Annotated in this window: 87 protein-coding genes (1 of these 87 running past the window's edge); 17 read left to right on the plus strand and 70 right to left on the minus strand. The window is 45.8% G+C overall.

Annotated features, from left to right (window positions below; genetic code table 11):
• Window positions 1-484: 484 nt before the first annotated feature.
• The 11 genes from ACFQ0C_RS29715 to ACFQ0C_RS29765 form a co-directional block, all read right to left on the minus strand.
• Window positions 485-1,279, minus strand: a complete 795-nt coding sequence (locus ACFQ0C_RS29715; RefSeq protein ID WP_258214853.1) for an SDR family NAD(P)-dependent oxidoreductase — start codon at window positions 1,277-1,279, stop codon at window positions 485-487.
• A 60-nt stretch (window positions 1,280-1,339) separates the two neighbouring features.
• Entirely contained in the window at window positions 1,340-2,500 is a 1,161-nt protein-coding gene (locus ACFQ0C_RS29720; RefSeq protein ID WP_258214854.1) for a UxaA family hydrolase, read from the minus strand.
• A gap of 69 nt (window positions 2,501-2,569) precedes the next feature.
• Window positions 2,570-2,890, minus strand: a complete 321-nt coding sequence (locus ACFQ0C_RS29725) for a UxaA family hydrolase (protein WP_379372141.1) — start codon at window positions 2,888-2,890, stop codon at window positions 2,570-2,572.
• Window positions 2,891-2,926: 36 nt separating this feature from the next.
• A complete protein-coding gene (locus tag ACFQ0C_RS29730) occupies window positions 2,927-3,853 on the minus strand; it encodes a fumarylacetoacetate hydrolase family protein (RefSeq protein ID WP_379372143.1) in 927 nt (308 codons plus the stop codon).
• Between the two features lie 35 nt (window positions 3,854-3,888).
• A complete protein-coding gene (locus ACFQ0C_RS29735) occupies window positions 3,889-4,662 on the minus strand; it encodes an SDR family NAD(P)-dependent oxidoreductase (protein WP_379372145.1) in 774 nt (257 codons plus the stop codon).
• 28 nt (window positions 4,663-4,690) lie between these two features.
• Window positions 4,691-5,446, minus strand: a complete 756-nt coding sequence (locus tag ACFQ0C_RS29740) for an IclR family transcriptional regulator (RefSeq protein ID WP_258214858.1) — start codon at window positions 5,444-5,446, stop codon at window positions 4,691-4,693.
• Between the two features lie 251 nt (window positions 5,447-5,697).
• Window positions 5,698-6,789: a mandelate racemase/muconate lactonizing enzyme family protein gene (locus ACFQ0C_RS29745; RefSeq protein ID WP_379372148.1), complete on the minus strand. Its 1,092-nt coding sequence runs from the start codon at window positions 6,787-6,789 to the stop codon at window positions 5,698-5,700.
• 50 nt (window positions 6,790-6,839) lie between these two features.
• Complete coding sequence (locus ACFQ0C_RS29750) at window positions 6,840-8,378, minus strand: extracellular solute-binding protein (protein WP_379372150.1); 1,539 nt, start codon at window positions 8,376-8,378, stop codon at window positions 6,840-6,842.
• 65 nt (window positions 8,379-8,443) lie between these two features.
• Window positions 8,444-9,355 carry a hypothetical protein gene (locus ACFQ0C_RS29755; protein ID WP_379372152.1) on the minus strand — a complete coding sequence of 304 codons (912 nt, stop codon included), beginning with the start codon at window positions 9,353-9,355 and terminating at the stop codon, window positions 8,444-8,446.
• A gap of 152 nt (window positions 9,356-9,507) precedes the next feature.
• Window positions 9,508-10,389 (minus strand): carbohydrate ABC transporter permease, encoded by an 882-nt coding sequence (locus ACFQ0C_RS29760; protein WP_379372154.1) that lies wholly within the window; start codon window positions 10,387-10,389, stop codon window positions 9,508-9,510.
• Window positions 10,390-10,445: 56 nt separating this feature from the next.
• Entirely contained in the window at window positions 10,446-11,303 is an 858-nt protein-coding gene (locus tag ACFQ0C_RS29765) for an ABC transporter permease (RefSeq protein ID WP_379372287.1), read from the minus strand.
• 416 nt (window positions 11,304-11,719) lie between these two features.
• On the opposite strand from ACFQ0C_RS29765, the gene ACFQ0C_RS29770 reads away from it, so the two are divergent.
• Window positions 11,720-14,050, plus strand: a complete 2,331-nt coding sequence (locus ACFQ0C_RS29770; protein ID WP_379372156.1) for a helix-turn-helix domain-containing protein — start codon at window positions 11,720-11,722, stop codon at window positions 14,048-14,050.
• Between the two features lie 1,014 nt (window positions 14,051-15,064).
• On the opposite strand, the gene ACFQ0C_RS29775 is transcribed toward ACFQ0C_RS29770, so the two are convergent.
• From ACFQ0C_RS29775 to ACFQ0C_RS29790, 4 genes are all read right to left on the minus strand, one after another.
• Complete coding sequence (locus ACFQ0C_RS29775; RefSeq protein WP_379372158.1) at window positions 15,065-15,865, minus strand: LutC/YkgG family protein; 801 nt, start codon at window positions 15,863-15,865, stop codon at window positions 15,065-15,067.
• Window positions 15,862-17,364: a LutB/LldF family L-lactate oxidation iron-sulfur protein gene (locus tag ACFQ0C_RS29780; protein ID WP_258214866.1), complete on the minus strand. Its 1,503-nt coding sequence runs from the start codon at window positions 17,362-17,364 to the stop codon at window positions 15,862-15,864. The genes ACFQ0C_RS29775 and ACFQ0C_RS29780 overlap by 4 nt, the downstream gene beginning before the upstream one ends.
• Complete coding sequence (locus tag ACFQ0C_RS29785; protein ID WP_258214867.1) at window positions 17,345-18,091, minus strand: (Fe-S)-binding protein; 747 nt, start codon at window positions 18,089-18,091, stop codon at window positions 17,345-17,347. The genes ACFQ0C_RS29780 and ACFQ0C_RS29785 overlap by 20 nt, the downstream gene beginning before the upstream one ends.
• Window positions 18,092-18,958: 867 nt before the next feature.
• Window positions 18,959-19,672 (minus strand): FadR/GntR family transcriptional regulator, encoded by a 714-nt coding sequence (locus ACFQ0C_RS29790; RefSeq protein ID WP_258214868.1) that lies wholly within the window; start codon window positions 19,670-19,672, stop codon window positions 18,959-18,961.
• Window positions 19,673-19,938: 266 nt separating this feature from the next.
• On the opposite strand from ACFQ0C_RS29790, the gene ACFQ0C_RS29795 reads away from it, so the two are divergent.
• Window positions 19,939-20,592, plus strand: a complete 654-nt coding sequence (locus ACFQ0C_RS29795; protein ID WP_379372161.1) for an HAD family hydrolase — start codon at window positions 19,939-19,941, stop codon at window positions 20,590-20,592.
• 229 nt (window positions 20,593-20,821) lie between these two features.
• Here the strand turns inward: ACFQ0C_RS29795 and ACFQ0C_RS29800 are convergent, their stop codons facing one another.
• Window positions 20,822-21,124: a YunC family protein gene (locus ACFQ0C_RS29800; protein ID WP_258214870.1), complete on the minus strand. Its 303-nt coding sequence runs from the start codon at window positions 21,122-21,124 to the stop codon at window positions 20,822-20,824.
• Window positions 21,125-21,406: 282 nt separating this feature from the next.
• Window positions 21,407-21,595 (minus strand): YqaE/Pmp3 family membrane protein, encoded by a 189-nt coding sequence (locus ACFQ0C_RS29805; RefSeq protein ID WP_258214871.1) that lies wholly within the window; start codon window positions 21,593-21,595, stop codon window positions 21,407-21,409.
• A 336-nt stretch (window positions 21,596-21,931) separates the two neighbouring features.
• On the opposite strand from ACFQ0C_RS29805, the gene ACFQ0C_RS29810 reads away from it, so the two are divergent.
• Window positions 21,932-22,420, plus strand: coding sequence for a hypothetical protein (locus ACFQ0C_RS29810; RefSeq protein WP_379372164.1), 489 nt, complete (start codon window positions 21,932-21,934; stop codon window positions 22,418-22,420).
• 156 nt (window positions 22,421-22,576) lie between these two features.
• Here ACFQ0C_RS29810 and ACFQ0C_RS29815 read toward each other — a convergent pair whose 3' ends face one another.
• From ACFQ0C_RS29815 to thiM, 17 genes are all read right to left on the minus strand, one after another.
• Window positions 22,577-24,508 carry a putative bifunctional diguanylate cyclase/phosphodiesterase gene (locus ACFQ0C_RS29815; RefSeq protein ID WP_379372166.1) on the minus strand — a complete coding sequence of 644 codons (1,932 nt, stop codon included), beginning with the start codon at window positions 24,506-24,508 and terminating at the stop codon, window positions 22,577-22,579.
• Window positions 24,509-24,694: 186 nt separating this feature from the next.
• Window positions 24,695-25,075, minus strand: a complete 381-nt coding sequence (locus ACFQ0C_RS29820) for a DUF423 domain-containing protein (protein WP_379372168.1) — start codon at window positions 25,073-25,075, stop codon at window positions 24,695-24,697.
• Between the two features lie 161 nt (window positions 25,076-25,236).
• Complete coding sequence (locus tag ACFQ0C_RS29825; protein ID WP_258214875.1) at window positions 25,237-25,539, minus strand: hypothetical protein; 303 nt, start codon at window positions 25,537-25,539, stop codon at window positions 25,237-25,239.
• Window positions 25,540-25,655: 116 nt separating this feature from the next.
• The gene (locus ACFQ0C_RS29830) at window positions 25,656-26,672 is read right to left on the minus strand and encodes an HD-GYP domain-containing protein (RefSeq protein ID WP_379372171.1); all 1,017 of its coding nucleotides are present in this window, start codon (window positions 26,670-26,672) and stop codon (window positions 25,656-25,658) included.
• Between the two features lie 161 nt (window positions 26,673-26,833).
• Window positions 26,834-29,200 carry a glycoside hydrolase family 95 protein gene (locus ACFQ0C_RS29835; RefSeq protein ID WP_379372173.1) on the minus strand — a complete coding sequence of 789 codons (2,367 nt, stop codon included), beginning with the start codon at window positions 29,198-29,200 and terminating at the stop codon, window positions 26,834-26,836.
• A 673-nt stretch (window positions 29,201-29,873) separates the two neighbouring features.
• Complete coding sequence (locus tag ACFQ0C_RS29840; protein WP_379372175.1) at window positions 29,874-30,908, minus strand: zinc-dependent alcohol dehydrogenase; 1,035 nt, start codon at window positions 30,906-30,908, stop codon at window positions 29,874-29,876.
• A gap of 109 nt (window positions 30,909-31,017) precedes the next feature.
• Window positions 31,018-32,466: a CoA-acylating methylmalonate-semialdehyde dehydrogenase gene (locus tag ACFQ0C_RS29845; protein WP_379372176.1), complete on the minus strand. Its 1,449-nt coding sequence runs from the start codon at window positions 32,464-32,466 to the stop codon at window positions 31,018-31,020.
• Window positions 32,463-33,308, minus strand: a complete 846-nt coding sequence (locus ACFQ0C_RS29850) for a class II fructose-bisphosphate aldolase (RefSeq protein WP_379372177.1) — start codon at window positions 33,306-33,308, stop codon at window positions 32,463-32,465. Before ACFQ0C_RS29850 ends, ACFQ0C_RS29845 begins: the two co-directional genes overlap by 4 nt.
• Window positions 33,309-33,358: 50 nt before the next feature.
• Window positions 33,359-34,354, minus strand: a complete 996-nt coding sequence (gene iolC / locus ACFQ0C_RS29855; RefSeq protein ID WP_379372179.1) for a 5-dehydro-2-deoxygluconokinase — start codon at window positions 34,352-34,354, stop codon at window positions 33,359-33,361.
• A 57-nt stretch (window positions 34,355-34,411) separates the two neighbouring features.
• Complete coding sequence (gene iolB / locus ACFQ0C_RS29860; protein WP_379372181.1) at window positions 34,412-35,236, minus strand: 5-deoxy-glucuronate isomerase; 825 nt, start codon at window positions 35,234-35,236, stop codon at window positions 34,412-34,414.
• 25 nt (window positions 35,237-35,261) lie between these two features.
• The gene (gene iolG, locus ACFQ0C_RS29865) at window positions 35,262-36,272 is read right to left on the minus strand and encodes an inositol 2-dehydrogenase (RefSeq protein ID WP_379372183.1); all 1,011 of its coding nucleotides are present in this window, start codon (window positions 36,270-36,272) and stop codon (window positions 35,262-35,264) included.
• An 81-nt stretch (window positions 36,273-36,353) separates the two neighbouring features.
• Window positions 36,354-37,235, minus strand: a complete 882-nt coding sequence (gene iolE / locus ACFQ0C_RS29870) for a myo-inosose-2 dehydratase (RefSeq protein ID WP_379372185.1) — start codon at window positions 37,233-37,235, stop codon at window positions 36,354-36,356.
• Window positions 37,236-37,283: 48 nt separating this feature from the next.
• A complete protein-coding gene (gene iolD / locus ACFQ0C_RS29875; protein ID WP_379372187.1) occupies window positions 37,284-39,146 on the minus strand; it encodes a 3D-(3,5/4)-trihydroxycyclohexane-1,2-dione acylhydrolase (decyclizing) in 1,863 nt (620 codons plus the stop codon).
• 1,325 nt (window positions 39,147-40,471) lie between these two features.
• Entirely contained in the window at window positions 40,472-41,479 is a 1,008-nt protein-coding gene (locus ACFQ0C_RS29880; protein ID WP_379372189.1) for a LacI family DNA-binding transcriptional regulator, read from the minus strand.
• Window positions 41,480-41,515: 36 nt separating this feature from the next.
• A complete protein-coding gene (locus ACFQ0C_RS29885) occupies window positions 41,516-42,199 on the minus strand; it encodes an MgtC/SapB family protein (protein WP_258214889.1) in 684 nt (227 codons plus the stop codon).
• Window positions 42,200-42,407: 208 nt separating this feature from the next.
• Window positions 42,408-43,391 (minus strand): aldo/keto reductase, encoded by a 984-nt coding sequence (locus ACFQ0C_RS29890; RefSeq protein ID WP_379372192.1) that lies wholly within the window; start codon window positions 43,389-43,391, stop codon window positions 42,408-42,410.
• Between the two features lie 130 nt (window positions 43,392-43,521).
• Entirely contained in the window at window positions 43,522-44,331 is an 810-nt protein-coding gene (gene thiM, locus ACFQ0C_RS29895) for a hydroxyethylthiazole kinase (RefSeq protein WP_379372194.1), read from the minus strand.
• Window positions 44,332-44,621: 290 nt separating this feature from the next.
• On the opposite strand from thiM, the gene ACFQ0C_RS29900 reads away from it, so the two are divergent.
• The 3 genes from ACFQ0C_RS29900 (at window position 44,622) to ACFQ0C_RS29910 (ending at window position 48,073) form a co-directional block, all read left to right on the plus strand.
• On the plus strand, window positions 44,622-45,983 hold the full coding sequence (locus ACFQ0C_RS29900) for an LLM class flavin-dependent oxidoreductase (protein ID WP_379372196.1): 1,362 nt from the start codon (window positions 44,622-44,624) through the stop codon (window positions 45,981-45,983).
• Between the two features lie 67 nt (window positions 45,984-46,050).
• Entirely contained in the window at window positions 46,051-47,097 is a 1,047-nt protein-coding gene (locus ACFQ0C_RS29905; RefSeq protein WP_258214893.1) for an aliphatic sulfonate ABC transporter substrate-binding protein, read from the plus strand.
• A gap of 160 nt (window positions 47,098-47,257) precedes the next feature.
• On the plus strand, window positions 47,258-48,073 hold the full coding sequence (locus ACFQ0C_RS29910; RefSeq protein ID WP_379372198.1) for a DUF2935 domain-containing protein: 816 nt from the start codon (window positions 47,258-47,260) through the stop codon (window positions 48,071-48,073).
• A gap of 814 nt (window positions 48,074-48,887) precedes the next feature.
• Here the strand turns inward: ACFQ0C_RS29910 and ACFQ0C_RS29915 are convergent.
• From ACFQ0C_RS29915 to ACFQ0C_RS30025, 23 genes are all read right to left on the minus strand, one after another.
• Complete coding sequence (locus tag ACFQ0C_RS29915) at window positions 48,888-50,609, minus strand: DUF4091 domain-containing protein (protein ID WP_379372200.1); 1,722 nt, start codon at window positions 50,607-50,609, stop codon at window positions 48,888-48,890.
• Between the two features lie 445 nt (window positions 50,610-51,054).
• A complete protein-coding gene (gene ggt, locus ACFQ0C_RS29920) occupies window positions 51,055-52,650 on the minus strand; it encodes a gamma-glutamyltransferase (RefSeq protein ID WP_379372202.1) in 1,596 nt (531 codons plus the stop codon).
• Window positions 52,647-53,882 carry a pyridoxal-phosphate-dependent aminotransferase family protein gene (locus tag ACFQ0C_RS29925; protein ID WP_379372204.1) on the minus strand — a complete coding sequence of 412 codons (1,236 nt, stop codon included), beginning with the start codon at window positions 53,880-53,882 and terminating at the stop codon, window positions 52,647-52,649. The genes ggt and ACFQ0C_RS29925 overlap by 4 nt, the downstream gene beginning before the upstream one ends.
• 87 nt (window positions 53,883-53,969) lie before the next feature.
• The gene (gene allC, locus ACFQ0C_RS29930; protein ID WP_379372206.1) at window positions 53,970-55,244 is read right to left on the minus strand and encodes an allantoate deiminase; all 1,275 of its coding nucleotides are present in this window, start codon (window positions 55,242-55,244) and stop codon (window positions 53,970-53,972) included.
• An 84-nt stretch (window positions 55,245-55,328) separates the two neighbouring features.
• Window positions 55,329-56,699 (minus strand): allantoinase, encoded by a 1,371-nt coding sequence (locus ACFQ0C_RS29935; protein ID WP_379372208.1) that lies wholly within the window; start codon window positions 56,697-56,699, stop codon window positions 55,329-55,331.
• Between the two features lie 27 nt (window positions 56,700-56,726).
• Complete coding sequence (gene uraH, locus ACFQ0C_RS29940; protein WP_379372210.1) at window positions 56,727-57,098, minus strand: hydroxyisourate hydrolase; 372 nt, start codon at window positions 57,096-57,098, stop codon at window positions 56,727-56,729.
• Window positions 57,095-58,606, minus strand: coding sequence for a factor-independent urate hydroxylase (pucL, locus tag ACFQ0C_RS29945; RefSeq protein WP_379372212.1), 1,512 nt, complete (start codon window positions 58,604-58,606; stop codon window positions 57,095-57,097). The genes uraH and pucL overlap by 4 nt, the downstream gene beginning before the upstream one ends.
• 47 nt (window positions 58,607-58,653) lie before the next feature.
• Window positions 58,654-59,154 carry a (2Fe-2S)-binding protein gene (locus tag ACFQ0C_RS29950; RefSeq protein ID WP_379372214.1) on the minus strand — a complete coding sequence of 167 codons (501 nt, stop codon included), beginning with the start codon at window positions 59,152-59,154 and terminating at the stop codon, window positions 58,654-58,656.
• Between the two features lie 12 nt (window positions 59,155-59,166).
• Window positions 59,167-61,509 carry a xanthine dehydrogenase subunit D gene (gene pucD / locus ACFQ0C_RS29955; protein WP_379372216.1) on the minus strand — a complete coding sequence of 781 codons (2,343 nt, stop codon included), beginning with the start codon at window positions 61,507-61,509 and terminating at the stop codon, window positions 59,167-59,169.
• Between the two features lie 16 nt (window positions 61,510-61,525).
• Window positions 61,526-62,419: an FAD binding domain-containing protein gene (locus ACFQ0C_RS29960; protein ID WP_379372218.1), complete on the minus strand. Its 894-nt coding sequence runs from the start codon at window positions 62,417-62,419 to the stop codon at window positions 61,526-61,528.
• A 167-nt stretch (window positions 62,420-62,586) separates the two neighbouring features.
• On the minus strand, window positions 62,587-63,213 hold the full coding sequence (locus ACFQ0C_RS29965) for a nucleotidyltransferase family protein (RefSeq protein ID WP_379372220.1): 627 nt from the start codon (window positions 63,211-63,213) through the stop codon (window positions 62,587-62,589).
• Window positions 63,125-64,174 carry an XdhC family protein gene (locus tag ACFQ0C_RS29970; protein WP_379372222.1) on the minus strand — a complete coding sequence of 350 codons (1,050 nt, stop codon included), beginning with the start codon at window positions 64,172-64,174 and terminating at the stop codon, window positions 63,125-63,127. Before ACFQ0C_RS29970 ends, ACFQ0C_RS29965 begins: the two co-directional genes overlap by 89 nt.
• A 44-nt stretch (window positions 64,175-64,218) precedes the next feature.
• Window positions 64,219-65,808, minus strand: coding sequence for a PucR family transcriptional regulator (locus ACFQ0C_RS29975; RefSeq protein WP_379372224.1), 1,590 nt, complete (start codon window positions 65,806-65,808; stop codon window positions 64,219-64,221).
• Between the two features lie 364 nt (window positions 65,809-66,172).
• On the minus strand, window positions 66,173-67,435 hold the full coding sequence (locus ACFQ0C_RS29980; RefSeq protein ID WP_379372226.1) for an amidohydrolase family protein: 1,263 nt from the start codon (window positions 67,433-67,435) through the stop codon (window positions 66,173-66,175).
• A gap of 32 nt (window positions 67,436-67,467) precedes the next feature.
• The gene (locus ACFQ0C_RS29985; protein ID WP_258215011.1) at window positions 67,468-68,268 is read right to left on the minus strand and encodes an ABC transporter permease; all 801 of its coding nucleotides are present in this window, start codon (window positions 68,266-68,268) and stop codon (window positions 67,468-67,470) included.
• A 113-nt stretch (window positions 68,269-68,381) separates the two neighbouring features.
• Entirely contained in the window at window positions 68,382-69,719 is a 1,338-nt protein-coding gene (locus tag ACFQ0C_RS29990; RefSeq protein ID WP_379372228.1) for an FAD-binding oxidoreductase, read from the minus strand.
• Between the two features lie 19 nt (window positions 69,720-69,738).
• On the minus strand, window positions 69,739-70,476 hold the full coding sequence (locus ACFQ0C_RS29995) for an ABC transporter ATP-binding protein (protein ID WP_379372290.1): 738 nt from the start codon (window positions 70,474-70,476) through the stop codon (window positions 69,739-69,741).
• Window positions 70,477-70,586: 110 nt separating this feature from the next.
• Window positions 70,587-71,408: a creatininase family protein gene (locus tag ACFQ0C_RS30000; RefSeq protein ID WP_379372230.1), complete on the minus strand. Its 822-nt coding sequence runs from the start codon at window positions 71,406-71,408 to the stop codon at window positions 70,587-70,589.
• Window positions 71,409-71,507: 99 nt separating this feature from the next.
• Window positions 71,508-72,266, minus strand: coding sequence for an NAD(P)H-dependent oxidoreductase (locus ACFQ0C_RS30005; protein WP_379372232.1), 759 nt, complete (start codon window positions 72,264-72,266; stop codon window positions 71,508-71,510).
• Between the two features lie 57 nt (window positions 72,267-72,323).
• A complete protein-coding gene (locus ACFQ0C_RS30010; RefSeq protein ID WP_379372234.1) occupies window positions 72,324-73,697 on the minus strand; it encodes an amidohydrolase family protein in 1,374 nt (457 codons plus the stop codon).
• 38 nt (window positions 73,698-73,735) lie between these two features.
• Complete coding sequence (locus ACFQ0C_RS30015) at window positions 73,736-74,806, minus strand: ABC transporter substrate-binding protein (protein ID WP_379372236.1); 1,071 nt, start codon at window positions 74,804-74,806, stop codon at window positions 73,736-73,738.
• 341 nt (window positions 74,807-75,147) lie between these two features.
• Complete coding sequence (locus tag ACFQ0C_RS30020) at window positions 75,148-76,143, minus strand: aromatic ring-hydroxylating dioxygenase subunit alpha (RefSeq protein ID WP_379372238.1); 996 nt, start codon at window positions 76,141-76,143, stop codon at window positions 75,148-75,150.
• Between the two features lie 33 nt (window positions 76,144-76,176).
• Window positions 76,177-77,562, minus strand: a complete 1,386-nt coding sequence (locus ACFQ0C_RS30025) for an amidohydrolase family protein (protein ID WP_379372240.1) — start codon at window positions 77,560-77,562, stop codon at window positions 76,177-76,179.
• A gap of 282 nt (window positions 77,563-77,844) precedes the next feature.
• On the opposite strand from ACFQ0C_RS30025, the gene ACFQ0C_RS30030 reads away from it, so the two are divergent.
• The gene (locus tag ACFQ0C_RS30030) at window positions 77,845-78,306 is read left to right on the plus strand and encodes an Lrp/AsnC family transcriptional regulator (protein ID WP_379372242.1); all 462 of its coding nucleotides are present in this window, start codon (window positions 77,845-77,847) and stop codon (window positions 78,304-78,306) included.
• Between the two features lie 88 nt (window positions 78,307-78,394).
• Here ACFQ0C_RS30030 and ACFQ0C_RS30035 read toward each other — a convergent pair whose 3' ends face one another.
• The 3 genes from ACFQ0C_RS30035 to ACFQ0C_RS30045 all read right to left on the minus strand — a co-directional run bounded on the left by ACFQ0C_RS30035 (window position 78,395) and on the right by ACFQ0C_RS30045 (window position 87,022).
• Complete coding sequence (locus ACFQ0C_RS30035) at window positions 78,395-83,572, minus strand: S-layer homology domain-containing protein (protein ID WP_379372244.1); 5,178 nt, start codon at window positions 83,570-83,572, stop codon at window positions 78,395-78,397.
• A gap of 428 nt (window positions 83,573-84,000) precedes the next feature.
• Window positions 84,001-85,023 (minus strand): DUF7309 domain-containing protein, encoded by a 1,023-nt coding sequence (locus tag ACFQ0C_RS30040; protein ID WP_379372246.1) that lies wholly within the window; start codon window positions 85,021-85,023, stop codon window positions 84,001-84,003.
• Between the two features lie 967 nt (window positions 85,024-85,990).
• On the minus strand, window positions 85,991-87,022 hold the full coding sequence (locus ACFQ0C_RS30045) for an ABC transporter substrate-binding protein (RefSeq protein WP_379372248.1): 1,032 nt from the start codon (window positions 87,020-87,022) through the stop codon (window positions 85,991-85,993).
• A gap of 154 nt (window positions 87,023-87,176) precedes the next feature.
• Here ACFQ0C_RS30045 and ACFQ0C_RS30050 point away from each other — a divergent pair, with 154 nt between their 5' ends.
• From ACFQ0C_RS30050 to ACFQ0C_RS30085, 8 genes are all read left to right on the plus strand, one after another.
• Window positions 87,177-88,766, plus strand: a complete 1,590-nt coding sequence (locus ACFQ0C_RS30050) for a helix-turn-helix domain-containing protein (RefSeq protein WP_379372250.1) — start codon at window positions 87,177-87,179, stop codon at window positions 88,764-88,766.
• Window positions 88,767-89,143: 377 nt separating this feature from the next.
• Window positions 89,144-90,301 carry a sporulation protein YhbH gene (gene yhbH, locus ACFQ0C_RS30055; protein WP_258214921.1) on the plus strand — a complete coding sequence of 386 codons (1,158 nt, stop codon included), beginning with the start codon at window positions 89,144-89,146 and terminating at the stop codon, window positions 90,299-90,301.
• Window positions 90,298-91,725, plus strand: a complete 1,428-nt coding sequence (locus ACFQ0C_RS30060) for a SpoVR family protein (RefSeq protein ID WP_258214922.1) — start codon at window positions 90,298-90,300, stop codon at window positions 91,723-91,725. Before yhbH ends, ACFQ0C_RS30060 begins: the two co-directional genes overlap by 4 nt.
• Before the next feature lie 153 nt (window positions 91,726-91,878).
• Entirely contained in the window at window positions 91,879-92,130 is a 252-nt protein-coding gene (locus ACFQ0C_RS30065) for a hypothetical protein (RefSeq protein ID WP_379372253.1), read from the plus strand.
• A gap of 233 nt (window positions 92,131-92,363) precedes the next feature.
• Complete coding sequence (locus ACFQ0C_RS30070; RefSeq protein ID WP_379372255.1) at window positions 92,364-93,374, plus strand: MraY family glycosyltransferase; 1,011 nt, start codon at window positions 92,364-92,366, stop codon at window positions 93,372-93,374.
• A gap of 10 nt (window positions 93,375-93,384) precedes the next feature.
• Complete coding sequence (locus tag ACFQ0C_RS30075; protein WP_379372257.1) at window positions 93,385-94,497, plus strand: glycosyltransferase family 4 protein; 1,113 nt, start codon at window positions 93,385-93,387, stop codon at window positions 94,495-94,497.
• Window positions 94,498-94,511: 14 nt separating this feature from the next.
• Window positions 94,512-95,810 (plus strand): protoporphyrinogen/coproporphyrinogen oxidase, encoded by a 1,299-nt coding sequence (locus ACFQ0C_RS30080; RefSeq protein ID WP_379372259.1) that lies wholly within the window; start codon window positions 94,512-94,514, stop codon window positions 95,808-95,810.
• A 103-nt stretch (window positions 95,811-95,913) separates the two neighbouring features.
• Window positions 95,914-97,671 (plus strand): PdaC/SigV domain-containing protein, encoded by a 1,758-nt coding sequence (locus ACFQ0C_RS30085; RefSeq protein ID WP_379372261.1) that lies wholly within the window; start codon window positions 95,914-95,916, stop codon window positions 97,669-97,671.
• A 79-nt stretch (window positions 97,672-97,750) separates the two neighbouring features.
• Here the strand turns inward: ACFQ0C_RS30085 and ACFQ0C_RS30090 are convergent, their stop codons facing one another.
• The 7 genes from ACFQ0C_RS30090 to ACFQ0C_RS30120 form a co-directional block, all read right to left on the minus strand.
• On the minus strand, window positions 97,751-99,277 hold the full coding sequence (locus ACFQ0C_RS30090; RefSeq protein ID WP_379372263.1) for an extracellular solute-binding protein: 1,527 nt from the start codon (window positions 99,275-99,277) through the stop codon (window positions 97,751-97,753).
• A gap of 204 nt (window positions 99,278-99,481) precedes the next feature.
• Window positions 99,482-100,177, minus strand: a complete 696-nt coding sequence (locus tag ACFQ0C_RS30095; protein WP_258214930.1) for a response regulator transcription factor — start codon at window positions 100,175-100,177, stop codon at window positions 99,482-99,484.
• A gap of 200 nt (window positions 100,178-100,377) precedes the next feature.
• On the minus strand, window positions 100,378-102,495 hold the full coding sequence (locus ACFQ0C_RS30100; RefSeq protein WP_379372266.1) for an ATP-binding protein: 2,118 nt from the start codon (window positions 102,493-102,495) through the stop codon (window positions 100,378-100,380).
• 5 nt (window positions 102,496-102,500) lie between these two features.
• Window positions 102,501-103,433, minus strand: a complete 933-nt coding sequence (locus ACFQ0C_RS30105) for an N-acetylmuramoyl-L-alanine amidase family protein (protein ID WP_379372268.1) — start codon at window positions 103,431-103,433, stop codon at window positions 102,501-102,503.
• A gap of 145 nt (window positions 103,434-103,578) precedes the next feature.
• Window positions 103,579-105,207, minus strand: a complete 1,629-nt coding sequence (locus tag ACFQ0C_RS30110; protein WP_379372270.1) for a putative bifunctional diguanylate cyclase/phosphodiesterase — start codon at window positions 105,205-105,207, stop codon at window positions 103,579-103,581.
• Window positions 105,208-105,471: 264 nt separating this feature from the next.
• On the minus strand, window positions 105,472-107,385 hold the full coding sequence (locus ACFQ0C_RS30115; protein ID WP_379372272.1) for a DUF2334 domain-containing protein: 1,914 nt from the start codon (window positions 107,383-107,385) through the stop codon (window positions 105,472-105,474).
• Between the two features lie 188 nt (window positions 107,386-107,573).
• Entirely contained in the window at window positions 107,574-108,359 is a 786-nt protein-coding gene (locus ACFQ0C_RS30120; RefSeq protein ID WP_379372274.1) for a class I SAM-dependent methyltransferase, read from the minus strand.
• 586 nt (window positions 108,360-108,945) lie between these two features.
• On the opposite strand from ACFQ0C_RS30120, the gene ACFQ0C_RS30125 reads away from it, so the two are divergent.
• Complete coding sequence (locus ACFQ0C_RS30125; RefSeq protein WP_379372276.1) at window positions 108,946-110,520, plus strand: PAS domain S-box protein; 1,575 nt, start codon at window positions 108,946-108,948, stop codon at window positions 110,518-110,520.
• Between the two features lie 80 nt (window positions 110,521-110,600).
• Here ACFQ0C_RS30125 and ACFQ0C_RS30130 read toward each other — a convergent pair whose 3' ends face one another.
• The 3 genes from ACFQ0C_RS30130 to ACFQ0C_RS30140 form a co-directional block, all read right to left on the minus strand.
• Entirely contained in the window at window positions 110,601-110,978 is a 378-nt protein-coding gene (locus ACFQ0C_RS30130; protein WP_379372278.1) for a hypothetical protein, read from the minus strand.
• A gap of 109 nt (window positions 110,979-111,087) precedes the next feature.
• Window positions 111,088-112,983 (minus strand): PrkA family serine protein kinase, encoded by a 1,896-nt coding sequence (locus ACFQ0C_RS30135; RefSeq protein ID WP_258214938.1) that lies wholly within the window; start codon window positions 112,981-112,983, stop codon window positions 111,088-111,090.
• A 322-nt stretch (window positions 112,984-113,305) separates the two neighbouring features.
• Window positions 113,306-114,646 carry a sn-glycerol-1-phosphate dehydrogenase gene (locus tag ACFQ0C_RS30140; protein ID WP_379372281.1) on the minus strand — a complete coding sequence of 447 codons (1,341 nt, stop codon included), beginning with the start codon at window positions 114,644-114,646 and terminating at the stop codon, window positions 113,306-113,308.
• A gap of 367 nt (window positions 114,647-115,013) precedes the next feature.
• Here ACFQ0C_RS30140 and ACFQ0C_RS30145 point away from each other — a divergent pair, with 367 nt between their 5' ends.
• Window positions 115,014-115,343, plus strand: partial view of a DUF2161 family putative PD-(D/E)XK-type phosphodiesterase gene (locus ACFQ0C_RS30145; protein WP_379372283.1) — the beginning only. Its footprint extends 453 nt past the window's final position; only the first 330 of its 783 coding nucleotides appear in the window; the start codon lies at window positions 115,014-115,016; its stop codon lies off the right edge, out of view.

Genomic DNA, 115,343 nt, shown 5'->3' on the forward strand with positions numbered 1-115,343 from the left:
CATAGTCTAGCTGAGGATCTCTTTGATTAGAGCGAAACATAGACATCACCACTTTCCAAATTATTTACTATATTATATCAAATTAACGCGGTGAATTGGTGAATTGTATTAAAGAAAAAAAAGACTGCCGAGACTTTCTCGACAGCCTGAAAATGTCAGGTTAATTGATCCGATAAATAGCGTTCCAAGCCCTATAGCTGGAATTTCTCATGCTAATTCTACGTATTTTGGCTCATATCATCCATAGCGTCTATATTAGCTTGAGTTTTTCCAGTTAGATTGATTTCAAACGATATCCAGGCTGAATTAACATGAGGATTTCCATCTATTGTCTTTCTTTCGGCAGCCGCCCGAAAATCCTAGTCTCCTCGAAATCAACCTTCGAACATCGGTTCTCTCGCCATCACCTTAAGCAGCATCCACAAGGGGCAGCCGCCTAATAGCTTAAGCTATTAAGTGGCTGCCCCTTTGTAAATGAACTATATTAATGCTCCATATGGTCTTCAGGCTGCGCTGCCTTAACAGTCAAGCCTCCGTCTACCATCAGCAAATGTCCATTAATCTGCATGGCCTCATCTGATGCCAGGAATACAACTGCGTCACCGATCTGCCTGGCTGTTCCAAGCCGTTTCATCGGATTAGCCTCCACTTCTTGGGCACGAATACGCGGATCTGCCAAGAAGTCTGTGCACATATCCGTATCGACCGTGCTTGGTCCTACAGCATTTACGTTAATGTTATATTTACCAAGCTCAATAGCCATTCCCTTGGTAAGCATATTAGCCGCCGCTTTGGAGGATTGATAATGCGGGATAACCGGGCTTGTAACGACAAGGCTTGCTGTCGACAGCACATTGATAATTTTGCCGTAACGCTTCTCAATCATAGATTTGGCAGCAAGCTGTGAGCACATGAAGATGGACTTTACATTGGTGTTGTAAGTCCGGTCCCAAGTCTCCTCGGTAACCTTCATAAAAGGTTCAAAAGGAGCAATACCAGCATTATTAACCAAAATTTCGATATCCCCAAGCTCCTGCTGAACCTTCTGGAACATGGCCTCCACCTGCTCCTTATTGCCCACATCCGCCTGAACAACAATTGCTTTACTACCCAGCGCTTCAACCTGCTCCTTCACATTTTCCGCTAAAGAACGGGAACGGTCGGACGTATAGTTAATCGCAACAAGGGCTCCCTCTTCAGCCAACCTAATTACGATTGCTTCACCAATCCCCCGGCTCCCGCCCGTTACTAGAGCTACCTTACCACTTAATCTGGCCATTGCTGATTTCCTCCTATTAATTTTGCGTTAGCAAAACTAGCATCGAACGTACTATTTATATTAAAGACTAGGTCCAATTCGGTTAATGCTGAACTCCGTATGGCCGAGAATTTCTGCCTTAGTCAGTTTACCGTTTGCCACCTCTTTGATTTCATTCCAGATCAGCTCTCCGGCATCCTCCAGGCTTATTGTGCCAGCCAGCATGTCGCCTACATTAACATCCATGTTATCGCTCATCCGCTCGAACATCCGTGTGTTTCCTGTGATTTTAATAACAGGAATAACCGCTGAGCCTGTCGGCGTACCGCGTCCGGTTGTGAAACAAACCAGATGAGCTCCACCTGCGGCCATTCCCGAAACGCACTCAATATCGTTGCCGGGCGAATCCATAAAGTATAAACCATTTTTCGGGATAGTCTCGGCATACTCTACAATGCCCTGAATAGGTGCATTGCCGCATTTACTAATACAGCCAAGGGACTTCTCCTCGATTGTCGTCAAGCCGCCTGCAATATTACCAGGACTTGGGTTGCCTCCACGCATATCGGCACCCATCCGCTCTACTTCTTTCTCAAATCGGTTAACGATATGATACAGCTCTCCAGCAACTTCCTCTGTCGCACAGCGGGATGCCAGAACATGCTCCGCACCGATGATTTCAGTCGTTTCACCGATGACAACGCCGCCGCCCAATTGAATAAGCGAATCGGCAGCAGCACCTAAAGCCGGGTTCGACGCTAATCCTGAGGTAGCATCAGAACCGCCGCATTTCACACCAATGATAAGCTCGCTGAATGGAACCGGCTCAGGCTGCATGGCATTCAATTGCGCCTGCATCTTCTTGGCAATCTCGACACCGTGCTGAATCGCCTTAACCGAGCCGCCGACAGATTGAATATCGAATACTTCTACCAGCTTGCCTGTAGGCCGGATTGCATCTGCAAGCTCATTAGGATCTATAACCTCACAGCCCAAGCTGATAATGATAACTCCGCCAACATTCGGATTTCTCCCGGTCCCTGCCAACACATCGAATGTGCGCTCTTTATCCGCACCAATCTGGCTGCATCCATGCTGATGGGGAATTGCGACGGTTTCAGGTACCATCTGGGAAATACGGCTGCACACTTGATTAGCACAAATGACTGTCGGAATAATGAGCAAATGATTGCGGATTCCTACCGTGCCATCAGGTCTTCTATATCCCATCATATGATCCATTTTGTTGTCCTCCTATGAGCTTCGCTTGAGCGAAACTGACTTTCGTTAGCATGTTCTAAGTATGATTATCTAAACCCTTACAGCCTGGTCTCCCCGGCCGCGTATACCTTCAACGTTGTGCACATGTACATGCTGTCCGGCCTGTATGCCAACTGTCGTTCGACCGATGACTTCCCCATATTTACGGATATCCGTTCCTTCCGCAGCATCCTCTATTGCAAATTTATGACCGAAAGGAATCGGATCAATTAGCGTCAGCTCTCTTACTTGATCCTGAACGCGGTATATTATTTTCTGCCCTTGCTGCAAATCCTTAATTGCCGTAGCTACGTGATCGCGCGCATCCATTACCAATGCATCAGCGCCCGCCTCGATATGATGACCTGCCATGTTTATTACACTCCTTCGTGTTTCGCCTAGCGAAACTTACTTTGCAAGCTTTTGCTCATCTACCAAACGGTTGGTCAGAGAACCCAGTTTGTCGATTTCAATGGTCACAACATCGCCGTCTTTCAGGTATACCTGTTGGGACTCTGGCAAGCCCAGTACTACGCCCTCAGGAGTACCTGTCAAAATCACATCGCCCGGAACCAAAGTCATGTGCTGGGAAATGTAGCTGACGATTTCATCACAATGGAAAATCATGTCGGATGTATTGGAGTTTTGGCGAACTTCTCCATTGACGATACAACGGATACCCAAGTCGTTCGGATTGCCTACTTCATCTGCTGTTACAAGATAAGGACCTAATGGGCTGAAGCCGTCGCAGCTTTTGCCAAGCAGCCATTGCTGCGTGCGCAGTTGAAGATCACGGGCTGACAAGTCATTAACATTACAGTATCCGAATACATGGCTCAAAGCGTCCTCTTTGGACACATACTTCGCTTTCTTGCCAATAACGATTACAAGCTCCGCCTCATAGTCGACTTTGCTGGATACTTTTACAGGAAGCGGAACGTCTGCGCCATGACCGGTTAAAGTGTTATTAAATTTATTGAATAAAATCGGGTATTTCGGAATCGCTGCTCCCGTTTCTTCAGCATGCTTACGGTAGTTAAGACCTACACAAATGATTTTGTTAGGATGCGTAACGCAAGGTCCAAGAGTCAGATCCGATTCATTTAGGACATAGCCGGATTCAGCACCTGCTGCTGATAGAGCTTGGTTTACATAGGATTGAAGAGATGCTACGGCTGCTGCTCCGCCATCGATGACTTCATGCACCGTTTGTGCTACGGATTGGCCGGCTGCAGCAGGAACCTTTTGCAATGCAGCGGAAATATGTACAACGCCTTGTTCGGTTTTAACGCCCAGCTTTTGTTGACCATTTTCGATAAAAGTTAGCAGTTTCATCCTCTTCATTCCTCCATTAGTTAAATGATTAAATTCTAAGCATCCTTGCCAAAAACTACACCACCGTCAATGTACAACGGAGAGCCCATCATGAAACGCGATTCGTCTGAAGCCAGGAACAAGGCCGCTTTAGCAACATCCTCAGGTCTGCCCAGATCTCCGCTTAATTGACGTTTCTTCAACCCTGCGATAGCTTCCTCAGGATCATCGTACGAGGTGCGCAAATAATTTTCTACAAAAGGAGTTAAGATGGTTCCAGGCAGCAGCGCATTGACACGAATTTGGTAAGGTGCATAATCAACCTGCATCGATTTGGTCAAAGCAAGCACAGCGCCCTTGGTTGCCGAATAAGAAGCGCGGCGAGCCAAGCCGATCTCAGCAATACATGAGGACATATTAATGACAGATCCTTCACGGCGTTCCATCATATGAGGAATCACATACTTGCTTGGCAAGTACACACCTCGGATATTGATATTAATAACACGGTCCCATGCGTCGGGCTCCACCTCATGGATCGCACCTACACCGCTAACGCCTGCGTTATTGAACAATACGTCGATACGGCCATAAGCTGCGATCACTTGATCAACCATCGCCTTAACGGATTCGGGATCCGTAACATCGGCTTGGATAAAGATAGCATTGCCGCCAGCCTGTTTGATTAGCTCAACCGTCTCCCGGCCTTTTTCCTCCATTAAATCATTGACGATAACTGTAGCGCCTTCCTTAGCGAACAAAAGGGCTGAGCTCTGTCCGATTCCCGAGCCTGAGCCAGTAATTAAAGTGATTTTATCCTGCAATCTCATAACTGCACATCCTTCATAATAGATTGAATTATGACGTACTCTGCGATAATCTTGCTGCCAATGCACATATCTCACGTTGTGCCAGCTCTCGCTTCTGTTCCCACTCATGCTGGAACATGGAGCAGCTTATCGCAGCGATTGCCTTCCCTTCAGCATCATGCACAGGCGCTGCGACACAGCAAAAGCCCATGACCGCTTCTTGCAGGTCAAAAGCATAACCATCCGCGCGTACAATTTCCAGCTGAGTCAATAATTCGCTGCGCCGATTTATCGTATGCGCCGTCGGGCAAGGCTCCAGCTGCTCTTGCGGAAACAACTGCTCCAGCGTTGACATATCCAACGATGCGAGCATCGCTTTACCCAGCGCTGTAACATGCGCCGGCAGCTTCATGCCCGGCTCCGAGGCCAAGCGTACGGGAGACGGCATCTCCTCCTTGGCTAAATAAAGCACCTCGTGCTGCTCCAGCTTAGCCAGTTGGATCGTCTCTTGAATCGTGTGCTTCGTCACAGCAGCTTCCTTACGGAAACGATCAATCAAGCTGAACTGCTTGAAAAAAGCGTTTCCAATGAATCCCAGCTTAGCTCCTAACGAGTAAGTTCCTTCCGACTCCCGCACTACCCATTCCAAAGTCTCCATGGTGTTCAACAAAGAGAACATCGAGCTTTTGTTAATGCCGAGATTGTTCGATAAATCAATAAGTCTAAGCTTCGAAGGCTGTTCCGAGATCATCTGCAGTACATCGTTGGCCTTTTCCAAAGCCGGAACCCAATATTTCTTTTCCATTGCGTCCTCCCAAGCTGAAAGACAATTACGGTTTACTATAATAAACCTTAGTTTTGTATAATCTACAACTAGATCGTACCACCGATAAAAAACGGTGTCAACTGGTTTTAACCTTTTTCAAACAACATAGTTTTCAATCATTCTAATCATCATTAGATCAGCAAAACGGGCACCCCCTCCACCTGTTCAGTGGTCTGAAGTGCCCCTCTCAAAAAATCCGTTATCCTATTAATTGTTATCCCTATTTCACCTTATTTGACTACATGCAGTACACTTTCCATCTTCTCTTCATCCAAATCTATTCCAAGTCCAGGTCCATCCGGAACGTGAATGAAACCATCCTTGATGACAAATTGCTTGGTTAAAAATTGCTCTCTGATGCTTTCTTTCTCAATGGAATATTCATAATAGCTGGTACATTCCGGCGTGCTCGAGGCCAGATGGAGGGCAGCGGCAAAGCCCACGCCACGGGTTGTATTATGCGGTACGTAATGAATATTAAACGCACGGCATAACGTAGCAGCCCGCTTCGCGCTCAATATCCCACCGCATTTGATCGGATCAGCGGCATACAGATGGCATGCGCCTTTGGCAATGAAATCGCGGAAGGTGAAAATATTCCAGTCCTGCTCGCCAACATGGATCGGAACGGGCAGCGTGCTGCACAGCCGCACATAGGTATCCACATCGTAATAAGGGCATGGCTCTTCATAATGATGAATATCATACTGCTTGATCTTATCAAAGAGCTGTACAGCCTGAATGTACGTGTAGGAGCTGTTGCCATCAACCATCAGCTTGCAATCGGGTCCAATTTCCTCTCTGACCCTCCGCACTTTCTCGGCATCTTCATTCAGATCAACCGGCAGACCCGTGCCGAACCGCGGACCTACCTTGATTTTAACAGCCTTAAACTGAAATCTGTCCAATCCTTCACGCAGCTTGCCTGTCTCCTGATCGTTACTCAGATCTCTGCTCATGCTTGAGCCGTATAAAGGAATCGTTGCTCTATACTTCCCGCCGAGCAGATTATACAAGGGCTGACCCAGAAATTTGGCTTTTGCATCCCATAATGCAATCTCTACACCGCTATAAGCTGCTGCCAGCAATTGTCCGGATATTTTATAATGCTTTCTCATAATCTTTTCTTCAATTCTTTCGATATCAAAAGGGTCCATTCCAATCAGCTGCGGCTTAATAACGCTCTCAATGATTTGCAAGACCGAGTCGACCTGCATGGGACTACATTCGCCATACCCTGTAATCCCTTCGTCCGTCTCCACTTTTACGTAGAACATTCTTTGTTCAATCCCCACATAGGAAACTACATTAGTGACCTTCATTCCTCGCTCCTCCAGACCCATATCAGCACTTGGTTAAACAGCTGCAATGGTTACTTTTTATTGGGATCTTTCGCATATTCCTGACTAAGCTCCTCAATCACCTTATCTCCGCCAGCTTTAGTCCACTTATCCAATACATCCTTCCAGCCCTTCTCGTCCAGCTCGCCCATGATGTATTTAACGCGGCCATCTGTAATAATTTTGTTTAATTCGGACCCTTTGCTGACCAAGGTAGGGGTAATGTAAGCAGCAGCGGGGTTGATCACAAGGTTCTTCTCTACAGCCTTTTTGGCTGCTTTATATTTAGTCGTATACTTGTCGAATTCTCCTGGCATCGCACGCGACCCATCCGCTACCTGTAATGCCTGCTGAAGATGGATGACCTCCGAAGCATATTTCGTATCCTGCTCCGGCGTGCGCTTCGCCTTACCGTTATCTACCGAATAATGAACACCCTGAATGCCCCATTCAAAAATATTTTGACCGGTCTCATCAGACAGCTTATCGAAATAAGCCAAAATTTTACGAAGCTCAGCCTCTGTTTTCACACTTTGCTTTGGAATCAGGAATGCCCCGGACCAGCCATTATCCATAAGCACCTTAGTCCCCTTCGGACCATTCAATGTACTCGAAACATCCAGCTCCGCTTTAGGGTTAATTTTGAACAGCTCCGAATGTCTTGTAATAAAGTCGGGATCACCCAAGCGAAGGCCATATAAACCTTTGTTAACATTATCAATATTTTTCACTCTCGTTGTGATGGCAAAGTCAAGATTGATCAGCTTCTCCTGATAAAGCTTGCGATAAAAATTCATAGTATCCATGTATTCCTTGCTGAATGCGGTTGGAATCAGCTTGCCGTCCTTAATATCATACTCATTCCCGCCGCCATATGCCGCCATAATAAACTTGAAGCCGCGAATCGACATTTCCTCGCCCATACCTAAAGTATCATTTTTACCGTTTTTATCCGGATCGTTCAAGGTATAAGCTTTGATAACATTGTAAAGCTCATCAACTGTAGTTGGCGGCTTTAAGCCTAAGGCATCCAGCCAGTCCGTCCGGTAAATCATCCCGTCTCCTACCAAGGATCTGCTTCGGAACATATAATAATTTTTACCATCCACGGCCGTGTTCCTCAGAACATCCTTATTCATCGCTCTTTCCAGATTCGGATAATCCTTCAGATACGATCCAATTTCCCAGAAGTGGCCCGCACGAATCGCATTGATGATAGGCATTGGCTTATTATTGACAAGGATCACCATAGGAAGCCCGCCCGAGGCGACCGTTGCATTCAGTTTCTCATCATAGGTGGAGCCGGGTACCCATTGAATTTCCAGCTTCGTGTTGGTATGCTTCTCAATTGCTTTAATGATCGGATCATCAGGGCGTGGCGGCTCGGCCAATACACTCTGGTTCATCATCGTAATGCGAAAGGGTTCATTACTCGTTGCCGTCGGCTGCTTGTCTCCTTGAGGAGCCGTACTTCCACTACTTCCTGCGCTGCAGCCAATAACGCTTACACTGAAGGCTGTAACTAAGCTTATTAACGATAGATTGCGCAATTGATTTTTAGATTTCAACATACTTGATCACCCCTTAGTTGATTTATTAAAGCTGCGATCTCTATAAAGCCAGCCCTTGCTCCAGCTTAAACCGAAATGCCATCACGGCCTTTTTTACCAATATCCAGCTTGTCTCTAAGTGCTTCTTCTTCCAAGTTACCGGAGAAAAACTGGCTCGCATTATAAATATAATGAAACCCGGTCTTGATCGCGATAGCATAATGGCTTCTAGGCTCTGTACCAACAACTGCCGCCAATTCCTGCTGTGACACCTCAGCGCCATTTCGGAGAGCTGCTGTCAGCTGCAAAATCGGCTCATTCCGATCATAAAAATTCGGTTCAATAACAAATCTTTTGACTTTAGCAGGGTCAGGAGTCACTATCGCATTGGCATAACGGTCCATATGAATAATTTGCTCCTGATGACGCGCGTACAGCTTATCCATCCAGCCTTCGATATTTTCGGTATCCGGAATGAAGGTGTGCATTTCAATTAGCGCTCTTTGATGAAGAATCCGATAAAAATCCGTCAATGCGGTTATGTTAAATTCGGCAGTAATCGGCAAGCTCTCTATCCCTTTCTCGAAGCTCGCCATTTCAAAATGAAAAGGAGTATTGCGCCTCTTGGCATAGAGCTCGCTAAAAATGAAGGCATCATGGTAAATACTGCAATCGGTCGGAAATTCCGTAGATTCCGGTTCATGCTCTCTGAATACCGGCTTCATCTGCCGATCCGCTGCTCTGTGGGAGAGCCATCCCAATATAAAAGCCAGCTTGTAATCCAATCGGTCCTCTGCTGTTCTCGTTTCCCACCTCGACCGGTAATCCTTCAATAAATTTACAGTGAACTTATCGCCAGACCGTGTCACACTCCCGAATTGAGCAAACTGTGGAAATTTTTTACCAACCTCCTTGAATGAAGCATGGATATTTTCCGACGCATACATAAGATTAAAACAATCCTCCAGCACCGCTGTATGTGTTACGTGTTCTGACAATGAAATCACTCCTCTGATCCATTTTTGTATTTCGACCGCTATTTAAGCTTCCTTCCAAATTCTAGGGCGGCCGGACTCTCACCATTGAGCTGGCTGCTTTCATCTCTCATCACCTTCGTCTGTGAAATAAATGTGAGCTTGGTTGGTGTAGGCTAGCCTTTTACGGAACCAATCATTGCCCCCTTGGCAAAATGCTTCTGAAGAAACGGATACACACAAAGAATAGGGAGAGTGGAAATAACGATGACGGCCATCTTGATGATTTGAGCAGGAGGAACGATATAATTTTGATCAAATGCAGTAGAATCTCCAATTCCTCCTTGCGCTAAAATAACGATTTGCCGCAGCCATACCTGTACAGGCCACATGCCGTTATCATTGATATAAAGCACTGCCGAGAAGAAGGAATTCCAGTGTCCAACTGCATAGAACAAAGAGAACGTAGCAATCGCCGGCAAAGAAAGTGGAATGACAATCTGCCACAGTATCCGCAAATCGTTACAGCCGTCTATTTTAGCCGCTTCCTCCATGCCCTCGGGCATCTGTTGAAAAAAGTTTTTCAAGACGATTAAATTAAAAGCACTTATGGCTCCCGGCAATAATAGCGCCCAATAGCTGTCCAGAAGACCCAAGGTTTTGACTACCAGGAAGGTCGGGATCATCCCCCCGCTGAAAAGCATCGAGAAAATAACCATCAGCATGAGCGGCTTCCGCCCGTCCAAATCCTTTCTGGACAACGGATAGGCCATAAGGCAGGTGAATAACAGATTAATCAATGTCCCGGCTATCGTTATGAAAACCGTCACACCCAGACTTTTCAAAATCACATTCGAAGAGAAAATATACCGATATCCCTCCAAAGAGAATTGAGTTGGAAACAAGACGAATTTCTTCATGATCATTTCTTCCGGGGCCGTTAAGGAACCGGCTAATACATAAATAAAAGGCAGGATTGTAACTAAAGCAAATAAGGATAAAAATACATAATTAAACGCATCAAACAACCTGCTGCCCCACGAGCGGTCTTCTACCATCAGCCTGCACACCTTTCTTTCTTTTTGTATAATCTCCTATTGACTGGCGAGCGGGCTTAGTAGATTCCCTCTTCACCGGCTTTTTTAGCCAAGAAATTAGCGAGCAGCACTAAAATTATGCCAACTATAGATTTGAACAAGTTAACAGCCGTCGCATAGCTGAAATCGCCGCCTTCAATTCCTTTTCTATATACATAGGTATCGAATACTTCCCCAACCTCCGTATTCATCGGATTCAGCATAAGAAAAATTTGTTCAAAGCCCGAGTCCAGAAAGTTGCCTAATCTTAGTATTAAAAGAATGACGATCGTACTTTTAATCGCCGGAAGTGTCACATGCAGAAGCTGATGCCAACGATTTGCCCCGTCAATTCGCGCAGCTTCATATTGTTGAGGATCTATGCCTGCCAAGGCAGCAAAAAACAGGATTGTCCCCCATCCGGTTTCCTTCCAGATGACCTCGCTGATTATCATGCTTCTAAACCATTCCTTACTTAGCAGGAAATTGATTTTATCTCCGCCAAAATAAACAAGCATATTGTTCACAATTCCGTCTTCTGTAGTAAACAAGATGTAGGCAATCCCTACTACAACTACCCAGGATATAAAGTGGGGAATATAAATCAGAGTCTGAATGAACCTTTTGAACAATTCCTTGCGCATTTCATTCAACAACAGAGCAATCATGATGGGCAATGGAAAAAAGAAGAACAGGTTGTACACAGCCAAAATAATGGTGTTCTTAAAAATTTGAATGGTAGACTCATTGTCAAAAATTGTTTGAAAATGCTTCATGCCGACCCAGCTGCTATCCCAAAAGCCTGAAAAAGGCGAATAATCCTGAAAAGCAATTAACACACCCCACATCGGCAAATATTTAAAAAGAATGAAATATAGGACACCTGGAAAAAGCATGAAGTACAACCACCGATTTTTGATGACCCTTTTTATCCATGGCGTGCGTAAAGTTCGGGCTTGGCTCAACCCTTTGGTTAAACTAATATTCAAGACAAGACCCCTCCTGTTCTGTTCTATTGTGTAGATTTCTATTCGGTTTCGGCGGTTCGAATCGGTTTATAAACTGACCTTAACATGAGCTTGAATGACTTGATAGAATCATTAGAGAACCTTTTGAAAACCCTTACACAAGCAGCCATGCCGCCTTGAAATAATCCATAGCATGTCAGCGCATAATCCTTAAAGAGACAAATACTTATCTATTACAAGACCAATTAATCCTTAGGTGACATCATTAAATTCTTTATTAAAAAAGCAAGTATGCATATAATAAAGTAAGCGCATTCAAATCAATCAGAAAATAGGGGTGCCCCATGTTCCGCTTGAATAAATATTTGACAAAGCTGCTTATATTTAGCCTTTGCTTGAGCACGGTTCCTGTTATTTTACTCGGAAGCATCTTCTATAACCGTGCAACAAATTCCATTCAAGAAAAAGTTAATGAAGGAAATGTGCACATTCTGGAGCTAACACGCCTGCGTGTAGAGCAAGTATTACAAACCGTAGAACGTTCGCTGGAAAGATTGGCGGATAGCAGCAGTGTGGTAGAATCGCTCGACACCTATATAACTCCCACCAAATTTCAGCTATTCGGCGAGCTAACCCAAGCCATGTACCGGGTGCAAACTTTTGATGTAGGTGTGCAGGATGTACATTTAATCAATTTGCAAAAAGGATGGATCATTAATAACAGCGGCTTTTACAGCTTTGATGAAATCAATTATAAGGAGCGCTTCAATCAGTACGTCAATATGACGGAATCCAAGTTTTGGACTAGTGAGCAGAGCGGCTTAACCAAGGACAACCGTTCAGGCTCCAACCGAGTAATAAGTCTTGTGAAGAAAATACCGGCCAATTCAGATCATCCCTCAGCCATGCTCATTGCTGAAATCTCCAGCCGGGAGCTATCCAATTTAATCAGTAAAAACAATTCGCTTGGCGAGGTTATCATTTTCGACCGGACCAACCATATTTTAGCGATGCAAAACGAGAATTTCAGCGGTCAAAACTCGGATATACAATCGCTTTACGATCAGCTGTCGGGTTCAAAGCTATTGCCCGGAAATTTGGTAACCTCTCTCAATGGAAATGAAGTAGGCATCGTGCATCAGCAATCTACTTATAACCAATGGGGTTATTTGTCGATCATCCCTCTGGAGGAAATATACAAGGAATCCCGTAAAACGGGGTGGATTGTGCTTATCTCCTGCCTGCTTCTGCTGCTATTAAGCATTCTCATCTCCTTGCTGGTCTCCAGGAAACTGTATACGCCGATCCGCAGGCTGCAGGAATCCTTCAAGATGCCTTCTGGTTCCATTCATGCAAGCGGGGACGAACTCCCCGACAAGCAAGACAATGAATTCGATATGATCAACAAGAGCATTTCGCATATGCAAACGCTGCACAATCAAATGTCACAGCAAATCAACGGACAGGTTAAGCAGCTTCAGGAGCTGTTCGTTCTAAAATTGCTGCAAGGGGAACTTAAACCTTCAGAAATTAAAGAGAAGCTGCCCATATTAATGAGCGCTCCTCCCTATCAATTAGATTGGTTGGTCGTGTTTGCCTTGCAAATCGATACGCTGGAGGGAAGCCGTTTCAAGGAAAGGGACCGGGAGCTGCTATTGTTCGCCATCAACAATATGATCAATGATATTATCCCTTACAAGCAGCGCCTTCTTCCCATCACCATCCACAAATATCAAGTTACAATCGTCTACACCAATCATCATTCAGCAGAGCAATTCAAAGATTTTACCTACGCTATGGTAGAAAAAATCAAATTGGAAATCGGCCGCTACTTGGGCATTCCTATCAGCATAGGAATCAGCAGACCGTATAAGGATATTAAAGATGCGCCACATGCCTATGATGAAAGCTTGAAGGCTTTGAAAAACAGGCCGTTCACAGGACAAAATACTATTTTGTATTATGACCTTCAGCAGACAGGGAAAATCGAGCTAGGACACTTTCCTGACGAAACGGAGAAGGCGTTAATTCAAGCTATTAAATATGCCGATGCAGATAACATCGATGTGCTGCTGGATCGTTTTCTCGATGAAATCGCCCATTATTGTACTACCTACAGCGAGTACCAAGTATCTCTGGTCCGATTCTTTGTTGATGTAACCCGGCTTATTCAGGATTCAGGGACTGCATTCCATAGCGTGTTCGAAAATGATAAGCCATCCTTCGAGGAATTGTTGGAATTAAAGACAAAATCTGAAATTCAAGTCTGGTTTAAGCATCAAATGATTCAGCCCCTTCTCCCCTTGTTTGAGGAAAGAAGAAGCAATAAATTCCAGAATATTTCCAGGGAAATTATTCGTATGGTACAAGAGGAATACGATACTGACCTTACGCTTGAAATTTGCGCATCCAGACTGAATTATCATTCCAGCTATATAAGCCGCGTGCTTAAAAATGAATTGGGGGTTAATTTCAGTGAATATTTGTCGCAGTACAGACTGAACGTGGCCAAGGAGCTGCTGGAGGAAGGAAGTATGAAAATTTCAGCAATAGCAGAAAAGCTACGTTACCATAATCCGCAGAACTTCATCCGTTATTTCCGTAAAATGGTTGGGATAACTCCCGGCAAATACCGGGAAATGTATGCTAATGAAGCGGATAGTCATGCGGAGTAGGCGGATTGCTGTAAAGGAAAAACGCCTTACGGCGTCCTTGGTGTACAATTTACGTTTGTGCATTGGAGGGATGGATGTGGGATTTCGGCCGCTGTTGGAACACGATCTTCAAAGGTAGGTTGCAGCTGCATACCCGAGCAGTCACCGAAGGTGACGACCAGCGCGGAGGCTATCACTCCTCCCCATTCGAGTAGGCGGAGCCGTTTCCCTCAGGAATTGCGCCCCATACCCATGCCCTCTTTTGTTCTACTCTTTGCTTGGCGCTGCTTCCTTGCTTATTAAGCCTAATCAAAACATTCGCTTTACTACAAGACTCCATGTCGTGGCTGCTTCTACTGTGAGGAGGGGATATCAACTACCCTTTTCTTTCCAACGCGCGCTCGGGATCCGTGCGCGTTGTGGCGTTGCATGGTGGTCGGTCGAACCCCACAGCTTTCGGCTTTAGAGCTTGGGAATCGCTCCCTCTAGCTTACTCTTACTCTTACTCTTACTCTTACGGAACGTCACGCCGTTATTTGTCTTGTATCCTATCCAATTCATGATTTCACGGAACTACGATCCGCTATTTCGTCTCCAAACGACCAAATTGCCTACATTTCAAGCAAATAAGGGATCGTACTTCCGTTTCACATGAATGTTCACGTGTGCACACAATAAAATAGCGTACCCTCGTTCCTCAATCCTTTCAATTGGGGGCTAACCACGCTCAGTTGTTCGGGAGTTAACCTCTTTTGCTCATAATTGAGATAAATACGGAGCATTTCGAAGACGATGAACTATTTAAATTAGGGTAAGCATAGCTCACTCCATACCCAAAAATATATAAATGGGGCTGTCCCAAAAGTTTTCGTATGAGTAAGCAAGTCCCAAATCTTATGCAAAATGACCTCCAATTCCACCTATAAAGTGGAGGTTGAAGGTCATTTTCACATAATAAATCTAGCATAAAGTGGGGGTTGAAAAATCATAAAATGACTTTTGGGACAGCTCCTATCCATCTTGTGAAAGGAGTCATTACTTAATTATTACAGCATACACCTTACCGGGACCATGAATCCCGATAGTCAGATCATTCTCAATATCGGCACTGCGGCTTGGGCCGGTTATCAGGTTTAGCGATGACGGATACTGCCGCGCATCGGATTTGCCTTTCGTAACATGGCCGAAGGCTTCGCCCATGCGGGTAACCAGCTGGTCCGCCCTGAAGACGGCGAACAAAATATCCGTGAGCAGGCTGACCGAACGGCCATGCTCCGGCGAGCACTGCAGCACGAGTGTACTCGTGTTGGCGACAGCATAGTCCGGCCAGATGATCCCCATCTGGCATCGTTCCGTCCGCTGCAGCAGCTCGCTGCGCTTGGACCAGTTCGAGCTGGACTCCGCGTCATCGACTTCGTCCAGCGGCAGAGCCGTCTCGGCTGCAGCAGCAGCCTGCTTCCACGGCACCACAGCGATGCCGGCGGCGGACAGCGCCTCATCCAGGCCAAGTCCGATGAGTCCCTCATTTTCCCAACGGGAAACCTGAGTTACCTTAAGCTCAGCAGCTACCTCCTGAAGCCAAGCCCCAATCTTCTCATTCGCTTCAGCCTCATCGACGACAAGCACCTTTCCCGTCAACGCAGTCCAATTATCCGTGAATAATTGAATCTTTTCATCCGTTGTGCGCTCGATTTCCTTATAGAAATCGGGAGCTCCACGAAACGGATGCTCGGGAGCCGCCGCAGCTGGAGCTTTACGGCCCAGCCTCGAAGAAATATTGCCGATAAACGCCTCGCGCCCGGTTATGTTACCTATGTTACCTATGTTTGCACTCATTGGTTGTCACCTCTTTTATCAGCCGCGGACCCTGTAGGCGCCGACTTTCCTTTTGCCCCGTCTGCCAGCTCCTGCTGCAGCGCTGACCAGCGGTCGCGGAAGGATTGCTTCGGCTTCATAGGGAAGAAGCGCGACTGCGTCCAACCGGACATGGGGCCAGGTCCATTCTTGATGAAGCCTTTGCTGATGAAAGGCTTCTGCAAATAGTAGGCGGACTTCGTCGCCACTTTGTAGAGCGTGACGTTCCCAAACGCCGTTTGGAACGTCTTGAAGGCAGCGCGCTCGGCAAGTGGGGTCAGCCCCATCTTGACCTTGCGGGCGCGCAGCTGCACGAGCATATCGTGCAGCGGGATCTTCACCGGGCATGCCTCATAGCATGCCCCGCACAGGCTGGAAGCATAGGCCAGCTGGCCAGCTTCCTTCATGTCCTGCTGCAGCAGCGGCGTCAAGACGGCCCCGATGGGGCCGCTGTACACGCTGCCGTAGGTGTGCCCGCCCACGTGGCGGTACACGGGGCACACGTTCAGGCACGCTGCACAGCGGATGCAGTGCAGCACCTCCTGGAACACCGGATCGCCGAGCTGCGCCGAGCGTCCGTTGTCCAGGACGATCAAGTGCAGCTCCTCCGGTCCGTCGAGCTCACCCTCGCGGCGCGGTCCCGTAATCATCGACGTGTACGTCGTCAGCTTCTGTCCGGTCGCGCTCCGCGCCAGGAGGTTGAGCACGACCTCCAGGTCGTCGAAGGTCGGAACGAGCCGTTCCATCCCCATGATCACAACATGGGATTGCGGGATCGTGCTGACCATCCGTCCGTTCCCTTCATTGGATACAAGCGTGATCGAGCCCGATTCGGCAACACCGAAATTACAGCCGGTCAGACCGATTTCGGCCTCAAGAAAATAATTGCGCAGCCGCTGCCTCGCAAAGTTGGCAAGCACCTTCGTCTCCGGCGGAAAGGTTTCGCCCGATTCCGTATTAAACAAATCGGCAATCTGCTGCTTATTTTTATGGATTGCCGGAATAATCAGATGCGACGGCGTTTCCTTCGCCAGCTGCAGGATGTATTCACCCAAATCCGTCTCAATCGCTTCTATGCCATGCTCTTCCAGATGATGATTCAGATGGATTTCCTCTGACACCATCGATTTGCCTTTCGCCACCAGCTTGGCTTTCCGCTTCTCAGCAATATCCATAAATACCTTCACAGCCTCATCGGCCGTTTGGCAAAAGTAAACATGGCCCCCTGCCTTCGCAACATTATCGGTAAATTGAGTCAAGTAGTAATCGAGATTATCAATTACATGCTTACGAATCAGCCTTCCACGTTCGCGCCAATCTTCCCATTGCCCGAAATCATCTGTCGCCTTCAGCTTTCCTGTCTTCAGCTTATCGGTTGTGAACGCAACCGCTTTGCGCAAAAACTCGTCAGCCAGCGCTTCTTCCGTTCTTTTTTTCAAGCCTGTTCCAATCAGTTCCTTTTCATTTACGACCTGACTCACTTTGCTTCACTCCTTCCTCTAGCAGCTGCGCCAAATGCATGACACGAATCGGTTTATTATCTTTATTTAAACGTCCGCCGATATTCATCAGACAACCCATATCCGTACCTACCAGCACCTCGGCGCCAGTAGAACAAACATGGTTCGCTTTCTCGCATACCATAGCTTCCGACATATCCGCCATTTTCACCGCAAAAGTACCGCCGAATCCACAGCAATCTTCTTTTTTAGGCAGTTCAATCAGCTCGAGTCCTTTTACTTCAGACAAAAGCTTCCCCGGCTCTTCCTTCACACCCAATAAACGCATCGCATGACAGGATGGATGATAGGTTACCTTTTCATTCAAAACAGCACCGACATCCGTCACACCCAGCACATTCACCAAAAACTGTGAAAACTCATACGTTTTTTCTACCAAGTCTTCCGCCTTCTTCAACCATTCCGGTTCATCGGCAAAAAGCTGCGGGTAATAATGATGCACCATACCTGTACAGGAGCCTGAAGGCGATACGACATAATCACTATGCTCGAATGCACGGATTAACCCCCGCGCTACCTCTCTTGCCTCATCCTGGTAACCACTGTTAAAAGCAGGCTGGCCGCAGCATGTCTGCGCTTCCGGAAAATCCACTGTACAACCATATCGATTCAACAGCCTTACTACACTTTCCCCTACCTCCGGATACAATTGATCCGCCAAACAAGTAATAAACAAAGAAACACGCATCGGATAACCTTCCTTTACTTTAAGGACTTTAGTTTGCTACTTCATTACAGTTGAGCAGCTTGATAAGATTTGTTCGCTCTACCAAGCTTCGATTTATTAGACGATTCAAATATCTAGTTATCAGGTTATCAGATAAGTTGTTTTTTGTGAAGTCCCAAGTGTATTTAGCATTCCGCTTTCCATATAAATACATACAAAGGCCCCTGTCTATTTTTCAATAAACAGAGACCTTCATTCAGAATTACTATTCACTTTTTTAAATTGCAGCTCCATTCATAGAACCTAAACAGTTTCTTGGGTTCAAAATATAACTTTCATTATTGTTGGGTCCCCGCATGTCCTAATAGATTGAACATGCTTCGCTAACATTCTTCAATGGACTATCCCCTTTCCTCTCAAAATGTTTATTTTACATTCGACCACAGGGGTTCAGATTTGTTTTGGTACGCTTGCCTGCTGGGAGGTCAAGACTTGTACCCAAAAACCCTGGATCGAAACTTGTAAACGAGGTGAAAGTAGCTGTAAGGTTTGTCCTTTTGTTAAGATAATATTAACTAATTGTTTGAATATTGTAAATATTCAGAATACTTTGTAATACAGCCTGAGACGCTGTTGTGTCAAAAGAAATATGTATTTTCATGCCTATATTAACCATCTCTCCGTTTTATGCAGTAGTCTGCTGCTTGATTTTTACGACACATTGCCTAATTTACGATTTGAAGTTTTTTCTTATGTAAGAAAAGCTTCTATTCGAAGCCCTTTCGATGAAGATACATTCGTGTCCTGGAGGTGGCTTTTCTTGCAATATTAGAAAGGTGAACCTTCGGTTCAAACTTATACTTCCTAATATTATAAAATAAACAGAGATTACCTCTTCAAAAATTTTAACAGTACCTGCTCGACATGAAATAAATGACGGCGCATTGCTTCTTCGGCTCCTGCGGTGTCCTGATCGCGGATGGCCTCGAAGATCGCTTTATGCTCCTCCCATAGCTGTTTGGATACCGTTTTACTTGAATACATCTGCAGCCGTCTCGTTTCTCGAATCGCAGTCTGCATTTGTGTTGAGATGGAGTCAATCATTCTGGCCATAATGGAGTTGTGTGAAGCTTCAGCCAAGGTAAGGTGGAACAGCATATCCGATCGCTCGCCTTCCTCTTCGTTACCCAAGAAATCCTCCATATTTTTAAGCACCGCTTCAAACTTGGCAATATCCTCATCTGTCCGCTTATCAGCAGCAAGCGCGGCATTAGATATTTCTAAAGCTTTGCGGGCCTCGATCAGTTCAATGACGGTTTCCCGGTTCATCAGCAGCGAATCAAATACGGGCAGATCGACATCCTGAGATTCAATGCTTCGAACATAGCTTCCTTCTCCTTGATGAATCTCCACCAATCCCATCGCTTTCAATGCGCTTAAAGCCTCACGCAGCGTAGAACGTCCCACCTGGAAGCTCTCTGACAGCTCCTTCGTGGATGGCAGCTTCTCACCCGGTTTTAAAGTGCCGTTGATGATTTGCTCTTTGATCTGATCGGCGATTACCTCATATATTTTACGTGATGAAATTTTTTGTATTTCCAAAATGATATCCCTCCTAATTACTCCTATTATACCGATCTGCCGACTTCAGTCCAATTCCCTACCTGAAATGGGCAAACCAATTAGAGCTATATGAGCCATTTCCATTTCCCCCTCATATTTCATCCAGTTGATCTTTTACATATACTACCATATTTTGACTACAATTTTTTTGTCCATACTGCATTTTTTTACTGCAATGTAGGGAGAGGCTGCCTAACTATGATAGGATTAAATAAATTCATTGGCGGAGGCAGGTGCAAGTGCGGATGGGCGAACAACGAAGACACATTCAAGGAATTATTTTTGATATGGACAACACATTATTAAAATCCTCTATAGACTTTCCAGCCATGAAGCATGCAATTTTCGATTTTTTGGTAGACCGGAAAGTACTTCCGGGTACCCTATCTATCGAGCAGCATACCACGGCCACTATAATTGAACATGCCAAACGATTAGACATTAATGTCGAGTTGGAACAACAAGTTTGGAGCATAGCCTCCATGTATGAACTTGCAGGTATGAGAGGGGCCGGACTTGAGGTCGGAGTCCATGACTTCCTTGCTTCCATTCATACTAAGTATACGTTGGCAGTCGTGACGAATAATGCTCAGTCAGCCGCTATGCATGCTCTGCAGGAAACGGGGATTGCCGATTATTTGGACCTGATTATTGGCAGAGAGCAGATGACCTCACTCAAACCGTCACCTTCCGGCTTTCAATATGTACTTGACCATTTTGCGCAAATTCCGAGCAATGATTGGATATCCTTGGGTGATTCCTGGATCGACGGCAAAGGCTCTATGGATGCAGGGATTCCTTTTGTCAGCTATCAAACCGATTTAAGCATCATGAAAAGCAGAGGTGTAGCTGCAATTGGCCGAATTGATGAGATAAAGGAATTAGAGCTATTTCTCTAAAGAGTTGTGGCCATTATTCCAGTTATCAGGTAAAACATAACAAACACTATCAGACAAAATATCCCCACAAAGTGGGGTTTACTTCGAAGTTGATTCAGAACCTTTGCGGGGAGCACCCAAACATATAATTTCTATAAATGCAAAAAAAGAGCATGCAGTTGAGTAACAACAGCGCGCTCTTGCTCTTTGAATAAAATTCATTTACCCATGAAATTGTTAAAACACCTTGTTATTTCATTTTCAAGACAGCCTCTCTGCCTTTCATTCCCGGCACAATTCCAAGTTGCTCTGCTTCGTATGTCACCATTTCCAACGGAGCCTCCAGCAACTCTTCAATTGTACGCACACCGGTTGCCCGGGCAGCTATTATGTGTCGATCCTTGAGCCGCTCATTCAGCAAACCTACATCCAGCGCGCCGCACATAATATACCCTTTGTCTGTAGTTACAACGAGCAGGGTTGTTTTTGGCAGCTTGACTTCAATAGCTAATGCTGTATAGCCGTCCAAGGAAATGGGTTCCACGCGCATCATCGTCAGCATCTCCTTCAGTCAGGAAAATAGTTGTATTATAACTATATGAATCTGGGCCGATGTACGTGAATCCTTATGCGCAATAAGGGCTAATGCTGGAGATCATATCGCAAAAAGCCGTCAGGAAATTGACGGTCCTTTTATATGCAAACGCATACTTGTGTGGGGGGGAATGTGTTCGAGTCCATGCCTCTACCTTACCCGAAATTAAAATAAGGGATGAGCTGCGCTCACCCCCAAAATATAGATTCTGTCGTGTTAAAAAAAAAACATCGCTGGAGGTTAATTTCTCATAGATCTTGCCAGCTTTTCCATTCGTTTGTTACTTTTGGCTTCACTCACAACCATAATTGCATGTATAACACCAGGGATCCAAAAAAAGCAGGTTAAAATTAAATTTAATAGAGCTTGAAATGGCTTTCCACAAAACAGCACAGCCACAGGAGGCAACAAGATAGCTAACAGATACATCTAATTCACCTTCCTCATCCATTAAAAAGTAATAGTATCTCATATTTGTTAATGCTAATTGTACCATAATCCAGCTATTCTCGACAGTCATTCCGACGGATGAGAGCAGCCTGATTTTTGCTGTTTTGATGGGAGAACAAGAAGATTTTAGAAATTAATATGGAAATCTGAATGCATGACCGTGCTAAAATTAACTCTCGTTACGAACACTTATAATCTAGTGTTTTCTACACCGAACTCACGATTTCCAATGAAATAGGAAATACTTGAAGTACATGCTACATTTTTCCTAGGAGAAATGATATAGTATGTAGTAGGTCAAAAGGAGGAGGCGCCATGAATCCGGGACAAAGCGATAAACGCAAATTTTTATTCAACGTAGATATCCTAATCGAAGAAGACAGCAACGGGCGTGCTCTTGAAAAGCTCCTTCATGTGCTAAACTCAACTGATATTCAAGATTATCTGATTAAAGAAGGGATTCTGTTAGGGAAAACCATTGAGATAGCATTGAGAGAAACTATTAGCAAAAAGAAGCCATCATCTAAAGAGACTCCGGCACTAACACCCAAACAGGATGTAGAACCCAAAGCGGGGAATGAAAATCCGCATCGTGATATATGGAAACAGTTCCAGCACTTCAAGCAGAACAATACATTAATCCGTTTAACCATCATCAAGGGGAAAGGTATTAAGCTAAGTATCCCCTGTCGAATTCTCAATGTCGATCTATCTACTGATAATGTTTCTGTCTATCATGTGGATGAGAAACAGGTTTACTTATTTAAAATCAATGAAATTGAAGACTTCGCCGTTTCCTCCTGACTTACTAGCACATATTCACTATTTATGCAAAAGGCGATAGGTTCGCATAAGGAGCACAAGCCCCTTCATGTAAACCTATCGCCTTTTTATATGTAGTTCTTATCTGTACTATATGTATCGTGGCATGCTCCTTCCGCCCCACTCACTCGTTGTTCATTACGCTTGTCGCGTGGCAGCGGCTTGCTGATGGTTCATAAGCATCATTTCTAACTGCTGTACAGCGAGAGGTCTGCTAAAGAAATATCCTTGAATTTCGTTGCAATTGTTCAAATGGAGAAATCCGAGCTGCTCTTCCGTCTCCACGCCTTCAGCAATAACCTTTAAATTCATATGCCTTGTCATCGCAATTATAGAAGCAACAATCGCCGCATCATTCGGATCCGTCATTATATCCCGGACAAATGATTGGTCAATCTTCAGCTTGTCTATAGGGAAGCGTTTCAGGTAAGAAAGCGAGCTATAGCCGGTACCGAAATCATCGATACTGATTTTGATCCCAAGCTCCTTCAATTCAAGAAGGACGCCAATAGCATAATCAACATCCATTGTGCTGCTTTCTGTAATTTCCAATTCCAGATAGGATGGGTCCAAGCCAGTCGACTCCAGCACCTCTGCTACCTGAGCGCATAAATTGGGCTGCAGAAACTGACGTGTGGAAATGTTGACCGAGACGGGCAAATGCGGATATCCCTGGTTTTGCCAAAGCTTGTTTTGACGGCAAGCCTCCCTCAGCACCCATTCGCCGATCGGTACAATCAAGCCGCTTTCCTCGGCAAAGGGGATAAAGTCCATTGGAGAGACCATCCCTCTCTCTGGATGCCGCCAACGAATCAGTGCCTCAAATCCAACGATATTACCGCTAACGATGTCCATCTGCGGCTGATAATGAAGAATCAGCTCATTTTGTAAAAGCGCCTTTCGCAGCTCATTTTCCATCGTCAAACGTTTTAACGAGATCGTCTTCATCTCTGAATTGAACACCTGGTAGTTATTTTTCCCTTTTTCTTTGGCTCGGGTTAATGCGATGTCCGCACATTTGGTTAAAGAGGCGGCGTCTTCTTGTTCTTCCTGGGAAAGAATCGCTACACCAATGCTTGCTGTAATATGCAATTGATACTGGTCATAGCTGAATGGCTCTTCGAGCACCTGACGAATGCTTTTCGCCAAATCATTAACCTGACCTGGATGAGCAAGACCGGAGAAAAACAGGGCAAACTCGTCACCTTCCGTACTAGCCAAATAATCTTTTTCCGTAATACACCGGGTAAAGCGTTCTCCCAATTGCAGAAGCAGCATATCGCCGTAATCATGTCCGAAGCTCTCATTAATAATTTTAAATCGATCGATGTCTAAATAAAATACCGCTACTAACTGATTAGTTTCGACTGCACTCGCAATAGCTTCGTTCAAACGAGTCATAAACAACCTGCGGTTAGGCAGCCCTGTCATATCATCATAATAGGCCATGTGACGTATCTGCTCTTCGGTCCGTTTCCTTGCTGTAATATCTTGGCCTATGACTATAACCCCATTCACTTCTGTGCCATCCTGGATCGGAGCCGCGGTAATATCAAGATCGACACGGTAGCCCTCCTTATGCTGAAGCATTGTCCTGAAGGATTGAGGCTCCCCCTTTCGGGCATCGCTCAGCCTCTCAAGAGTATGATTGACGCTTTCTTTGCATAGTAAAACGTAGAAATGACTGTTTTCCAGCTCATGCTTGTTATAACCAATAATCCGTTCTATATTTCCGTTAACTTTGGTGATCATGCCATATACATCAATTATACAAACGACATTAGGATTGTGCCTGAATAAAGATTCAAATAATGCTCCGCTATCCACTAAACCGTCTTCCAAAGCCTTCTTTCCCTCAATAGAAGCAGGTTCGGAAATATTTTTCACATTACTTCGAATCCAAAAATTTCGATAAATGAAGCCAGCCAGAACGACAAAAGTAATAACACAAAAGCCCCATGCCAATGGATGTTGAACCCGCCATGCCATCCAAACCGAAATCGAAAAATACACTAAGAATGGCACATAATACTTACTCGGCACTGTTCTGGTACCGGCCGCTTTTCTCATCTTGAGCTCCCCTCTGACATGCTTCGACAAAGAAATCAATTACCAATTTCTACATCTATAGTCCTAATTCCTGCACGAACGTATAAAAATTAACCTTGACCTAATAAATCCCGCTTATGGAGCCCCGAAACATATAAATGCTATATATGCAAAAAAATCCGGCTGCATGAGTCAGCCGAATTTTCATTATTTCTGTTTATGTCGAAAAGCAGCTACAGCTACTAATACCCAGCCGACCAAAAATGCTACTCCTCCAAAGGGTGTGATAGCTCCCAGTATCTTAATATCCGTAAGACTAAGTACATATAAACTTCCTGAAAATAGCACAATGCCCGTTAGCAGAAACCAGCCCCCTCTGATGAGGTACTTACTATCCGGCATAAAACCGGCTGCAATACCAAGTGCAATCAAACCTACAGAATGCATCATCTGATACAGCACACCCGTTTGAAAAACAGTCAGATTGCCTGGCGCCAATACATCCTTTAACATATGAGCCCCAAAGGCACCAAAGGCAACCGAAAGAAACGCACAAATACTGCCTATTGCCACAAACCTTGCATTCATTTATATTCACCTCCGGTTCAAATAGTTGCTGCCTTTTATCATAAAGGATTTTGTTGAAGTATGCCAATTTAGCTCCAAGCAAGCTCCTGCCGCAAAAGCCGGCCCATAAAAAAGAGACTGCACGCATAAGCGTACAGCCGGAATTCAATACTTTAAAATTTTTATACTATCTCGCCAACGTCATGCTGACCGATAATCAGTACGACAGGCTCAAGATATGCACGGGTTGTAGCAGGCTTTACCAACAGATCGATTTCAATATCAACAATTTTACTCCGCTGCTGCTTGCCGGTTCTTTTGTCCTGAACGACTTCAAACTGCTGCAATCCCAATTGATACGTAATAACAGATGAACCTACCGCAATAGCGGAAAGCTCATGCTCGCCGTGCTCAAACAGAACCTCCGAGATAATCTCATCATTCATATCAACAATTTTGACGGACTGGCAAATGGAATATTTCATACATTTTATCCCCTCTCAGGTTCACTGATGCTTTTATCCCTATTCGACACAATATGTCAAAATTCCTGCAAACTTGAGTACTTCGCATCATATTTTTAAATAAAGCGCTTAGAAGCTTAACCTAAGATTTCTTGTAAGTTAATAGATCGTTCTTTGCTTAAATCAATAAAATAACTGTCTACCTTCATCAAGGGTCTGATTGGATCGAAACGGTTCGCCATGACAATAGTACCTTTTCTTCCGTCTGTCAGCAGCGCTTCATTTCCGACCATCGACTCCATCATTCTGTTCATAAACACAAAGAAAATTTTGGCGTTAAACTTGCCGTACACATCGGAATGCATCTGTCTGATAACTGAAAATAATGAAGATGCCGCGTGATAGGATCTTTGAGAGGTCATTGCGTGGAATACATCGGCTATACTGACAATTTGGGTGAGATCATCGAGCTTGTCCGCTTTCACTCCAAAGGGATACCCGCTTCCGTCCTCACGTTCATGATGCTGCAAGGCAATTAATGCAACTCGGTGAGGAGTGCCGGCTATGTTTTTTAGCATCTCGTAGCCAAGGATGGTATGTCTTTTCATTAATCGGTACTCCGTATCCGTTAGTTTCCCAGGCTTATGTAAAATTTCATTCGAAACTTTCATTTTACCCACATCATGCAGCGTCGCACCCAATATCAGCATAGATAATTCGTTCTCATCCAGGTTCATCCATTTGCCGATAAGTGTGGCTAACACACCTACTCCGATATTATGCTTGTAAGTATAATCATCCTTGGACCGCAGCCCACTGAGTAAACGAAACAAATTAGCCGACTCTGCCACCTTTCGGATTCCAGGTACAAGTGATTTCATAATCTGCTTTAATGGGATGGAGTTTTCATAACGAATCGCCTCGAAAATTTCTTTGACTTGGTTGGATGCATCTTCAATTAGACGGGCAACAGGATCGGGGACGGCTTCATGATCTTTTTGGACCCAATACTCAATCTCTCTAAGATCAACCCGATGATTCATCAGCCTGCGGATGTCCTCTTCCTTTAGCTTCGTATTCGCCGGTACCAACAGGTTCCCTACCCGATTGTAAATGTCTTTTTTAATCGAAACTCCGATCTTGACCTGCGCCATACATCCACCCCCAAGGTTTTTTTCGTCCTCCAGATTAGATCATGCTGCGCAAATAATTGCTAATATAAGTAAAACATAACAAAATAAAACAACCCTGTCGAGGTCAAAAAGAGCCGTTCGACAGGGTTCTGCTAAAGTTCTGATTTTATCTTACTTTTCGCTTAATTGATTGGAACAAGGCGGTAGGTTTCGCCTTTTTGCACATCGAATTCGAGCACTGATCCATCAAACACCGCATTTACTTTCTCATCTCCAAGACTAACGGCAAGCTCAGTTTCAGAATAGATTCGGCATTGCCCAGCGCTGGAAACTTCAATAAATGCTTGCTGCAATGATCCATTGCGCCATTCAAGATCAACCTCGTACCCTCCTCTGGCTCGAAGCCCTTCGAGGCTTCCGTTCGCCCAAGCTTCAGGAAGCGCAGGAAGCAGAGCTATGACTCCACCATGCGATTGCAGCAGCATTTCTGCAATTCCGGCCGCGCCTCCGAGATTACCATCGATTTGGAATGGAGGATGGGCGTCCAACAGATTCGGATAAGTCGATTTGATCAGCAGCTGACGTACATTCTCATAAGCAAGGTTGCCTTCGGCTAATCTGGCCCAGAAATTAATAATCCAGGCCCTGCTCCAGCCAGTATGCCCGCCCCCATGGGAAAGACGTCGTTCGAGTGTGCGTTTGGCTGCCAGAGCCAATTCCGGTGTGCGGCGCACATCGATTTGCTCGCCCGGATGCAGCGCAAACAGCTGGGAAATATGGCGATGCCCTGGATCGTACTCCTCGTAATCCTCCAGCCATTCCATCACTTGACCATGCTTGCCCGTTTCAATACCTGGAATACGTTCCAAAGCGCTGCTCAACTCCGCTCTGAATGATGGATCACAGCTTAATAAGTCCGTTGCTTCGATACAAGCATTAAACAAAGTCCGTACAATTTGCAGATCCATTGCCGGACCCATACACACATTCCCCGTAATTCCATTGGGTAAAATAAATTTATTTTCGGGAGATATGGAAGGTCCTGTAATTAAACGCCCCTTCTCATCTTCCACCATATAATCCAGCAGAAATCTGGCTGCTTCTTTCATTATCGGGTATGCGCGTTTGGAGAGGAATTGCTGATCCAGGCCGAAGCGGTAATGCTCCCACATATGAAGAGATAACCAAGCCGCTCCTAATGGCCATATCGATGCGGTTACGAGAATGCCTTCGACATGCGTGTCGCCCCAGAGATTCGTATTATGATGAGCAACAAAGCCGCTGCAGCCATAAACTTCCTGTGCCGTCAGCCTGCCGTTCGGAAGCATGCGCTCAATTAGCTCAAATAAAGGCTCATGACATTCCGTTAAATTGCACAGCTCTGCAGGCCAATAATTCATTTGAGTGTTAATATTAATTGTATATTTGGATTCCCATGGGGGAGTGTAGCTGTCGTTCCAAATCCCTTGCAAAGTAGCTGCAAGACTTCCCGGACGTGAGCATGACAGCAGCAAATATCTGCCGTAATTGAAGTATAGCTGTACTAAACCAAGATCGTCTTCACCATCGCTATCCTGTAGACGTTTAAGACGGGCATCCGTGGGAAGAGATCTAGGTAAAGCCGCTTCCAACGCTTCAGATGAAGCGACTGCGATTGCATCCTGTTTTACAGCCCCGGACAGCTTCAGTCGTACTCTGCCGAACATAGCCGAGTAATCTGCTATGTGCGCTTGCTTAAGCTGTTCATAAGGCTTTTGTGCCGCTGCTGCCAGCTGCTCCAGACATACCTTCTCCGGATCTTCATAACGGAAGGTGGTTTGAGCTGCAAGCAGCAATGTTACAGCGTCTGCACTTTCAATAGATAGAAAGTCACCGATTGTTTGAACGCTGCCTCCTTCAACAACTGCTTTCAGACCCGCACGAAACTTAACTCCCTCTGTGCCGCATTCTCCCAGCAGCATAATGGTATCCTCGGCCAGCTTCTTAGTTCCGGCATCAAAGGGCCGCCTCATAAGATGAGCACCGAACGTTAGACCGCCCGGTTTATTTGTCGTAAATCTGACCGCTAGAACTTGGTCCACTGCACTGCTGAAATATTCGCGTTTATATTCAAATCCGTCAAGCCTGTATGTAACGCTGACTATAGCTGTCTCCAAATCAAGCTCCCGATGGTAAACCTCGGGCTGACGCTCATGGCCCAGCATATAGATCAACAAATCACCCAGAGGCTGATAGGGGTGTAAATATTTTGGTGCGGACATTAAGCCCATCCGGCTCAAATGCTCAGCTTCCTGCTGCTTGCCTTCGGCTAGAAGGCGCCGAATCTCAGGCACGTAGCGAAGGGCCTCAGAATTATTGGCCCGTTTGGGTCCCCCATACCATACCGAATCTTCATTCAGCTGAATTTTCTCTTGAGCTATGGTTCCAAAAACCATCCCTCCGAGACGCCCATTACCTATGGGCAGCGCTTCCTGCCATTTTCCCGCCGGTCCCTCGTACCATAAAGTATTTTGACGGTTGTCCACCGCTTGAGTTTGCTTGCTGAACATAACAAAAAAGCTCCTTTCAGTTAAAACCGCATAAAATTTAATGAATCACACTTTATCTGATCTATTCTACCCTTTTCATCTGTGAATACCATGCAGTATTTTCACTTATATTTGCATAATAGTAAGATGTTACGACATAACAAATGCAGTTTTCGACTAAAGGCAGCTCCCGTTCAGACATAGAACCCGCCCCGCCACCAACAAAGTTATGAACTGAATATTTAAAAACCTCCACCGATGTCGGCGGCAACACAACAAATATGCTCATTCAATTCCACTAATTTTACCTACGCTAAGCAATTGTTCAAAAGCTCTCCGTTTTTCATCGTCAAGATTAGGGTACGAATATATCTCGATGTAGGTCACAGCTGCGTACAATATGTCCGTGTCTTGCTGTTCCACTAACTGGATTAAGTATTGCACTGCACTAGGTATGCCTGCAACAACATATAGCCAGATATTTGTATCAATGACGACTTTATTTCTAAGCATCTCGATCCTCTTCGTCCTTTCTTGAACGCAAAGCTTCTTTCATGAAAGGATCTGATAATGGGATTTTACCTGCTTTATAAAGAAAACAGAGGAAAGGATTGAAGTGTAAGGGGCTCACCCTCGCATCTTGCCTCCTTTCCTCTGTTATCTTGTTCACTGCTGTAAATAACCATTAACACACTTACTCATCATAAGTCAGAAGTACCTTCAAACCTCGCTTCATTTCACAAATGTCGAAGCCCTCTCTCCATTGACTTAAAGGAATCGTATGCGTGACCGTTCGCAGCAGGGGCAGCCTGCGCTGTCGCAGCAGCTGAAGCGTACGGCTCCAGGTTTGCATCGAGTGAGCGAGAGATCCAACCACTTGCAGCTGCTTATACAGGATTGTATCAAAGGCCAGGCGAATCTCCTTGCCCAGGATACCTACCTGAACGTACCGCCCACGCCGCTTCACTGCCTGAAGGCAGGCCGCTACGGAAGCTTCGACGCCGGCACATTCCATCGCTACATCGACTCCACGGCCGGCCGTCTCGCGCTGAATGACCTCCTGCAGATTCTCCTGCAGCACGTCCACGGTCAGCGCCGCCCCCAGCTGCATCGCCATATCCAGACGCAGACGGTCCTGCGTCGTTCCGGCGACGATCACTTTGCAGCCTTTGGCAGCGAGCAGCAGAAGGCAAAGCGTGCCTATGGGACCCGGCCCGGACAGCAGAACCGTATCGCCGAGGTGGATGTCCGTCAGCTCCTCCACTGCCTGCACAGCGCAGGCCAGCGGTTCGGCTAACGCAGCCTCCTCCATAGTAACGTCATTAGGCAGCTTATGCACCTGATCGTCCCGCACCACAGCGTACTTCGTAAACGCTCCGTTCACTCCATGCCCCATCCCGCGACGGATCGGGCAAAACATATAATACCCCTGCCGGCAATAGTCGCAATTGCCGCAGGTAACCGCCGTAGAAGGATTAACGGCTACACGGTCTCCTACGCTTATATTGCTTACAGCAGCTCCTATTTCGGCAATTACACCCGAAAATTCATGCCCCAGAATGACCGGGGGATAATTCTTGAATGAATCATGCAGAACATGCAGATCTGTACCGCAAATACCTGTGAACTTAACCTCGATTTTGACATCGTGGTCACCGCAGCTCGGTTCAAGTACGTCGATTAACTCGACATGACCCGGCCCTGGCTCTGTTTTGACAAGAGCTTTCATCCGTTCTTTCTCCTCTCAGGGAAACCTAGATGCTTAGGATGCAAGGAAGCGCAGAATAACTGTTTAGAGGTTATTCCACGCTTCCATTGGATAGTTTGAGTATTTCTATTTAATAACGGGCAACAACCATTTTCTTGCGTGTATAAAACTCTACGCCGTCTTTACCATTGGCATGCAGGTCGCCGTAGAATGACTTTTTGTAGCCTGAGAAAGGGAAGAACGCCATAGGTGCGGGAACACCGACATTAATGCCCAGCATCCCTGCATCGATATTATCGCGGTAATGTCGGATCGCCTTGGCGCTGTCCGTATACAAGCAGCCGCCATTAGCAAATTCCGAACGATTGGCGATAGCAATAGCTTCGTCCAAGCTTTCCGCACGAATTACCGACAGGACAGGGGCAAAAATTTCATCGCTCCAAATTTTCATATTCTCTTTTACCTCATCAAATACAGTAGGTCCGACAAAATAACCGGCTCCTTCTGCAGCTGCCACATTCCGTCCATCCAAAGCAAGCTTAGCGCCTTCTTGTTCACCGCTTTCGATGTAGCCAAGGGTACGGGCTTTGTGGGTATCGCGGATAACAGGACCGAGGAATACACCTTCGTCCATTCCATTACCGATGGAAATAGCTTTGGCCGCTTCGACCAGCCTGTCAACCAGCTCGTCTCCAACAGAACCTACAGCAACAACAACGGAAGTAGCCATGCAGCGCTCACCCGCAGATCCGAAAGCAGCATTAACGATCTCTTTAACCGTAAGATCCAGATTAGCATCCGGAAGTACGATTGAATGGTTTTTGGCGCCAGCGAGTGCTTGCACTCTTTTACTGTTGGCAGCTGCAGTTTTGTACACATATTCTGCAACCGGCTGCGAGCCAACGAATGAAATCGCACTGACATCGTGATGCTCCAGCAAGCCGTTAACGACATCATGAGCTCCATGTACGATGTTCAACACGCCTGCTGGCAATCCTGCTTCCGCGAACAGCTCCGCCAAACGGTTGGCAAGCATTGGCGTACGCTCCGAAGGCTTCAGCACGAACGAGTTGCCGCAGGCAATAGCAAGCGGGAACATCCAACACGGCACCATCATCGGGAAGTTAAACGGCGTAATGCCGCCTACTACCCCGATTGGATAACGGTGGAAGTTGGACTCAAGTCCTGTTGCGATATCCGGCAGCGTGCTGCCCATCATGAGCGTCGGTGCCCCGGCAGCGAACTCAACGCATTCAATACCGCGCAAAACTTCGCCTTGTGCTTCGGATAATGCTTTGCCGTTTTCACGAGTTACGAGCTCAGCCAGCTCCTGCCAATGATCGACCAGCAGCTGCTGGTATTTGAACAAAATTCTGGCACGTCGAGGAACGGGTACCAGCTTCCATTCTTGAAAAGCAGCTTTGGCTGCAACGACAGCACGATCCACATCTTCCTTCGAAGAATGCGGCACTCTGGCAATTGTCTCGCCTGTAGCCGGATTCGGTACAGCGTCTGTATGTGCGGAAGCGGCTTCAACCCACTCGCCGCCGATAAAATTTCTCAATGTTGGTATTGTCATTGCCCTCTCCCCCTGCATCCCATAATAATCAATTTCTGTTTAGCTGTTGCTTCCACTGCCGCCATTGGCTCTTGAAACAGGCTAACCCGATCAAATGCCTTCGGATTTTTTTCCATTTCTGCCCGCATGGTATGTCCAAAAGCCATACGCAGTGCGGTTCCGATGTTGATTTTGCCAACTCTAGTCTTAACGAGCTTCTCCAAATCAGGATCCGGTACCCCGCTCGATCCATGAATAACGAGCGGCACTGTGACACGGTCTTGAATCCGCTGCAGCAGTTCAAAATCAATGCTCGCTCCTTGTGTTTCCATCCGATGCACCGTTCCAACGGACACGGCTACGGCGTCAATCCCCGTTTCACGCACGAAAATCTCAACTTCCTCCGGATTAGAGAGGATGTGCTTCATTGCGATGGATGGGTCGGTGTAGCCGACAGATCCTATTTCCGCTTCTACGGATACGCCATGAGCATGAGCATAATCGGCAATTTCCTTGGTAGTTCGGATGTTATCCTCAAGCGACAGCTGCGAGCCGTCATACATTACCGAGCTGAAGCCATGGCTGATAGCGTCCATGCAGGATTGCAAATCCTTGCCGTGATCCAGATGAACGCATACCGGTACGGATGCGTTCCGCGCGGCCACCAGCATCTGCGGAGCCAAATAAGCCAAAGGCATATGCTTCAATGCCGGCAGGTTCGCAGCGATAATAACCGGAGCTCCAAGCTCCTCTGCTGCCCTTATAACCGGCAATATATCCTCATAACCGTAAACATTGAAGCCGGGTATAGCATAATCGCTGTCCGCAGCACGGTCTACGATTTCTTTTAACGTAACTAGCATGATGGTATTCTCCCTTTCCCTTCATTCAACGCTTGCTTACAGCCGTATACTTATTTTGCTGGATTCGCGTCAATGATTGCTTGAATTTGCTCGACAGTTGGCATGGCATCCGAACAGCTGTGGCTTGATACGACGATCGAAGCAGACGCGCTTCCGAACTCTTGGCTGCGATCGACCTCCCAACCATGCATAATGCCGTAAATAAATGCACCGGCGAACGAATCGCCTGCACCAAAGGTTTTGACGACATTGGCAGGGAACGTTCTGCCCGTCAGCACCCGTCCATCCTTCGTAAACGCTACAGAGCCATCTCCGCCGTGTTTCACCAGCACAATTTGGGCATGGTGGCTGAACCATTTTTGCGCGGTTGCTTGATCATTATGCTGCAATGGCCCATGAACAGCCTCCATCAAGTCAAACTCTTCTCTACCGCCTAAGATGACATCGCTCTTCTCAGCAACAAGTCCGCAGTACACGCCCGCTTCCTCACGCGTTGTCCAGCTATAAGGACGGTAATCAATATCGAAAAACACAACTACATTATGCTTTCTTGCCAGATCTATGGCTTTAAACGCAGCTTCTCTGGACGGACTTTTGGCAAGAGCGGTACCGGAAATCAGTATGGATTTGGCGCTTTTTATATAGTCCTCGGATACGTCGCCTGGCTCCAGCTTGAAGTCTGCCACATTATCGCGATACATCAGAATACTGCACTCGGTCGGTGATAAAATCTCGGTAAAAGCCAACCCCGTTACACTGCCCGAACGGTCAGTAATAACACTTGAGGTGTCGATGCCCTCTTTTTCCAAATATCCCGTAATAAAACGACCGTGCTGATCATCCGATACGCGGCCAATAAAGCCTGTCTTCATACCCAAACGGGCCATTGCGATAGTAATGTTAGCCGGAGAGCCTCCGACATATTTGGTAAAAGTGCGGGTTTCTTCCATAGGTCGATGAATTTCATTAGCGTTCAAATCGATGCATAAGCGGCCTAAACCAATGAAATCAACGGTGCGATTTGGTTCAAAAGATAATAGGCTCATAAGAGATAAGAGTCCCCTTCCATGACATGATAGATGCAAAAGTGAGTACAGACGTAGTTACTTCTTCCACTGCTTCATAATCCACTCATGATCCGGATCGTTATGAAACTTCCAGGTACGGATCGGTCCGGCCATAACATTCAAGTAATATACATCATATCCGGGCGGAGCTGAGACGGGGTGGTAGCCTTTTGGAACGAGCACCGTATCACCGTTACTTAAAATCAATGTTTCATCCAACGAACGATCATCGGTATAAACACGCTGGATGGCAAAACCATGCTCAGGCTGTATTTTATGATAGTAGGTTTCCTCCAGATAGGATTCCTCAGGTAAATTGTTCTCATCATGCTTATGCGGAGGGTAGCTGGACCAGTGGCCGTTCGGTGTAAACACCTCAACTACTAGCAGGCTCTCTGCGGGCTTATTTTCAGGCAAAATCTGATGAATTCTCCGCTCCGTATTGCCTTGCCCACGAATCTCAACCTCAATATCTTCAGGAGCAATTAGCCTTGCTTCCAGCTCACCCTTGGCCGGTGCGCTGCATATGGCTAGTTCCACAGCCGTCACTGCTTCAAGCTCAAGCTCAACGCCTGGTGGAACGTAGATGCTATAGGGCTGCTTTTGCTCAAACACGCTCATCCGGTCGCCGATTTCATTCCAGCTATTTTCGCCTGCCGCTGCGTTTGCTTTACCACTCAGAAGCACCGCGCAAAGCTCTGTTGAATCTCCTGCTTGCCTTTTAAACGATTGCCCAGGTGTTAGCTTGAACACTTCAAAACCAACATAAGTCCATCCCGCGGAAGCCGGAGTCACGGTTACTATATTGCCGTTAGCTTCCGGCTCTGGCGCGCTTGATACGATCAGTTCGGATTTTGCCATGGTTGACTATTCCTCCTTATACTTCCTAGATTTCTTCCAGCTTAACCGGTCTGCCTTCCAACAGGGAACGTTTCGCCGCCGCGGCAATACGCTCAGCTTGCAATGCATCGTTGCCGTCAACCGGCACCTTCGTACCATTCACTATGGCGTGAAGAAATGCCAAAGTTTCCTCCGCATACGCTTGCTCATACCGTTCCAGGAAAAAGTATTTGGGATTGTCACGATATACGGCATCCTTCGTGCTGATTTCTGCCGTATTCGGATGATCATTAGCTATTTGAATGCAGCCCTTCGAGCCAAATACCTCTACTCGCTGGTCATAGCCGTAGACAGCCTGACGGCTGTTATCGATTACACCCAATGCTCCGTTAGCAAACTTCAACGTTGTTATCGCCGTATCGATATCACCGAGCTCCCCGATCACAGGATCGACCAAGACCGCTCCCTGTGCGTATACTTCTTCAACCTCGCTGTTCGCTACAAAACGAGCCATATCAAAGTCATGGATTGCCATATCCATAAACAACCCGCCGGATACTTTGATATAGTCTGCCGGAGGCGGAGCGGGATCACGTGAAGTAATTTTGATCAGATGAGGATCTCCGATCTGACCTTCGAGTACGCAATCACGGACCCGCTTGAAGTTATGGTCGAATCGTCTGTTAAAACCGGTTTGCAGCAATACACCATGCTCTTTAACCGTCTCCAAAGCTTGCTGAGTCTGTAAATAATCCATGCTGATCGGTTTTTCGCAGAAAATGTGCTTGCCTGCCTTTGCCGCTTCTTCTATTAAAGGAACATGGGTATGTGTTGAGGAACAAATGTAAACCGCTTGAACTTCCGGATCCTGCAATACATCACGATAATCGGCGGAAACATGGGGTATGCCTAGCTCTGCAGCCCACTCCTTAAGAGAGTCCGAAATCATCACATCCGAAACAATGTGCAGCTCAGCCTGCGGATGACGGGCGATATGTCCTGCATGCAGCTTTCCAATTCGGCCAACGCCGATAATGCCAATTTTTATTTTAGTCATAAGTGCTGAACCTCTTTCAAATTAAAGATGGAATTCATTAAAAGTAAACGTACAAAAAGTCAACTTAATTGAACATTCTGCTTAAGCAGGAGTGATCTCTGCAATATATTGCTTAGCTATACGCGCATACTCTACAGGCTCTGCGATAGCAGGATCCTGCTCGGCCTCGATAGTGACCCAGCCTTCATAGCCGCGTTTGGCCAATTCTTCATAGATCGGAGCGAAGTCGATAACCCCATCACCCGGTACAGTAAATATTCCTTTGCGTACCGCCTCACGGAAACGAACACCCTCAGCCTGCTTCCATTCAAGCACATCCTTACGGACATCCTTCAGGTGAATATAGGGAATGCGATCGTAATAGGTCTGTAAAATCTCGAGCGGATCGCTCCCTCCAAAATAGGCATGACCCGTATCGTACAGCATATGAACCAATTCAGGGTCGGTAGAATCCATCAATCGTTTGATCTCTTCCCCGCTCTCTACAACGGTTTCCCCATGGTAATGGTAGACCAGCTTCATTCCCAGCTGCTTGCAGTAACGGCCCGCCTCATGAAGTCCTTCTACCATATTGCTCCATTGTTCATCCGTCAGAGGCTCGATATGAACGCTGTTCTTGTTTAAATCTTCAAATGCATTGCCGGTTTCGCAGGTAACGACATGCTTGCAGCCCATCTCATGCAAAAAATCAGCATGCTCGCGAAACGCTTGCAATTCTTCAGCGTGCCGGGACTTGTCGCTAAAATGCACCGACTTCCATTGCGACGTTAGCTCCATTCCATAGCTGTCCAGCAGTTTTTTCAAAGCCTCGGTATCACGCGGGAATTTGCGGCAAAACTCCGTTCCAACAAAACCCAGCTCAGACATTTGGGACAATACCTGCTCTGCCGTGTAATGATCTCCAAGCGCCATAATATCTTCATTCACCCAATTGATAGCGGATATGCCGTACTTGATTTTCATGGATTGGCCTCCTATTATCCATTCATAAGTTAACTTGCAGCTATTTGTTTACCATGCTTTGGCTGTTTCTTTCTTCCGCTTCATGCTCTCGTGCGCTGCCTGGACGCTATCCGATTCTGAAACCTCGGCCACTCCAACATGCCACCATGACTCATACCCATCCGTATTGGTTCCGGGAAGCACCTTGATGTCTATTAAGGTCGTTCCTGCCTCCGCTTTGGCGCTGGCAAGCGCTTCGCGCAGTTCTTCCACAGTGCGTGCAGAGTAGGATGCAGCCCCTAAGCTGCGGGCGTGAGCGGCAAAATCAATCTTCATATAATCACCGTTCAATTGAGATGACTCTGCACTGCGGCCACGGAATTCATTTCCGAAGCTTCCTCCGCCTTGTCCTCTTTGCAAGTTGTGAATACATTGAAAGCCATGATTATCGAAGAGAAGGATAGTAATTTTGCGACCTTCCTGCACACTCGTAACAAGCTCGGAATGCAGCATTAAGTAGCTTCCGTCTCCAACCATCGCGTACACTTCACCAGCCGGATCAGCTAGCTTCACGCCAAACGCGCCGGAAACCTCGTAACCCATACACGAAAAACCGTATTCCATATGGTATGTCTTCGGCTGAGTCGTTCTCCATACGCGGTGAAGATCCCCCGGTAAGCTGCCTGCTGCACATACAATTACATCCTGAGGACCGATGAATCCATTAATTTCACCTAACACACGAGTTTGTGCAAGCCCTTGCTCCATGTCGATATTGTATAAACGTTCTACTTCAGCATCCCATTGCGATTTCAGCCCTGAGAGCATTTCAGCTTCGTAAGAAGCATGATAATTACGCTGTGCCAGCTCTTGCGACAACGCTTGCAGTCCAGCCTGTGCATCAGCCACTATAGCTGCGCCTTCCAGCTTGAAAGCATCCATCGGGCTCACATTGATATGTACTACCGCTGCCTCTGGATGAAAGGCCGATTTGGAAGCCGTTGAGAAATCCGCGAGCCGTGTACCAACGCATAGCAATAAGTCTGCTTCTGCTGCCAGTCGGTTCGCTCCTAGCGTACCGGTTACTCCAACGCCGCCAAAGGCCAACGGGTGCTCCCAAGAAATCGCACTTTTGCCGGCTTGAGTTTCTACTACAGGAATGCCGAACTGCTCCGCGAATCGCACAACCTCTTCAGTTGCCAGAGAATAGTGAACGCCTCCGCCACATAGCAGTACGGGACGCTTTTTGGTAGAAATAATAGCTGCAGCCCGTTCGATGGAAGCGGTCGCTGCTGGTTTACGGTCAATGCGATGTACGCGCTTACTAAAGAACTCGGCTGGGTAATCGTAAGCCTCGCACTGCACATCCTGCGGAAGAGACAAGGTTACTGCCCCCGTATCGGCAGGGTCTGTCAGCACACGCATGGCTTGCATCACAGATGACATAAGCTGCTCGGGTCTTACTATCCGATCCCAGAATTTACTTACCGGCTTGAAAGCATCGTTAGCTGTCACTGTATAATCGAGAGGATATTCGATTTGCTGCAGTACCGGGTCCGGCTGGCGGCTAGCAAACGTATCGCCTGGAAGCAATAGCAATGGAATCCGGTTTACCGTTGCTGTCCCTGCTGCCGTTACCATGTTCAAGGCTCCAGGGCCTATTGATGAGGTGCATGCGAACATTTCGAGCCTGTTTTTTTGCTTGGCAAAAGCCATAGCTGCATTGGCCATTCCTTGCTCATTTTTCCCTTGAATAAATAAAATTTCATTCTTGTACTGCTCTAGCGCTTGCCCTATGCCTGTCACGTTGCCATGACCGAAAATACCCATAACACCCTTAAAGCATTTGTATTCCTGTCCATCAAATTCAACATATTGATTATTCAAAAACTTTAACAGTGCCTGTGCCATTGTTAAACGGATTGTTGCCATTTTCTCACTCCTGTCATAACTTGATTAGTTATTTATATTGGTACAAAAAGTGATAAATTACGTCAAAGGAAAGAAACTGGTTAAGCGCTTTCCCTTATGAGGAAATTATAGCATACTCAGTAGTATTCGTGTCAATCAAATATTTTCACTTCTAAGCTTATTTGATCATCATTCCGGTATTCCTTGCCCTATTTCCCATTGTTGTATATTCCCTATGTACCTTCAAAGCTAAAGCGGTGGCATGCCTTCATCCCCTTTAGCGGAGCGAACTGCCAATCACTCGCTTAGACGGAAGTAGGGTGCGCTATTTTATTGTTTTAACGGTATTATTCAAGTTGAACGGAACTAGGATCTCTTATTTGTTAATAAATAGGGCATTTCAGCCTATCTAAGACGGAATAACGTATCGTAGTTCCTCGACATCATGAAATGGGACTAGTTTTCAAACAATAGAGCATCGACGTTCCGTTAGTCAGCGGCATTCATGTCAGATGGATCCAAAGACAAAGCCTATGATGGATGAAAATGTTCATCATCATATTCCCTTCCCCGCAAAAGAGAGACTTCCCCTTTACCGTATATAGAGTCGACCATCCGTCCGCCGTTATTGATAGCCATAAACTCCTCTGCAGTGTTCGATGTACGTACATATACTTTTAGCGAAGAGATCCACATACACATAACCTTAAACAACTCGCCAGTACTGCATCCACGGAAGTGAAGGATAATGCGGAAGTAATTGTTCCTTTATCACCTGAAAAGTCCAAAAATCAGAGTGATACGGGAACAGCCAGTTCCGTTATTGCTCTGTTTTGTGCATAAATGCTCCAATCTGACCAACATAACGGAATTCCCGCTTCCGCTATCGCACCAGATTGGCGGCGGCAGACGGAATAACGGAACTTTCCGTTCCGTACAAAATCCTCCTCGGCCCATCGCCGCTATCCCTATAAAAATCCCCCCTGATCATGGGGTGCATTAAAGCTCTTAAGCTCTGATGTAGCTCTAATATAGCTCTAATATAGCTCTAATGTAGATCGAATGTAGCTCTAATCTAAACAAGTTAGGCAAGTCACTCAATCATTCTTCATTCCTTCGAAAAGCTTTCCGATCGAAATTCTTTCATTGAGGATACATTTCAACCTTATAGGCAGCTTGTCTTGCGAGATAAATAGAGTACCCTCGGCAAACTTAGAAAGGGTACCTCACTTTAGTGCTGTAAAGTGCTTGAACTTTCATCAATTAGTTGTGCCTAGCTTGGCTAGGCGCGCTAAGTCTAAAAAAAAGCTTCTTGCCCGATTGTTAATCGGTACAAGAAGCGCTTGCTAAGGCTCGATAGCCGCAGAGGATTGTCTTATTATCAGCTCGGGCAGCAGCACTGCCCGCTGCTTGATTGATTTCTCGTTGCGTATTTCCTGAATAAGCAGATCGACGGCTTGCCTTCCGATCTCCTGTATTGGTTGGGCAACTGTTGTGAGGGAAGGATCAATCATCGTAGCCAAGATCGTATTGTCAAACCCAACCACTGATAAATGATCAGGAACCTTAAGCCCCTGCTCTCGAGCAGCTTGAATGCTTGCAATAGCCAATAGATCATTGCAGGCAAACAGTGCCGTTGGCGGCTCGGAGCCGTTCAACAAGGATGTAGCCGCTGTTCTCCCGTTGTCCAGGGTAAAGCCACCAACCTTAACCAGACTGTCATCAATGGCGACACCTTGATCTCGCATGGCCTGGAGACAGCCCCTGATGCGCTCCTGATTGCTGATATGATCCAAATCTTCAGCCAATATGGCGATTCGTCGATGCCCTAATTCCACCAAATGCGATCCAGCCTGATAGCCACCAAGGTAATCGTCTACCATAACTGTATCTAAGGCAAGTGCTGGCATCTCACCGGCTATTAAAACTATCGGCACCTTTTTTTGAACCAGCTGTTTCAAGAATAGCTCTTTAGAGGTGCGGGTAGCTACAATAATGCCGTCCACTCTTTTTTGAGTAAGTAAAGAAAAATACCTGTCTTCCTTCTCCGGATCATTGTCCGTGCTGCAAATAAACAAATTAAATCCGTGCTCATGGCCGCGGTCTTCAACAGCCCGGGCAATTTCCGCAAAGTACGGATTGGCCAGATCAGGAATAGTAAGTCCTATTGTGTATGTGCTTTTCCCCGTTAATGCGGAAGCAACCATACTTGGTTTATACTGCAGCCGATCCATAACGGCAACAACATGCTTGCGAGTTTTATCACTAATACGCCCTGTTCCGTTAATTACTTTGGATACTGTCGCAATCGAGACCCCGGCGGCATCAGCTACATCATATATGGTACGTTTCATAACAAGCTTGGGGCTCCTTTCTGTTGTCCTGCTGACTTAAGCACTAATATTTTCCACCTCTACGGTCAATACATGCTGCAGATGTCTTATTTTATGATAAATCTCGGTAATTGGAATTTTACTTGATGCTGAGATAATCAACTCAATTTGCTGATGATTATCAGCCACATCTTTAACCTTACTGTGTTTCACCCGCATCGAATCGCTTTGAAGCTGTTCAATAAGCGCTGTCATCCCATCGATATGCTCCACTACTACATTTAGAGAAAGGTCACGCTCATTCAATTTATTCGGACCAAACAGCTTAATAAACATGGGGAACAAATTGACAGCTACAATAATCAGAATCACCGCGATCGAAGCTTCAAAATAAAACCCAGCTCCCGATGCGATACCAAGCGCTGATGCAGCCCAAACCATGGCAGCGGTTGTCAATCCTGAGATCACATCGTTCTGCCTTCTTAATATAACACCAGCCCCGATAAAACCGACTCCACTTACGATTTGGGCAGCAAGCCGCAGCGGATCCATATTGTTTTGCCCGGAAATTGCGTATTTGTGCGCCGCTTCAATCGACACAATGGTAATCAAGCAGCTCGCTACTGAAATAACCATGCTCGTTTTCATTCCTAAAGGCTTATGCTTCAACTGACGGTCTATACCGATCAGAAATCCCAGAAACAGCGACATACATAATTTAAAAACAACATCATACATCATTTACTGCAACACCTCTTCTCTCTCTCATCCCATGTAAAGCGCTTAAGCTCAAGTTCTTTTTTTTGCTTAGTATAGAGGATAGCAACCCACTTAGCAATCCCTTTAAGCAACAATGTTAGATTTGTTAACCTAGAAAAAATAAAGGACTGTCCCATTTGAGACAGCCCCATACTTTAGCCTTACTTTAAAAACTGACGAACCAAGCCAATTAATAAGAGCCACGGATATAGGCGTGCACTTCTTGTTCATAAAATGCCCGCAGCCTCTCATGTTCTGTAGAGCTAAAGGATGCTGTGTCCAGCACTCCCAGATTGTCCTCAATCTGAGCCACATTCTTAAACCCAGGAATAACACATGTAATATTCGGGTTATCCAATATCCAACGCAAGGCAGCACGCGTCATGTTGCCTTTGCCCTCTGCAATCCAGGAAAGCTCGCGGCTCAAGGCAACGCCTTTCTTGAATGGTAGACCAGCAAACGTTTCTCCAACATTAAAGCTGTCACCATTTTGGTTATAATTGCGATGATCCTCTTCCTCAAACACCGCGTCTTCCTTGAATTTCCCTGTTAACAAACCGCTGGCTAAAGGCAGCCGCACCAATATTCCAACGCCCTTTTCTTTGGCTTTCGGGAATAACTCCTCTTGCGGCTTTTGTCTGAAAATGTTATAAATCACCTGCAGCGCCTTCACATTAGGAGACTCCAGGCATACTAAGCCTTCCTCCACACTTTCCACGCTAACGCCGTAATGCCTGATTTTACCTTCCTCTTGCAGCTTATCAAGCACACTGAACACGGATCCGTCACGTAAAATTTCAATCGGTGGGCAATGGATTTGATACAGATCAATACGCTCGCGCTGCAGCCGCTTCAAGCTTTGCTCACAGAAAGCTCTTACTGATTTTTCCGTATATAGGGCGGGATCATGAATATCGCCGGCACGGCAAAATTTCGTTGCAATATGAATATTGTCTTCTTTTCCTTTAGTTGCCTTTGCCAGCAGCTCTTCACTATGACCGCTCCCATACACATCTGCTGTATCAAAAAAGTTGACGCCCGCCTCCATTGCACGCTCCAAAGCACACAACGATTCGTTGTCATCTACCTTTCCCCATGAACCTCCGATGGCCCAAGTGCCGAAGCTAACCTCGCTGACCGATAGCTCTGTCGAGCCCAATTGTCTGTATTTCATATATGGCTCCTCCTTATATTCAAGTCACAAGCTTATTACTGCCTACTCTGCTCATTATACATGGTAGATAAAGAAGTCAAAATAACGCAATAATAGTTGACTTACTTACATCAGAGTAAGTGACCCTCCATTAATCAGCTTTGCTGACAGAAGCAAGACGCAGCAAATCATCGCCGCTCACTTTGGATAACTGATTAATGAATTCGATTTGGAAGCTGCCCGGTCCTTCATGCCCTTTCTTATCGGCAGCCACTTGGGCTGAGACACCATAATAAGCAAGTGCAGCCGTTGCAGCCAGAAGCTTGTCCTGCTCGACGGCGGCAAACGCACCGATTACAGAAGTGAGAAGACATCCTGTACCCGTCACTCTTGTAAGAAGCGCATCTCCATTGTTTACCAAGTAGGTTGTAGAACCATCTGTAATAACATCGGTTTTACCTGTGACAACAGCCAGGCAGCCCAACTGGAGCGCAGCTTTTTGCGCCAGCTCCATTACATTTCCAGTGCCTTCGCCTGCATCTACCCCTTTGATTTTCCATTGCTCACCAACCACATTTGCAATTTCAGCAGCATTTCCGCGTATAACCGACACTTTCACTTCTTTCAAAATTTTTCTGGCTGTATCGGTTCTATAACGAGTTGCTCCCGCACCTACAGGGTCCAAAATAACGGGAACACCATGCTCATTGGCTGATTGGCCTGCGATGATCATAGCTTCTACTTCCGTTTCGTTCAAGGTTCCAATATTCAATACAAGCGCACCCGCAATAGCGGCCATGTCAGCAACCTCTTCTTTGGCATAAGCCATTACAGGCGATGCTCCAAGTGCAAGTAGTCCGTTAGCGGTAAAGTTCGTAACGACCACATTCGTGATGTTATGAACAAGGGGACTAACACTTCTAACCCGATTTAAGCAGTCAATAATTTGGTTAATTTCCACGATCATTCTCTCCTTTTTGTCCTCCGCCGAATTCATTCTTATAGCAACTCGAGCACTGAACCCTATTATAATTAAAAAGTGTACCACAATATGGGGCATCTTGATAAATACGAAAAATACGAATTAAAATTTAACCTACATTTCCTACTTGAATTATCGGATTTGATATGTTACCATTTCACTAATCCATTACATTATTGAAGCCAATTGGACCGCCAAAGGCTCCCCAGCTGTCAGATTTTCTGATCAAGCTTCCGGGAGCCTATTTTAATTCAGGGGTGAAATCGATCATGAGTAAATCTGACCGCAAGCTTCATCTTAATCTATTCATGAACAGTATGGGTCATCATGAAGCCGCATGGCGTCATCCCCATTCGGATGCTAATCTGGTTATTGATTTCTCACATTTTCAAAAACTCGCTCAAAAAGCCGAACGCGCAAAGCTGGATTCACTCTTTTTTGCCGATAGACTGGCAACAAGTTTAACCGCAGCAAAATACGGGGCAGTGGGCGGTCTTGAGCCTCTGACACTGCTAGCTGCTCTGGCAGTGGTGACTGAGCGGATCGGCCTGATCGCTACGTTATCAACCAGCTTTAACGAGCCCTTCAACATCGCACGACGTTTCGCTTCACTCGATCATCTTAGTGGAGGCAGGGCAGGATGGAATATAATCACCTCCGGTACCGATGGCGAAGCCCGCAATTTCAACTACGAGCATATCCCGGAGCATAGCAACCGATACGAGAGAGCCCATGAATTCGTTGATGTGGCTATCAAGCTATGGGACAGCTGGGAAGAGGATGCCCTCATCCGAGATAAGAATGCCGGCATTTATGCTGATAGCAGCAAGGTGCATGAACTAAACCATAAAGGTACTTTCTACTCGGTCAAAGGACCGCTCAATGTTACCCGCTCCCCTCAAGGTCGCCCTGTTCTCGTGCAGGCGGGTTCTTCTGAGAATGGAAAAGAATTCGCCGCTCAATATGCCGAAGCCATATTCACTGCTCAGCAAACCTTTGAGGATGCCCGCGCCTTCTATACCGACCTTAAATCGAAGCTTGCCCGATACGGAAGACCTCCTGAGCATGTCAAAATATTGCCGGGCATCTGCCCAATCATTGGGCAAACCGAGGCTGAGGCTAAGGAAAAAGAAGCTGAGCTCCACGAGCTGACGAATCCTGAGTACAGTCTGCTGCAGCTTTCCAACCGGATAGGCTTTGATTTATCCTCCTATCCATTGGATGGACCGCTTCCTGAATTACCGGATTCCGAGGAGATCAACGGTCACCAAAGTCGAACCCAATTAATCAGGGAGCTAGCCCAAAGGGAACAATTGACGATTCGCCAGCTGCTGCTCCGTCTTGCCGGCGGTCGCGGTCACTACACGATTGCAGGCACCCCTGAGCAAATTGCCGATCAGTTGGAAGCATGGTTTGTGGGGGGAGCTGCTGACGGATTTAACATCATGCCTCAGCTCATGAACGGCGGCTTGGACGATTTTCTGGACTATATAGTCCCTGAGCTGCAGCGCAGAGGCTTATTCCGGACCGAATACAGCGGACGGACTTTGCGTGATCACTACGGTCTTCCTTATCCCACAAACATTTATAGCCAAGAAAGCAAGCAGCACAAAGTAAACCACATCGTTTGAATTAGCAAGAAATTTAGTAAGGCAATGTAGTTAAGAAACAACCATTAAGAAAAGGGGATTGAAACTTATGAACAAGAAAAAATGGACCATTTCATCGCTTGCCCTTATTACAGCATTATCATTTATCGTACTTACGGCTTGCGGAAAAACGGAGGCAACAGGCGCAGGGGCAAAAAGCCAAGCAGCAGGAAGCGATAAGCCCAAGGAAAAGGTTGTCGTGAATATCGGCGTTCAAGGTAAAACAGGTATTTTTCCATACGCACGTGAAAAAGGATATTTCGAAAAAGCTTTTGCCAAAGTCGGTGCCGAGGTCAAATGGAGCGAATTTGCCAGCGGTCCTCCGCATTTTGAAGCTTTAACGGCAGGCAGGCTGGATTTTGGAGCCGTAGGTGGGACACCGGTTGTCTCCGGACAAACTGGGGACGTTGATTTCAAGGCGATTGCGGTAACAGCAGACGGTAAGAAAGGCAACTTTATTGTCGTGCCGAAGAATAGTCCAATCAAAGACCTCAAGGATTTGAAAGGGAAAAAAGTAGGGGTGGCCAAAGGCAGCAGCGCCTATAACTTTCTCTACATGGCCATTGATAAGGGAGGGCTAAAGGGCGATGATATTAAAGCCATTCAGCTCCAGCCAGATGAAGCAAGACCTGCATTAGACAGCGGGGCTCTGGATGCTTGGTCGATCTGGGAGCCGTATGCCGCAACGGCTGTTTTCCAGACAGGGGCCAAAATATTGGTTAGCGGACAAGACTTGAATATTAATGCGCCCAGCTTTATCGTAGCTAGAACTAAATTTACGCAGGAGCATCCCGATCTAACTGTTGCTTTTCTGAAAGCCTACGAGGAAGCGCGTACTTATTACGTTGGACATTTGGATGAAGTAACCGATGATTTGGTCAAATCGCAAAAGCTGGACAAAGAAATTATTAGCACCGTTTTGAAAAATTCTGAGCCAATCCTTTCTCCAATAACACCTGAGTTTGCCAAAGCGCATCAAGAACAGGCAGACTTCCTTTTCTCAGTTGGAGCCATTAACAAAAAGCTGGACACATCTAAAGTGATGGAGAGCAAGTTCGTTGAGCAGGCCTTAAAGGAAATCAAAGAGAAGAAGTAACCAGCGAGAAGCATTTAGAAAATTGAGAATATCTAATAGAGGAATATGATTTGAGAAGAAATGAAAGATGAGGGGAATGGTCCCCTCGTCTTTTTGTTCGTATAACTACTAAATTGCCAGCATACGGTATTAAAAACGTAACTAATTGGAGGTTATACATGTGCCGGATGCATTCGTAATACGGTCTATTGATGAAATACGTTTTTGGTCCCGCATAATGAAGGAGCATTCGCTCTTTCTAAGATTAGGCTTTCGCTGTGAAGATACACAACTCATTAATGAAGCCAATTATTTTTATAAACTGTTCGAAGGGATTGAGCAGCGTTCTCACGCCTTTGGTGTGGATACAGATCCTACAACTATTCAAAAATTCAACATCGAAGTTCACACGGCCGCATCTCATATTTGGGCTTTTAAAAGAAAAATATTAGGACTTATATTAACCTGTCAGCTTCCCGGACAAAATAACTTTCCATTATTAGTAGATCATACAAGCCGAGAAGCGAATTATTTCAGGAATCGATTGGTGGAGCTGAACCAAGGGAAATTGGAGCCCTTGCAGGATGCTATTATTGATGAAAATGTGTTTTTCTTAAAAATCATGGCTGATCACGCCAAATTCATTGGGCATCTTCTGGATCCTTCAGAGCGCAAGCTAGTTGACCAGGCTCGAGAATTTAGCCATGATTTTGATCAATTGCTGTTCCAGGCACAGGATTTGGATTCGATGCGGCCACAATCCCAAACACAGCCTCTTTTAAATCAATTTCTAGACCAAAACAGAGTTTCTGTAAAAGCATTGCGTGATTTCAAGCAAACAGCTAGAGATTTAATTAATCAATGCAAAATTAAAAGCATTATCCATCCATTATTGGCGGATCATGTATTCCGGGAAGCGGAGCGGTTTTTAGAAATTATTGATATGTTCGAAGGAGCGCTGACCGGTACGGGCAAACGAGTAAGTTCAACTCACTAAGCCACCCATTCTCAACAACACTTCTGCTTAACAGAAAAAGTTTCACATCACTACGAACCCGCTATGGCAGAACCTCATAGAATATATTTTCATATGACTATACGTAAACGAGGGCAGTACACATGGATCGAGCTTTTGGACACGGGGGTTACGGGGTTACGGGGTTACGGGGTTACGGGGCTACGGGGCTACGGGGGCTTTGAAGCCCCTGTTATTACCACTGTCATTTTCCCGCGGCATTCTTCCACTTTTCTTACTTTCGCATTCTGCCTTTTCCATTCATAAGAGGGAGCGCTGATGGAAATGGCACATATTTTGCCCAACACCCACAGTGATACGCAATAAAAGCGGAATGTGAAAGCTCTATTTGTACGTAAAGGCCCTACATCGTAGCAACTACGGAATGACGATGCCTTATTTGTTCCAAAAGACCCTGCATCGTAGCAACTACGGAACGACGATGCCTTATTTGTTCCAAAAGACCCTACATCGTAGCAACTACGGAACGACGATGCCTTATTTGTTCCAAAAGACCCTACATCGTAGCAACTACGGAACGACGATGCCTTATTTGTTCCAAAAGACCCTACATCAAAGCAACTACGGAACGACGATGCCTTATTTTGCTATTTGCAAGCCATATAGACGCAGATATGCTGAAATAAGGTACTGTCGTTCCGCTAGGGGCACGTTTTCACACCAAAAACCACAAATAACGAATCGTCGTTCCGCCTGCCGATGGCTCCCCGGTTCCTTTTCGTCCTATTATCGTTGTGGACAGATCAAGTCAAGTATAAAATGAAAGCACCTCTCTTCATTTTCCTGAACGGTACAGTTCATCATAATCATCCGGTTCGAAGCTATACAATTGTTGGGACGGAATTCCGGAATTTTCATGCAGATCGCTTATCTCTTGAAACCGAAATACTTTTTGCAGCGCCCTCTCGACCTGATCCCCACGTCCGGATTGCTTGAGCAGCTGCATAAATTCGTAATCGCGAATCCCGCGCTGAAGCCACTTATATCGCAATGATAAGAGCGGTTTCCCGTTTGGCCCGGGGTACACGAAATTCGTGTCACCAGCAGGCCACACCGTAGGGCGGCAAATTATACTTTCAAGCGGCTGGTCCGTCCATGCTGTATAGTTCCAACGCAAAAACCCATCCAGCTTCAGCTTCTCCACCATCCATGGGATTACACGCGCCTCGATAGAGGGGGATTTCAGAAATGTATTCGGCCTGGAAGGCTCACAACATACATAGTACACCAGCTTTCCGGGAATGAGCGGACGCATGCTTTGAAGATGCTCATATTCCGTCACAACAGCGGAGAACAAAGGCACGTAATCCTTAATACCTGTTGCCTCTTTACGTATAAACTCGACATGGTTGATAGCCGTCTTGTACGAAAAGGCCGGAGCAGCTTCCCGCAAAATGGTCATCCTCTGCTGAAACAGCTCCCAGTCGGCAGGCTCATCGGCAACAATCCTGACGCGGTCTATCCACTCTTTCTCCACACAATGTGTTTCCAGCGCCGAAATGTAATCCTTAACCTGAGCCACCTCCCTCATAAACCGGTAGCAGCCGCCAGCTTCATCGTAATATCGAATTCGGATTGCATCGGGATACCCCTCCACAATGGCACCATACCCGGCATCCGGATATTGCCAGTTGTTTAATAGTCCGAATATTTCGATTTCCGAAGTGATCCCGTATTTTTCACCTAAAGCTATGTAACGGTCAAGGAATGAAAAGTCATAGAAGAATGTACCATCCGACGCTCTGCGAACCGGCACGATACTATATTCAAATAAATCATGAGGCTCCCTGTCGAGGTAGGTCTGCTGGCCGTTCCAAGCGGACTCGGAGATAAGTACGGACAACGCCTTTTGTCCCAGATCAGCCAGCTTTTGCAAATAATGCTCCAGAATACCAAAATGCTCATCAGACCAATACTCCACCTTGTATTTTCGTGCAATGTTACAGTTGTGCTGCCATAAATCGAGGTAAAAGGTGTAATCCTTTGCTTCAGGAAGCTGCTGCTCATTTACAGTAACAGTAAAGGTCAGCTCCTTTTCCAGTACCTCATCCTCAAAAAGCGTATGCGAATAAAACTTGAGCTTTCCCTCATAACTTCCAGCCGGCGTATTTTCCCCCGCTTCAAATTCAAGCCAGACCTGCTGTATTTGCCGCTTGCTCACGAAGACATGACGGTCTTCCAGAAGCACGTCTGATTTCTGCGACCGATCATCGTCTTCGATGAAACCGACAAGCTTCACCTCGGAGGTTAACGAGCCTTCCATTTCAAGCTCCATCCTTACGATTTTGAGCGGTCCTCCTTTCCAAAAAAATGAATCCTTACTAACCGCCAGCACAAAATCTTCAACATCCGAGCAAACTACTGCCTGTAGAGCTGCACTGTCCCTTCTATTGCAACATAAATTCAAATTATTAACGGCTGTATCCTTGCGACCTTGATCCCAGAAATTTTTTGCCCAAGTATATTTGTAAAACATCGACTGCAAACCGAAGTGCATAGTTATCCCCCCAGGTTTTGGAAAAATCCTCTCCTTCCTACCCTACACTTTTTTCCATATCTGTGTCTATATAAAAAAATCCTTACGGCGTCCTTGGTATACGATCTACATTTGTGTGCTTTGGAGGGATGAATGTGAGATTACGGCCGCTGTTGAAGTCGTATTCCTTTGAATGGAAGGCGTGCAAAAGGACTTTAGTGCCATTAAGCACTAAACTTTCTTGTATGTTAAAAAAAGCCAACCCGTCATGGATTGACTTCTTGCAGTTACAATTCTACTTGCATCGATCCCCACACACTAATCAGTTTCTATTAAAAAAGCTTGAATAAGCACGACATGATGCCTGCCAACACTACCATCAATAAGGCGATCGGCGTCACGACAGCAATCAAGCTGCGATGGAACCCGGCAACCCGCTACTTTGCTGCCCATAATCATTATTCAGTTACCATCCAATCGCCAAACCGTCTCCCCGCGGATCTGCCGCCCCGCTCAATTGGCCGTCTGGATGAATCATAATCCCTTGCGCTTGCCCTGTTGCAGGGTCCCATGTTTCTAATACTTCGACCCTATGCCCCCACGCGCGGAGTTGATTAATCGTGGAGTCCAGCTTGCGATTTTCCATCTTCAACGTATCGCTGTCCACCCCCCAGGTCCGTCCGTACACCCAACGAGGCAATGCAATGGCTTCTTGAATGGAGCAGTTGTAATCGAGCACGCCGGTTATCAACGAAAGCTGTGTCTGCGGCTGCCCTTCACCGCCCTGAGTACCCATAAGCAGGAAGGGTTTTCCTTCACGCAAAACCATACCTGGCATTAAAGTATGGAAGGTTCGTTTGCCCGGAGCCAGCGCATTTACATCACTCGAGTCCAATGAAAAAAAAGAACCGCGGTTTTGCATAATGACTCCCGTATCACCCGCAGTATACGCGCTTCCGAAATCATAATACAAGCTTTGAATAAAGGACACCGCATTGCCTTCATCATCGACTGCCGCCGCATAAGCTGTATCTTGGCCCATAGCCTTGGATAAGAATGCTTCTCCCTCAGGAGGGGAGAGCTGAATTTTCCGGTAAAGCGTTCTTGCATACTCTTTGGACAATAACCGATCCAATGGAATTTCATTAAAATCAGGATCCGTCAAATACGCATCGCGGTCACTGAAAGCTTTCTTAACCACTTCCGTTAATAAATGGTAAAACTCAGCAGAATGCCGGGGAATTTCGGACAATTCCGTTTGCTCCAGCATATTCAGCATCATGAGTGCCGAAAAACCCTGCGAATTAGGAGGCATCTGGACAACGGTGCTTCCACGGTAAGTGCTTGAGACCGGCTTAACCCATTCGCCGCGATGGGAACGAAAGTCATCCTCGATGAGGATTCCGCCATCCTTGCGCATGGCATCGACTATACGCTGCATAAGTTTGCCTTTATAGAAGACTTCCCTGCCTCCATCACTAATCATTTTTAATGTATCTGCAAGCTCGGGCTGAAGCAGCTTTTCTCCTATTTGAAGCGGTACGCCATTAGGCATGAACGTGCTCCGCATTGATTCCTGTGTGATAAGAATTTCTTTATCCTTAACGATCCACCGGTGCAAATCCCGGGAAACTGGTACACCTTTCTCCGCATATGCAATGGCTGGCTCCAACAGCTTTTCCCAGGCAAGCTTTCCGTACTCGGACCATACCTCCCACCACGCATCAACCATACCGGGGACTGTAATGGCGCTCAGTACACCGCGCTGCGGGATAGCCTTCAACCCTTTGTCCAAATAAAACCCGGGTGATATTTGACTCCCCGAACGACCGCTCCCGTTAAATCCTTTCACTTCACCGCTTTTTGCATCATAGATGAGGAAGAAGGCGTCTCCGCCCAATCCCGTCATATGGGGATAGACGACTGCTAGTGTCGCACTGACAGCAACTGAGGCATCGAATGCATTGCCTCCCTGCTGCAAAATCGAGCAGCCGACAACGCTGGCCAAATGCTGCGGCGAAGCAACCATGCCTCGATAAGCGACAGGCATAATATTATTCATCGAGTATCCCTCCCATACACATCAAGAGCAGCTTGAACCGCTTGGCCTGCATGCACTTGAAAGCCATGACGAAGCAGCACAGCTTCGAGTGCTCCAAGAGTGAGCAGAACATTTTTCTTATTGCAGCTAAAACCCATGGTTCCAATTCTCCATATTCTCCCTTTCAAAGGGCCGAACGAGCTTGCAATTTCGATTCCAAATTCCTGAAGAAGCATGCTTCTGACGGATTCACCGTCCACTCCATCCGGAATAAGTATGCAAGCAACAACCGGGAGCTTGCAGGATGGGTCGCCGAAGAGCGCAAGTCCCATAGCTTCGATACCAGCCATAAGCGCTTGCTCATGATAGGAGTGGCGAGCAAAGCGTTCTGTTAAGCCTTCCTCCAACACAAGTCTTAGTCCCTCACGGAGTGCATACAGCATGGAGGTGGCTTCCGTATGATGATTCAGCCTTGCTGAGCTCCAATAGTCCTGAAGCTGGCTCAAGTCAAAATAATTGCTCCGCACTACAGCCCCTTCTGCAAAACCAGATGCGCCAGGGTCCCGAAGTCCACGCTCAATCCTTTTGCGCTTCAGCACTTTAGCCTCCGCTCTCTCATTGTAAGTAATCGGGGCCATACCAGCCGGAACCGACAGGCACTTCTGGGTGCCCCCTATTACAGCATCAAGCATCCACTCGTCTGTTTTCACTTCTGTTCCGCCAATCGTAGCTACTGCATCAACCACAAGTAACGCATCCAGTTCCCTGCAAGCTTTTCCTATATCCGTAAGCGGTTGAATTCGGCCAGTAGAGGTTTCCCCATGCACAATTGCAACTAGATTAGGACGTATTTCCCTGATGCGTTCAATGATAGCTGCGGGCTCAAATACATGTCCCCACTCTTGCTCCATCGTTATAACCTCAGCGCCGCATCGTTCTGAAATTTCTACCAACAGATGGCCAAAACGTCCGAAAATCGGCACGAGTACACGGTCTCCCGGTTCGATTAAGCTGGTAAGCACCGCTTCAATACCCGAACGTGATGTCCCATCAATAGGAAAAGCCCACCGATTATTCGTTTGAAACAATTCCTTCAGCATCTCCATAGTTTCATTCATAATATCTGTAAATTCAGGATCGAACTGTCCCAATATAGGGAGCGACATGGCGCGCAAAACGCGCGGATCAACCTCAACCGGTCCCGGGGTCATAATTATTCGTAAGGATGGGGCTAGATCTCTGTATTTTTTCATATTCCGCTTCCCCCCACATAGTTTCGCAAAAAATATTTCATGAACATGCCGTTGTATAGTTTGTTCAAGAAAGTCCCATTGGTTCTCTCACTTGTATGCTAGTGAATAGAGTAGGTCCAGCAGCACAACGATTCCTGCGCCAAGATCAGCCGGTTCCGTGTATTCAGCCGGTGAATGACTAATCCCTTTGTGGCTCGGAACGAACAACATAGCCGTTGGGCATACCGGTGCAAACAATTGGGCGTCATGGCCCGCCCCGCTGTACATCTTTTTGAAGCTTAGATTCCGGGAATTACAGCTGCTTTGAAGCAAATCCGTTAATTCCGTATTCATTAGGATAGGAGCAGCTTCCATCCATTGTTGGGCGGATAAAGTGAGGCCGCAGCTCTCTGCGATTCGTTGCAGCTTATTTATTACAGCCGAACAAAATCCATTCAGTTCCGTATCACTAGTATGCCTGACATCCAAAGTGAATTTCACACATCCAGGCACAACATTGGGTGCTCCCGAAACAACCTCAAGCTTACCAACCGTAGCCACCAACGGATCACCATAGTAAAGCGCTTCATTACGAATAGCAATGATCATTTCACTTGCTCCGCATAATGCATCACGTCTGTAGCCCATTGGAGTCGTGCCAGCATGATTAGACTCACCTGCCACCTCAAGGGTATACCTTCGTTGTCCAACAATTCCTTGTACGATTCCAATCAATTGACGCTCCCGTTCCAATACATTGCCTTGTTCTATGTGAATCTCAATAAATGCAGCCCAGTCGGATCGATTGCCTGGCTGGTAATGACCCAATCCAAAGCCTGCTTGATACATGGCATCAGCCAATGTCTCACCTTCTCTGTCGCAAACCTCAGGAGGAGTCAGTGTTGAGAACAAGCCCGTCACATTGCCCGAGCCCCAAAAGGTTAACGGGAAGCGGCTTCCTTCCTCTTCCGCGAAGGATACGACCTCGATTGTACGCAGCGGTTGACCATACCGCTCTTTCAAATACGTAACGGCCAGAACAGCCGCCACAATACCGTAAGCCCCGTCATAACGGCCACCACTCAGCACAGTATCGATATGAGAGCCCGTTAGTACAGCCCCTGGTTCCGCCCGACTTCCTTCCAATCGTCCAAACAGGTTTCCCGCTTCATCATAATAGGGGCTAAGTCCTGAAGCCAGCATATGATCCTTTAATGCGGATTGCGCTTCCCGCCAGGCCTGACTGTACAAAAGGCGAGTAACCCCTCCATCTGAGTCACCTCCGAATTGCGCTAACCACTCCAGCATACGGGAAGCTTCCGAAGCAAACCTGCGGACGAGTTCATCCTTGGATGAGGGAGCCTGATGTATACTTTTTTCCATAGATTCCTCCATTTCCGCATTGGCATTGACGCTTGGAGCAACTTGGATTACTTGAAGTACTTAAAGTACTTGAATTACTCGGAGTCAAGAGCTATAAAGCAGCCACTTTCCTATTTCATCCGCCCCAGCGCCAGCTTGCATGCTTGCGTTATATACGAATTCGCCTCTCACAAGCGTGGCACTCACACGGCAGGAGAACATCCTGCCTTCATAAGGGCTATGAGGATGACGATGCTTCAACTGATCAGCCTTCAATGTGTAGGAATGATTCAAATCGATGATGGCAAAATCCGCATCCGCTTCTAAGTTGATTTCACCCTTGCGAGGATATAGGCCGAATCTTTGTGCAGGATTTAAAGACAGCAAACGGCTAATTAACGGCATTGGAAGTCCGCGCTTTATATGACCTTCATCCACCATTAGCTCAAGCGAGCTTTGGGCTCCGGCAATTCCGCCCCATGCCTCGAAGAAGCTCTCAGCTCGTTTCAATTCAGGCGGGCTTGGCGAATGATCGGAAGCAATGAGATCAATCTGTCCGGCTGCCAGAGCGTTCCACAGCTTCTCCTGCTCTTGTTTGCTGCGCAAAGGCGGAGCGCACTTAGCTACAGGGCCGAGATTCACCATATCATCCTCGGTCAGAGTGAGATAGTGCGGACAAGTTTCCAGCGTCACATCAAGACCCTGCGCCTTCGCCGCATGAATGAGCTCCACAGCTGCAGCGCTGCTGATATGAACAAAGTGCAGCGCGCAGCCGGTGTGCTCCGCCATTTGCAGTGCCTGGCGCACCGCTTCACACTCTGCGGCAATGGGTCTTGATGCGGCGTAATCCAGTGCGCCGCTCTTACCGCTGCTGGCCGCTTGCTCAGCCAGCATAACTGTCATCGCCTCATCCTCGGCGTGCAGGGCAAGCACCCGATTCAGCTTGGCGATGCGCTTCATGCCCTCCAGCAGCGTGACGTCATCTACGCACTGGAACCGTTCCTCGCCTTCACCCCCCGGCTTGGACATGAAAGCTTTAAAGCCGATAACTCCCGCATCCGCCAAAGGCTTCAGCTGGTCCAGCTTGCCGGGTACAAGCCCGCCCCATAAAGCGTAATCCACGCTGGAGCTTCCGGCAGCTGCCTTCAGTTTGCTTTCCATTGCGGCCACGGACACCGTGGGCGGCAGACCATTCAGCGGCATATCTATATAGGTTGTGCAGCCACCGGCTGCCAAAGCTGCCGATCCCGTTGCAAAGCCTTCCCAATGTCCCATAGCTGGTTCATTAAAATGAACATGCGCATCCACCATACCTGGCATTACATGCTTTCCATCAGCTTTATAATTCCGGGCAGCAGCCTCGTCAATCAAGCTTTCTTCCAGCCGGACAACCCTGCCGTCCTTGACACCGATATCCAGACGCTTGACCTCATTGCACAATACAACAAGTCCTCCGGTAATTATTAAATCCAGCATTGGCTTCCCCTCCTCGTTCCCAGGAAATTAACTGCCTCGATAGGTACTATATCCTCCAGGTGCAACCAACAGCGGAACATGATAGTGCTGTTCTACATTGCTTATTTGAAAACGAATCGGGACTTCCTCCAGAAACATCGGTGATTCTGTTGCTTGCCCTGCTCCTATGCCTTTATTCCGATAATAATCCCCCACATAAAACAATAATTCATACGAACCTGCTACCATGTCTTTTCCACTTAAAAGCGGTCCATCCAGACGTCCATCACTGTTCGTTACCGCTTCTTGAAGCTCGACTGCCGCTCCTCCTTGCGAAAAGTAAAACAAGGCTACTCGCATTCCTTGCGCAGGTCTCCCTGCTGACAGCTCCAGTACATGAGTCGTGAGCCTCCCGCTCATTTGAGCTCCGCTGAAGCAGCGGCCTCCAGTACATTGCGAGCCTCCTCCAAGTCGCTTTGCGTCAAAGAAAAGCCTTGAAAGCCATAAGGAGGACGAGGCTCGGTATACACTCTGCCCTCAGAGCCAGGAACATTTTCAACAATCGTTTCCCACGTCCGGTTATTGGACTCAAACCACACCTTGCCAAGCTGCGGGAACCGCTCCAAAATCCGCAAGCCTATATCATAAATCAGCTTTTGAATAGAAGGACTCTTGAGCTGGTGGAACAGGGTGTGGGCAATATCACTGATTTGTTCAGAAGCCACATACTTAGCCTCACCTTCGCCCACTGCATCTTCATAATCCGCATACTCCCAGCCGATATTAAGATAAATGTATAAAGGACGGTCAAAGCTCTCCGGCAGTGTAGTATATTCATCGCGTACAAAACCGGCAAACATACTGCCTTTCACTTTAATTAAATGCAGGTTGGACAGCAGCGCGGAATGTCCCAAAACTTCGTAACCCGTTTCTCCACGCTCCATCTTAAAAGTGAACACACCACTCTCATTTCGGGAATGCCTGAAAACAAGCCCGCTATCTGCGAAAGAATCTTCCCCTGATGGGACCCTTACTGAATCAAATGGAATACGCTCAGCAGACAGCTCAATGCCTGTTAGATGGGTATATTTGTCCATGAACAAGGTTGCCATATGCCGTAAATAAGCTTCAACCGTATTTCCAGTAAAATCAGCCGTATGCCGTAAAATAAAATTTTTCATCGAATCTGTAGCTACAACAGAGGTGTTGTCCCCTTCCGTAAACGAGGTCAGGAGAATATCTCCCCATACAGAGATTTTGACATTTAAGGCGAATATAACGTTATCCGTACCGGTATAAGTGGATTCAGGCACCGGCTGAACACGAAGCGGTTTTGCAAATGTGCGATAAACCAATACGTCCCCTTTTCCATAATGCATAGTTCGTTTAGCTGTACTAGTCTCCATGGGTTGATCCCCTCCGTTATTAGTAGTTATCAGGTCGTTGATACGAAAGCGGGTGATGTCGGCGATCTGTCTTAACGCTTGTTGCTTTTCGGCTTCTTTTTCCAATGTTATTCTGTACTTCATCGCTTCCAAAATCATTGCCTTGGATTTCCCTTTAACCGCGATAATAAACGGAAAACCGAATTTCCGGGTGTACTCTGTATTGCAAGCTTGAAACTCGGCATATTCTTCCGCTGTAAGATCCGATAGTCCGGATTGCCGTTGTTCATTAACCGACATTGAACTCATTTGCAAACGCCCTCCCAAATCAGGGTGAGCGCGGATCAGCTTCAGCTTCCTGTCCTCATGAGCATGCTCTACAACGTTCAGCATAGCTTCGTGCAGCTGCTCTTTATCCTCAAATGGCCGGGAGGCCCAGGCTCCTTCGGCGACCCAAGGGGAATCCTCAAAAATATCTCCCAGCGTCTTTGTAAATAAGCTCTGATTCATACGGTTCAGCTCGTTGATGGTATAAGACTTCATGAGATTTCACACCTTTCTTGTCCAGGCCTGCCTTTTTAATCTCCCACTCAAATAGGTGCCGCCGCCTTGCAGCTGTTTCGTACAGCTGTCTCCGCCGCCCGCATAATACCTCCGTAACCCGTGCAGCGGCATATATTGCCGGATAACCCTTCCGTTAGCTCATCTTGAGTTGGCGCAGGGTTAGCTCCCAATAAGCCCACAAGGGATATAACCATCCCCGGTGTACAGTACCCGCATTGAAAGCCGCCCTCCTCCAAAAAGGCCTGCTGCACGGGATGCAGCTCGCCACTAACGGCCAAACCTTCTATCGTAACAATTGAACGTCCCTCCAACTGGTAAGCCATCATCAGGCAAGCATTAACCGGTTGGCCATCCATCAATATCATGCAAGCTCCGCAGCGTCCAATTTCACATGAAATTTTAGTACCTGTCTTGGCCAGATCATCCCGTAATATATCGATGACACGGCGGGATGCCGATGTATCCAGCTCAAGCGGCTTGCCGTTTAATTGAAAGGACAGCTTATTGTCTGGTATTGGTTGTATCATATGCCGTTCCCCCTACTTGAACATTTGATCGGACATTAGCTCCTCAGGCGCAATCGGAAGGTGCTGGACCCACTTGCCTACCGCTTGATGAACGGCGGCGATAATTGCCGGAGCTACGGCAACCGTACCAATTTCTCCTACACCTCGCGGACCGAAAGGATCACCCTCCGGAAGCTCATCGATAGCATCCAATTGCAGGTGGTCCGGAACATCCTTGATTGTCGGAATTAAATAGGTATCGAAGTTATTCGTCAGGTACCGTCCATCCCTCATTACAGCATCCTCCGATAATGTAAATCCAAGAGCCATGCTGCTGGCACCTTCAATCTGCCCTACATACCCCATTGGATTTACAACAGGTCCGGCTGCAACCGCATGGTATTGATCCGTCACTTTTACTTTCCCGGTCAGCAAATTTACCTCTACCTCGACTGCCACTGCCGTATACGTATGCAAATAATGAGCTCCAAATATTTCATCAGGAGTCGTTGGAAAATCAAATTGCGACTCACACTCGATTGACTCGGCTTCAATTTGCTCCGCAAGCTCGCGATAGCTAATGACCGGTCTGGAACAGGTTTGAGACTCGGTCGAGGCTCCTGCTTCGATGTTCTGCTTGCTTGGTGCAGCTTCATCCCGGTCTGGCTCCATTGTCTCAGGATACTTACGCCAAATACCGCCCAAGCCAGTTGTCAGCGAAGCCGCCGGGATGCCAGTCAGCTCCGAAGCGGCCTCCAGCAGCTTTTCGGAAAACATAGGACCCATCCGAGCCAACGCCTGCCACATCATACTGGTCGCTCGTGAAGCCGTACTTGATCCGCTGTGCGGAACACGTGCCGTATCGCCAATTACAATTTCAATATCCTCTTTACCACAGCCGAATCTTTCGATAAGTAAAATTTGCAAGGTAGCAATAAGCCCTTGCCCAAATTCCTCGTAGCCAAAGGATGCTTCAATCAGACCCTGCCTGTTCAGTTTAAGGCGACCTCCGGCAGGATCGGGCAATCCGTATCCAAGCCCCGACCCGTGCATAGCTATGGCAGCTCCAACTCCATGCCGTATCCACGGCGGACTTGATTTATCTATGGATGCACGCTTTCTCATAAGCTCGGAGCCTGCCACAGACTCCCACACCTGCCGTGCTCCATCCGTAGGTACGATACGCTGCTCGAACGGTCCAAGGTCAGTACTTTCCCGAAGGTTCAGACTTCTTAGCTTCCAGTAATCAAGTCCAGCAGCCTCTGCCAAACGGTTCATCTGTCCTTCAAGGGCGAAAATAATTTGATTGCCCCCAAAGCCGCGAAACTCACCCGATACACCATTATTGGTGTAGACGGATACCCCCTCAATAGATACATGAGGGATTCGATAGGGCCCCTGCGCATGCTCAGTGGAAAAGTTAAGCACCGGAGCGCCCAGTGTCGCATAAGCGCCAGTATCGGCCACAATCTGTACGGTATGTGCCAACAGCTTGCCATCCTTATCCATGCCCGTCTTCATCGTGACGGTCATCGGATGCCGCTTCAATCCGGCTCTCACCGATTCAAAGCGCGATTGATGCAGCTTGACAGGACGGCCGCTTTTGAATGCAAGCAGTGCTCCATACGGCTGCACGTTCAATTCATCCTTGCCGCCGAACGAACCGCCAATCGGGCTGGAAACGACACGTATTGCGGATTCCGGAATCGCAAGAATGCGCGATAGCTGCATCCTGTCCTTGTATCCGTGCTGAGTAGGAGCGTATACCGTTAATCCGCCATCCTTCTCAGGTACGAACAGTCCTCCCTCTGTTTCCATATAGGCATGCATTTGGCGGGGTGTCCGGTATGTGTTCTCTGTTACATAAGCACATTCTGCAAAAGCATCCTTAGCGCTGCCCCGATGGTATTCAGTACGGTGAAGCACATTGCCGATCGGATGAAGCTTTGGCGAATCCGGGTGCAGCCCCGCTTCAGGGCTATCTATTACCGGCAAAGGTTCATATAGGACATCGATCAATGAAAGGGCATATTCCGCTATCTCCACAGTTTCAGCCGCAACCGCCGCTACTGCATCTCCGACATATCGAACACGATCCTCACAAAGCACCGGCTGATCGGGAGTAGCTATACCGAATAAATTCATTCCGGGAACATCCTTGTAAGTAATTACCGCGTGTACCCCCAAAAGCTGCTCCGCACGCTTAGTATCTATAGAAAGAATCCATGCATGAGGATGAGAGCTCCGCAAAATTTTGCCAAACAACATATCCGGCAACCTCATATCCGTCAAATAAGTGAGCTTACCGGCCACTTTATCCATTCCATCAGGCCGGACATGCCACCTTGAACCAGCCGTTTCTTTATCAAGCAGCATAGCGCTCACTCCCTTCTCAGCGGTTTTGACTGGAAATCCGGCTCCATAGAGCAGCTGCAATCATATTTGCAGCGGCCTGCCTCCGGTACTCGTTTGAAGCAAAAGCATCAGAGCCTCCGTTAAATTGCTGCTTAATTAATGGATGAATATATTCGATCAGCCTAAGGCTGAGTTGTTGTCCTTCTAATAAGGCCTCTGCATCCGTTAGCCGCGTTGCCATCGATGCAGCGCTGCCTGCGGCTAAGCGAATGCTTCGAATGTTGTATTCCGTATCCGTAAGAAGCTCCCCAGCGATTGTAACAACGGAAGGGCAAAACGCTTCTCTTCTGCCCAGCTTTTCATAAAAAGAATCGACGAAACCATCCGGTGCAGCTATTCTTGGAACTATTATTTGCAGCAGTAATCTGGGTTCTTTAGTTAAAAGAGCTGCTCGTCGCTGCTGCAGCCATTCTGCCGTTGTTTGTGTGATCATGTTCTGTCCATTAAACCAAACCAGCCGGGCATCGGTTGCTAATAAGGCGGGAAGAGAATCTCCAACAGTCGACATAATGTTCCCGCCCAAAGTGCCCATGTTTCGTATAGACGGTGCAGCAATATTCCGGCAGGCATCCTTCAATAGCGCCGGTGTCCTTAAATCCCGCAAGCAAGCTGCCAATGTGACAGCCGAGCCAATGCGAATTTCTTGTTGATCCGACTGTATACCGTGTAATTCAGGGAGAGATTCGAGACTAATGAGATGCTGAGGCGGCAAAAAGGCTCCAGATTCCCATTGCGTTCTTAGCAAAGTGCCTCCGGATACAAATACAGCCTGCTCCGCGAACTGCTGTTTTAACTGCCATGCCTCCACAATTGTTCGAGGTTGCCATACTTGCCTGGGAAATTCAGGATTTGAATACAGTTCCATGGCCATTTTATTTCCCTCCTTAGCAACTGGGTATCTAAACTATACAAACGCGTTATATATACGTCAATAAATATGACAAACATTCGTATTCGATAACAATTTGATCCACAGTTTTTGTAAAATATCCAATATTCCAAAGAATAAGCGTTATATTACATTACACAAAAACTCAATTATTTATCGATACAGCTAAACATTTCCACATCCTGAGGAGTATCCAAATCTACAAAAAGCCTTTGATCCGACTCCTCCAGCATCCTTCCCCGAAACTCCGGCTGCAGCAGGAGCTTACGTGCACCCTCATCGCCTTTCAGCCCTCTCAAAGCCTCAAACATAGAAGCTGCTAATAACACCGGAGGTTTTGCCACTCCTTTATCACCACAAGCAACATAATCAAGAGATGGGTCCGATTCGAAAACATGGATTAAACGGTCCAGCATCTCAGTATTAATAAAAGGCTGATCTGCCAGTACCACCAGGATTGCATCAGGAACATCCTCTTCCACCGCCGCTTGCAAGCCCGTTTGAAGCGAGTAAGCCATCCCTCGCTCAGCTTCTGCCGCTACAACAAAGCTGCACCGATACTGCAGCACCGAATCATCTTCCTGGTAGGGCAGCCAATCAGGCAGCCCCCCTTCTCTCAAAACTACTACAATATGGTTGAGCCCAGACTCCAAAGCTCTGGCAAATGCAAATCCGCCCATTTTCCCCTTATTGTTGAGCGGTATAGAAAGTTTCGGAACCCCCATACGCCGGCTTTGTCCAGCCGCCAAGTACACTCCCGTTACTTTGATTCCCATATGCGTTCACCCCTCGACCCAAATCAACCGCTTTTCGCTTGACAGCTATCATTTCCGCAACTACGCTAATCGCAATTTCCACCGGACCTTGGGCACGAATCGGCAAACCTACCGGATACCTGAGCCAAGCCGGCGGCGTGCGCCCTGCCAGCTGCTGTATCGCCCTTGTCCGCGACCCGAGAAGGCCTACGTACCGAGGAGAGAGCGGCCATAGGGCTTCCAAGCATTGACGATCCCGTTCCAGCTGATGGCTCATTATTACAACGTAGTCATTCTCATTGATTCGCAACTTCCCAACCAACTCATTGGGGGATCCAACGACCGTTTCACATGCATCCGGGAAGCTTCCACTGCAGCAAAGCACCTCTCTCCAATCAGCCACAACAACGCGAAACCCCGCTTGCTTCGAAAGTGCAACCAGCGGCTGCGCATCCGTTCCAGCTCCAAACACAATTAACCGCGCGCGAGGTTCACAATAAAACTGGAGCGAAGCCCTTCCTGCTGCCGCTTGTAACCCATGCATAACAGCAGGCTCAATTTTGTAGCTAACATGACCTCCTGCATCCCACTCCCTGCTCAGCAAACACACTTGCCCCAGATCAAGCATCTCCTTTACCGCAGACAGAACCAAGTCAAGCTTTTCCGTAATAGGCTCAACGAGCACATGAATGCTCCCTCCGCAGCCAATTGCTTCCCCCCAAGCAAAATCTTCCGTATTTCTCATGTCGTATTCAACATACAGAGCTCTTCCAAGCGCCAAAACTTCTGCAACCCTTTCATGGAGATCAGCCTCCAAGCAGCCGGGGCTTATGCCCCCTACCCTCTCCCCATCCTCAAACAGCAGCATTGAAGCACCGATTTTACGGTATGCGTGACCTTGAACCTTAACGATGGTTGCAAGAGCTGCTTTTCTCACCAGCTTCTCCCTATCCCAGCAGTCAAGCAAATCATGTAAATCCATAACAACTCCCCCTTTGTTATAAAATCTGCTTTCAGGTCTAAACCTTATTTCTTCTCTTCCAGCATTTTTCGAAAGACAAACGCCAGCTTCAGCCTCATCAGATCGTTGATTTTTTTAAAATCGACCCCCAGCATCTCACCGATTTTCTCCAATCGATAAGCCGCGGTGTTCCGATGTACAAACAAATGCTTCGCCGCCTCATTAACTTGACCGTCATGCTCCAAAAACACCTCAAGCGTTCGCAGCATCTCTTGTGAATAATCAGGATCCTTGGCCAGCAGCTCCGACAACACTTCGTCACTGTAAGCCTTCATCTTTTCTTTGGTCACATGCTGAAAGACATACGCCAGCTCAATGGAACCAAACTGGATAATCCGATCCGACATCCCGAGCCTCCCTGACAGCTTCAATGCATCGGAGCATTCCAGGTAAGCTTGCCGCAGCATTTCCCGCTTCATTTTCTTAGCGCTTACCGACAACTGAATTTGCGGCAGAATACTTTTATTCACTATAAATTCAAAGGATCGGGTCAATAAATTAGGCAGTTTGCCTGCATTTTCGAACGTGTCCGCCCCAAAGATCGAGAACACCCCTTCTTCCACGAGAAAATGCACCACACTCAAATCGCGGAACACAGGATTGTATTCATATTCCTCACGAATCTCCTTTACTATCAGCTTTCGCCGGCCATCTCTGTCATCAGCGTTGACCCTTGTCAATACACATTGAAATGCCCCTCCCAGCACTCGAATGCCCAAATCCTCCGCATAGTCCGCCAGCATCTCAATTGGAATATTTTGTTTTAAATAACGGGTAAACAGCTCCCCCAAATCCTTGTTCAAAGACTGCTCAAGCGCATCTCTAAAAATATAACTCATATGGTGTGCAATCATTTCCGAGGTTTGATGGAACAGCCCCTCCTCCTCCTTCATAAGAAGCGTTTCAGGGGGAAAGAACAATACCGATCCTATACACTCTTGCTTGTAATCCAGCGAAATCCGGTAATGCCCCCCATATTCGGTACGGACCCACTGATCCTTTTTGTGCCAGGGCCACTGCTTTAACAATTGACCATCCGGATAAGCAGTTGCATTAAAAACCATTTGACCACGGGAGCTAACCACTGCAAAAGGATAACCGATAATAGCGAGCACCTTACTGAAAAAATCCGTTTCAAAGCTGGATTTCAGCGCAAACTGCATCAATTTCTTTTGTTTTTCAAGCAGCTTATGGAGTGAACGTGTATTGCGTTCCATCTCAGCATAGAACAAGCCGCTCATCTGATCGGAAAATGTAAACTGAAACGGGAGTTCTATTAGAGGAAACTGCAGCCGATCCGCCTCTTCGACGATAGGCTCAGGAATACTGGACCAAAATCGGCCCAGCTTAACGCCAAGTCCTGCAGACCCCCTGGCATCCAGCTTGCGGAGCAGCCCTACCGCCTCCTCAGGATGATCCTTCATAATATAAGCCGTTGTGAATAACATCTCGCCTTCTTTAATCCATTCTGTAATATCCGGGGCATCCATTACATTGACTGATTTCACGATCCGCGAAGCTCCTCCTCTACCAGCAATTAACTTGCCTTCAGAAAGCGGGTAAATGCCTAACGCCTGCTCCACTGTAATATTCATTCGGATCTCCCCCTTTGAATTTCAAAAAGAAACATTCATGCTATAACAAATCGCCTTATCTAATGTAAGTTTATATAACATTATATTCAGGTATAGAGAAAAGAACAATCATTAAAATCAAATTTTATAGCTAAAAAACCTCCAAACAGTACAATCATGTGTCTTTTTAAAGAAAAATTAGTGAGATTTACAATATTTACACTTAATTTGTGTTATATAAACTTACATACAAATATCATTACTAACCCACATTTTGCATCACTTTCTAATTTACACCCCTCCTCGAACCACCCCTCCCAACCTTCTACAACTAAAAAAACTGCCCGCTTCTCTACAAGAGAAACCAGACAGCTCTGATTACAATTCATTCATTTCCTATGGATGCAAAAAAGCTAGTAACTGCAGGGAGCGTCTCTGCGACAATACTCCCGTTACTCACAACATAACGACACACAGGCTGCCGCCTAATAAGATCAACATAATCAGTTGCATCCACAAGCACGAAACTTGCCGGCTTATTAACCTCCACTCCATAGTCACCTTCAATTTGAAGCGTCTTGGCAGCGCGTACCGTCACCATCCTCACAAGCTCGGCTACCTCTTCACGTCCAGTCATATGAGCAAGATGAGCTGCCATATTAGCCGCTTGCAGCACACTCCCTGTACCAAGCGGGTAAAAAGGGCTCTGAATGTCATCATGCGCAATACTAACATTCACACCTGCTTGCCACATTTCTTTGATTCTGGCTATACCGCGCCCCTTCGGATAGCTGTCTAATCTTCCCTGCATGGCACTGTTAATCAAAGGGCAGCAGACTACATTAATGCCAGATCGGGATAACAGCCCCAGCAGCTTCTGAAAATACGCCTCTCCATAATAAGCAGATGCATTGGCATGACTCGCAGTGACCCGCTCCCGCAATCCTGAAGTCATGGCGAGATGCGCCACCGTCTCTATAAAATTCGAATGCCCATCATCTATCTCATCACAGAAAACATGAACGAAGCATCCTTGTTCCTTTGCGATCCGAAAACAAATTTCAAGCGACGCTATCCCTTCCTCGCGAGTCGGCTCCATATGCGGAATCGCACCAATTCCATCCGCTCCAAGCTTAAGCGCCTCCACAAGTCGGTGTTCATTATCCGGACAAGCTCGAATCCCATCCTGAGGAAAAGCAATCACCTGCAAATTGACGTACGGCTTAACTTGCTCACGAAGCTCGAGCAGCGCACGCAAAGCGATAAGCTCCGGATCAGAGATATCAGCCTGTGTGCGTATGTGTAAAATACCGTGCGACACCTGAAGTCGAAGCACCCTTTCCGCACGCTTAAGCACATCCTCCACAGTCAGGCTTAACTTGCGCCGCTGCCACAAGCCAATCCCTTCAAATAGAGTACCGCTCTCATTCCACGCAGGCTCCCCAGCTGTCAGCACCGTATCCAGATGGATGTGAGATTCAATAAACGGAGGCAGCACCAGCAACCCTCGACCATCCACATCCTGCAAGGAAGCTTTTTGGGGAACATCACCAATTAGAGCAATTTTCCCATCACGCAGCCCGATATCCACCAGCCTAAACTGCGCCCCTTCAGGAAGAAGCACATGGCGGAACACCAAATCGAACATCAGTTTCACCTTCTTTGCACCGCATCATTTTTTTAATTTTCTTTACTCATTTCCGATTCATGCCAGGAGCTCAACATCCATTTTGCAAAAGCATTAACTATCAGGAAGAAGCCTATGCCAAGCACCGAGGCCGATAGCCCGCAAGCGAATAAATAAGCCGTTTTCAAACGAGCTGCCGCATACGTAATCGCATACCCAAGCCCACCTGCATCTCCGCCGATTCCGGCAATATACTCACCGACAATCGCTCCGATCACACATAGTGTACAGGAAATTTTTAATCCAGCTACTATATAAGGTAATGCAGCAGGTATGCGCAGCTTCCACATCGTCTGGAACGGATTGGCATTATACAGGTAAAATAAATTACTCATATTATGATCGGTTGCATTCAGGCCGATTAACGTATTCGACAGCATCGGAAAAAACCCGATAAGAAAAGCAATAATAACAATGGCATTCATGCCCGCATCGAACCAAATGACGATAAGAGGAGCAATCGCTACTATTGGAATGGTCTGCAAAATAATGGCGTAAGGATACACACTCCGCTCAATCATTTTCGAACTAGCCAGCAGTATTGCACCCAACACCCCTAACACAACACTTAAGAAAAAACCTATTACCGCCTCTATAGTCGTTGTAGAAACTGAAACCCAGAGATCATGCCTATTGGCTATAGCCGCGCCTACAATATCCGTAGGTTTAGGAACAAGGTAGACAGGAATATTCAGCAAAGCAACAACCAACTGCCACCCCCCAATAAAGACAATAAATGCAATTAGCGGCGGCAATACACGCTTTATAAATTTATTAAGAGCACCCCCGCTCATCACACCTTCATCTATTCTATAAGTCCAACCTGCACGCTCGCGAGGCGGAAAAATTTCTCCTTCAAATAATTGCGCATAAGCTTTATCCATGGCCATAATAATTCCCCTCCCACTTACATGACATAATTAATTTTACCTGGATTAAGCAAGCCCTGCGGGTCATTCTGACGTTTTCTTCTTTCCATACTACCCACTTCACCGCGCCCGCCGTTATCCAACACCCATGTATGAGGATCGAAAATTTTTACACCGATCGATTCGAAATAGCCAATTATTTCATAGAGCCTTTCCTCACTCTTATAAAAAACGAGCGGCAAGCAAGTCGGCGTAACATTCCCTCCGCTGCGAATCCACTCGAAGTGAAAGAGCACCTCATCCCCAAATTGCTTCTTAATCAAATCCATCTGTTCCATATAGGAGCCCAAATTAAAACCAGCTTGTAAATAAGTTAAAGTCGCATCGGTTTTCATTGCCCACAACGTTGTATGGTTCCAAGTAAAGTCAGAAACCCCAATCGTTTTCCGGTATTTTTCCGATTCTATTACATGCCCGATATGACCTCCATAGCTTTGCGCCAGCACCTCAACCTGCGGCAGCAGACCATCGGCAATTTCCAGCATAACCGCCGCCATATCCAATTCAATGAATTTGCTAAGCGGAGTGAAGTACGAGGGAACAGGCCATTCCATTGGACTGATCAAACGTTTGTGTATGGCCCCATCTTTAGCCAAAGCTTCACTAAACCGCATGGATTGCTCGAATGAAGGAAACTGTGAAATCACCTGTACCCACTCCGTACGCGGAGCAAGAGGGATGGTCACCTCCGTCATAATTCCCGTTGTCCCATAATTATGAATATAATCGTATAATTCCTTGCCAGCGACAACCAACCGTTTAGGCGTCTCTTCCATCGTATAAATGACAGCTTCCAGAACATTTCCGTCCCATAAATTCCCATAAGTAATGGAGCCAATCCCACCGGAACCTCCACTCACAAATCCGCCTACCGTCGCTTTTACATAAGTACTCGGATAAATTCGAATTTCTTGCCCCGCTTCACGAGCGGTTTTGTCCATCACCCCAAGACGTACCCCACACTGCAACCGAGCGAACCCTTCTCCAATTTCCAAAATTCGATCCATTCGACTCAAATCCAGCACAATGCCGCCTTGCAGCGGGACAGCCTGGCCATAATTGCCTGTGCCCGCTCCCCGGACCGTCACCGGAATCTGATAGCGGTACCCGAATGCAAGGACGGCAGCTACCTCCTCTTCATTACGAGGCAGAGCGACTCCATCGGCCGGTTTATTGTCCTTCAATCGATTATCAAGTACCGGCGAATACCAGTAATAATCCTTCGATAACTTCTCTCTCGTAGCCATATCAAACACAACAACTTCTTCACCAAGCAGCTTCATCATTTCTTTTTCCCACTCTAAATCTGTAGCCATCGAAACCTCACTCCTTCTATTAATGATGCAAGGCAGCAGACACTTGTCGAACAAGCTCATTGAATTGGGTAGAGGTTCTATATTCATCATCCCTGGGAAACGGAACAGGAATATCGATCTGCCCAGATATTTTGCCCGGACGCGCCGTCATAACAACCACACTGGTAGACAGGAACACAGATTCAAAAACATTATGAGTTACAAAAAGCACTGTCATTTTTTTATCCTGCTGCCATATATTTAACAGTTCGTTTTGCAGGGTTTGCCGTGTAATTTCATCCAAAGCTCCGAAAGGCTCATCCATCAACAGCAGCTTAGGCCTGGAAACTAGCGCTCTTGCTATAGATACACGCATTTTCATCCCGCCGGATAACTGTCTCGGCAGCACCTTCATATAATCCTTCAAACCAACCATTTCAAGAACACGCTCTGCTTCCTGCTTCTGTGTTTTTTTATCTACTCCGCGCAATTCCAGAAGAAGTCTAACATTGGATTCAACAGTCGACCAAGGCAAGAGGGTGTGATCCTGGAACACGAAGGAAATGTCACTTTGCTTGCGCGCCTCCTTAGGAGTAGTTCCAAAAACATCTAAAGTTCCCGCGCTAGGAGCGCTAAGTCCGGTTATGATTTTGAAAATGGTCGACTTCCCGCAGCCGGACGGTCCAACAAAACAGAGAAACTCTCCTTCATTTATCGTCAAGTTAACGTCTTGGAGAGCCACCGTACCATTGGGGTATATTTTCGACAAATTCTCCATGCTGACAAAGCCCTTTTTCGCGATATCATTGACCGGAGCCGCAAAGATTTCAGACACTTCCATAATGTCAGTTTCATTCCGCATTCCAATCATCTCCCGTCCCTCTTGAATTAATCCATTTCTATCTTGAATGATTTCATATCAAATCTGGACATGTCCATCAACGCTTCAGCAAGATGCTCACCATACCGCTTTACCATAGCCTCACCCTTAGACACCGTTGCTTTAGAGGCATCACCGGATATCCCGGATCGAGACAGATCATCCATTACCCAAGCGAAGGCGCGGCTGCGAAATTGAAGATATCGCGAATCAGGAAACCGCGGAAATTCTGTCGGAGCCAGCTCCATATGCACCCAATCAGGCTGCGCAGCAAGGACAAGAGAAGTTTCAACATCACCCGCATGAATCCCATACTGTTTCTCCACAGGTGTAATCCACTCATCTGCCGAACCAAGCCCTCCAGGATCCAGCCGAAAAACAGCCATGCCCGTTTCTACCCGAATCTCTCGCGCCATCATATTCAACAAATCCGTGTTGCCGCCATGGGTATTCACAAGAACCAGCTTCTCAAACCGACTCATTCGCAAGCTCTTGGCGATATCCATCAGGACTGCCATCAATGTAGTTGCAGATAACGAAATAGTGCCCAGATGACCCAAATGCTCCGTACTTTTTCCATACGGGATAGCCGGAAGGAGCCATATATTAGCCTCGTCCGGCAATTGCTCGAACGCTTCAGTAAGAACCGTTTCGGAAATTAATGTATCCGTAAATACAGGCATATGTGGACCATGCTGTTCAACAGCTCCTATCGGTAAAACTAGCAAAGCGTCATCCTTAGAGAGCCGTTCCACCTCCAGCTTGCTTAAACGAGGATAAAAGCGTTGATCCCACGCCTTTCCCGCTCCCCTATATCTTCCAGTCTTCAAGAGCAACACCCCCAAGAATCTTTCTTTTTCAATCCAACATTCTTTATCAAGCATTTATCAAGCTCTACAAACACAGCTCGCTGCAGCATTTGATTCATTTCAAATTTTATATTGCTTTAAAGCAGCCGCCACATTTGCCACCCTTTCACCCAACCGGGCTGCCATAATCAATTCACGCTTATCCGGCAGCAATGAACTATCAGGCCCCGCCAAGGTTGAAGCACCATAAGGTGAGCAACCAATTGCATCCGCCGTCAAATATTCAGGATTTTCTGTATAGGGCAATCCTACAAAGATCATTCCAAAATGAAATAACGGAACCATCGAAGTTAAAATCGTCGCCTCATGCCCCGTATGAATCGAAGCCGTACTATTAAAAATGCCCGTAGGCTTCCCCTCCAAGGCACCGTCTATACAGAGCTCTCCCGCAAACTCAAGGAATAACTTCACCTGAGCAGGCATCATTCCGTAGTAAGTAGGAAATCCCCATAAAATTCCGTCTGCCCACCGCAAATCTTCATTCGTCGCAATGGGAATTTCCCGCTGCTGCTCCAGCACAGCTTCATATTTACTGTAGCGATCCCTCAACCTAAATCTTCCCGATAATTCTCGCTCCACCTTATCTTGGCCTGTTTTATCTTGCTTCAGCTCAAACTCAGATTGTTCCGGTTGAACCTTTTCCTCTTCTTGCTTATTCCTATCCAAATTGATCGTCCGGTTTAAAGGCGACTCCATCTCCGCAATCCGCACAATGCGAACTGCATTTCCACCCGCCCGTTCCGCCCCATCCGCAACAGCTTGCGCCATTTGGTAGACATGGCCGAATGCACTGTAATATACAACGAGTATATTTGCCATTACGAATATCCACCCCATTTCCGAAGCGAAGAAGATGATTTCAAAAGAGAGCCTCCCTTAATTATCCGAACGTTTCCGGAAAGAGACCTCCTCAATTGCCTGCTCCCAATATCCAGCTAATATACTATCTTTCCATTGCGCCTTGCCCGCCGCCACACGAACCCATTTCCCTTGACTGTACACCCAGCGACGATCAGGCAGCAAAGTGAACAATTCTTCAGGAGATTGACAATCTATTACTACAAAATTAGCATCACAACCGATTTTGACCCCATAGCACTCAAGCCCAAGCACAGTTGCCGGTACGTCCGTAATCATCCGCAGCAAGGTACGAAGATCTGCCGGCCGCCCCATATGAGCTGCATACGATGCAATCAACGCAATCTGAACCAAATCCCCTCGCCCGAACGGGTGAAACGGATCATGTATATTATCCGAAGCTACAGCTATCGAAATGCCCGCCTCCCAAATTTCCTTTAATCTGGTAACCCCTCGTCTAACCGGAAATCCATCTTCTCTACCCTGGAGATACAGATTCACCGCAGGCAGCGAAACAGCCTTCAACCCCGAATCCGCCATTCGTTCAATTAATTCATGAGCATCCCTATCGGTCATTGAAGCAAGCGCACATAGATGGTCAACTGTAACTCGACCACCATACCCATATTCCTCCGTTCGCCGTGCCGTATGTTCAACCGTACGCATCATAGGATTATCCGTCTCATCCGAATGCAGATCAATAGGCAGATCATACTTCTCAGCTAGGGCAAAAATTCGATCAATATCCCCCTCCGGAGTCGGAGACAAGTGGGGAGCTCCCCCAATTCCATCTACCCCCATACGCAGCGCCTCTTCAACCGTCTCGACCTCTGATTGGTTTAAGCCATAAGGAATCATCGGGAAAAGCTGCAAACGGATATAAGGTGACAATGCTTCTTTCGCTTCAAGCGCCGCTTCAATTGTGCGCAATGCCACTTCTCTTGAAGCTCTAATATTAAAATCAAGATGCGTGCGAATATGTGTAGTACCAAAGGACAGAGCCTGCATGGATGAGCGCATGATTCTTGACTTGATTTCGGATTTAGTAAAAGCTGGAGACGCCACAGAATAATTGCGGACCGCCTCCTCAAGTGTACCGCTTATATTTTCAACCGATGTTAATGAGAACGATTTATCCAGATGCATATGGGAATCAACAAAGCCCGGAAGCAGCATCTTTCCTTCCAAATCTATTTGGCAAACAGCGGAAACATCCGCCGCTTTACCAAGATCACACTTCTCCAACGAAACAAAATCAGGCTGTGCAGCATTGGCTTCCTGCGCCTCGATACGAGTCCATATACCATCACGAACCGATACCCGGTACAACAAGGATTCATTTTCCATAGGAAGTCTTACATTCAGCAGATCCAAGTTCAACAACGAAGCCAATACCGCCACCCCCTGAGATTACTTACTTTTTAATCAGTCTATTTCTTTGGTAAAAATTTAGTCGTGAACACTTTATCAATATCTTCTTCCTTCTTCAAAACACCTACATCCACAAGCTGCTTTTGCACCTCAGCCCAACGCTCCTTGGTCATAATACCCGTTCCCTTAGTAGCAGCGTCGCCGCCGTACACAAAGTCCATTTCTTGCTGTGCACTAAACTTCATCATGTCTAAGCCCATATCAGGGTTTTTCTCTTTAATAGCCGGATGAATTTCTTCGGAATGATCTTTGTAATAATCCCAACCCTTAACCGTCGCCTCAACAAATGCTTTCACTTGATCAGGATGCTCAGCAATCATCTTTTCCGTAGTAAAGTACACACCTGCATAAATTCCATAACCGGAATCCGCAACCAACAGCGTACCAATATCCACATTTTGCTGCTTGAGTGTGAAGGGTTCAGAAGTAATGTAACCTTGCGTCAAAGCATTTGGATCACTAACAAAGTTAACCAATTGGCCTGTATATTTCATTTCTTGCGCACTATCCAGCTTGTATTTTTTCTTAATGAATTGCCAGAAGCTTGCAGTGGAAGCTACATACACCTTATGCCCATTCAAATCACCGAAATCTTTAATTCCTTTATCCTCTTTGTGGTAAAAAATAGCTTGCGGACTCTTCTGCATGGATGTAGCAATAGCTACAATCGGAATCCCCTCTTGTCTTGCCACCAAAATATCATCACCGTTAGCCATACCGAATTGAGCTTTTCCGGAAGCAACAATCTGCGTTGCCGAAACCTGCGGACCACCAGGCATAAGCGTCATGTCAAAACCCGCATCCTTATAATACCCTTTGGCCAAAGCCGCAAAGTTACCTCCATGCTCAGGTTCGGCAAACCAGTTTAAAATCAACGTAGTTTTCACCAGTTCTTTTGGAGCAGGTGCAGGCGCTGGCGCAGCCGCATCAGCAGGCTTTGCAGCGGGTGCTGTTTCAGCCGGTTTGGCACTCCCGCAAGCTGACAGCACACCTAGAATCAACACTAAACAGAGCGACATAAATGCATTGCGTTTGACCAATACCTTAGTAGCATGATTGAATAATTTCATTTCCTTTCCCCCTCCTAATTTTGTTCAACTGATCTACCTCGGTATACATTTGTACCACCGTTGTTATGAACTAAAATATACGGTACGCGTCATGTATTAGTCAATATATATTACATGTCTTTGTGTTTTTTGCCAATAAAACGAACTATTTTTGTAATTTTTCATTTTAATGTTAGTTAATCTTACATATAATTAGGTTTGCTTCAATAATTTTTCTGAATTCCTCTTACATCTAACGCATGTTTACAATTAGAAAAGACATCTTCCTTAGTCGCGAATTAGGTCAGGTCAAGAGACACAGGCCATTCACTGTAAGTTAGATGTCTATTTTATCCCACTGCTTAAATCGTCCCGACAACAACACCCAATTCATTCAACCAACGGCGATACGCAACTGAAAAAAGATCAACCCTATGATTTAATTCAACCTGCAAGTCAAGCGGAAGCAATTCCGGTTTCTGAGTTTCGATAATTCTGGCATCCTGATCAAATACGATATCTTGAAACTTAATAAAATTTTCATCCGGCACATCAAAGCCATAATTACGCGAGACGACCATAAATACCAGACATTCTTCCGCGGTAACCGGCAGTACAGTAAGCATGATCCACAGAGTTTGACCGTTACTAGGGTCTGCTTTCGACAATCGCGCCGACAAAGGGCGGTATACTTCTTTCATATATACATAAGTGGTACCATCCTTCTTGTCTGAGCCCGAATGTGCGATCGGCTGAAAGATAGGGATATTTTCGATGTAAATACGATCTTTTTCTTTATTTACCTTGTAACCCGGCAGCTCCGCATAATCTGGATGACCCAGCAAGCCTTGATGAACAAACATAAGATGTGCAAAATCAGTGAAATTCTCAATCACTCGTGTTCCAGCCGCATTTACTTTGTAAGGACCGCAGGCCAAAGGACGAAACTCTTCGCTATCAAATTCTTCAAAATGAGGTAAATCAGCTGCCGGCTCGCCAATACATACCCAGATAAAGCCATACTTCTCCACACAGCCGTACGCATCTACTTTGGCCCTTGACGGGATAACTTCACCTTTAGGCTGGGCAGGAATACAGACACATTGTCCCGATGTATCGTACTTCCAGCCATGATAAGGACAGACAAGCACCTCATCCTCAATTCGGCCCTTGGAGAGCATAGCTCCCCGATGAATGCACAAATCTCTAACAGCATGCACCCCTTTATTCGTACGATAAATAGCTACACGTTCTCCCAACACTATTACACCAATCGGTTGATCTTTTAATTCAGAAGCAAGATAAACAGCATGCCAATCATTCTCTAACACGGGGTCCTGCAGACGCTGCAAATACATAGAAATCATCCTCTCCTGAATAGGGGTAATTATTTAATCAACACTTGAAAATATAGGGTATTTCGCAGCAAGCTTACTACGAAGAATATCAACCCTCGCCTGCGCCCGCGCGAGTACTTCGCGCTCATCTATCCATACAGACTCCCCATTCTCAACAACAACACTCCCCCCGACAATGACAAGATCAACATCGTTGCCATTAGCATTGTAGACGATCGCCGAGGATACCCGATGTAGAGGGCTTATATGGGACTTCATCATGTCTATGGCCACCAGATCCGCCTTCTTCCCAACCTCCAAGCTTCCCAAGTCATGACTTCTACCCATCGCCTTAGCTCCATTGACTGTAGCCATACGCAGCACATCCATCGGAGGCAGCAGTGTTGCGTCTAGTTCATTTACTTTGTGCAAGCAAGCCGTAAACTTAAGAACCTCCAGATTATCCTGGCAATTGTTGCTGCCCGGCCCATCCGTTCCCAATGCAACATTAATCCCCATACGCTGCATCTCAGGAACTCTGGCCACGCCTGATGCAAGGTACATATTAGAAACAGGACAATGAACTACCGATGCTTTCTTAGCACGAATAGTCTCCAGCTCACCATCATCAAGCCAAATACCATGGACTACCTGTGTATGCTCACCCAACAAGCCCACATCATTTAACAGCTCCAAGTTCCGTAATCCATAACGTTCCATAGTGTTGTCAATTTGTCCGCTTGTCTCAGCTACATGAACATGTGAGATCAGCTTATGATCGCGGCTGAACTTGGCTGCATTCTCAAGATACCCGCGCGAGCAGCCATACAAATTAAGAGGCCCGAGCGCAATTTCAATTCGTCCCGATGCGGCGCCATCCCAGTCATCCAACAGCCTCTCGGTACTTGAGAATATTTGCTCCTCCGTTTCCCGCAAGCGAGGCTCATTACTTAAATCAGATCCACCGCGTGCCAAGTGGCCCCTGATCCCAGAATCAACCATCGCCCTTATAACCCCGGAATCATTTTGCGGAGAAGTGTGAATATAATGATGATCCATCACATAAGTCGCGCCGGACTTCAGATTCTCCATACACCCGACTAATGCAGCTAAATAAAAATCCTCCGGCTCCATCGACAAGCTAAGTGGCCATATGATTTCACGCAGCCATTGAGCAAGCGGCAAATGATCGGAAACCCCTCGCATAAAAGTCTGGAATAAATGCGTATGTGAATTCACAATCCCTGGAATGACCGCTTTCCCTGCAGCATTGTAAACAAATGTCGATTTGGCAATCAGATGATCCAGGCTGCCGTCCGCTTTCCACTCCCCCACCTCTTTAATAACATCGTGTTCAACGTAAACATACCCCGGTTTAAAGACTTGATTACCCTCATCCATCGTCAGCACTGTACCGTTATAAATCAATTTACTGGCCACCAATTCACCTCCACGTCAGATTACATTACGCGATTGTATTAAAATCCATTAATCAATAAGAATTTCTAGATCCAACTAATCTGTTGTTATATTTGTTAACACGATTATATGCAGGCAATAACATATCGTCAATACCTTTTGTAATCCATAACACCTTGATTTCTTTCGTTTTGTAATTGATTACAATATTTTAGTTTTCAATTGGTAATAAATTATCAGTTTGTTATTTCTTTTCGTTAATTATGATAAAATATTCAAAATACGCTTCAAGGGGGATGTACGATGCTGGAACTACCAAATTTGGATCAGATCGATCAAGAAATTATTAAATTACTGCATGAGAATGGTCGCATGTCGTATGCGAAGATCGGAGAACAACTGAATCTTTCTCGTGTAGCCATTCAAAAGAGAGTCGAGGCTTTGGTAGAAAATGAGATTATTGAGAACTTTACAATCCGGCTTAACGCTACCAAGCTGGGGAAAGTCGTCAGCGCCTTCTTCGAGATTGAAGTCGAGCCCCGTTTTGCCCAAAATGTTGGCAATTCCTTAAGCGCTGATCCCAATGTGATAAGCATTTACCAAATGACCGGCCCAAGCACCCTGCATATGCATGCATTATTGAAGGATGAGGATGCTCTGGAGAAATTTCTATACCAGCACATCTATAAATTAGAGGGTGTCGTTCGTGTCAACACACAAGTTGTCATCAAGCGCTTTAAGCAAGGTACCGGACTGGAATTGTAAAGCATGAAAAAAAGGGCCGATCCTTCAGTCTGAAGTGACTGCTGGATCGGCCCTTTGCCTTATGGCTCCAAGAAAATTATGAATAGGATTAGTTAATGAACTCTACAAATTGCAGCAAGCGTTTAAGCATAACCGCAGCTTCTGCGCGAGTTGCTTGATTGTTAGGTGCATAGGATTTGTCCGTTATACCATTGACAATACCAGCGTTAACAGCACCCGCTACGGCATCCTTGGCCCAAGCGGAGATTCGGGAGCTATCCTCGAAGGCTGCCAGCTTTTGGGCATCTGTATTGCCTTTCTTGCCTGCAAGCTCAATCGCACGCACAATCATAACTGCAATTTGCTCACGAGTGATCGTTGCTCCCGGTTGGAACGTACCGTTCTCGAAACCGTCAACCAGACCGGCTTTGGCGGCTGCTCCAACAGCTCCGGCGAACCAATCATTCGCTTTTACATCGGAGAACTTCGTCGTTGCTTCTTCTGTAAGACCAGTAGCGCGCACTAGAAGAGCTGCAAATTCCGCTCGTGTGATTGGATTTGACGGCGCGAAGCTTTTCTCTGTCAAACCGTTAACAAGCAGCTTGGATGCAAGCAGCTCAATATCTGCTTTTGCCCAATGCTCATTAAGATCACTGAATGTTTTGTTCGCTTGTACAACGGAATAAATACTATTGCCTGGACGAGTTATCGTTACCTTTGTGCTGCTTCCATTGGTGCTGAATTTAGTCGGAACAAAGGTCATCGTACCGGTAGTCGGGTTATACATAACCCCTGTAGCATTCTTCGTATCAACTGAGCTCGAAATCTCGAATGTTCTGGATACATATGTTTTTCCAAAGTCATTGACCGTTGTTTTCTTGCCGTTCGCTTCAGCCGTAACCGTGAAGTCTATAGCACCTGCCAGCTGGGTTGCCCCATTTTTGTTAGCAATCGCATCAATAGCTCCAGCGGCTGCACCGCTAATCTTTTCAACCATTATGCTGAACTTCACGTCCTTGGCCTCTGCACCAAGTGACTTAGCCAAAGCTGTTATATCTACCGCTTTAACAGGTAAGTCGTAAGTAGTTCCGTTAGCTTTGATGGATAAAATTGCATTTGGTAATTTCGATGCCGCTTCAAGCACTGATGAAGCCGGAACTTGAACGATGGATACCTGCTCGGTTCCTTTTACTTCGATGGTGATTGTGTTTGCACTAGCTGTGAGTGTTTCGATCGCTTTAGTCAGCGCCACTGCATCAAGTGTAACCTGCGCAGCTGATTTCCCATCTACGGTTACTTTTTGCGGCTCCGGACTAATTACAGCGTTAGTTGATGGAGTTGTAACAGGAGCTGCTCCACCGCCACCACTACCACCGCTGCCACTGGAACGATGGGAAACGTTTTGTATGACAGGCGCTATGAATTTCAGGAAGTTTCCTAAGATGATATTTCCTTCAGCATCTCTTTGATAAGGCAGAGCAGGCTGCAGGCTTGCAAAGTTAGCATCCGAAAGCGTTTGGCCTATACTGTTTACAGAGCTGGTACCGTTAAACATAAAGTTGCTGTTGTCAATTAGCTCTGCTGGATAATTATCTTTAGCTGTGTAGCTTTTTTGGTAAGAAACAAAGCCATTAATTTTGAAATCAGTCGGAATACCTGTATACGTTGTAAAGTTCAAGTTTCCTTTTGCATTATTAAACGAAATATTATTGCTTTCAGCTCTAACTCCAGGGTTACTATTGCTCGCAAAGCCGTAAGCTCCATTTCCAAAAGCAATACTGTTGCGGATAATATGAGGTACGTGGATTCCTTCTCCCCCAAGCTTAAATCCGTTTTTGTCCCCTGCACCTACTGTTCCATCAGTCAAAGTACCGTTGTTATAGGCGATACTATTTTCAATGATAACAGCTCCGATAGCTCCAGTTCCTACCTTGGTATATAGATCCCAACCATCATCAATATTGTTATGGGCGATATCACCTCTGAATATGTTGCCTACACCGGAAGTAAGCTTCGCGGCAAAGCCGTCTGCATTATTGTCCGCTGGGTCGCGGTTATCGAATGATTCGCAGTTCAGAATCAGGTTGTATGACGGCCAACTCGCCTTGTCTTCGGAATCATCGGTACGGCTGATCTGCAAACCAGTATCACCGTTCTCATAGAATCGGCTGCCTTCTACAGTATTGTAGCTTCCACCTACGGTAAAGCCTTTTGTGTTGCCTGCTGTGCGTGTAAAGTCTATGCCTTTCACATGCCAGTAGTTACCACTTAGTACTACACCTTCGGATTTCTTGTCGAAATCAATAATCGGTTTAGCGCCTGGAGCAGCTACAAGATACTTCTTGGCTGTCGCTGTACCGTCGTTCCCTTTCTTGATCTCAATTTTGGAAGAACGTACGTATTTGCCATCCAGCATTAAGATTTTTTGTCCTTCTCTTACATAAGCGATGGCTGTATCCAGATCAAGAGGGCTGTTAATAGTACCATTACCCTTACTTGTACCAGCCGGAGATACGTAGATGTCTCCATTCTCCACATACGATTTCATATCGACAGTCAGGTTTTTGACCAGTTTGCCGATGGAGGCTAAATTCTGAGTGTCATCCGGTATAAAGCTTGCGCTAAAGTTTGTATACGTATTAGCTGTAACCGTAGTTTTCAGCGAAAGGGTTGCACCCGCTTGAACAACTGTATCCTTGGCAATAACGTTCTGCCCTTGTTTGATCGTAAAGCTGCCTCTAACGTTCGATTTGACGCCTAATGTGTACGCCTCTTTGGAAACCTGGTTCAAAGAAACGAAGTTAAAATCAGGTGTAGCTTTTACAGGAGGTGCTTCCACCTTCGGTGAATCTGTTTGTGCAGCAGTTACTTTCAAATCAATATGACTAACCTCGATCGTCGCAAGACGAGCCGCAAAGAAACCGACATACATTTTAGAGTTTTGTACTTTTAGAATGTCCGGCTCGAAATAAAACGCCTCAGTTCCGTCCGTTGATTTACTATTACCATTAACTTTAGCTGTAAAGCCGCTGTTTGTTTTGACCAAAGTAAGCTTGTAGTCTTTAGCCGGGTACGTATTGGTTATAGCTGGCCTTTCATTGACAAGCATTGTGTTCAATACACTGCCTGTACCTTTGCGGATAAATAATTGCGTTCCATTTGCTTTGGTCGTTCCGCCGCTATATCCGCCAACAGCTGCAATATTGGATGTGAACACGCTGGAATCGCCTGCAGTAGCGTTAGCATCTCTCGCCATGATACCGAAGGATTCTTGTCCGTCATATGGCGTTTTGGCGTATTCAATAACTTTGATGTCAGCTGATAATTCAAAATTATCCTGGTTTGCATCAAGCTCGGTATAGTAATAGGATATGCCATCATGATCCCCGGTTACTTTACCTCCGCCTTCCAAAGCGATAATTTGAACAGTTCCATCATCTTTCACGACTACTTTATTGCTAGCATCGGAAGTAGATTGACCAAATCGGATTGATTTCCATTGATACTGAATCGCATCTTTCACTGTTGCTTTAATTGTGATGGGTGCAATCGACGTATTCAACGGGTTGATTGCAACATTATAGACTCCTGCTTTTGAACCGTCGAAAGCAGCTGGATTGATCGTATATTGACCTACCGGCAGCACTGTTTTATAGGTGCTATCAAAAACCGTCTTGTCATAAAGAGTAGATACTTCTAACCCAGCAGAGTCAAAAGCTTGGCCCACTTGATAGGTGGTCTTAGGATATTTCGTAACCTGAATTCCAGTAACTGCAGGCTGCTTCACATTAACGTCTACAATAGCTGTCTTGGTCTTATCCGTAATATGTGTAACTTTAATTTGCTTTGTACCTACTGTCGAAGAATTAAGAGCTTCAATCGAATATTCAGTGTCTCTCATAAGCCGCGCTTCAGAACCATCGCTATATTTAGCATAGACAATCATTCCGTCCGGCACGAATTGGTCGCCGACAAAATACTGTGTCCTCTTCGGCTGCTGTCTGATTTCAAGTCCAGAAAGCTGGACATTTTTGACCTCAATGTCAAAGCTCGTACTAGTAGTCGGAGTGACTGCAGAAGTGACTTTCACTGTTTTAATACCTGGAGTAGTGAAATACGTTGACTGTGTAACGGTAGTACCTGCAATAGAAAGCGTGTACTGATTGCTGGATAGCTCTCCATTGATAGGTCCATTATTGTAGCCACCAATAACTGCTAGCCCTTGCGAATCGAATAAGTCTCCCAGATTGTAAATAGTTTTGGCAGGGAAGTATTTGATTGCCATACCCGTTACAACTAACGGTTTAACATTTAAATTAATAGGCGCTGTTTTTCCATTGAAATTAACAGTTATTGTGTTAGTTCCAGTCTTGGTGTTGTCAAATCCAGTTACGATATAATCGCTTGGGCTAAGATCGTCCTCGTGTCCGTCCGCGTACACTGCGCTTGCCTTTAAACCAGTTAAGTCGAGGCTGTCACTAACGAAATATTCGGTTTTCATGGAGGATGTATCCAATTTTAATTGAGTAGGTGTTCTAGAGTCCACTGTCACAGCAAAGTTGCTGAAGGTGACTTCCGCATCCCTTGCAATATAAAAACCTGCGTATAACTTATTATTGTATACCGAAGCAGAGAACATATTGTCCAACTTTATTTTTTCACTTTTGCCATTAACAGAAACTTCATAACCATCCCCTGATTTTTTGATACTTAAATCGTATGTCTCTCCAGATGTAGGGGAATTAACACCACTGATCGTCACACTATTGGGGTTAGGTGGTGACGAGGTATTTTGACCGGATGTAAATGCTGTCGTTACTCCCGTTTTGTACGTATATTTTATAATAGGCGAGGCACTAGCAACTCCAAAACCACCTATCGCTAAGTAATTAGAGGTTATTGCAGTAGTAGTATTGGGTGCATCAAATCCAAGATTACCTCTAATCATTAGACCAAACGATGATTGTGCAGGAGTATTAGTTGATACAGACAAACTCTTTACTACCGCCTTTGTACGAATCTCAAAATTGGCGTTTGCGGGTAACTGCTGATTATAGAAAGCCAGGCCTTCATCAGTGCTTGCAATTTTACCGCCATTAACACCTTGAAGGGTTATGGAACCATTACTATTTACAGACATCGTGTCTTTGGTATTACTTGTATTACCACCAAACACGTTAAATTGCCAAGCCGTAGCATCTGCCGAAGCCGTAACCGGTAACATCGACATAATCAGACTCAAAGACATAATCAAAGAAAATAATCGTTTATAATTCCCTAGTTTCAATAAAATGCACCTCTCAAAATCATAGTCAATCATTAAGTAAATACTTTCTTCTTCTCCTACCCCAGCAAACCGTTTTTTAATAATGTGTCATAACAAGCATGTAACCACTACGCTTACCTCACACATCCTTGAAAATAAGCGCTATCATCCCCTGCCTCTCTTTCTAGCTGTATCAAGAAACAAAACATCAACATCATCATATAAGGTAAGCTGCGATTTAACATCGCCATATTTTAACCAGTTATAAATCATGGCTAATATCCGACTTTTTAGGGGGATATGCTTATTTTAACCTGAGTATGCTGAAAGCAAATTATTGGCTAAGAACAAGTTATAAACAATAAGTAGCCACTTTTACAAAAGAAAAAAAGCCTAGGCACAATGCCCGGCTCTCTATGTTCCAGTATTACAAATGTGTATGGAATCTTCTATCTCATCCCACTTTGAAAATATTCCCTCATACCTTCTTTGGCTTCTTCTATCGCAGGCAGCTCCAGCGTCAAATAAACTTGCAGATTGAAAAATTTAAGCAGCTGCGACAAATACATAAACACCTGCTCATTAGCAGCCCATATCTCCAAAGGAAGCAATCCCCTCTGTTCAACAATATTTATAAAACTGGCCACAGCTGCGTTAGGCATAAGAGACTGTTCCTCTAACGCTATATTCAGGATTTGTCCCGATCCCTGATCCACTATCATGAGCATCATTGGATAATACGGTTTGTCTCCATCTTTAATAGGAGTCGGTGCAAAGAAACAATCCATCTCCCAAATTCCGGCTGAGCCTTGAATACTCTTTTTAATTTTGGCTAATCGAAACTCGTCTATAGGATCAGCGGCTGGTATAGGAATATCATCAAGCTCCCTCGGCTGCTTCCATTCACTTGTCCAAGCCAGGCTACTATCCGATTTCATAGCAACTCTCGTAAGAAAAGCCTCATCCTCCCCTTCAATAAGAGCATCGGGATTGGATTTATATTCATTGGCAACTTCAATTGCCTGCTGCAGAACCAATGTTAAGAAAACGACCTGTTCTTGGCTCTTGATCGGCCATGGAACAAATCCGGGTTCGTACTCCCTGAAGGTGGGCCAGGATTTAGCCCCACGGAACGACAAGCCCAGCTCCTTAATCTGCTTCAGCTCATGCGGATGCAGCTCCTTGCGATCATCAAAAGAAAGCATCAGACAATGCTGGCTGTATAAAGGGTCTTCATCCAACTCCCCAGTCAACATACCAACGAAGGTTTCCAGTCCCGCAGTACCCAAATATACAGCCAGACCAAACATCTCACCACCATTGCCCATTACACAACAATACCCGATTTCGCCATCAACCGGATTTTCTACGCCGAATATATGTCCGTTAGAGAGCCATTCCCAACAGCCTACTCGCTTAAACTCCGCAGCAGCTTCATATAGTTGTTTCCATTGTTCTATTGAAGGTATCATCCTTTTACTCCTAATCGATAAATTTTTCCTGTTTATTTCATTATAACGGATAAGTATAGGATCTTACAAAAATCTACAAATAGAGCATGATGTCTTGCATACTGGATGATTTCCTTCGTTCCGAACATGGAGAAATTAAATAACCGAAGCGTCATAAGAGGTTCGGCTCAAAGGTATGAAGAGTATAAAAGTCGGCTTGGGCCATTGCTTTTCATAGTAACCAACTGCGCAGCCTCAGCATTTCTTGTAAATCCATTTGCTTTCCAATAAATTCCTGCTGACACTTTCTCAACTTAAATTAGTCTTTCGCCTTACTATATCTCAGGTTGCCGCTTTAAATCTGTATGGCTTATCACATAAACGTTAGTTTTTTCCAAATGATTTAAGAAAAGCTTCTTTTCGAAATCATCCCTATGAAGACATATGTGTTTTAAAAAGCAGCTTAGTATACAATCTACGTTGGTGCGTTCGAAAAAAATGGATCTGGGGATCCGGCCGCTGCTTGGGGAGGGATAGATGGATATGGGACTGAAGCCGCTGTTGAAGTCGTGTTCCTACGATAAGCAATCTTGCCACGATAAGAACACGTCTTGCACCAAAATCAAAACTTGACGAGGTAACGGGCAGATCTCACCATAACTAGCGGGAAATCCTCCAGTTAATTCCAGTCGATGAGCGAATATTTCACAAACAACTGGAATTGCTCCAGTTAATTCCAATCGTTTATTACATTTCAACTAAAAATCTCTATATTAGCATGAGTATTTCCAGGTAAGTTACTCAACAAGCATATAATGGATGAATTAGCTCCAGAAATTCCTGTTAACCTCTCCCTCTACGGTTGAGAAAATCCATTCATAAAATACTTTCAACTAAATAAGGGGTAAGCTCCCCTCACCCCAAAACCTATTAGTTCTGGCACAAAAAATGTCCAAGCCATGTCGGCCTGAACATCCTTTGTTCGCTCTTAGTTCTTCAGCAAATATTTTTCCAGATCGTCCAGCATCAAATTTGCTGAAACAATGCCACCAGATGAATTCCAAATCCCATCATACACCTTATGGACTTTTCCTTTTTTTACAACGTTCAGGTTATTCCAAAGCGGGTCCTTCTGCCACTCTTGCTCCGCTTTCACAGCCTCTCCCTTTTCGTTGTCATAGGTGAAATAAAACAAGATATCTCCTTCCATATCCGGAATTCTTTCCTTCGCCACATCATCGGCAAACTTGTTCTGATCCTGTACAGCTGGGCGCTTCAGCCCGATCTTTTTCAATAGAACTCCGGAGAATGTGTCATTATAGTAAATGCGGACGATCCCGCCCGGATTAAAACGCACGATAGATACCGCGGTATTGATTTTATCCCCCAGCTTAGTTCTGAGCCCGGATACCTTGCTCTCGAATTTAGCAAATTCGGCATCCCCTTCTTCCTTCTTATTCAACGCTTCCGCATATAGCTTGTAATTTATCTGCCAGTCTCCGTTAATCCGTTCCGAGAAGACCGTTGGGGCTATTCGGCTTAGCTGCTCATACACCTTTTCCTGCCTGAGTTTATTCCCAAGAATAAGATCAGGCTTCAAAGTGGCGATTAGCTCCAGGTTGGGCTGATTTTCATCCCCAATAATAGTTACATCCTTTAATTTCTCAGTAAGATGCTGATAAATCAGATCCATTCCCCATGCTTTGACGATCGCTATTGGCTTGATTCCAAGCGATAACGCAGCTTCTGTGCCTTCATTAGTTAGAACTACTACTCGTTTCGGAGTCCCTTTAATTGTTGTAGAACCCATAGCATGTTTTACCGTATATTCCTTCTCCGCATTCCCGACTCCGCCTGTCTTGGCTGCTTCTGTCGAAGACTGTGAGCCTATTGCAGACTTATCACCCGAAGTTGATGCTGGCTCCTGCTTAGCTTGCCCCCCTCCACAACCGGACAAAACAATCGCTAATGAAAGCAGCATACCGACTATTGTCGAGACCATCTTGCTCTTTTGACGCATTTTTAACTTCTCTCCCTTTTAATTGAAAATGATAATTGTTATCATAGAAGAGAATATAACATCTGCACTTTCTGGCATCCATGCCTCTATGTGCCCGTTTTCTTGTCTAATAGTATCCTTTATCTGAAATAACCCGGTAAGGAGATCCCGTACGATGACCGCATTATCCTTTAAAAATCGGAAGCTCTACCTGCTTTCATCTATCCGCCGAATTAATTTAACCAATAATAACACAACAAGATGCAGGACATCGCCCGCCCCAACGCTAGTCCTTTTCACCAAAGGAAACGTAAAGCTTAGCACAAATGACAATCTATGGTTCGCAGAGCCACTTCAATTATATTATTTCCCTTCAGGAATGCATGTTGAGGCTACTATTCAATCCGAAGAAGTGGATTACTATATGCTCATCATCAAACCATTAACCCTATCCCGGTCCAATAAGCAGTGGTTGTCATTCCTTTCTGCCGATGCGCCATCTATGCTTACAACAGGCCGTATTTCACTTCGTGATACCGAGCAAGCTTTGTTGAGATTCGAACGTCTATATGAAGCAAGCCACAACAGTTCAGACACTGGACATTTGGATTTACAGCTGCAAGAAATGCTGCATTTTATTGAAGGACAGTCCTTAGTTCAAGAGAATACTCAACCATCGGACAATGGAATCGAGTTGAGCATAGCCTATATGCAGCGGCACTTTCATGAGAAAATTAGCAGAGAGACCTTGGCCTCCATAGCCAATCTTACTCCAAGCTCCTATTGCCGCAGCTTTAAAAAAGCCAAAGGTTTGGCGCCAACCGACTATTTGAATCAAATACGCATCGAACAGGCAAAAAAACGATTAGCATCAGGCCATTCCATCAAGGAGGTTGCCGAATCGGTAGGTTATGGGAACGAATACTATCTCAGCCGGATATTCAAAAAAATCGCCGGAATTCCTCCGACTCTATATGTCAAAAGGAATTGCTTGAGAGTTGCCGTAGCTTCCCGCTTCGGTTTTCATGATAATCTGAACTCGGTCGGAGTTCGCCCGGTTGCTATGGTTGACTGCTATAGACATCCCGGACTGCAGGAAGCCGACTATGAACGGCGCCTGAAGACGCAGCTGGAAGAGCTAAAAATAGCGCGCCCGGACCTGATTATCGGAGATTATTCCCATCTCGAGCATTATGAAGCCTTCAAACGGATCGCGCCTACCTTCATCCTCGATTTTAATCTGGATTGGCGCGTACCTCATATGAAAGTTGCGGAGCTCGTAGGCCGTGAGAAGGAAGCACAGCAAACCTTTATTCAACTGGATAAAAAAATCACGGAGGCTCGTACCAGGCTGGATGCATCAGCAAATAACAAGAGCGTCGCTTTGCTGCAGATTATGCATGACCATGTTATGCTTCAGGGAACCGTTAATCACCCCCTAAACCAGCTTCTTTATACAGAATTGGGCTTGAAACCCGACAAGGCGGCTCCTATTAATAAAATGAGGCTTGAATTATTTCCGCAGGACGTTCCGAAGCTCACTGCCGATCATCTGTGGATTCGGATGTACATGGATCATACTGAGGTTGATCAAACGTTTGCTAAAATACGAAAGCTCGATTTCTGGAATTCGATTCCAGCAGTTCAGCATAATAAAATCAGGTTTATATCCAACTGGCTCATTATGAGCTGGACGCCTCAGGGAAGAAACAAAATCATCGATGAGGTTATCGAGCTGGTGGCTCCAGACGCTACATCCGGTTAAATCCCTGCTTAGCAGGGTTCTTGAGCCTGAAGCTTTCTCTAAGGCCAAACCTTGAAATGAATGTTCTCGCCTTATCACCGTTTACATATATACATAAAAGCTTATATTTCGCGTACGTGTATACCAAGAGAACTAGGGTCCTTTACCGAACTTCAGAAAATAGGCCTCCGTCCTACTCACATAACCCCCCGGGACTTGAATATATTTAGTAACAAGCACTTTTTTCAATCTGCTTCTATTTATGTCACACCGCCTGTTTTATCGACTGCACAAATCAAGCAAGCCCATTTTGTATGCTACTTACTATGTAGTCTTGCTTTCAACGCTTACGAAGCTAGCTTACCTACGAAAAGAAGAGCCCTCAGGAGGTGTCCCGCATGACAGAACCGCTGTTTATTGTATCCCGTGAGGATTGGTCCCTTCATCGCAAAGGTTATCAGGATCAAAACCGGCATCAAGAAAAAGTTCGCGACGCGATCAAACAAAACTTGCCGGACTTGGTTACCGACGAAAGCATTATCATGTCAGACGGCAAGCAAATCATCAAGGTTCCGATCCGTAGTCTGGATGAATATCGGCTTCGCTATAATTTCAATAAGAGCAAGCATGTTGGTCAGGGCGATGGAGATAGTCAAGTAGGCGACGTGCTGGGGGTGGACCCGACTCCTGCAAAAGGACCGGGTAAAGGAGAAGGCGCTGGCGACCAGCCTGGCGACGATTATTACGATGCAGAGGTGCAGATGGAAGAGCTGCAATCGATGCTGTTTGAAGAACTTGAGCTTCCTAATCTACAGCAGAAGGAAAAGGATATCCTGACCACCAAAGATGTCATTTTTAACGATATCCGTAAAAAAGGCATCATGTCTAACATCGACAAGAAACGAACTATTTTGGAAAATTTGCGCCGTAATGCTACGGCCGGTGTTCCCGGCATTCATGGCATCAATCCTGACGACCTTCGTTTCAAAACCTGGGATGAAGTTATTACCCCACAATCCAATGCTCTTATTATCGCTATGATGGATACGTCCGGTTCCATGGGCTCCTTCGAGAAATATATAGCGCGCAGCTTCTTTTTTTGGATGACGCGTTTTTTACGCACCAAATATGAGCATGTTGAGATCATTTTTATTGCTCACCATACAGAGGCAAAGGAGGTTACAGAGGAGGAATTTTTCACTAAGGGAGAGAGCGGCGGCACGATTTGTTCCTCGGCTTACCAATTGGCCTTAGAACTAATTGACCGGCGCTATTCTCCGTCCAGATATAACATTTATCCTTTTCATTTCTCTGATGGTGATAACTTGACTTCGGATAACGAACGCTGCGTTAAGCTCATCAACGAGTTGATCAAGCGCTGCAACCTATTCGGTTATGGAGAAGTAAATCAATACAACCGGAGCAGCACGCTAATGTCGGCTTATCGTAATTTACATGATCCCAAGTTTGTCCATTATGTTATTCGTGAGAAAGGCGAGGTATATAAGGCTTTGAAAACCTTCTTCCCAAGATCGGAAAGGGGAATCGCACGATGAATGCCGATGATATCAAAAAACTTGAATATGCTATAGCGGAAATTACCGAGGTTGCAGATGGATTTGGATTGGATTATTTTCCGATGCGCTATGAAATATGTCCTGCTGACATCATCTATACATTCGGAGCATACGGCATGCCTACCCGATTCAGCCATTGGAGCTTTGGAAAAACCTTCAACAAAATGAAAATGCAGTATGATTTTGGACTTAGCAAAATTTATGAGCTGGTCATCAACTCCGACCCTTGCTACGCCTTTTTGTTAGATGGAAACTCGTTAATTCAGAACAAATTAATTGTCGCGCATGTGTTGGCGCATTGTGACTTTTTTAAAAACAACGCCCGTTTTTCCAAAACCAACCGCAACATGGTCGAAAGCATGTCCGCCACAGCGGAGCGTATCCGTCAATATGAAATTTTGTACGGTACGGACGAGGTTGAACGTTTCATTGATGCCGTGCTTGCCATCCAGGAACATGTTGATCCTCTGATTTCGAAGCCTTATGATGCAGAACGATATGGTAGAAATATGGAAAAATCTCGTAAAACAGAGACAAAGGAACGCAAGCTGGGTTATGAGGATTTATGGGATTTGGATAATCCTACAGAGATAGATGCGCCACGTAAGCAGGAAGCAGTTAAATTTCCGGCTTCCCCGGACAAAGATCTCGTTTTGTTTATTGAAGAGCACGCCCCTTATATGACCGATTGGCAGCGTGACATCATGACGATGCTGCGCGATGAAATGCTCTATTTCTGGCCGCAGCTGGAGACGAAGATCATGAACGAAGGCTGGGCTTCTTACTGGCATCAACGCATCTTGCGAGAGCTGGATCTGACTGTGGAAGAAACCATCGAGTACGCGAAGCTCAATTCATCCGTAGTCGTGCCCTCCCGTCATAGCTTGAATCCGTATTACTTAGGGTTGAAAATCTTTGAAGATATTGAGAAACGCTGGGAGAATCCATCCGCTGAAGATCGGGAACGGTTCGGCATCAAAGGTGGCGAAGGCCGGCAAAAGATGTTTGACGTACGGGAGTATGATTCGGATATTTCCTTTGTCCGCAATTATATGACGAAAAAGCTTGTAGATGAATTAGACCTATATGTGTTCGAGAAAAAAGGCCCCGAGTGGAAAATTACGGATAAATCTTGGGAGTCTATCCGCGATCAGCTCGTCTATTCCCGAGTCAACGGAGGATTCCCCTACATTGTCGTCGAGAATGGCAACTACGATAAGAACGGCGAGTTGTACTTAAAGCATGCTTACGAGGGTGTTGAGCTGGATTTGAAATATGTAGAACGAACCATACCTTACATTCAACAGCTGTGGGGCAGAACCGTTCATCTGGAAACAATCCTGGAATCAAAGCAGGTACTATTCTCGTATGATGGCAAGAAGCATAACAGAAAGTTTTTGTAAGAGATAAGTCTCGGCTGTTTCCAATGAATCATTGGGAACGGCCTTTTCAAGTTCGGTTTACCAGCCATTGAGGTTCGCCTCTAGTCCGCGGGAGCTGTTTTATTTAGCGGTTTCTGCTAAAATAGGGTAAGAATCGAATTGGAGGTGCCAACCATGAAATGGGAAGAAGTTCGCAAAATTTATCCCGACCAATACGTGAAGCTACAAATCCTTACAAGCCATACGGACGGAAATACCAGATTTGTAGACGAGGTTGCCCTTATTCGAGCTATTCAGGATTCAACGGAAGCCACACGAGAATTGCTAAGTGCAAAAAATGGGGTCATTGTATCTCACACTTCAAATAATGAACTTAAAATTGAGTTGCGTACACTTCGAGGCTTGCGTGGGGTCGTGCAACATTAACTACCACCAATAACTGTATCCTGAAACTTATAAGTCTGCTAGATCTCCGTATTGCAATCGCGGGGGATCAAGCAGACTTTTTTACATGCCTGAACACGTCTGTTAGCTGAACGGGGGGCCTCCACTTGGCATAGAACTACAATAAAAATTAAACAATTTACTTATATCCATTATAGTGATACGATATGTATCTATAGTGAAAATTTACTAGTAATAGGGGGAAAGAGCTAAATATGCTTATAGTTGCCTCTTTATTGATTTCTTTTCTATTAAGCCTATTATTTACTCCTATCGCCAAAAATATTGCTATAAGATTTATGATACTTGATGTATCTAACACTAAGCTAAAAACACATAAAATAAATACGCCCTATTTAGGTGGGCTATCCATCTTTGCTTCTGTTGTGATTGCATCCGCCTTCGTTATTTTTTTGTTTAAACTTATGATTCCAATCGCAGTTTACGGCTTACTTATTGCGTGTTTTATCATAATTGCAGTCGGCTTTATTGATGATATTTATAATCTCCACCCGCTAACTAAAATTTTTTTTCAAATCATAGCAGCATCCTTGGCATGGTTAAGCGGAATTAGGATAACCTTGATCGGACTAGAGCATTTTGATAGTATTTTAACGATTATATGGATCGTCGGCCTTTCCAATGCTTTTAATCTGATAGATATTATGGATGGCTTAGCCTCAGGTGTGGCTGCTATTTCATCTATTTTTCTGTCATTAATCTGTCTGGAGCTTGGTGAAATCATGAATGCTTTGCTGCTTTTATCTATAGCGGGAGCATGCTGCGGCTTTCTGAAATTCAATTTTAATCCTGCGCAAATTTTTATGGGAGACACCGGCAGTTTATTTCTGGGATTCTTAATCGCATGTTCAACAGCTCACATGTTCCAATTCAAACCATATGGCGACATTGTAATTCCAGTTATTATCCTCGGAATACCAATATTTGAAACGATATTCATCTCTTTATTGCGTATAAAATCTGGAATCGCCCCATGGAAAGGTACTAAAGATCATTTTGCATTACGGTTAGTCAGACTGGGCTTTTCGGTAAAGCACACGGTACTATTAACTTATTTATTTTGCGCATTTCTAGGGTCTGTCACGTTAATTTTTTTCTATTTAGGCAGCTCCGTGCTGTATTGCTTCTTTGCCATCACCTTAATTTTGATCGGGATCGGATGGGTCTTAAGTAAAGTTGATATTAGCAATTCACAGCATTCTTAATGGAGGAAATATGGCCAAAATTGTATGTATTGTTCCATATTCTAAGTACTATATCAATTTTAGTTGGGACCTGTTAAAAGACATGAAACAAGAAGGAAATGAGATAGTAGCTTTAGCCGCGGATAATATCTTTCAACAGGAACTTGAAGCCATTGGAGTCACCTTAATAACAATTCCACTCAATAACACAGGTTTAAATGTATTTTATGATAGTTACAGCTTACATATATTGGTTAAACAACTTAAAAGTCTACAGCCGGACATCGTAATTTGTTATTCAATAAAACCTGTCCTTTATGGGACCATCGCCTCACGGTTGGCAAACATAAAAAGTACTTTCTCGTTCATAACAGGTATAGGGTATGTTTTTATAGGAAATACGGTTTTGCAAAAAAATCTGTTAATTATTGTGAAAATGCTTTACAGGCTCTCATTAAAATTTAGCAATAAAATATTTTTTGAAAACCCGGATGACCTGTCTTTATTTAAATCACTTAAATTAATTGGTAAAAGCAAAGATGCTGTAATTGTAAATGGTTCTGGCGTTGATATCCATAAATTCACCTACTCCCCTCCTAAAGCTAATCCGATTTCCTTCCTTGTTATTTCAAGAATCATATTCGACAAAGGTATCATTGAATTTATAGAGGCGGCCAAGCTGCTCAAACAAAAATACCCCCAAGCTAAATTTAAAATTCTGGGGCCATTTGTCAAAAGTCCTAGTTCAATAAAAAGAGAAACAATAAATGAATGGGTTAATCAGGGAATAATAGAGTATTTGGGTGAAACAACCGATGTACGTCCATTCATAGCTGATTCAAGTGTGTTTGTTTTACCCTCTTATCGAGAAGGCACTCCTAAATCGACATTAGAAGCAATGGCAATGGGATTACCTGTCGTCACAACAGATTCCCCGGGCTGCAGAGAAACGGTTGTAAATAACGTAAATGGTTTTTTGATTCCTGCAAAAGATTATGTAGCACTTGCTATGGCCATGGAGAAGTTCATTATGAACCCTGACATCATTCAAGCAATGGGCATAAAGAGCCGAGAAATCGCAGTTAGCAAATACGATGTCCGCAAAGTAAACCATTTTATAAAAAAAAGTATAGGGCTAGAATAGGGTGGGCGATACTGATGACTATTCATGTTATAGGAGCAGGAGTGACAGGATTATCATTTGCAAAGGCTTGCAGTGAAGAAGTTAATATACTTGAAGCATGTGAGAATATGGGCGGGAAAGCTCTATCCTATAAGGTGGAGACCAAAGTGGGCACCTTTGGATTTGATATAGGCGGTCACTGGTTCCATTATAAAAGCACACCTGCCGTATTAGACATCCTGGAGGGTCTTGAACTGCAAGCACATACTCGCAATGCGTTTGTATACCTGCACGAGCATTTTTTTAAGTTCCCTATTCAGCAAAGTTATATTGGACACCCCGACAAAAAATTTGTAAACGATGTTAAACAGGAGCTTCAATCGGCTAATAATTTCCAAGAATACAACAACTATGAAGAAATGCTTCTGCAATCCTATGGATTAACTTTATATGAGTCATTTTTTAAAGATTACAATTCAAAAATGTATGGTATTTATGATTTGTCTGTAATTGGCGTTGGAAAATTTGAAACCATCCGTAATGTTCGAACCCATAGAAATATCACTGGGTATAACGGCGACTTTCTATATCCAAAAGGAGATATAGGTGCGAGTGGAATTCCTTTTTTTTTAGCTGATAATTTGAAAATTAACTACAAAAAAAAGGTCAAGTCCATCAACATTAAAAATAAGACGATGGTCATTAATAATGAAAGAGTTTCATGGGACACCATTGTGTCAACCATTCCATTAAATTCATTAATCGGCATTATTAGTGATGTGGATGACCCTATTCTGGAGTTATCGAAGCAATTAAAATCGAGCAGAGGTATGATTTTGAATCTTGGGGTGAAAAAAACTCATCTGCAAGGTGATCTGAGCTGGGTTTATTTCCCCGACCCCGACCTCCATTTTTATCGTGTAGGTTTCTATAGTAATGTTGAATCCTCACTGGCGCCAATAGGGTATTGCTCTATGTATGTTGAGTGCTCTCCATTATTTTTTAGTAATAAAGAGGAAGCATTAGCCATCATACCGACAGTAATAAAGGAACTCATTGAAATCGGGTTTATCCGCAGTGCAGATGAGATCGTAACTACAAAAGCTTTTTATCTGGCTCAAAATTATTGCCTTCCTGATACATCAACGACAAAAGTTATTCATCACTATTTGGAGAACGCTGGAATCTACAGCATTGGAAGATATGGGAGTTGGCATTGGTCGAGCCAGCATGAGGATATGCAGCAGGCGTGGGACTTAGCGAATAAATTAGCTTTACGTGACCTGACTAAAGCCAAAAAATTCCCTCAAGCATTAGTTACTAAAGCGTTTTGAGTGAAGTACTACCCGATCAACTCCAGCTGTAACATCTTTGTAACCAACTGCTTACTATTATCACTTATACTGAGTACATTAACACAACAAGGAGGCAGTCATTATGAAACATTCATTCAAAATGCTCACATTAAGTATAACAGGCTGCTGCTTCATAGCAGCTTCGGCTACTCAGGTATCTTACGCAAGCAGCTTGCAGGAAGCAGTTGTCACCTCGGCAGCTACGGTTATCCCTATATCCGCATCATTAAATCAACAGCAAGGAATTAAGGTTACTGGTAAAGCGATTAAAGAACAAACTGCTGAATATCAGGCGGACATCATGATCCCGATCATTGAAGGAATGAAGGATACCCAATATCAGGATCAGCTTAACGATATCATTTCCCGCCAGGCCATGGAGGATTTGGCTAACATCAAGAAGCTCGCAAGCGATGCCGCGGTAAATGCACAAGAAGCAGGCTACGAAATGAGACCTCATACTTTAAATATCCAATATGAAGTTAAAGCTGATGGAGGAGCGGCCAATGCCAACCTTCTTTCGATCAAAATGACAACCTATACTTACACAGGCGGAGCAAACGGAATGCCGCGGATTGATACTTATAATGTGTTAAACGAAGCACAAGCTAAGCAGATCGAGCTGAAGGACTTATTAGGAGATAGCTATAAAGAGATCGTTAACGGGCATATTCAGCAGGAAATTGCCAAACATCCTGAAAACTTTTTCAAAGGCGAGGAAGGCTTCCAAGGAATATCGGATACACAAGCATTCTACATCGAGAAAGGGTCCGCGGTTATTCTTTTTCAAAAGTACCAAATAGCTCCAGGCTCGTCGGGTTCTCCTGAATTCCCTATTTCACTTAACAATAATACAAGCCAGGAGCAGCGTAACGTAAAAATAACAACAAAAACCGTAAAAGAGGACTCCGGCAATGTCACTTCTAACTTGAACATCCCGGTCTTCGATGGACTTAAGGATATAAGCTATCAAGCACAGCTCAATGATATTATCGAGCGGCATGCGATGGACGATCTGGATATTCTGAAGAAGCAAGCAAAAGCAGATGAGGCTAAAGCGACCGAATCCGGCATTAAAATGCGACCTTATTCGCTCACCATTTTGTTCGAGGTTAAAGCTGATGGAGGGGACGCTAACAGCAGCATGGTCTCTGTCAAAATAATAACCGATACCTACACAGGTGGGGCGCACGGAATACAGCGGGTGGATACTTACACATTTCGTGACGAGCCGCAGGCCTCCCCGGTTGAATTAAAGGATTTATTCGGAGACAACTACAAGGAGCACATTAATGAACAGATAAGGCAGCAAATAGCCCAGCATCCTGAGAATTTTTTCAAGGACAGCTTTAATGGAATTTCGGATACTCAATCCTTTTATATTGAAAAAGGCGATGCCGTTATTGTGTTCGAACCCTACGAAATAGCGCCGTATTCAACAGGCATCCCTGAATTCCGCTTAGCGCTGGTGAAAAATTCGAATGTATCCGCACCTGCCCGGCTAACGGTAGGCGGTACAGAGCTATCTTCCGTTGAGGCCTCAGTCTATATGAGCGATAATGGAACAACCTTAGTCCCTCTTCGCATCATCGCTGAGAGATTGGGTTATACCGTGAAATGGAATGAGGAAAAGCAATTAGTTGAAATCAATAAAGGTGCTCAATGGACTAGCCTGCAGGCAGGCAAAGATTCGTATATATTTAATAAAATGGCTCCGTTCCCGTTAGGCCAAGCTCCAGTGATCAAGGAAGACGGACTGATGTATGTACCCGTAGACTTCTTCTCCATGGTGTTAAAAGCAGAGGTTCAATCCGATTCCGGTTCCGTCAGCATTAAATAAGAAACCTATCGAGCAAGTAAAAGCCGTCTCATTAAAGGTAAATTCTCCTTTAGAGACGGCTTTCTTATTTGGCCAAGCCTTATTTCTTACCAGCTTTTGCATAAGCTTCTTCATATTCCTTGATCAGCTTGTCGCCGCCGGCTTTGCGCCACTTCTCCACTTCAGCCAGCCAGCCTGCTTCATCTATTTTACCCATGATATATTTGGTTTGCGCATCATTGATCATTTGCTCAAGCTCCTTGCCCCGCTCCGAATATGTCACGGATGATAAGGTTAAAGCCGGATTCGGTATCGCATAGTTGGCGTTTTCCATAGCTATCTTCGTCCCTTTTTCACCAAGCGGCGTATCCTTTAGAGAAGCAACATTATACCCCTCCAAATTAAGCAGATTATCACGGTAAGGCTTAACTTCACGCTGAAAAGCGTTGAAATCTTTAATTTCGACCTCATTGTTCTCCAGTTTGGTAAAATGCTTCCCTTCAATCCCCCGCATCTGCAAGGTCGACATCGGCTCATCCATCAGCTTATCAAGAAAAGAAAGGATCTTTTTCAGCTGCGTTTCATCCTTAATTTTGGACTTAGGCAGCAAATAGAACCCGCTATTGCCTGTTTCACCTGAAACACGAATTCCTCGCGGTCCAGTCATCGGCATCATATCGAATACACCGCTCGGAACCGTTTTGACAAGACGCTCCTGCATGCTCTTCGCGTTGCCTGTAACGGCGATCCGAACACCTGCCCTGCCGGAATCATATATTTTTTCAATTTCCGAATCATCAATTACTGCAAAGTCCGTATTCATCAGCTTTTCATCATACAGCCGTTTAAGAAGCTTCGTTACATCATTAAATTCTTTTGTCATAAAATCAGGCGTGAACTTGCCGTTCTGAACGGCCCATTTGTTGGGAGCGCCAAGGGCTACGGACAGGCGAGTCGTCAACGCTGCACTGCCTTCGTTATATTTTTTGGACAAAGCCATTCCATAGGTATCGTTCTTCCCATTCTTGTCAGGGTCATCCAAAGTCATTGCTTTGAGCACCTTGTACCACTCATCGACGGTTATCGGCGGCTTCATGCCCAAACTATCCAGCCAATCCTTGCGGTAAATAACCGATGCTCGTCCGATATCGCGATAGGTCGGGATGCCATATATTTTTCCATTGACCGAAATATTATCATAGTACTGCGGATTTTGGGCAGCCAAATTTTTGTAGTCTTTTAAATAAGGCCCGATTTCCCAAAACAATCCCGATTCAATAGCGCTAATAATGGTCGGAATATATTTCACCTTAAGCAAAGTCGGCATTTCATTCGAAGCAATCATAATATTTACTTTCTCATCATAGGCTGCATTGGGCAGCCATTGAATATCGAGTTTGGTATTCGTATAGCTCTCGATAGCCCGCTCCACTTCATTTCCTTTAGCTGGAATATCATTGACTTGCGTCATAGCTATACTGATGGCCAGAGGACCGCTATCCGCTGCAGTTTCACCGGCTTTCTTCGTATTCCCCTCTGAGCTTGCATGATTGCCGCATCCTGCTGTTAGGCTTGCTGTAAGCAGAGCAATGCCAATCATCCGCGCAGACCCTCTATTGAACCTCATTAATACAACCTCCTTCGGCAGCACGGAGTATAACCCGGCCAAATGACCCATATCAACATACATAGCCATATTTTATCATGTTCATGCTCCATAACCACAATTCCATTTATGCCAACAAAAAAGTCTCCATTCCATAGTCCAACTGGAACAGAGACACAAGTCGCTTTACAGCTAACGATTACTTTGACCTGGATGCTTCCTTATCTAGGAAAGGATAAATTTATAACCAACGCCATGCACATTAATAATATACTGGGGATTTGAAGGGTCAGGCTCGATCTTTTTGCGCAAATTGCTGACATGGACAATAATAGTACGGGTATCATTAAAGCTCTCCTGCCCCCAAATCTCACGGAAAAGCTCTTCATGACTAAACGTTTGACCCGGCCGCCCAGCCAAAAACTTCAATAAATCGAATTCTTTTTTGGACAATACGATCTCGATTTCATTTACTTTGACTGTTCTGCTCAGCAGATCAATATATAAAGCTCCAAACTCCAGTTTAGTTGGATGTGATGTTGGGTTATTAGAAAAATAAGGCCTGCGCAAATTCGCTTGAACTCGGGCAATTAATTCATTCGGGCTAAATGGCTTCGTTATATAATCATCGCCGCCTAGAGTAAGACCCGTTATCTTATCCTGCTCTTCTTTCTTGCAGCTCAAAAATAGAACAGGAACAGAAGTCTCCTGGCGAATTTCCTTGCATACTTCAAATCCATCTTTTCCGGGGAGCAGCACATCGAGAATAATCAGGTCAGGCTGCACAGTCCGAACCAGCTGAAGCGCCTCATCGCCACGATCCGCCAAGGCAACAGTAAACTTGTGCTTTTCCAAATATAATCGGATGACATCGCGGATTTCCGGATCATCCTCTACAACCAAAATAGTTTGTCCAGCCAATTTATATAGCACCACCATTACTTATTAATGAAAATATTTTCCATTCAAAGACCTTTTGGCGAGTAAATATTTATGTCTTAGCGGCAGCTTTTGTTACAATATCAGAATAGTTCAGCTCCACCACTGTGATTAGAATGATTATTATAAATCTTATTAATTTCGAGCTATTAGTTCAAGAATAGACAAATGACAGCAACTGGTCAAGAAGTTTGTACGGGAATTGTAAAGCAAATTTCGGTTCCGGCATTTAATACCGAACGCCCCACCCAAATTTTCCCGCCATGGGACTCGATAATTTCCTTGGATATGGACAATCCCAGTCCTTTCCCCCCTGACACCGAATTGCGTGATCTGTTGCTAGTGTAGAAACGGTCAAAAATAAACGGCATATCATTCTCCGTAATTCCAGCTCCTGTATCCGAAATCCGGCATAACATCTCCTTATCGCCATCATCGATCATCTCCACCTGGATCTCCCCGCCTGCCTGTGTAAATTTAATCGAATTATAAATAAGATTGGAGAAGACCTGATGGAGCCGTTCGACATCTACTTGAACTGTGGAGAAATTCCCGCTTTCTGCCGCATTGCCACTAATTATTAATTGGTAGCTGATACCAGCATTCCTCGCATCCAGCTCATACCGGGAGAATAGCGAATGAATTAAAGTCTCGGTAGTTAAGTAAAGCTTTTGAAAAGCAACCTGCCTGGCCTCTAATTGAGACAACTGAAATAAGTCCTCAATCAGCCTGCCCATGCCGAGCACTTTTCCATGAATCAGCTGAATATACTGCTTACGCTGCTCTTCCGTATCCACTATACCATCGAGTATAGCCTCTACGTAGCACTGAATCGTCGTAAGCGGCGTTCCCAAGTCATGTGAAATATTGCTTAAAAGATGGCTTCGCGATATTTCCAAACGGGACATCTCACTGTTTCTAACCATAAGCTCATCGTTAACCAGCTCCAGATCAGCTGTACGCTCTTTAATTTTGACACTCAAGCTGCTGTTCATCTGAGCCAATACTGCCGACATTTTCTCTTCATTGGAAAAAGCGCGCGAAAGCTTCATCGACAGCACACCTGACTGGCAAATAATAAAAAATAATAAGCCAAAACCGGATGCACGCCCTGTTGTACTTAGCCATTCGTTGGCGTAAATCATATCATTTATGATGGATACCGCAAATACGAAGCTGGCCACTAAAATAATGGAGCAGCCTGGCCTCTGTAGATACCATGCCCGCATCAGCACATAAAGTTCAAATACAATCGCGAATCCTAAAACTACGTGGAAGCTAAGTAAAAATCGTGAATAAACAATCGTAGGGCTTACAACTGTCAGCACAGTGTAACAGATTGAGATGAGAATAAAACATCGTTGAATTTTCCTGCTGCTTTCATTCGGAAACAATTCGCCGATGAATAGAACGAAAAAGGCTAACGCCAAATATGCGCTAATATACTCAAGCTTCAATTCGAGCTCCCATGGAAATGACGGAAATATCTTTAGAAGCACAATTTCACCTATCACAATAGTTCTGAGCGCAATCAATATACAAAATAATCCAAAATATAACGTAGAGCGATCATTTGATCGAATGGAAAATAGACCCAGATGATAAAGCCCCATGATCATCAAGCTGCCGAACAGCAGCATATCAAAGCCTACGCTGATTTCTTTTTGAGGAACGATTTGATCGAAAAGGCCCAATTCAAACGGCTGGCGCAGCCCTCCCTTCATATGATGGAAATTAGATACCTGAAGCAAAATTTCAATCTCTGAGCTATTCGAGTGGAAGCCTACTGTCTTGGTTGAATACATGGCGAAGGAATCCTCGTAGGAAGTTCCAACCTTACCCGCTTCTGCCAAAAGTTCTCCATTGATCCATAAACGATACGCTGACGTGATAAAGGGAACGCTCATTGCATAGGTGCGGCCGCTCGTTGGGAGCATCACCTTTAATCGGTAAGTCACATAGCCTGATCCCGAATAGGATTTAGAATTGATAGGCTGTCTATTCCACGAACCAGGAACAACAGCCATCTCGGGTGCTTGAATAGTAGTCTTGGCGGCAAAGCTTTCTGGCGTATACAGCTGTGCCCAATAAAACTCCCATTCCCCATTGAGTCTCAAGCTTCCCTTTTCTTTAAAATTCCAATCCGCCAAATTCATAACGCCCTGAGAGGCCTTGGGGGAATTTCCCTTGAGCCATTCCTCTGGTTTACCCTGAATCTCAGGCAGTGTAAGCACTGCCACTATCATTAAGAGGAAGAAGAGGAGTATCCAACCACTAAGCTTACTCTTAATCCATAACACTCGAGCTAATCCTCCTTTTGAACCATGTATAGATCGATCCCTACGGCGATAGCTTCCGCCAACTGCAGCTGATAATCCGGATCGGACATGTCTTCATCCTCCGAAGGATTTGTCATGAAGCCCATTTCAACTAGCACAACGGGTACCGTTGACCAGTTGAATCCTGTTAAATCTTTTCGCGGCTGCAACCCTCTTGATGAAGCGTTCGTACCAGCCTTCAAAGCTCCTAATATCGATTCAGCAGCAAGCAGGCTATCCGCCTGAATGCCTCGGGTTACACTAACCGATTTGTCAGGATAAAGCACGGAATAACCCTTGGCTTTGGCCGAGTCATTGCCATCGGCATGAATCCTTACAGCCAACCGTGCATTAGCAGCATTCGCCATCTCGGCCCGTTCCACGTTGCTGAGATTCACTTCATGATCCTCACGGGTCATTAATACCTCGAACCCCCGCTTGATAAGAGCTTCCTTCAGCAGCAATGCCACCTCCAGGTTTAACACATATTCCGGTTTCCCCGTAGAAACGCCTGTTGTTCCTCCTGTAACCCTCGCCTTCGTTGCACTGGAATCCGGGGAGATCGGCTCCTGCCTGGAATCCCCCTTGCGCTGGTGACCGGGATCCAAGTATATCAAGCCGCGAGAGACTGCTGCTTCATTCGCCGGATTCGCCGGATTCGCCGAATCCTTCTCTGATACAGGCACTGCTGCTTCCGGGATCGTCTCCGACTCCTGTGATTTTTCCAGATTGAGATTCGCAGGAACAGAAGGAGTAGAAGCTTGAATACTTGACGGCATAATAGCAGCTGCAACAGGCACCTCGCGACCTCTGCTTAAATCCTCCTTCACTGAGCTGGGCTGATGGGCATAAGTGAGCGCAAAAAAGGCTACTGCGGCGGCGACAATTGCAGTGATACCACTTGCATGCAGTTTTTTCAAAGTATGCATCCCTCCTGGATGTTATATTGTGGAATTCGTTACATGCAGAATAAGCCCGCAGATCGGGTGTCTCTGCGGGCTCTTCGGTGTGTGTTACGATCTGCTGTAGTTCGTTAGTGGTAATTCTGCGGTTCGCCTGCTCCCTTTATACTTTAACCAATAAAGGCTTCAGTTCCAATGGATCCATCGGCTTGCTGAACAAGTACCCTTGTCCCTCCGTACATTGCTGCTCCCTTAAAAACTGCAGCTGCTCCTCATTCTCCACCCCTTCTGCAATGACACTGAATCTTAAATTCCGTGCCATCGAGATGATCATGGAAATGATTTCTGCATCGTCACGGTCATGCATCACATGAGCGACGAAGGATTTATCAATCTTTAATGAATCAATGGGAAACTTTTTTAAGTAGCTTAATGAAGAGTACCCTGTGCCGAAATCATCAATGGATATTTTAATGCCCAAGCTTTTTAAATCGTGCAGCTTGGTGATGACTAATCCTTCGTTAAACATAGCCACACTCTCGGTTATCTCAAGGTCCAAATATTGGGCTGGCATGCCGGTATCATCCAAAATACGCGCTATAACATCCACCAAATTTTGCTGTTGAAACTGACGAGCAGACAAATTAACAGCAACCCTCATTGGTGAGAGCCCTGCATCCAGCCATTCTTTATTTTGCAAGCAGGCTTTCCGGAGAATCCATTCCCCTATCGGTACGATCATTCCATTTTCTTCGGCAAGCGGCACAAATTCTGCTGGCGATACGTTGCCAAGCTCGGGATGGGACCAACGCAGCAGCGCTTCCATGCCTGTAATTTTGCCTGAATCCAGATCGACCTGCGGCTGATAATGAACCGACAGCTCCTGCCGCTCCAACGCTTTGCGAAGACCTTTCTCCAGCTCCACCTGCTTGGTCATCCGCTCATTCATATCCGATGTGTAGAACCTGTAATGATTCCGCCCCTGCTCCTTGGCCAAATACATAGCCGTGTCGGCATGCTTCACCAACGTCTCCACATCGGTACCGTCAACCGGAAACATACTAATTCCCATACTCGGTGTAACATAAAACTCATTGCCTTCAAGTACAAACGACTTCGAAAGCTCGTCAATCAGCAGCTGCGCAGTCAGCATAGTCTCTTCTCTATCTGAATCTGGCAGCAGCAATACGAATTCATCGCCTTCTATCCGTGAAACGATATCATTCGAACGGATATGCTGCAATAGCCTTCTTGCTACAGCCCGCAGCAGATCGTCCCCTTTGGTATGGCCGAACATATCATTGATGATTTTAAAGCGGTCCAAGTCAAGAAACAAGACAGCCGCCGTTGGTTTCTCATGTCGACTGGATTGATCCAGAGCATTGCTGCACAGCTCTTTAAACAGTAGTCGATTGGGTAAGCCCGTCAGAAAGTCATGGTGAGAATAAAAATCGATCTGTTTACTTTTGCTCATCAGCTCATCTTGGTATTGATGCATCTGCTGGCGGATAAAATCGATATGTTCAGCGACCGCATCCAGCTCGTCAATTGGCCTGCCCAGCTTTTCACCTTGCAGCCTCTTATTCAGTCCACGGATAGGCCGTACTAAATATTCAGCCATACAATAGCCGATAATCAAGGCTGGGGGTACTATCGCAATAGATAGCAGGTAAGGGGAAAATCCCGCATCCAAGGCTAGTGCTGCAAGCCTGTGAAGCAGGATATCGTTCATAGCTATCAGCAGCAGAACAGCCGATGTAAACAAAGCAATAATTTTATTTCTAAACGACATTGCAAAATGCCTCCTATGTTGTAGCTTTTCCCTTTGTCCGGCATATTCAACGCCTTATTCATTTTCGACATCATGTACTAGAAATCACGCAAGTTCGTCACGCTTGGAATAATTCGCCACAGCTTGAGTAAATCCTTCTTTTTACCTAGACAAATCGCTCCTCTCCACCGTACAAGAAGAAAAAGATCCTGCTGCTGCACAAGGAGAGGGCAGCACAGGATCCTTTTTTGTATGGTAAGAGATGCTTCAAGTGAGCCATGAGGCCTACTTGCTTTCAAACGACAGCGCAGTATCCACAAAACCGTCTTGCGGCTTAATAAGGGCCAAATCCGTTTTTCCATTCCCGTCCAAGTCAACCGTAATTAGCTTCGAGCCCGGGCTTCCCCAAGGGCCGAATACAGATAGCAGCTGATACTCGTCTGTTCCCTTTAAGAGGTATACGGTAAATCGTTTGAGCTCGGAATTCCAACGCAATATGTCCTCTTTCCCGTCTCCGTTGAAGTCTCCGAAACGAATTTCCCCATCTTCATTAGGAATATTCAACTCAACCTTCTTGAGCTTCCATGACATAGCAGCTTGATCCAAGCTAAGTTCAAGTCCGTTGACCGCACCCGATCTTGCATAAAACAGCGACTTGGTCCCATCTTCTTGCGTACGGAGCTGCATCTCGTTTTTCAATTCATTTTTAAATTTGTAGGGCTTGAGCGGCTTGATTCCCCCGTCCTTGTTCACATAATACCCGAACAAATTCAATCGATCCAATGATAATCCAGCGATAACTTTATCTCCGCCACCCATTGGAATCACATATAGATTAGCATAGCTGCGGGGTGCTATCTTCCATTCTTTCTGGAGCTTAAATTGACCGTTCTCCGAGTCGTACCGCTGCAGCAGGCCGATTGGATCCATGATCCATAAGCCATTCCTCTTCCCCTCTGCAGCAGCTTTGTCTTCCAATGCTGCTGCAGCTCCGTTCCTGTAAGGTACATTCGCCCACACGGAAGATGCTGCCTGAGCATCATTGCGCATACCTTTGTATGAGCCGGGTGTCACCGTAATGTTTCCGTTCTTGGAATCCCAATTCACTATATCGCTCTGTCCGTCTCCAGTAACATCCCCAAGAAGCAATTTATCCTGCAAACTTCCCGGATTGATCTGAATGCTTTGCGATGGAGTGAAAGGAATATAATCCTGAATGGAGTAGAATTTATAACCTTTTGCCTTTAATCCCAATACAAGCTTTTGCAGCAAGCTTTTATCCTGTGCGGGATAACGGAATTCCGGCAAACCGTCTCGTACTACCGGCTCGCCCTCATCATTGGTTACCGGTACCAGATACTTAAAATCAAGAAAAGGATGATAGAAAAAAGAGCTGATATTATTAGATTTGCCCACACGGTCGATAATCAATTTCTCATCTTTGTTATAAGGAATATAATCAAAAGGTGTTGGGATATAAGCAGCCCCTAGCGTTGGAGCGCCGTAACCTCTGTTACGCTCATTTACATATTGGGCGACCGGTGTATTGCGGTCCGTTTGCACATCTGCCTGATAATGAAGTCCAAAGTAGTTACGGAACAGCTGATCCTGCTCCGGTGTGGATCGGTAGTGCGGCGCCTCCCAGAACTGCGGCTTCAGTCCTGCATTCTTAAAGATCGCCAGTCCTGCCTTCAAGCGCGGCTCAGCGAAAGAAGCCGTCAGCGTCTCATCAGAGCCTGGCACATTAAACTCATTGCCAATACCTGATTCTTGATGCCCGTCATCTCTTCGTACATTCCCGACCTGATGGGTGTATCCATGCATCCCAAGAGTAGCTCCGGCTCCGACAGCCTGCTTCAAAACCTTCTGGTATGCTTCTACATACGTATTTCCAGTTTGATCTAGTGAGACATCGTACCGAGCTCCATCTGCCGAAACATCTACCCAGCGAGGGATGACTGCCAGATGGTAATTAACGTGCTGCTCACGCAAATATTCCAGTACCGCCCGCAGCTTACCAAGCTGTTCCATAGATCCATACTGCCCGCCCGGGCCGATATCCTCGAGCCGCATAAGCACAAAGCGAGGATTACTGGACTCGCCTTCAACTGTGATAATATGGTAAGCAGTGAACAATACGCATACAACTAATGCAGATAAAACGAATTTCAGCCATTTCAATTTAATTAAGTATGTCACAGTATGCCGGCTCCCTTCTGGCTGTCTAAAAGCGACAAATTTAAAGCGTTTACATTTTAGTTAAACTACGATGATTGTACCAAATTTTCTTTGCTCCGAACATCACTTTTTTAAAATAAAATAAAGGAATAAAGTGCTGTCAGTCACTTTATTCCTTTATTGTTTATTGCTGGAACGATTGCCCTGTATCAGATCATTCTTCCCGCTCCGAGCACAGCGGAAAACCTTAGCCTCCGGTAATCAGCAATCCAATGTTGACCATTGTATAGCTCCCTTTCCAACAGCTTGCTGCAGCGTGCATAGGCCTCACGCTTCGGCTCTTCCGCAAGCCCTGCAAAAAACATCCCTGCAAAGGCGTCAAGCCAATGCTCAAGCCCACCCTCACCGTCATCGAGCTCCGTTGGTCGATCGTACAGCTCCATCCAGCGCACCTCAAACCCTTGCGCTTCCAGCAAGCCGCTGTATTCGCTCACACTAGGGAAATACCAGGGATTGCGCTCTTTAGCATCTATCCCATAATCCCCTAATACCTTGGCTATCGCCTCATAGATACGTCCCACGTTTCGTTTGCCTCCAAATTCAGCAACGAATCTTCCCCCTTCGTGAAGCGCCAGCCGAACCGATTCAATTACACGCTCCGGCTGCTTCATCCAGTGCAGCGCTGCATTGGAGAACACCGCATCGACCGGCTTATCCAAACGAAATTCATGTCCATCCATAACTTCAAAGGATATCGACGGATACTTATGTCTGGCTTTTCCTACCATATCTGCCGATTCGTCTATGCCCATACAGCTAGCTCCAAGCTGTACAATAACATGAGTCAGATCACCTGTACCGCAACCCAAATCTATGATCCGCTCATTCGGCTGTGGATTAAGCAGCTCTACAACTCCTTTACCCAAACGTGATACGTATCCGATCTTACTATCATACAATCCGGCATTCCACCCCTGATTTACAGGTTTCTCCATAAAATTCAGCTCCTTTAAATCCTATTATGGTCGTTGATCATTAATTACGGAAATATATAATAACAATCACTTTAATAGTTTATTCCTATAATTAAACGTGAGCAGGTCCATTTTCATATATAATTATTAACGAAACAATTAAAAGATTTCATTTACTTATGAATTCTTCTGACGATATAATGAATTCATTGTGTTCTAAATATTCTTTCGGATCTTCCGCATGAGCTTGGCCGCCTCGATTATGCACATCAACAGCATATTACTTAATATTGCTTCCACATTGTGGTCTACGGTCTACGGTTTAAATACGCCGGCTTCACCTCTACCTTCCATATCTGTCATGACTGGCGCGCTTGCCATTTGTACCACACGCATATCAGGAGTCTTTTCGGAAACGTTTGTGTAGGCTAACGGTCATCAACCGTTATACTTCGGGCCCCCATAATTACATCTATCGTTCCCCTTGCCGCGTTGATTTAATTGCATTTTTTTGATCACACTGCTTGGTTTATATGTGCGGCTTTGTTATGAATTAGATCCGATTGTTATCTTTAATTGATGTAGGCAGGCAGGTGATCAGAACTAAATGCAGAAAATTCCAGTCACAAGAGACGGAAAAAAAGGATCCGATATCTTAATCATTCATTCGGATGATGTAGTTAAAATCGAGTCAGTGAAAGAAAAGGAACTTGTCATTCACACTGCGAATAACAAATACTACTGGGCTGCAACATTGGAAGCTTTCGAGGAGTGGATGTATGAGGAAGGCTTTCGCTTAATCGACCAAATGAACGTAGTTAATATGAATCATGTTTCGGAATATGATCTCAAGAAAGGGATCGTATCCTTGCGCCCCGAACACGAGACACAATCCAAAACTGCCTCAGCGGCATGGATTCACAAGGATCATATTATTAATGTGATGAACATGCTTGAAGAGTTGAAGAAGCTGGATAAAAGCACCGACCCTGATGAATTTCAGGATGATATTTTAGAATCGATATTAGCTCAGGAGGAAGATAGCCGTTTTGCTCGTTCTTACGCTATGATTCAAGCCATCTTCGAAAAGAAAAAGGCAGAAAAGCAATTGGAACAAAGCGAGCAGCGTTATAAATCTTTGTTCCGCCATAATCCGGATCCTATCTGCTCCTTCGACCGTAATGGGTTTTGCACCAGCGCTAATCCGGCCTTGTTCTCCATGACAGGGTATACGGAAGAGGAGCTTCTTCATAAATCGATCCACCACTTAATTGTTCCGGATCAATTGGAACGTTGGCATGATTACTTTGCAGATACACTCCAGGGGCAGACCCGTCATTATGAAGTGACCTTCTTACACAAAAATGGAAGCTACGTGGAATTAAGTATTTTAAATGTTCCTATAGTTGTGAACGGTCAATTTAATGGCGTCTATATGATCGGCAAAGATATCAGCGAGCGCAAGAGAGCCGAAGAAATGTTAATCCGTTCGGAGAAATTGTCAATTGTCGGTCAATTAGCGGCAGGAGTAGCCCACGAAATACGTAATCCTTTAACCTCTTTAAAAGGCTTTGTTCAATTGATGCAAAATAAAGTAAACGGTTATGACTCCTATTTCGAAATTATGAAAGATGAGTTGGAGCGGATTAATTTTATTGTCAGTGAATTTCTTGTCATTGCGAAGCCGCAATCCGTCCGTTATGAAGCGAAGGATGCGATGCAAATTTTGCAAAACACCATCGTACTTTTGAGCTCACAGGCAATGATTCACAAAGTAAAGCTTGTTACTGAAGAAGCGCAAGACAACTTAGCCAAAATTAATTGCGATGAAAACCAAATTAAACAGGTGTTCATCAACATATTGAACAATTCTATGGATGCGATGCCCGATGGCGGCAATATCCGCATGGAGCTCCTTAATTATGATCACCAGCATATTATGATACGTTTCACAGATGAAGGATGCGGTATACCTGAAGAGCGCATTCCTCGTTTAGGTGAGCCTTTTTATACAACTAAAGAAAAGGGCACGGGGCTTGGTCTGATGGTCACATTTAAAATCATCGAAAGCCATGGGGGACGTATGCGAATTCACAGCAAGGTCAACGAGGGAACAACTGTTGAAATTATATTGCCCACAGCGCCCGGCCACTCAGCTCAACCGAAGCAGCAGGGAAATTGAATGCAAGCATTTCACAATAAAAACACCTCTGACCACTTCATTTTATGTGATCGAGAGGTGTTTTTTTGAATAGGTGAGGTTTAGTAACCAGGATATCCATAAGGCGAATATGGATACTCAGATGGGTACTCATCTTCGTCCGGATATGGATATGGGTATGGATACGGATATGGATATGGCGCATAGTACGGTTGTGTCAAAAATGGAGCCACAGCAATTAGAGGCAGGAGTGAGTTATTGAACCCTCCATGGAATCCTCCCCCACCACCATGAAAGCCTCCGCCATGGAACCCTCCTCCTTGATGGCCTCCTCCTCCACCATGAAAGCCTCCTCCTTGATGACCTCCTCCGTGAAAAGGCGGCCGTACCAGATGCTGCTCAGGTCTGTTAGCTGGCACCTGCACAGCTGTCACGGTCACTTGCTTTTGTTTTTCCCGTTGTTTCGGTTGCTTAGACATATCTGTTCTCCCTTTTCATGTTGAGATAGCGATCTACTAAAAATATATGTACGATCGCCTAAGGGGTGAATGCCTACCTGAAAAAATGGGCGAATATCCTGGTCTTTGTCTAACGGTTAAGCAGGCTGCCTACATATCGGAGCAGCTCATTGGCAGAAGCAGTTGAATACCCGTGTTCTTCAACCAAACGCTTGATAACTTCATTGATCCTCTTTAGTTGGTTGCCATCCGGCGTTTTGGTTGAGGTAGTTATTTTTACAACATCCTTCATATCGGCAAACAGTTTTTTCTCAATAGCTTCGCGCAGCCTTTCATGACTGCTGTAGTTAAACCTGTGACCTTTGCGCGAGTATGAAGATAGACGGATTAAAATTTCCTCACGGAATGCCTTCTTCGCATTTTCCGATATTCCGATCTGTTCCTCGATGGAGCGCATCAGCCTCTCATCCGGATCCATGTCTTCTCCGGTCATCGGGTCCTTAACTTTGCCCCAATTGCAATACGACTCAATATTATCCAGATAATTGTTAAACAGCGTTTTCGCAGACTCCTCGAACGAGTACACAAAAGCCTTTTGAACTTCCTTCTTAGCCAGCTCATCGTATTCTTTACGCGCAACAGAGATGAAGTTCAAGTAGCGTTCGCGCTCTTCCTTCGTAATCGACGGATGCTGATCCAGACCGTCTTTCAGAGCTCGCAGAACATCCAATGCGTTTATAAATTCGAGTCCTTGCCGGATCAACGCGCTGGATATGCGGTTAATGACATACCTTGGATCAATCCCCGACATTCCTTCTTCCAGGTATTCACTCTGCATTTCCTTCAAATCAGCTTCCTTATAACCCTCGACTTCTTCCCCATCGTACATGCGCATCTTTTTAACAAGATCCATACCTTGCTTCTTCGATTCCTTTAACCGGGTCAGGATGGAGAAGATAGCCGCCGCCCGCAAAGAATGCGGGGCAATATGAACATGTGCCATATCGCTCTGCTTGATTAGCTTCGTATAAATTTTCTCTTCTTCCGACACCTTCAGATTATAAGGAATCGGCATCACAATCATCCTGGATTGAAGCGCCTCGTTCTTCTTGTTGGAAATAAACGATTTATACTCGGACTCATTCGTATGTGCAATGATCAGCTCATCAGCCGATATTAAAGCGAAGCGGCCCGCTTTGAAATTCCCCTCCTGCGTCAATGACAGCAGGTTCCACAGAAACTTTTCGTCACACTTTAACATCTCCTGAAACTCCATGATACCCCGGTTCGCTTTATTCAGTTCTCCATCAAACCGATAAGCGCGGGGATCGGATTCCGAGCCGAATTCCGTAATGGTTGAAAAGTCGATGCTTCCCGTTAAATCAGCAATATCTTGTGACTTGGGATCTGAAGGACTGAAAGTTCCGATCCCTGTCCGTGAATCCTCAGAAATAAGCACACGTTCTACCTGTACATCCTCAATGCGCCCTCCATACTCTGTTTTTAGCCTCATTTGGCAGGAAGGACACAGGTTCCCTTCAATCTTCACCCCAAGCTCCTGCTCGACCTCCGGACGCAGCTCCAGCGGAATCAAATGCAGAGGCTCCTCGTGCATGGGGCAACCTTTTATTGCATAAACAGCACCTTCATCCGTACGAGAAAACTGCTCCAAACCACGTTTAAGCAGAGTGACAATGGTTGATTTGCCCCCACTAACTGGCCCCATGAGAAGGAGGATACGCTTACGGACGTCGAGGCGTCTTGCTGCAGAATGGAAATATTCTTCAACAAGCTTTTCAATTGCCAGATCCAATCCGAATATTTCCTGTTCAAAGAAATGGTACCTGCGTCTACCGTTATCATCTCCTACACCTTTCGAAGCGATCATTTTATAAACTCGACTGTGAGCGGTCATCGCCAAGCTAGGGTTCTTGTGAACCATTACGATATATTGCGCAAAGGTTCCCGTCCATGCCAATCTGTCGGTTTCTGTGCGGTAATCCGAAATTTTCTTGAATATGTCCATGAGTCAACCTCCTCCGTACGGTGCTTTTGCTATGACAACATCAAAGAAATGAAGTGTAGTAAATACCTATGCAAGTTAGGGGGATAAGTTGCCCGAAAATTTAATATTAAATTAGAGTTGAGTGTAGGCTTTCAAATTCATACAAGCACATAAGTCTGACTTCACAACTGGAAAGCAGGGCGAATGCCAGATTGAATGTCGAACAGGCTTTCCCGAAAACTTTTTGATCATTGAATCCTTTTTAAGTCAAAAAAAAGCCTCCCTCCCGCTGATTCCCTGAGTCAGGAAAACCTTGCGGTCAGAAGACTGCTTGCAATGGCTGCTAGAGCCATTGATGAAGCCGTATGATGGTGTAACGGTTACGGACGTACTTGGCATATTTCAAGCTATCTTCCAGCAGCTCAGGCTCAACGCCCAACTCATCGACCGTCGTTGGGCCTCCAACGCGCCGCAGCGCATCTGCCAGCTGCCCGGAGGGCGGCACGCTGCCGCACACAGCGCGGACTTCGTCCCAACGCTCGATGAGCCGCTGCGGCAGCTCCTGCTGCTCCGCTGACTCTGTCGCGTCAAGCGCTGCCAGGCCGTTCTCCGCCAGCACCTGATCGGCGATGCTCCCGTAGCCCACCTGGATCTGCTCGCGCATCCGCTCGGGCGTCAACACATCGCCGCGAGCCTGCCGCTCAGCTATCGCCGCAGCGACAGCTTCCTTCGACAGCGCGGCCGCTGCCTCGTAAAGCTTCGCCATCTGCACAGCGGCGACGCCGACCTTGGCCCCGTGCAGCAGAGCTCTGCGCCGCTGCTGAATGAACCGCATCTCCCAGTAATGGGAGAGGTGATGCTCTCCGCCCGAGGCCGGGCGGGAATGGCCTACAAGCAGCATGGAGATGCCTGACAGCGTCAGGCCCTCCATCAGCTTGCGCATGCCCAGCTCGCTGCCCTCGGCGATCTCGTCGACATAGTCGACGCACATGGCGAGACCCTGCCGCGTCATTTCATCCGCGAGCTCGCAATGGGGCTCGCCGAACAGCACTCGCCCCAGCTGCCAGTCGGCCAGCGACGTGTACTTGCCCAGCATATCGCCGAATCCGGCGGCGATCAGCGCTTTCGGCGACTTGGCCAGCAGCGCCAAGTCGGCGAAGATCGCTTCCGGCGCGCAGGCCGCGATCGTTTGCTTGAAGCCGCCGATAATTAGCGGCGCTCCGACAGAGGCGAAGCCGTCGACCGAAGGGGCCGTCGGCACCGAGAAGAACGCGCGGTCCATTTTGTGCGACACAAAACGGACCACATCGTGGATCGTGCCCGAGCCTACGGCCACGATGGCCTGCACCGCAGGCGTCACGTTCAGCATCAGCTGTACGATGACGCGCTCGTCGGCGGCGAGTTCCCCGTGCTCGTCGGCACCGAGTACACACAAGGACACGTTCAGATGAGCCGCTTCACACAGCCCAAGCAGCTCGCGTCCAGCCGCATCCAGCGTGTTCTTGTCGACAACTAGAAGAAGCTCGCTATACCCACGCTCCTGCGCATAGGTAGGCAGCGCGTCTAACGCTCCGCGCTCAATAACGACTTTGCGAATGGATACGGAATGTGTTTTACCGCAAGTGCATTCCACACTTTGTCCCAACCATGGATCTATTTGGCCTGCTTGTTCTACGGATAACATAAACAAGAACCTCCTACATTACCTCATTGTAATTTTTGAAAAGCTTGTAACTCCGCTCCTCCTTCTAAGAGCTCACAAAGCGAGTTTTCTACGAAAACTAATACTTCACGGTGCTACAAAGCAGACTGTTTGAACACGCGCTTTATAGATTTTGTCTGATCCTATAACAAAACCTCGAACGTTGTCATCTATAGAGAAGCTGCCGCTTTTTTTAACAGGTTAATATGCTTTATAGCAGTGACTACTAATCCAATACTACCAAACTTATGATATAATTACATTAATTTAGATGGAAATGGAAATCCGATTGAGTAATATCCACTCATAATTCGATCCCATCACTATGCTCAAAGGAGACGGAAAGACTGTGGCGATCAAAACAGAGACAGAGCTTTACGCACCAGTCAAATCGTATTTCGAACAGCTGGGGTATAGCGTTAAAGGCGAAGTGCGCCATTGTGACTTAGTTGCGATGAGAGGCGACGAACCGCCGGTTATTGTTGAACTGAAAAAAAACTTCTCAATCCCGCTGCTTTTACAAGGGATCAACAGGCTGCGGCTGACCCGCCAGGTATACGTCGCTTTCGAGCTTCCCAATAAAGGCCGTGCTCCTCACGGAGCCAGTTGGCCAGAGCTTCGCAAGCTATGCCAAATGCTCGGAGTGGGCATGATAACGGTACAATTTTTCAAACGAAAA

This window comes from Paenibacillus sp. GCM10027630 (assembly GCF_042676305.1).
In the GTDB taxonomy this organism is placed as follows: Bacteria; Bacillota; Bacilli; order Paenibacillales; family NBRC-103111; genus Paenibacillus_S.

Excerpts from the sequence above, each read along its gene's own strand:
- ACFQ0C_RS29715 (WP_258214853.1), bottom strand. The coding sequence starts at position 1,279 with ATGGCCAGATTAAGTGGTAAGGTAGCTCTAGTAACGGGCGGGAGCCGG.
- ACFQ0C_RS29720 (WP_258214854.1), bottom strand. The coding sequence starts at position 2,500 with ATGGATCATATGATGGGATATAGAAGACCTGATGGCACGGTAGGAATC.
- ACFQ0C_RS29725 (WP_379372141.1), bottom strand. The coding sequence starts at position 2,890 with ATGGCAGGTCATCATATCGAGGCGGGCGCTGATGCATTGGTAATGGAT.
- ACFQ0C_RS29730 (WP_379372143.1), bottom strand. The coding sequence starts at position 3,853 with ATGAAACTGCTAACTTTTATCGAAAATGGTCAACAAAAGCTGGGCGTT.
- ACFQ0C_RS29735 (WP_379372145.1), bottom strand. The coding sequence starts at position 4,662 with ATGAGATTGCAGGATAAAATCACTTTAATTACTGGCTCAGGCTCGGGA.
- ACFQ0C_RS29740 (WP_258214858.1), bottom strand. The coding sequence starts at position 5,446 with ATGGAAAAGAAATATTGGGTTCCGGCTTTGGAAAAGGCCAACGATGTA.
- ACFQ0C_RS29745 (WP_379372148.1), bottom strand. The coding sequence starts at position 6,789 with ATGAAGGTCACTAATGTAGTTTCCTATGTGGGGATTGAACAAAGAATG.
- ACFQ0C_RS29750 (WP_379372150.1), bottom strand. The coding sequence starts at position 8,378 with ATGTTGAAATCTAAAAATCAATTGCGCAATCTATCGTTAATAAGCTTA.
- ACFQ0C_RS29760 (WP_379372154.1), bottom strand. The coding sequence starts at position 10,389 with ATGGTAGAAGACCGCTCGTGGGGCAGCAGGTTGTTTGATGCGTTTAAT.
- ACFQ0C_RS29765 (WP_379372287.1), bottom strand. The coding sequence starts at position 11,303 with ATGCTTTTTCCAGGTGTCCTATATTTCATTCTTTTTAAATATTTGCCG.
- ACFQ0C_RS29770 (WP_379372156.1), top strand. The coding sequence starts at position 11,720 with ATGTTCCGCTTGAATAAATATTTGACAAAGCTGCTTATATTTAGCCTT.
- ACFQ0C_RS29775 (WP_379372158.1), bottom strand. The coding sequence starts at position 15,865 with ATGAGTGCAAACATAGGTAACATAGGTAACATAACCGGGCGCGAGGCG.
- ACFQ0C_RS29785 (WP_258214867.1), bottom strand. The coding sequence starts at position 18,091 with ATGCGTGTTTCTTTGTTTATTACTTGTTTGGCGGATCAATTGTATCCG.
- ACFQ0C_RS29795 (WP_379372161.1), top strand. The coding sequence starts at position 19,939 with ATGGGCGAACAACGAAGACACATTCAAGGAATTATTTTTGATATGGAC.
- ACFQ0C_RS29800 (WP_258214870.1), bottom strand. The coding sequence starts at position 21,124 with ATGATGCGCGTGGAACCCATTTCCTTGGACGGCTATACAGCATTAGCT.
- ACFQ0C_RS29805 (WP_258214871.1), bottom strand. The coding sequence starts at position 21,595 with ATGTATCTGTTAGCTATCTTGTTGCCTCCTGTGGCTGTGCTGTTTTGT.
- ACFQ0C_RS29810 (WP_379372164.1), top strand. The coding sequence starts at position 21,932 with ATGAATCCGGGACAAAGCGATAAACGCAAATTTTTATTCAACGTAGAT.
- ACFQ0C_RS29815 (WP_379372166.1), bottom strand. The coding sequence starts at position 24,508 with ATGAGAAAAGCGGCCGGTACCAGAACAGTGCCGAGTAAGTATTATGTG.
- ACFQ0C_RS29820 (WP_379372168.1), bottom strand. The coding sequence starts at position 25,075 with ATGAATGCAAGGTTTGTGGCAATAGGCAGTATTTGTGCGTTTCTTTCG.
- ACFQ0C_RS29825 (WP_258214875.1), bottom strand. The coding sequence starts at position 25,539 with ATGAAATATTCCATTTGCCAGTCCGTCAAAATTGTTGATATGAATGAT.
- ACFQ0C_RS29830 (WP_379372171.1), bottom strand. The coding sequence starts at position 26,672 with ATGGCGCAGGTCAAGATCGGAGTTTCGATTAAAAAAGACATTTACAAT.
- ACFQ0C_RS29835 (WP_379372173.1), bottom strand. The coding sequence starts at position 29,200 with ATGTTCAGCAAGCAAACTCAAGCGGTGGACAACCGTCAAAATACTTTA.
- ACFQ0C_RS29840 (WP_379372175.1), bottom strand. The coding sequence starts at position 30,908 with ATGAAAGCTCTTGTCAAAACAGAGCCAGGGCCGGGTCATGTCGAGTTA.
- ACFQ0C_RS29845 (WP_379372176.1), bottom strand. The coding sequence starts at position 32,466 with ATGACAATACCAACATTGAGAAATTTTATCGGCGGCGAGTGGGTTGAA.
- ACFQ0C_RS29850 (WP_379372177.1), bottom strand. The coding sequence starts at position 33,308 with ATGCTAGTTACGTTAAAAGAAATCGTAGACCGTGCTGCGGACAGCGAT.
- iolC (WP_379372179.1), bottom strand. The coding sequence starts at position 34,354 with ATGAGCCTATTATCTTTTGAACCAAATCGCACCGTTGATTTCATTGGT.
- iolB (WP_379372181.1), bottom strand. The coding sequence starts at position 35,236 with ATGGCAAAATCCGAACTGATCGTATCAAGCGCGCCAGAGCCGGAAGCT.
- iolG (WP_379372183.1), bottom strand. The coding sequence starts at position 36,272 with ATGACTAAAATAAAAATTGGCATTATCGGCGTTGGCCGAATTGGAAAG.
- iolE (WP_379372185.1), bottom strand. The coding sequence starts at position 37,235 with ATGAAAATCAAGTACGGCATATCCGCTATCAATTGGGTGAATGAAGAT.
- iolD (WP_379372187.1), bottom strand. The coding sequence starts at position 39,146 with ATGGCAACAATCCGTTTAACAATGGCACAGGCACTGTTAAAGTTTTTG.
- ACFQ0C_RS29880 (WP_379372189.1), bottom strand. The coding sequence starts at position 41,479 with ATGAAACGTACCATATATGATGTAGCTGATGCCGCCGGGGTCTCGATT.
- ACFQ0C_RS29885 (WP_258214889.1), bottom strand. The coding sequence starts at position 42,199 with ATGATGTATGATGTTGTTTTTAAATTATGTATGTCGCTGTTTCTGGGA.
- ACFQ0C_RS29890 (WP_379372192.1), bottom strand. The coding sequence starts at position 43,391 with ATGAAATACAGACAATTGGGCTCGACAGAGCTATCGGTCAGCGAGGTT.
- ACFQ0C_RS29900 (WP_379372196.1), top strand. The coding sequence starts at position 44,622 with ATGAGTAAATCTGACCGCAAGCTTCATCTTAATCTATTCATGAACAGT.
- ACFQ0C_RS29905 (WP_258214893.1), top strand. The coding sequence starts at position 46,051 with ATGAACAAGAAAAAATGGACCATTTCATCGCTTGCCCTTATTACAGCA.
- ACFQ0C_RS29915 (WP_379372200.1), bottom strand. The coding sequence starts at position 50,609 with ATGCACTTCGGTTTGCAGTCGATGTTTTACAAATATACTTGGGCAAAA.
- ggt (WP_379372202.1), bottom strand. The coding sequence starts at position 52,650 with ATGAATAATATTATGCCTGTCGCTTATCGAGGCATGGTTGCTTCGCCG.
- ACFQ0C_RS29925 (WP_379372204.1), bottom strand. The coding sequence starts at position 53,882 with ATGAAAAAATACAGAGATCTAGCCCCATCCTTACGAATAATTATGACC.
- allC (WP_379372206.1), bottom strand. The coding sequence starts at position 55,244 with ATGGAAAAAAGTATACATCAGGCTCCCTCATCCAAGGATGAACTCGTC.
- ACFQ0C_RS29935 (WP_379372208.1), bottom strand. The coding sequence starts at position 56,699 with ATGCTGGATTTAATAATTACCGGAGGACTTGTTGTATTGTGCAATGAG.
- uraH (WP_379372210.1), bottom strand. The coding sequence starts at position 57,098 with ATGAGCGGGAGGCTCACGACTCATGTACTGGAGCTGTCAGCAGGGAGA.
- pucL (WP_379372212.1), bottom strand. The coding sequence starts at position 58,606 with ATGAAGTCTTATACCATCAACGAGCTGAACCGTATGAATCAGAGCTTA.
- ACFQ0C_RS29950 (WP_379372214.1), bottom strand. The coding sequence starts at position 59,154 with ATGATACAACCAATACCAGACAATAAGCTGTCCTTTCAATTAAACGGC.
- pucD (WP_379372216.1), bottom strand. The coding sequence starts at position 61,509 with ATGCTGCTTGATAAAGAAACGGCTGGTTCAAGGTGGCATGTCCGGCCT.
- ACFQ0C_RS29960 (WP_379372218.1), bottom strand. The coding sequence starts at position 62,419 with ATGGCCATGGAACTGTATTCAAATCCTGAATTTCCCAGGCAAGTATGG.
- ACFQ0C_RS29965 (WP_379372220.1), bottom strand. The coding sequence starts at position 63,213 with ATGGGAATCAAAGTAACGGGAGTGTACTTGGCGGCTGGACAAAGCCGG.
- ACFQ0C_RS29970 (WP_379372222.1), bottom strand. The coding sequence starts at position 64,174 with ATGGATTTACATGATTTGCTTGACTGCTGGGATAGGGAGAAGCTGGTG.
- ACFQ0C_RS29975 (WP_379372224.1), bottom strand. The coding sequence starts at position 65,808 with ATGAATATTACAGTGGAGCAGGCGTTAGGCATTTACCCGCTTTCTGAA.
- ACFQ0C_RS29980 (WP_379372226.1), bottom strand. The coding sequence starts at position 67,435 with ATGTTCGATTTGGTGTTCCGCCATGTGCTTCTTCCTGAAGGGGCGCAG.
- ACFQ0C_RS29985 (WP_258215011.1), bottom strand. The coding sequence starts at position 68,268 with ATGAGCGGGGGTGCTCTTAATAAATTTATAAAGCGTGTATTGCCGCCG.
- ACFQ0C_RS29990 (WP_379372228.1), bottom strand. The coding sequence starts at position 69,719 with ATGGCTACAGATTTAGAGTGGGAAAAAGAAATGATGAAGCTGCTTGGT.
- ACFQ0C_RS29995 (WP_379372290.1), bottom strand. The coding sequence starts at position 70,476 with ATGGAGAATTTGTCGAAAATATACCCCAATGGTACGGTGGCTCTCCAA.
- ACFQ0C_RS30005 (WP_379372232.1), bottom strand. The coding sequence starts at position 72,266 with ATGGCAAATATACTCGTTGTATATTACAGTGCATTCGGCCATGTCTAC.
- ACFQ0C_RS30015 (WP_379372236.1), bottom strand. The coding sequence starts at position 74,806 with ATGAAATTATTCAATCATGCTACTAAGGTATTGGTCAAACGCAATGCA.
- ACFQ0C_RS30020 (WP_379372238.1), bottom strand. The coding sequence starts at position 76,143 with ATGTATTTGCAGCGTCTGCAGGACCCCGTGTTAGAGAATGATTGGCAT.
- ACFQ0C_RS30030 (WP_379372242.1), top strand. The coding sequence starts at position 77,845 with ATGCTGGAACTACCAAATTTGGATCAGATCGATCAAGAAATTATTAAA.
- ACFQ0C_RS30040 (WP_379372246.1), bottom strand. The coding sequence starts at position 85,023 with ATGATACCTTCAATAGAACAATGGAAACAACTATATGAAGCTGCTGCG.
- ACFQ0C_RS30045 (WP_379372248.1), bottom strand. The coding sequence starts at position 87,022 with ATGCGTCAAAAGAGCAAGATGGTCTCGACAATAGTCGGTATGCTGCTT.
- ACFQ0C_RS30050 (WP_379372250.1), top strand. The coding sequence starts at position 87,177 with ATGACCGCATTATCCTTTAAAAATCGGAAGCTCTACCTGCTTTCATCT.
- yhbH (WP_258214921.1), top strand. The coding sequence starts at position 89,144 with ATGACAGAACCGCTGTTTATTGTATCCCGTGAGGATTGGTCCCTTCAT.
- ACFQ0C_RS30060 (WP_258214922.1), top strand. The coding sequence starts at position 90,298 with ATGAATGCCGATGATATCAAAAAACTTGAATATGCTATAGCGGAAATT.
- ACFQ0C_RS30065 (WP_379372253.1), top strand. The coding sequence starts at position 91,879 with ATGAAATGGGAAGAAGTTCGCAAAATTTATCCCGACCAATACGTGAAG.
- ACFQ0C_RS30070 (WP_379372255.1), top strand. The coding sequence starts at position 92,364 with ATGCTTATAGTTGCCTCTTTATTGATTTCTTTTCTATTAAGCCTATTA.
- ACFQ0C_RS30075 (WP_379372257.1), top strand. The coding sequence starts at position 93,385 with ATGGCCAAAATTGTATGTATTGTTCCATATTCTAAGTACTATATCAAT.
- ACFQ0C_RS30080 (WP_379372259.1), top strand. The coding sequence starts at position 94,512 with ATGACTATTCATGTTATAGGAGCAGGAGTGACAGGATTATCATTTGCA.
- ACFQ0C_RS30085 (WP_379372261.1), top strand. The coding sequence starts at position 95,914 with ATGAAACATTCATTCAAAATGCTCACATTAAGTATAACAGGCTGCTGC.
- ACFQ0C_RS30090 (WP_379372263.1), bottom strand. The coding sequence starts at position 99,277 with ATGAGGTTCAATAGAGGGTCTGCGCGGATGATTGGCATTGCTCTGCTT.
- ACFQ0C_RS30110 (WP_379372270.1), bottom strand. The coding sequence starts at position 105,207 with ATGTCGTTTAGAAATAAAATTATTGCTTTGTTTACATCGGCTGTTCTG.
- ACFQ0C_RS30120 (WP_379372274.1), bottom strand. The coding sequence starts at position 108,359 with ATGGAGAAACCTGTAAATCAGGGGTGGAATGCCGGATTGTATGATAGT.
- ACFQ0C_RS30125 (WP_379372276.1), top strand. The coding sequence starts at position 108,946 with ATGCAGAAAATTCCAGTCACAAGAGACGGAAAAAAAGGATCCGATATC.
- ACFQ0C_RS30130 (WP_379372278.1), bottom strand. The coding sequence starts at position 110,978 with ATGTCTAAGCAACCGAAACAACGGGAAAAACAAAAGCAAGTGACCGTG.
- ACFQ0C_RS30135 (WP_258214938.1), bottom strand. The coding sequence starts at position 112,983 with ATGGACATATTCAAGAAAATTTCGGATTACCGCACAGAAACCGACAGA.
- ACFQ0C_RS30140 (WP_379372281.1), bottom strand. The coding sequence starts at position 114,646 with ATGTTATCCGTAGAACAAGCAGGCCAAATAGATCCATGGTTGGGACAA.